Consider the following 115,343-nt stretch of genomic DNA (forward strand, 5'->3'; position numbering starts at 1 on the left):
AGTAACACTTGAAGGGTTAAGAATTGCTCCATTGAATTCATCATTATCAAATACATTTATGACATCGTCTATTCCTGTAAATCCTTCAACAGCAGTTATACCTGCCGAATCGTCAATAGCATCTACATTATTTATAACTGTTAATGTAGCTTGTGCCTCTTCTGGACAAGAATTGTTTGCACTTCTGACCAAAACTTTATAGATATTCCCATCCATGATGAGGGTAACATCTGAAATAGTTAAACTAGAACCGGTGGCTCCTGAAATGTTAGAAAACGTAGATCCAGAATTGGTGCTTACCTGCCATTGGTACGTTGGACTAGCATTTACATCATAGGTTGGTGTTCCAGAAATATATGCCGAAGCATCTAAAACTGAAGCTGCTACTGTAAATGTAGCATCGTCACCAACCCGTTCTTCTTGGTCTGTTGGTGCTGTATCAACAGTTGTTTCTGATGCCGTTGTCACTCCGTTTGTAGTACCTGTATATGCCGTTGATGCACCAGTTACCTGACCATTTGCATCATATCCTGTACCATCTACTTCGCCGTCATTATCATCATCGGTATGTCCTGCTTCAGTAGCATCTGTACAGGTGTCATTATCAGAATCTGTGTCTAAATGATCAGCGACACCATCTTTATCTGTATCGGTAGCAGGGCAAAGTCTAAAAATTACAACACTACTATTATCTCTAGTGAAAAATTCTACGAAAGATGCGTACCCTTCCGATTCCCAAGTTTCTGTTCCTGCATTATTATCAGCGGAAGAGGCGTCTCTTTCTACATAGTATTCATTACCCTGGTTATACGCCTTAAACCCTGTATTTAAGGTTCCTGTAAAGTTGAATTTTTCACCGTTAGAACGTATTCCTTCCGAGCTACCTACTGAGGTAAGTCCGGATCCATGATCAATACGTATTCTGCTTGGTATTGTACCTGAAATTGCTATAGAAGAAGCTGGGTTAGTCCCCGATGTATTCCAAGAGGAACCTGTACTATTTACATATGCATCTGTAAGTGTTAAAATTACAGAACCGTTACTTAAATTAAACAAGCTACTTACATCATGTACTGCACTAGAAATTACTTCATTTCCTGAATACCCTAAATCACTAGGTCTAACTACTGTATAGCCTGAGCATGTATCTTCATCGGTATCTAAAATACCATCGTTATCATCATCTAAATCACAGAAATCTCCAATGTTATCCCCATCACTATCAACGTAGGATGGGTGTGATGAATCACATGGGTCACAGGCTGCTGCCTGAACAGCATCATCTGTAGATGAACCAGCACCTTGAGAAGTACCTCCTGGAACACCAACTGCATCAACAGTTGCAATTAATCTTGATTCGGAATCAATATCAGAATATGTATAACTACCGTCACCTTCCAAGGCATCTGGGCAACCATCATTATCACTATCTATATCAAGACAATCGGCGATACCATCACCATCCGTATCTGTAGTTGTTACTCTAGGAAATTCTCCAATTTCCATTCTATACTGTTGTGTACTTGGAGTAATATCATCATCCCAAGCAAAACTGTACGAAGTAGTTCCATAGCTTTCTGCTAGTACAGCACTAGACCCTCCAGTTGCCGTTGCTTCTATTTGAGCCGTACCAGATCCATCATCGGTTGTTGCCACGGCATTGGCTGGTGTGCCAGATGTAACGTAGTGCATTTGACTGTCCGAAACATAAGTTTCAATTTCACCTGTACTAAACGCAACGCCAGCGGTGGCTTCTCTTCTAATATCTACAGGTTCTGAGAACTCTAGTAAGAATCCGGCATGTCCGCCCAACACACTACCTGAAGCAGCACCCATATATAATCTAGCATCATCAGGTTCATCTGAAAATGAAGTTATGGTCACCGTTATTCCTGCCAAATTAGGGCTTAGGGCAGCTAAATCGTACGTGCCAATTAATCCCCATTCATTATCTCCGCTACTTCTACCAGACCAATAAGCTGAGCCAATCAAGGTGTTGAAAGTAAAATCTATCCAACTTACAGAAGTATCTTGAACATCAATTGCAGGAGTCGGTATTGCTGGGCATTCATCTACATCTAAAATACCATCATTATCATCATCTTCGTCACAACCATCAAAAACCCCATCATTATCAGAATCGACAGTTCCACAGCCAGCATCTTCAGTATCGTCCCTATAATCTACTTCGGGCGTAGTGCTGTTCTGTATATTTGGTAAAGCAGTAGGATCATTAATAGTTCCGTTAGGGTCTAAATACCCTGTAGTAGCATCGGTACTATCGTCTAGACCGTCATTATCAGCATCTGTATTTGATAGTGATATTCCTGCTTCTACAGTATCATCATCTCCTTCATCATCACTATTTAAATCAAGAAAATCAGGATTGTCCGTACCATCTGTATTCTCAGGAGTTATGCCTCCCAAATAGGCACTGTTAACACCATTATTAGTTTCATAAGTAGCTACATCATCTGTGTTTTGAGGCACATAACCTGCTGTAGTCTGTGCTTCAATATTATCTGGAATACCATCACCATCACTATCTAGATCTAAATTATTTGGTATAGTATCATTATCGGTATCTTCACATTCTTCAACCAATTTAATATTATCTAAAAGCACACCAGTACTACCTGTACCCAATAAGCCTGAAGACTCAATATCAATAGTTATGGTAGTACCTGTTGGTGTTAATTCTACGGCATAGGTATCCCACACTACTGTAGATGTTCTATTACCAGCTCCACCTGTTCCAACAGCAGCTATATTATTGGGTTGTAAAGTAGTTAGCAATGTTCTTCCACCTCCATAATCAACATAAACCGATGCCTCGAACGATGCTTCCGCAGAACTAAAATCCAACGAAAAACTAACTGTTTTACCGGGTGTAAAACCGGTATATGTTTTTTGAATATTTGCAGCTGTTGGCGATCCATATAAATCTATATGCTGATTACCAGCAGAAGAGTTAAATAAATCATACACAAGATCAAAAGACCCACCATTAGTTACAGACCAACCTTCAATAGTTGTTTGATTGATAAATAAGTCAATTTCCCCATCCGCATCACCATCTGTTTTACTTGGTGGACTTGGAGTATCACTTACTAAATCTGGAATTTCAAAAGAATCGTTATAATTAGGAGCGCTACACTCTACGCTATCTAAAATACCATCATTATCCGCATCTTCATCGCAGTTATCAAAAACACCATCGCCATCAGTATCAACATAACCACATGGATTAACCGCCCCTTCGTCTCTATAGTCTACCTCAGGATTATCAGTATTTTGTGTGTTCGGTAGCGTTGTAGGGTCATCAATAGTTCCGTTAGGATCTGAGTATCCCGTAGTAGCATCGGTACTATCGTCTAGACCGTCGTTATCCGCATCAGCATTGGCTAATGTCAATCCTGCTTCCGTGGTATCATCATCTCCTTCATTATCACTATCTACATCTATATAATCTGGAGTATCTGTACCATCTGTGTTTTCCGGAGTTATGCCACCTAAATAGGCGCTATTTACCCCTTTGTTAGTTTCGTAAGTGGCTGCATCATCTGCATTTTGAGGAACATAACCTGCTGTAGTCTGTGCTTCAATATTATCTGGGATACCGTCACCATCACTATCTAGGTCTAAATAATCTGAAATTCCGTCTGGGGTAGTTTCAGAATCTAAAATGGTATAGTTTACGGTTCCTGCATCTTCATTACCACCACCCTGAACAGCGTCTGGAACACCATCAAGACCTACATTACCAGTAACTTCGCCATTTGAGTGTGTTGCATTATGACCTGCTTCAACGGCATCATAAATACCATCGTTATCCGAGTCTAGATCAAAATAATTTGGAATTCCATCCTCATCGGTATCGCAAGCTAATGCATGAGAAAAGGATACATCATCGAACCTTGTAAAACTTGTACCGTTCTGGTTATTATAGATATAGAATCTGAAGTAATATGTTGTTCCTGCTGATAAGAAATCACTGGAACTTATAGTATAAGACAGATAATTACCTGCCAGCATATTATCAATATGAAAATCTTGTGCTTTTACCGTAGGATTACTAAAGCTTGCATTAGTATCCATTTCAATGGCCATATCAAAATTACCATAATCAACCTCCGGACCGCTAGGGCTAGTGTAAAAACCAATATTGATACTTGTAGCCCATAAATCTACCGCAGGTGTGTACGAAACTTGCACATAATGACCGGCTGATTTTGCTGTGGCAAAAGTGTTTTGGTCTGCATCATTAAAAATATAAGTATATAAGCTGCCTGTTTCATTTAAAGAACCAAAAGAAATATTTGGTGCCGCAGTAAAATTAGGGCTACTGATTAAAGTTCTATTTTCAAAAGTAGCATAATCAGATTCTCCTGGATCGGTTGTTCCTACAGTACCTGCATTTGGCGTTTCGCTATCATTATGGAACCATTCTACTTGTGTTTGTGCACATAAGGATAGTTCTTCAGCATCTAAAATACCATCATTATCATCATCTAAATCATCTACATCAAGTACTAAATCCCCGTCATTATCTGGACCTGCCGGACCGCCACAAGCGCTGGAGTTGGAAGCATCTGTTACCGCTGAATTTGTACCAGTGTACCCATCACTACCTTCTACTACACCATAAGATGAATAGCCTGTACCATCTACTTCACCATCCTCGGTTGCATCTGTAAAACCAGCTTCTGTAGCATCTGTACAAGCATCACCATCTGAATCTTGATTTAAGAAATCCGGTGTTCCTGGAGTTGTTTCAATAGGGTTTAATGCAGTGCCAGAACAGTCGGTTGTACTTGAGCCTCCAACCTCAATACCATATACTTCTACACTATTCCAATAGGCAGTTATTTGAATGTATCGTGTATCGGCATTTGTGGTTTCTGTATAGGCAGTTACGGCGCTACCGTTAACTGAATAGTCTGCAATTTTGCTCCCAATTTGGTTACCACCGGCATCTGTTTGATGTATTTGCCCACTTTGGTTACTGCCTGTAGCATGTGCCATGTAAATGGTTATGCTAGAACCAGAAGGAATTACAGTACCTAAATCTAACACTATTCTGGATGTACCGTTAGCGGTAGAAACTGCGGCATTAGTATCGGATATACCTGTAGCCCCAAAAGCATTACTAGTATTGGAAAACGAACCTTGAGGAACAGATGCACCTACGGCATTTATAGTGCCTGAATTTGTACTAGTACAACTATTATCATAAATATCGGCCAAACCATCGTTATCCAAATCGTCAGCATTGTCTACAAATCCGTCGTTATTAGCATCTGTACCACCAGCTTCAACAATATCATAAATACCATCATTATCTGAATCTAAATCTTGTGAATTTGGAATGCCATCACCGTCAAAATCACAGGCAACCGCTCCACCAGCAAGTATGGTAGGTATTAATGAAATATCGTCCAAGGCTAAATCATTTCCACATCCGCCTGTATTGTTATTTATTAATACAACTTCAATATTAGTGGAAGTACCGGTATTAAACTCAAAATTATAATTTTGCCAACTACCTGTTCTAGCAATATCTCCGGTATCATAATTAGCAATTACTGCACTTGCATTATCTAAATCTCTAATTTCATATCTTACGTTAGGTAAAATAAACCCGTTAGGTTCTGATTCACAAAAGGTTTGGTTAGCAGCACTGTTGGCATTTACTAACCAAGCAGAAAATTTATAGGTTGTATTTTGGGAAACGGTTACGGTTCTATTATAGAAATCCCCAGGATCAAAACTAGCATTTACCACCATCATATAACCAGAGCCATCTGTATGGTCGCCTAAGTTTGCTTGCCAACTACCTTCCGGTTCATTTACACGAGTTGCGATGGCGTAATCACCGTCATTTAAAGCATTGGGGAAATTTGCATATGCTGCAATATCCCCTCTATAATTATATGTCGTATAGCCTGCAGGTAAAGCTCCACCAGGATATGACCCAGTTCCAAAATCTTCATAAAAAACGGCACAAGAAATATTTTCTACATCATCTGGAATTCCATCGTTATCATCATCGGCATCGGCATCATTTGATAAACCATCACCATCAATATTTTCTGCACTACCAGACATGGTCCATGGAGAAAACTCATTTATACCTAATACAGTTACCGTATTATTTGTTCTACTGGTACTATTTGCTCCTTTTTTCTCCCATGCACTAGCCGTAGAATTATACCTATAAGAAGTAAGATTGTTTTCTCCATTTGCTGGTGTATCACTATCCGCATAGGTAAAAGTTAGGTTTGCCGTTCCAGAACCAGATTTATCTATTTGCCAAAATCTATTTAAAGAAGAGGAACTAATATTTTCGCCAGTTGTTGTAGTCATATTTCCTACCGCATCCGGTATTGTAGGCAAGGGAGTCATATTTAGACCGGTAGGATAGGTAGACACTGTTATTTGCCCTAAGTCTCCACTAGCTCTTTCTATACTTAATGGGATTAAGTCTCCACTTAAAGATCCAAAAGGAATAGTATAAGCACCTCCAGTAGCAGAAGTTTGCCAAAGCACTTTGCTTTGGTTCAGTATATCTTCACTAATAATATAGCCTTCATTGGTAATTAAAGCACCTATTAGAGAATTGGTTATTTGTAATGTGTTTGAATTTAAATCAAGACTTACATCTTTCAGGTCCAATATACCCAAATTAGTACCGGATATGGACCCACCCACTATAGTGTTAACTTCTAATGTAGCTTGGTCAACTTCTAAAATTAAATTGTAAAACAGGGTTGTATTACTACCACCAATAGTGGTTATATCCGTTGTTTTTGTTAGCGTAACTACACCTTCCGAATCTGTTGTAAAAACCTGATTTCCAGTATTGTTATTTAGCCAATTTCCATCAACGCTTATTTCTGAGGCGTTGGATACAGAACCCTCATCAGCTATATAGAAATCCCCTTGATCCACCCTTATAGATGCCCCATCTGTTATTGAAACGGAAGCACCAATAACATTCAGTCCATTCTGCGCGGAAACCGCGGAAATACTGAAAATAAATATTAAAATAAAAAATTGATAAGTTTTCATATCTAAAAGAATGGAGGGTTAAAAGAAGTTGAAATAAATTTGGTTGTTATCTCATTTCAACCATTACCAAACCAAAACCTACTTGTAAAGTAAGTAGCCCCGTGGTAGTTCCTACTAGCCTTAGTTGCACATCTTGTCTTGCTCCTGAGTCTATTTCTGTCCATGCAGTAGAAATCAATCCATCAGTAGATATCGAAAATCCAGGTCCAAAACCTACACTGTCCAAGTATTCCCAATTTGCTCCATTATCAGTAGAATACTGCATGGCAATATCCAATGTGCCAGTAGAAAGCGTTAGTCCGGTAACATTAGCAATAACCCTAACTTCCCTAACATCCGTAAAGTCCATTTGAAATCTGTAAATATCCCTACCTAGCAAGTCGGTTGGCACAATTCCGCTGAGATCTACCCAACCTGTAGGTGTTATACCTGATAAAATAGTTACCGCCGATGTGGTTGTTCTATTGTATAATTCAAATGCCGTACCTTGTACAAACATCACACTATTATCTATATCAGAATTGTACACCATTAATCCATCAGCAGGATTAACCAAGGCATCAATTTGGGCAGTAGTCATCCTAGGAATAAGCAAACCTCCTGTTGTTGATTGGATGTCCAATGCGGCAGATGGGTCTGGGGTTAACGTATTAATACCAACTGATTGAGCATTACTCAGGTTAATAAGAAAAATGATGAATAAGGCTGCAAGAAGATTCCTTAAAGACCCCAAAAGATTGATTACGATTACATTGGTTGATTTCATGACAATAATTATTTTTTAAGACATTTTTTTACAGTATGTAATTAATTACTAATCACTTTGTAAGAAAATATAACATTTAATGATTGTCAAAAATGAATTTTATAATTGTTATTATTATACTAATTGTTGTCAACTTTGTTTTTTTTGTGGTGTAATCTAATTTTACGTGTGTCTGTTCATCGATAAAGCAATGTATTTCAACGCATTTCAGCTATACACCCTTAAACCCAATTTTTGCATATTTGTTGTCAAAACCATCTACAGAAAATTAACTTGTAAGATTTTTCTATTTTTTCTTAAGTATTTATTTGTAAGAATTAAAAGAAAGAGAATCATTAAATAATAGATAACAACAACATTATTTAACCTTTACAAACGCTAGCAGGTATTTTCTAAAGAACAAAAAACACCTATGTAGCCCTATATATTATATGAAAAGTAGTAGTTGAAAAAAGAAACACTATACTATTGACATCAATAAAATTATAACTTTAAGAATAGTTATATTGGCAAGTAACAATGATATAGTTATAGCAAAAAAACAAAGCCCCGTAAACATTAGCTTACGGGGCTTTTCTGCGGAGAAAGAGGTTATTGAACCTTTTTACACTAAAACATGCTTAATATTAATAAATACAGGGCATACCAATGATTATTCAAAATTTTTATATCTTAATTATAAGCTAAAAACATAATTAAATATATCTTTACTGTCACCTAAACTGTCACCTAATAACGTAATATGAGATATACATTTAATCTTAAAAATTCGAAATCAACAAGTGACACCCCCATTTTCTTTTCCACTTATTTTAAAGATGAGGGAAGAAAATTTGTTTATTCTACTGGCGAAAAAATTAACCCAAAAGAATGGGACTTCAAGTTGAGAATTCCTAATAACACCACAGGTAGGTCAAGCGAAGCTGAAAGACATAGAACTATAAAGCAACAATTAGACAGATACTCTAGTTACTTTTTAGACCTTGTTGGCAGGTACAAGAATATTAACGAGCCTTTAGATATAGAAACTACCAGAAATCATTTTGACAATCACTTCAAAAAAACTAAGCCCAAATCAAATAGATTCTTCGAAGTCTATGAAATTTTCTTAGAATCTAAAAGGAATGATAAATCGGGAGATGCAAATACTTCAAGCACAATTAAAAGGTATGAATATAATAAAGATTTATTTATAAGTTTTCAAAATCATTTAAAGAAAAATTTAAACTTAAATAAGTTTGACAAAAATGTTTATAATCTATTTCTAGACTATTGTATCACCATTAAAAATCATTCCTCAAATACGCTTAGAAGAAATGTGGGTTTATTAAAAACTTTTTTAAACTGGGCTTTTGAGAATGCATACACCCATAATATAGCATTCAAAAGTTTCAAAACACCTACTGCTTTTGTCACGGATGAAGTAGCATTAACGATGGACCAGGTTAATCAGATTTATGAGAAAGACTTTTCTAAAAATAAAAAATTAGAAAAAGTAAGAGATTTATTTGTGTTTGGGTGTTCTACCGGAATGAGATACGGTAATTATTCAAAAGTGAGAGCAAAAGATATAATTGATAATTGTATATCAGTTATAGACAACAAGGACCAAAATAAACAACTAAAAATCCCCCTAAACAAAATATCAAAAGCTATACTTGAAAAATATAACTATCAACTACCTGTAATTTCAAGTCAAAAATTTAATGTTTACATCAAAGAAGCAATTGGGGATGTAGATGACTCATATAAAGAGAAAATAAAGAAAACCACAAAAATTGGTAATAAAATAATTGAGGAAGACATAAGGTTTTGCGACAGAATATCTAGCCACACAGCCCGTAGAAGTTTCATTACTATTATGAAAAACAAAAAAATTCCTGATAAAATTATCATGGAATTTACAGGGCATAAGAGCCTAGAGATTTTTAATAAATACTACAAACCTAACGAGGAAGATAAAAATGATTTTATGTCTTCTGTTTGGAATAACTAAAAACAAATAATGGACAACGAACAAAAAAAAGTAAATAACTTAAAGGACATCGCTAAAATAGTCCTTGAAAATACGATACTTAAAATTGATATAGAAGGACAAAGTAAAATGAATGAGGCATTACTAGAAAAAATTGAACTAAACCAAAATAAGTACAATGAAATTTTTATCGAAAATGGCAAACTAAGATTACAAATTGAATTTATAAAAGACGAACTAAAAGCGAAAAACGTAGATGAAGTTTTATCTATTATTCGCAAACTTAAAGACACTTTAAAGGATAGTAATTTTCATAAAAAGCAATATGAAACTTTGGTACGTGAAATAGATTACGTTCCGGTTAATCAGTTTAAAAAATTAATGTGGGGAGATAATTATCCTTCTCTAAAGGCACTTTTCGACTATTTACAAAAAATGAATTGCATTAATATTAATTGGAGTTGTTTCGCTGATTATATGGATTACTATAGTTTAAATAAAATTAACCTTCAATCTATTGTTCTCACCAAAAATGATTTAGGATTTATACTAGCCAAAATCGAGCCTTTTTTCTTAGAAGAATTTAAAGGAAAAAAAAGTAAGTATCACAACAGCATTGCTCGAAAATTTACAATTGACAACGTTCAAATAAACACTTATTTCAAAGAAAACTATATAAGGTCTTATAAAACTGGTTCTGTACCGAAAACTTTAAGAGTAAAAGAAATAGAAGAATTAGTACTAAATATTGCCAGCAAGTATAAATAAATAATGTTTTTACTCAATTTTATTTTAACATCCTGAGTTCCCCCTCATTATATTTTAAAAAAAGCATTCCAAAAACAACACAACGTATTCATTTACAGATATTTAATATTTTTCAATAATTAACTTTTCCTCCTTTTTCCCTCTTCTCATTCTTTAAAATCTTTGCTGCAAGCATTTTAAAATAAAAAGAATGAAAAAAATTGTAGTTACTACAACCGAAGAATTGGCATTTATGATTAATAAATCTGTTGATGCCCAATTTACACAGCTGAAAAAATTTATGAGCGAACAGTTAAACCCTCCTAAGAGGAAATACACTGTTAAAGAAGCAGCGACGAAATTTAATGTTACTGATTTAACTATTAGAAACTGGATCAAAAAAGGTTACTTAAAAGGCGATAAAATTGGCAGAAGAGTGCTTATTGATGCTTCTGAGCTTGAAAAATCCCTTACCGAAATCAAATCACTTAAATACAAGAGATTATGAATTCATTTTTTCAGCAACACGGCTTTTCAATTGAAAACATTGAAATTCAATTAAGACAAATTACATCTCAAATCGAATTTAATAAAACTAAATACCCCTTGGATGTTGAAGCTAACCTATTCTTTGACTGGTGTCTTAAAAGATTCGATATAATTATCGGTCTAGTAAAATTTAATCCAAGATTTGGATGGTCGGAAATTCAAAAAGAAATGGACAGGTTGTTTCGATTAGACAATAGCTTGACAGGATTTCAATTGAATTTAGACTTTGCAATAACCGATACACCTAACAGAGCATTAATAAAAAGAAATTTTTCAAAATTATGAATATACAACTTAAAGAAAAGCCAACATACATACGCATTGGCACTGAATATTATAAAATTGTTGAAATCCCATTATTTAGTGGTGATAGTTTAAAAACCATTAAAAAATGGAAGAAATCAGAAATCATTACTGACGAAGGCAGAGATGCATTGAGTAGTATTAAAAAGTATGACGGCTTTTGTTTTATTCCTTCACATACAAACTATCAGCAAGAAATTAAGAATTTTTACAATCAGTATGAGGAAATAGATATAAAACCTAAACCGGGAGATTTCACTGAGACCATAAATTTCCTAACACATATTTTTGGAGAGCAATTAGAAATAGGTTTGGATTATTTAACCATTATATGGCGTTATCCCACACAGATACTCCCCATTCTATGTCTTGTCAGCGATGAGCGACATACCGGCAAGACAACATTTCTAAACTGGCTAAAACTCATTTTCCAAGGCAATATGACCATTAATAAAAATGAAGACTTTAGAAGTCGGTTCAATGCCGATTGGGCGTCTAAATCAATAGTTGCAGTTGATGAAGTACTCCTGGACAAAAAAGAGGATAGTGAACGTATTAAAAACCTTTCTACTGCAGTTAGCTACAAGACAGAATCCAAAGGTGTAGACAAAGTAGAATCTTTCTTCATCGGTAAATTCATATTATGTTCTAATAATGAGACAAATTTTATACAGGTTGATGAAAAGGAAATTAGATATTGGGTGATTAAAGTACACACCCTACCACAGGTTAACGGAGACCCAAAATATTTAGACAAACTCCGTTTAGAGTTGCCACATTTTATCGACCATTTAAACAAACGTAAAATTTCCTCGCCAAATAAAACTAGAATGTGGTTTACAAAACAGCAAATACATACCACGGCTTTAGAAAAACTAGTTAATGGAAATAGAACGTATTTAGATAAAGAAATACAAGAGATCATTTTAGATGATTTTATAAAGTATGAAGTTGATGAGATAAGTTATTCACTTGGTGATTTAGTAGACAAACTCTCAAAAAATAATATAAGAACATCTACTTTTAAAATTTCAGATGCATTAAGGACAAAATTCGGGCTAACCAGCACTAATGGCTCATACAGCAAGTACAGTCTAATATTGAATAACAAAAATGAATATATTGTTGTAGCAGATAAGTCAAAAGGTAGATATTTCACCTTCTTGAAGAAAGATTTAGAAGAATCGATACAATAATAGCTGTTGCAATGTTGAATTAAATTTTAAAACTATGTACGCCAAATACTTAGAACACAACTTTTAGTCAACAATGAATCGACAATCAATAACATATCAATATTTTGCATGTTGACAAGTTGTTGACTTAAAGTTTATTTTAAAACTCCTTATCTCATTACCCTCAAGGTATTATTCAACAATTCGACAAAAAGATATAAAACTTTAAATTCATAATTTTATAACTATGTGCGTTACACAATTTTTTACAATTTCTTTCTAGCGAACAGAGCCTACCTAGTTTTCACGTTCGAAAACTATTGCCTACCCTAAGTTCCATCCTAAAACAACCATCACCAACCCAAGCCTACCCAATGTATTATACTTAAATAACCATCACCCACCATAGCCTACTATAAATTCTACCCTGATATATCCATCAATTACCCTAGCCTACCCTAAGTTCTACCGTGAAACAACCATCACCTACCCTAGCTTACCCTAAGTGCTACCCTTCGCCACACCATACATCAACCATTACCCATCCTAACAACCCTAGGTACTGCCATTTTAAAACCATCACTTAACCTTATTTATTACTAGTCATTTTTCTAAAAAAATTAACAGCGCATTACTTGATTATAATTCTTCTTTTTCATGTTTAAAAAAAAATAAAATAATATCAAGGGTTACCTTTTAATAAATCTGCTATTAACTATAAAACAAACCATAATTCTAAAAAAAAATGAATACAGCAGAGAACAAAAGTATTATTCAATTTAACACATATCAGAACCTTTTAAAAACCCCTCAATGGAAGAAAAAGAGAAATTTGATTTTGAGCCGCGACAAAAATCAATGTCAAAATTGCACTAGCAACAAAAACCTACAAGTACATCATAGACAATATCATTTCAATCAAAATCTAAAGAAATTTATTAATCCTTGGGAGTATAATAATAAATACTTAATAACTCTCTGTGAAAAATGTCATCACAATGGACATACTATATTTAAAGTTCCTGTAATCAATATAAAAAATAAATAAAATGAGCATTTTAAAAAACATCTTCAGATTTAAAACAGATCAAAAACCAGAATTAGAAATGAACTTAACTAAAACAACACAACCATCAAATTCCAACACGTTCCCGTCTAAGGACTTATTTATAGAGGAACAGTATCTTGATGAAAAAGAACAACAGAAAGAATCAGTAAATTTAATTACACAATATTTAGATAAGGACTTTTATCAGTTAGGTGTTACTGAAGGTTTCACTATGCACTCAAATGAAGCTGCCCAGTCAAGAATAAAAATTATTAAATCAGATTTTCGAAATATTCTAAATCAATTAATGAATAAAAACAGCGAAAATATTCTTAAGCTTAAAAATACTGCCATAGAAGTAGCGGATATTTCTAAAGAGTTAAAAGAGAAAATTGAAAACCAAATAGAATTCTTAACCGAAGAAAATTTAAATTTTAATCAAGAAAAGATTTATTCTGCAGAAGGTGAAGGTCTTGTAATGTCTGCTATACATAACTATCGCCAAGGCTTTACTTCTGGATTAAAAAGTCATTTAGACATGGAAAACCTATTAATAAAAAATAATTAAAAGATGTTAAAACTATCCTCAGCCATTATTGGCGAAAATTACAGCAACGTTTCGAATTTTCAACCATCAAGTAAACGTAAGGTTAAGCTTTTAGCTACTTGTTTAATGATACCAGTAATTCTATGGTTTATAACAGGTTTTTTGACTAGCAAAATAACGATGAACCATAATTTACCTTTAGCCATTACTATAGGTATAATATCTGCTTTCTTAGTATATCTAATAGAAAGAACGATAATACTATCTGGTGGTGGATGGATTATATTAATATTCAGAATACTTCTTGGTTTTATAATTGCTAGCCTAGGTGCAGTTACTTTAGATATTGCAATTTTCAAGAATGACATTGACAATAAAATAAATAATTATAAACTTGAATATTTAGATTCCATAGAACAAGATTTTCAAATATTGCACTCAACTGATTTAGATAATAAAGCACTACTTGTAGAAAGAGCGTATCATGACTCACAGAAAGCACAAAAAAAATACGTTGACGAGCTACAAGGTAAAAAAGGTAATAGTAGTGGCTTAAGTGGAAATGGAGCAGTTGCCACAAAACTTGGACTAATAGCTGAGACATCGCTTAAAAAATATTTACAACAAGAAAGAGAGTTGCAAAATATTAAAGCATCAAAAGAACTAAACCTAAGTGATAAATTAAATCAAGCTAGTATTAATTTTAATGCTGATGGGCTTTTGATAAAAATCAAAGCGCTCAATGAGTTAATTGATGAAGATTCAAATCTAAAAAAAGTTTATATTTTGTTTACTTGCTTCATTTTTATGCTAGAATTTATCGTTGTTATAGTAAAAACAACGAGTAAAAAATCTGTAGATGAAGAAATAGAATCTTTTAAAGATTATTCTACTCTATTAAAAATGAATCAGTACAAAAAACTGTTGAGTAGTAGTGACCATGCTATTGTTAATTTACCTCAAATTGCAAAAGCTAATATGCTATTAGAAACTACTAGACCCAGATATTGATTTATAGAATCTTTGAAAATGAGAGTATCAATTTTTAATTATTTAGAGGTTAATTATGAAAGAACTCTAATAAAATAAAATTCTTCAGTCATAAGTAGAATGATTTATTTAATTTGCTATCACGTTCAAAATATTGAACAATTACGATTACAAATAAAATAAATCTATAATGTCTGATAAAGAGTTAATAGAATTAATTAAGGAAGACCACGACTACCTTGGCTACATTTATAAAAACAATAAAGATTATTGTATTTCATTTTTGAGAAATATGTTTCCTAAGACAAGCTCTGATGATTTGAACGATATTTTTCAAGAAGCCATCATCATTTTATATGAAAATATAGTAAATGATGATTTTCAGTTAACATCTACTATTCAAACTTATTTAAATTCTGTTTGTCGATTTCAAATATTAAATAAATTCAGATCTGATAAAAAAAAGGTAAATCACGATAATAACTTTGAGATTATTGTTGACAAGTTGAATTATGACAACTCTATTCAAGATAGTTTACAACCCATAGAGCAGTCCGAAGAAACACAATTTAACGCAATAGAAAGAGCTTTAAAGGCTATTGAAAAAGCCGGAGGTAATTGTTACGAACTGCTCACTTTATTTTGGTACCATAAGAAATCAGTTGAAGAATTAACTACACATTTTGGTTATAGTAACAGTTCGAATACTAAAAACCAGAAGTATAAATGTCAAAAAAGATTGCAGAAACTAGCAATAAATTATCAAAATGGATAGTAAAACAAAAGAGATAGTTAAAGAAATTTTCTCGCCCATATTAAAGGATTATTTTGAAACATTTCCACAGAATATAGATTGGTCATCCATAACAAATGCTTTTTTATTTTATGAAAAAGACGCGAAACTAGTATACACTGAAATTTATAAACTAGAACCAAAAGACCCAGAGATATTAATTACACAGTTATCAGAATTATATGATGAATTTGCCAATCAAATGGCTGAACAATTTGTTTTAGATAGTTCTAATTCCGATTATGAAATATTAAACAATGAAACTAATTCTATATTTAAAGAGAAAGTAGAATTTTACAATGTTTTTAAAAATGTAATAACTAAAGTAGAGCGTAATAGAATTATAAATAAACTACCCAATCTTGCGGAGCATGTAGATTTTCTATTATCTGATAATGATATTGAAAATGCTATTAAAAAAAAAGGTCGTGAAGATTTAAAGGTTAAGTTTAATAAATGGGATATAGAACTTAATAAAGATAAAAATTATACTGATTATAATGTAGGAAATTTAGAAAATGAAACATTAGTAAATGAACCTGCAATTGATTACAAAAGCGAGTATAAAAAAATAAATCCAAAGGGTAAAGTAATCAACTTATCAATTATTAAATATGCTGTAGCAGCATGCGTAATTTTAGCAATAGGTATATTTTACTTCAATAAAAATAACAACAAATTTAGTGACCCTCCAATAAAAAAATATGAACAATTATCTTTTCAATCAATTCAAGTTATTTCAGATAAAGGTTTAGGCTATTCGAATTCATCAAATGATCATAAAATAAGACTTATTTTCGAAAACCCCTCAAAACAAAACAAACCTAAAAAGGATATATTAGATAATGATTATCTATTTGATGGAAAAACATTAATAATCTACACTGAAATAGATTCGCCAGAAATAAAAATCATTCAACTAGATGAGGAGAATAAATATTTAAAATTCAACGATAATTTTTATGAACTTAAATTACATACAGATCCAGTAAACATGAAAGTAATTAATGATAATAATATTACTGAGCAATTAGAAAAAATAATTTTTATAAATGAATAAATTAATCATTTTAATATTTACTTTTTTCTATTGCAATTTTACTATTGCCCAAGAAGATTTATCTAGCACTGACCAAATTACGGAAGTTTTCCACCAACTTGTTTCTGCTTATGGAAACTCTAAAACTTCACCAAAACTTAAGATTATATCAACAGGAAAGCAAAAAACTCCAGCAATATATTTTGCGTCTCCTACACCGACCATTAGAGTAGATAATAATTTAATTCAAATCTGTAGCCAGTTTGGAAAAGATAGCTCAAGTGCTCTTTCTATTATTCTATCCCATGAACTTGCTCATTATTATGACGACCATACATTTTGTACTGATTTTGCGTTTGCGATTAGAAAAAACAACACTTATTTAAGTGGCAAATTAAAATCATTGAGTAAAAATGAAAAACTAGCCTTAGAAACTGAAGCTGACCACAAAGGTTTATTCTATTCTTGTATTGCAGGTTATAAGCCCTTTAACATCTACCCAAAATTATTAGATGTAATCTATAGCGAATATCAGCTAAGTGAAAATATAGAAGGTTACCCAACTAAACAGGAAAGAAAAGATATAAGTTTAGTAGCTGAGATAAAAGCTAGTAAACTTAATACTCTTTTCTTAAAAGGTTTAGCTTCTATTAAAAAAGGAGATTACGATGGAGCTATTGATAATTTTAAAACTTTAAACAATTATTTTCCCTCACGTGAAAATTACAATAATCTTGGTGTAAGCCGAACATTAAAGGCACTATCTTTTATACCCATAAATAGATTATCAGCAAAATATCCTAATCGTTTTAGCTACCCATTAGCTTTAGATAAAATTAGTAGATTAAACCAACCTAGTAGCTCAAGAAATCTATATGAAATATCTAATGCTGATATAATTGCGTTGTTGAAACTTGCTCAAAGAGATTTTGAAAAAGCAATAAGTTTAGATGAAAGTTACACCAAAGGTTATATCAATTTAGCCTGCGTATTTGAACTATTAGACAACCCAATGGCATCTCTTGGTAAAATAAGAGAGCTCCCTGCAAAAGAGCGCAAAAGCAAAGAAGCATTAAGAATATCTGCTATATCATACTACTCTTTAGATCAGAAAGATAAAGCCGATGCCATTTGGAAACAACTAAAATTATGATTTTCCAAAAATTCATATTATTAGAATGAATTTAAATAATAACCTGTAATTGAATGAAGCTAAAATTAATTCTTACCGTTACTGCTTTTTTCTGTATTGTAAAACTTGGCTACGCCCAGGACTGGCACAAGTATTCAGATTCTATAATTAGTAATTTTAGAATTAATAATTATTCTAGAGCTAAAGAATTTCTTTCTTTAGCTGAAACAGATATAAAAATTACCGGACATAACACGGATACTATATATGCAGATTTCCTGTATAGAAAAGGTCTAATACAATATTTACATAATGAAAGTCCAATAAAATCTTTTGACGAATCCTTAAGTATTTGGAAAAGTTCTAATAATATAAACTACTTAAAATTAATTAGAATATATTATTTCTATGGAGAGCATTTACGATTAAACGAAAAATACCTCGAGTCCTACAAATACTATAAAACTTGTTATGAAATTGGCAAATCCCATAACTTAGAATTTACTGGCAATTTCGAAGGTTCACTATACAACTTATGCCTTATTGATTACTGGGAAAATGAAAACTATGAAAATGCCGAAAAGTGGGCATTAGAATATATTGAACTCAAAAAAAGCACTGCGTTTAATGAGTTTAACTTTTCATACGTATCTGCACATCAGTATGCAAATATGCCAGAAAAAGAAATTGACATTCTTGAAAAATATTTAGACTTATACATTAAAAATAAAATAGATTCTCCCAGTACACTTTCATTAATTCATATCAAATTAATGAATTCTTACTATCTATATAATGACAATTATTTAGAGGCTATTAAATATGGGGAAAAAGCATTAGAAATAATTAATGCGAATGAATTAGCTGACGATAATTTGAATTTGATTTATGGTATATTAAGCTCTTCATATCATCAAATTGGTGACAATATAAACGAACATAAATATGAAGAACTTGAAAAATTAAATTTATCTAAAAATAGCCCTATTGATTATTATGATGAACTAAAAAATTTAGTGATTGCTGAAGAATTTAGCCAATTTGAAACAAAATTTACTGAATATACTGCGATTCTAAAATTACAACAAAATTACAATGAACTATTAACCATATATTCCATTGCCCTAACTCTATTTGAAAAAAGTATAATTTTTGATGAAAGTGAAATTACCATATTAATTAAAGAATTAAATGAAAACCAAAATTCGTTAGATAATGAGCATAGAGTTTACCTCAAAATGTTATCGGCAGAGTTCTCTTTCTTTATTAAGGATTTTTTAAAGGCACTAAAAATTTGTAACGAAAATCTATACTCGGAGGATATTGATATGAAATTAATGTTCTATAGAATCAAAAGCTTATCTGAAGCCTTTTTAGGTTTACCTACCTCCAGACAATCTATTTACGAAACTATTTCTATAGCTGAAAAGGCATTTGGAGAATATAACCCTCAGACACTGGAATATGTAATATTACCTTTACTAACTAACACGTTAAATAATGATAATCAAACTGTAGAAATTGCAGTTAAAGCCTTAGAGATTATATATAATAATAATTTAGAGCACACAATGGTAGCTGCTCAATTTTGGCAAGGAATGGCCAATGAAGCTGGCTTAAAAAACAATTTGTTGGATGCTATTAAATACTCTCAACAATCCATTACTATTTGTGAAAAATTAGGAAAGGCAGCGAATCCGATGAATTATTATGCCAGCCTTTTAACTAATAGTAATGCCCATTTGCTAAGTGGTAATATTGAAGAAGCAAAAGAGAGTTTAGATAAAGCAAAGTTATATATTGATGGACAATCAAATATGATGGATGTAGCATATGCTGACTATCATCATTATTTAGGTGATTTTTACTTTTGGCAAGATAAATTCCTTAAAGCAAAAGAAAATTACATTACATCTCAACGAATTTATGGTCCAACTCTGTCAAAAGGAAGAGACTTAAATTTAATTCTATGTGATTATTTCATTAATATGAATGTGGAAATTACTATAAATAGACTTGAAGAATACTATGAAAAAAATGGTGATATTACAAAAATTTCAAAATTAATTTATTTATTAAAATTCAATACGGGCAATACAGAAGAAGCTAAAAGATTACTTTTTAAAAGTCTCGATAAAATCATCAACGACAACAATGATTACTTTCATCTTTTGAGTGATATTGAACGTGAAAATCTTTACTCCAAATTTACTGACGAATTTGAATTTTTAAACTCTCATCTATTACTTAATAAAACGGAAGAGTTTTTAATAAAATATATTAATCACAGATTATATCTAAAGAATTTACTATTCGACAATAGCTCAAAAAATTTAATCCAAAATGAACAATCCGTTGAGTATTTAAATTTACTTAAGAAGAATAATACGCTGATTAATAAATACTATGAAAATCAAAAAAATGGGAACTTTTTAAGTGAAATAAACCAACTCGAACAAAAAAACAGAGAAATAGAGAAATTTTTATCAAAATCAGATCATACAAATGAGAGAATCTTTATTGACGAAATAAAAGATAATTTAACACTAACAAATGCTTATGTTGAAATTATTAGAATCAATAAGCAGTCCAAAAGTGCTACAAAAGATAAATTAAATATTATCAATCAATTTACAGACTCTATTAATTATGGAGCTATTATTATTAAAAAAAATAAAGCTCCTAAGTTTGTTTTAATCAGTGATTCTAATGATTTAGAAAAGAACTACCTAAAAGACTTAAATACATATTTAAATGGGAATAATAAATACAAAATAGACACCGATAATTACTCAAAATTTTTTAAACCAATTGATGATGAATTAAGCGATGTTGAAAGTATTTATTTAGTTACGGATGGAATTTATAACTCTATTAACCCTGAGTCTCTTTTTAACACCGAAAAGGATGAGTACGTAATTGATTATTTAAAAATCAATAGAATAATTAGTGCGAGAAGTTTAATAGAAAAAAAATCCATCAATAAAATTGATGTCTTAACTGCCGTATTAATTGGCAATCCAGAGTTTGAACTAGAAAAAAAAGATTTCTCAACTTACCAAACTCTTATTTCAAATACTGAAGTTAATCTGTTAAGAGAAAGCTCCGGCGAAGAAAATATTGGCTATTTACCAGGTACAGAAAAAGAAATTAGCACTATACAACAAATTTTAAAAAAGTCGAATTATAATGTTAACACATTCTCTTCAAAAAATGCTACCGAGGAGAACCTAAAAAATATTAACTCTCCAAAAATACTTCATCTTGCAACGCATGGTTATTTTCTCAACTCTAAAAAGGAAACTAACTTAAAAGATTCCTTTATGGGTATCAAAACCAGTTATATAGAATCCAATGTGTACTTAAAATCAGGATTACTATTTACTGGCGCTCAAAATACTCTTGATGGTGAAAAATTTAATTTGGATTCGGAAAATGGAATCTTTACAGCAGAAGAAGCTAAAAATCTAAACCTTAGAAATACAGAATTAGTTGTTTTAAGTGCATGTGAAACAGGTTTGGGCGATAATCAAATAGGAGAAGGAGTTTATGGACTTCAAAGAGCATTTATGATTGCAGGTGCTAAAGGTGTTATCATGAGTTTATGGAAAGTAGACGACACTACTACACAAAAATTAATGGAGCTTTTTTATATCAATTGGATTGAAAAGGGCATGACTAAATACGAAGCCTTTAAAACTTCAAAAATTGAATTAAAGAAAGATTATCCAGAACCATTTTATTGGGCTCCATTTATACTTATAGAATAACATTTAGACCTATTTTCAATTAAGCAGCATTAAAATGAATACGCCCCATGTTTTTTTGCTTCTTTTTTATATGTTTAAATGGGTTTTTAGACCTGTAACAAGTAATTATAGTATTAGAATCTCCCGCTACAACTACTATAAGATTCTGATACTCTTTAAGTCCATAAAGAATTGAGTTTTTAGGCAGGCTGTTTTTACCTAGGACATAAAAAATCATTCCTTGCTTAAAGAATTCTGTTCCGTATTCTATAACAGTAGATATAATTCTGCTATCAATATTTCTTTGGTTGGCTCTTTTTAAAGAATGTTTTGAATGTTTAAAACATAGTGTCGCAGATTTTTCTAATTGCTTCTCCTCTACGTTCCATGTTATTACTAAATTTTCCTCTTCTACTCTACTTTCTAAATGTTTCATGATATATTGTTTTATTGTTAATACCAAACATTTAAAAAGGTCACCCTACTTTTCGAAAAAAAATAAAAATTAAATGTAATTACGGAAAGCCGTAAAGATTTTAAAATAAATAGTTTCAGCTTAGTACTTTGTATTTATTAAAACAATCTCCTAGAAAAATATATTAATTCTATTGTTTGATAAATAGCTTATAATTACTTCCTACAAATTGGTGTTTTTGTATGATATTACTGTATTTTGCTATGTAAACTTTTATTAGAAAATGAACAAAAAACTAACGCTGTCATGGCTAGAAGGCTTCCTTATGGATGCCTGCGATATTTTAAGAGGTAACATGGATGCCTCAGAGTTTAAAGAATACATTTTCGGAATGCTATTCTTAAAACGATTAAGCGATAAGTACGAGCAAGATCGTGCGGCTCGTTTAAAGGAATTACAAGCCAAAGGACTTTCTGAAGAAAAAATAACCGAAGCTCTAGAGCGCGCCAATGCTTACCAATACTATGTACCAACTCGTGCACGCTGGAATTACAAAACCACTAACGAAGCAGAACAAGAGGTTAACGATGGTATTTTACACCTTAAAAAAGATGTTGGCGATCATTTAAACAAAGCTTTAGAAGCTTTAGAAGAAGAAAATCCTGATAAATTATCTGGTGTATTAACCAATGTAAACTTTAACAGAACCATTGGTAAAAATAAAAATGCTTTAAGTGATGAAAAATTAATAGAGTTTATTACACATTTTGATAAAGTAACACTTACAGACGACCGTTTTGAGTTCCCAGACCTTTTAGGTACTGCCTACGAGTATTTAATAAAATATTTTGCCGATAGCGCTGGTAAAAAAGGTGGCGAATTCTACACGCCAAATGAAGTTGTAAAACTTTTAGTAACGCTTCTAGAACCTGAAGAAGAATCGTCAATTTACGACCCAACCTGTGGTTCTGGTGGTATGCTTATTGAAAACAAAAACTATGTAGAAGCACGTTATGGAGATGCTTCTCGTTTAAGTTTTGCAGGTCAAGAGTTAAGCGGAACCACTTGGTCTTTGTGTAAAATGAATATGCTGTTTCATGATATTTTTGATGCCGAAATTCTTCAAGGCGATACCATTGCAAATCCTTTACACGTAGAAAACGGAGAGTTAAAACGTTTTGATATTGTAATTGCCAATCCGCCGTTTTCAGCTAATTATAGCGACATTAAAAAGTTCCGTGATCGCTTCCATTACTGGATGCCAAAAAAGAAAAAAGCCGACTTTATGTTTGTGCAACATATGGTATCTGTGTTAAAAGACAATGGTCGTATGGCTGTAGTAATGCCACATGGGGTGTTGTTTAGAGGTAGCGAAGAAAAAAGCATGCGTCAATGGTTGGTAGACCGTGGTTTATTAGAAGCTGTGGTTGGTTTGCCATCTGGTTTGTTTTATGGTACAGGCATTCCCGCTTCTGTATTAATCATTAATAAAAAGGGAGCTGCACAACGTAACAACGTCTTGTTTATTAATGCCGATAGAGAATACAAAGAAGGCAAAAACCAAAACAAACTGCGTCCAGAAGATATTGCCAAAATAAGCTACATCTATAAAAATAAGGAGAATTTAGAAGGCTATGCTAGAAATATATCCAAAGAAGATTTAGATAAAGAAGACTACAACTTTAATATTAGAAGATATGTAGATAACAGCCCACCTGCCGAACCGCAAGATGTAAATGCGCATTTACATGGTGGCATACCAACAGTAGAAGTAGATGCCTTACAGAATTTTTGGGATAATTACATACACTTACGAACTGCCATTTATCATAAGTCACCAAAAATAGGTTATGATATATTGGTAGATGGTATTGAAGCTAAAGAACAAATAAAAACCATTGTTTTAGCGCATGATGATATTGCCCAAAAAAGAGAACAATATACTAACGGTATTAACCAATGGTGGACCAACAATATACCCAAGCTAGAAGCCTTACCAGAACAGAAAAATGTGTATGACTTATACCGTGACTTCTCTGTGAGTATTGCTAACGATTTTAGTGCCTTAGGGATTTTAGACTTACATAAAAGTAGAGGCGCATTTGCTGCCTATTGGGATGTTTTAGAAACCGATTTAAAATCCATTGCAGCTAGTGGTTGGAATGCCGAATTAATTCCTGCAGACGAAATATTACAATCCCAATTTCCAGAAGTATTAGAAGAATTAGCCACAAACGAAGCCAGACGCGACGAGTTAGAAGCCTTATTTAACGAAGTTGATGAACTAGGCGACGACGAGTTTGACGAAGATAATTATGAAGTATTTCCAAAGGAAATTTTAAATGATTACAAAAAAGAATTAAAAGAATTAAAAGCTGAAATAAGGGAAAATAATAAGAATCTGAAAGCGTTGGAAAAACGTTATAAAGCAAATGCGAAAGAATTTGAAAAAGCATTTAAAAGTGACTTAAAAACCGCTAAAAATCAGTTAAAAATAGCCAAAAAAGAAAAAAACAGAGAATTAGAAAAGCAACAAAATGAATTAATTGCAGATATAGAAAGTAAGATTAACGATTTAAATAATTATGGATTAGGATATTCCGGTGAGTTAGATAAATTAGTTTCAAAAATCGTCGATTTAGAACCTAGAAATAATCCACTATCATTTCAGACAGGCGTAATTATGGCTAAACTATCTCGCCACACAGCGCTTACAAACGAGCTAAAAACCTGCAAAGCCACCATTGCCGAAATAAAAGCCAAAAAAGAAGACTTGGTTGCCAAAGCACGCGAAAAAATAACACCAGAAGAAGCCAAAGCCTTAATACTTACACGTTTTAAAGACGTATTACACAACACCGTAATGGATTACGTCAACCGTTACGAACGTGCTTTAATTACCGAGCTAGAAACACGCTACACCAAATACCAAAATACATTGGTTAGTATTTTAGATAGTAGAGAGCAAGCGGCTAACCAATTAAACAACTTTTTAATGGAATTGGGTTATGATTAATGAAACTATTGAAAATTTAAATATTGTTATAATTGACGGAGATAGGGGTAGTAATTACCCTTCAGAAGGAAACCTATTTTCAAAAGGATTTTGTCTATTTCTTAATGCTAAAAATGTTACAAAGAATGGTTTGAAGTTTGAAACAACTCAATTCATAGATAAAAAAAGAGATAAACTACTAAGAAATGGTAAATTAGTTAAGAATGATTTTATTTTAACTACAAGAGGAACCATTGGTAATTTTGGTTTTTTTAATGATTCGGTGAATTTTGAGCATATTAGAATTAATTCAGGAATGGTTATTTTAAGAAACAATAACAAAAGAATATCTAATGAGTTTTTATATTACGCTTTTAGGTCTCAAAGTATTTGTAAACAAATAGAAATAATTTCTTCAGGAAGTGCTCAGCCTCAATTAACTGTAAAAACAATATCAAACTTAGTTATATCATTTCCCGATAATCTACCACAACAAAAAAAAATAGCCAAAATCCTATCTACAGTAGATACGGTTATAGAAAAAACCGAAAGCGCTATTGCCAAATACCAAGCCATAAAACAAGGTTTAATGCACGATTTGTTTACCCGTGGTATAGATGTAAACACAGGTAAACTACGCCCAAAATCACAAGACGAACCAGAATTGTATAAAGAAAGTGCTTTGGGATTGATTCCTAGGGAGTGGGAGGTTGAACAATTAAATGAAATGGTTAGTGATGTTTTAGATTTTAAAGCAAGTGGAAGTTTTGAAACTCTAACTGCTAATGTTAAATATTACTATGAGTTTAAGTATGCTAGGTTAATTAGACTTACAGATTTAAGACATAATTTATCTAAAGATGGAGTATATCTTGATAAAAAAGGGTTTAATTTTCTAAAGAAATCAAAACTAATTGAAGGTGATATATTAATAGCTTGTGTAGGTGAATATACAGGATATGTATGTAGGATGCCTAGGGTTAATTATCCTGCGATAATTGCACCAAATATGTTTTTAATTCGATTTGATAAAAAATATAATAGTTTTTTTATCAACTATTTTATGAATACAGACACATTCCAAAGACAAATAGCAGCTGTATCTACAAGTTCAGCAACAAAATTATTAAATAACCCGAATTTGAGGTCTTTAAAATTAGCTTTTCCAGAACGTAAAGAGCAAAACTTGATAGCAGAAAAGTTAGAATCAGTTAATACAAAAATCCAAACCGAGCAACAAGTCTTAGCCAAATACCAACAATTAAAAGCAGGTTTGTTGCAAGATTTGTTAACGGGTAAGGTTGCCGTGAGTGTAGATTAAAAAGATAATGAGTTATTTAGAAAATATACAAGGGTTAATTAACGAACGATTGCATTATTATAGCAACAACCCTAAATCTATTGCACGCGATTATACCATAGAAAATAGTATTAAAGAAGAATACGATGGTAGGCAACTTTTAGAAATGCTTCAAAACGTAGATGATACCAAGTCTAAAAAGGTAAGAATTGAATGGGATAAAAACGAAAAAAAGTTAGCAATCTCTAATTATGGAGAAGCTTTTTCTTTTGAAGGCATAGAATCTTTAATGCGTAGCCATAGTAGCCCTAAAACTAAAGAAGATTACATAGGTAATAAAGGATTAGGCTTTAGGTCGTTGCTAACTTGGGCAGAACGTATTAATATTTATGCCAATGATTGTAAAATTAGTTTTTCAGATAGTATAGCCACGTCAATTTTTGATTCTAAATTAAAATTAACAGAAGACCAAAAACAAGTAATTAAAACTCAAGCTAAAGTTTTAAATGGTACTATTCCATTTCCTGTATTAGCTGTTCCAAAATTACTATCACATAAAAGAGAAGACGATTGGCAAACGGTTATAGAAATTCTATACACCAATGAAGCAGATGTAGAAGAAAAAATTAAGACTGTTATAGACCAAATTAGTGAAGAGCTTTTACTGTTCTTAAACAATATTGAAGAAATAGAATTAATTGTCAACGGAGTATTCTCAAGCTTTAAAAGTACCAAAGTCACCCATGAACATTGGACAGAAATAAAAATAAACAATAAAACCTGGCGTGTTTTTACTAAAGATGGTCTTATACCTCAGAAAGTTACTAATGGTGAAGAGAATATTTTTAAAAAGTATAAGGTAAAAGTTGCCTTTCAGAATGACCTATCAGACTCCTATTATAAGTTATTCAACTTTTTTCCAACCAAGATTTCTGTTTCCCTACCTTGCATTATACACGGAACTTTTGATTTAAATGCATCTAGAGATTACTTAAATCCATCAGATAACAATAAACAAATATTTAAAGAAATAGCAGTTTTCTTAGGTAAGTGTGCACTTATGTTATCAAAAGAAAATATAAGCTGGAAACCCTTTCAGTTATTAAAACCACTTAATGAAGCTTCAGATTCTAGCTTAGTAAAACAATTATATACAGATTTAGAAGAAATTAGAAAAAAAGAGAAAATCATTCCTACAATAAATGAAGCTTATATTGTTTACAAAGACTATAAGTTTTACAACAATGATTTTAATTTATTTTTTAAAAAGAATTTCCCTAATGTTTTACCTAATTTAATTCTACCTAGTGATAAATCAGAATTCAATTACTTCTTGCCTAAGCATTATGAAAATGATTATTTAGTTCAAAAAATTGATAGCCTATCAAATGCTAATATTACTTTGGCACAAAGAGCAGAACTTATTTATCAATTAATTACCTGCGGAAGAAGGACCTATAAACAAGAACGCTTCTCGATATTAATAAATAATGAATACACTACTGATGTAATACATAAAGATACAGTTGCTTTTACACCAATGGTACAATCTAACGATAAGTTTGTTATACCAAAATCTGTGAAAATTGATTTTATCAACACGGCATTATATCAATTATTATTTAGAAAGTTAGAAGACCGGTTCGACTCTAAAAACCAAGCATCTAGAGAATTTCAAAATGCGGTTAAAGAAGTAGTTAATGTTCAGCCGTATGATAGTAATAGTATTATAATTAGAATTGTAAACGGTATAAATAGAGCTTTAGATAATGAGCATAATATTTTAGAAAAACACCAATTAATTAAAGAAATGGTTGGTGCTCTTTTTCAAAATTTTAAGCATTTAAACAACCAATTAGATACTTTAAAATTAGAGGTTTCTTTAATTTCAAAAAGTGGACAAGTAGTACCAGCTAACACTCTATTTTTGGGAGAGTCCTATCCAGATGGCGAGTTGGTAGAGTGGTTATATAAAGACCTCTATACAAACGGCAACTATCTTAAAACCATACCTTATTGGAACTTACAGGAAGAAAATAAAGATGAAATAGAGCGTTTCTTTTTATGGCTAGGCGTAAATAAATATGCAAAAATAGGAGCAAAAAAGTTAGACAAAAATTGGAATGAAACTGAATATTTTAATTTCATTTTTAAACATCAGAGTCCAGTAGAGCCAGCAAATTTTAAAATAGACAGGTTAGGGAAAGACACCATTGTACCTCATATAGAAAACATAAAAGATATTTTATTAATGGATGAGACACGTCAATTAGTACTAACGCTAAAAGACGACCTTATTAAAACACAAATAGCGCAACAAGAAATAAAATATATCTGGAAATATGTACAGAGCAGTTATACTTTGATAACAAGTATTTCATACATCAAATATCAATTTTTAAAGTCTAGCAAATTTGGAGTATATGTTTTAGAAGATGGTAATGAGCAACTACAAACACTTATTAATGAGGAAGTAAGTATAGATTTAAAAGTATTAAAAGAACTTAATTTTCATTCTTCTGAAATTACCAATATTTTAATAAAGTTAGGCGCAAAACAAAATATAGATTTTTTAAAACCCTTGGTGTTATACAACGCATTAGTAAAAACATCTTCATTATTTAGCACAATAAAAAACAGAGGTGTACAGGGTATTTATAAAAGAATTGTAGATGCATTAGAATATCAAAACTCAATAGAAGCAATTAAACCAAAAGATATTCCTAATAATTTGAAGCTTTTTGCTAAAAAAAATGGTATTTCGGTATTATTGCCAGCTAATCAAGTTTTTTATTCCAACAATAGTGTCCTACCAGAAAAAATTGAAAAAACAATACCAGTTTTTGACTTTCCGAAGCGTGGTGGTCAAGAAAAGGTAAACCGTTTTTTGGGCGTACAAATTATTGATGCTTCTAAAATAGAATTACATGATGTAGAAGAAGTTTCTAAATTGAATAATACTTTTCAAAACTTATTTGAGCAACTAAAAGCACCTATTTTATTGTATAGATTATACAGTAAAAGTCTTCCAAAAGAGATTACAACAAAAGAAGCCATTAATCAAAATATATCCCATATAAAAAACTGCACCATAAAATTAATTAAAAGCTGTACGTATAGTTATTCTAATGAAAAAGAAGTTACGCTTGATGATTTTGAATTTATCATTTTTAACAACATTTTTCACATCAAAGTACCCGTATATCTGGAGCTTTCCGACATAATTAAAGAATCTAAGTTTTCAGATGCCTTTGCAGAAATAATGAGTATTCAATTCAATGTAACAGAGCTAAAAAATGACTTTAGATTTTTAATAAGGAATGACCTTAAAGATACTTTACACTTAATCACCAAAGATTTTGATTCAGAAAAATTAGAAAAAGTGAAGAATTATTTTGGCATATCTGCCATAGAAGAAAAGTTCTGGAAAAATATCTATAAATTAAAAAATATTACTTATCCAATTCAGATTATTAAACAAAAAGAATTGGTAACTCAAATTAACAGAGATTTACATATAGTAATCAATGATGAGTATTTAAAGTTCGATTTTAATAATTGCTCCAATTCTGAAACCTATAAGGTTTTGGTGTATTTGTGTACTAGTTTAAACCTTACTTTAGAAGAAATTTATCCTGAGGGAATAACAAGTTATCATTATGAAAAAATGAGAAACTTGAGAGAGTCTAAAGAATTAGAAATTAAAAATATTATTTGGAGTTTTTTAAACGAAAAACCTACAGAACAATATAAATTTTTAGAATATTTAGATGAATTTAAACTAACTCCTTTACATTCTTTTTTTAAAGATTCTGACGCATATAGAATAGTTGTGGATTACGATAAACGTTTTGCAAACTTTATAGAAACACACACACCTGCTAAATTAGATAGCACTTTTGATAAAAAAACTATTAAAATAGAAAATCAATATAATTATTTATTTGACACTTATCTATTTGATTTAGATGATATTAAAGATGAAGTTAAAAGTTTATTTTATTTTAAGGGCAATGAGTTGTCAATAAAAGCCTATTTAGAAGAAAACTATTCCAATAAAAGTATATCCTCTAGTAACAACTTAAATGATGAGGAAAATAATGAGAATGAAGAAGAACCTTTATCTATAATTGACAGCAAATTAGGTAAAAAAGATATAACTATCCCAAAAGCAAACTCTAATCATAAAGGAAAAAGAAAAAAAAGAAAGACATTTTCAAATAAGGTTAATGAGCTAAAAAATATAAGTGGAAAAAATGCAGAACTAAAAGCATACCAATCTTATAAAAACAAATACGGTGAAGACAAAGTTAAATGGGTGTCTAAATATTCGTCAACCCCAGATAATAATGATAACCTGCAATATGATTTAAGTTACGAAGATGAAAAAGGTGTTTGGAAATATGTAGAAGTAAAATCACTTTCTTATGATGATTCATTTGTTTTAACACGAGCCGAAAAAAAATTCGGGATTGAAAATAATTCACTTTATGAATTTGCATTAGTAAGTGACAAAGGTATTTATAGAGTTAAAAGTCCTTTTAAATTTAATTTAAGTGAAACTTTTGAGGTAAATGAAACTTTCACTGCCGAGGTTAAAGACTATCAACTTTATTTCAAAATAAAAACAGCATAACATGGCAGAATATTCCAATGTAGAAAAACCATTTTTAGAAAAACTAAAAGAACTTAATTGGCACATTATAGACCAAGGAAATTATGGAATTCCACAAGAACCTTCCAAAAGTTTGCGCACAAGTTTCAAAGAGGTAACTCTTAAACAAGAATTTAAAAAAGCAGTTAAAAAAATAAATGTAGTGGATGGCGTTGCATGGTTAACAGATAAGCAATTAGAAGACCTATACAACGAAACCATTGCTACCGAAAAAGCCAATCTATCTTTATTAGAAGCCAACAAACAAGTTTTTGAAAAACTTATTGGTGTTACCAAAACAACGGTTGCAAAAAATGAAGTTAACGGAGAAGAAAACCCATTAGTAAAACTCATAGATTTTAAAAATTGGGACAACAATAGGTTTGTTGCTATTAACCAATTTAGAATAGTTACTCCAGGTGGTCCTAGAGAAGGGATTATTCCAGATATTGTTTTATTTGTTAATGGTCTGCCATTTTGTGTGATAGAATGTAAAGATGTAGATGTTGCCGACCCTATTTCAAGTGCTGTTGAGCAAATAATGCGCTATGCCAATACACGTGGCGATGATTTTGGATTTACTGATGGTGAAGAACGTTTGTTCCACTATAATCTGTTTAGCATAGCAACACATGGCGAAGAAGCACGTGTGGGTTCAATTACTGGAGATTTTGAATATTACTTAAATTGGAAAGACATATTTCCTGAAGTTTACAAAGATTTAGATATTTCCAACTATGTAGAAGAAGAAAGTTCTAGATATCAAAATAACGGTTTACAAAACGACCCTAGAGTACGGCAAGAAGTTTTAATAAAAGGAATTTTAAACAAAGAAATTCTACTAGATATTCTTCAGCATTTTACCCTCTTTATGGAGATAAAGGAAGGTGTAGAAGTTAAAATAGTTAGTAGGTATCAACAGTATAGAGCTGTAGGTAGAATATTAGGTAGACTCCGAAAAGAGACTACCGGAAGAACACGGTCTGGTGTTGTTTGGCATACTCAAGGCTCGGGAAAATCTTTAACAATGGTGTTTTTTGTCCGTAAGTTACGCTCACAAGATGACCTAAAAGATTACAAGGTTATAATGATGGTTGATCGTAAAGATTTAGAGAAGCAACTTTCAGCAACGGCACGCCTTACAAATGAGTTTAAAGAAGCAAATATTGTAAGTTCACGTAAAGATTTGGCACCCAAATTAAGTGGAAATGCTTCAAACTTGAACATGGTAATGGTTCACAAATTTGTACAAGAGGAATTAAAACATTCTAAAGCATTAATGAAAGCCTTTGTTGAAGAAGGTAAGGTGCCAGAATTTAAACCTTTTGATGTGGTAAATACATCTGACAGAATTGTAATACTCATTGATGAAGCTCACCGAACACAAGGCGGAGACATGGGTGACAATCTTTTTACCGCTTTTCCACAAGCAGCAAAAATTGCATTTACCGGCACTCCACTATTAACTGATAGACATAAGCAAAAAACACACGAACGTTTTGGTGGTACTGGTGAATTCATAGACACTTATAAAATTAGAGAGGCTGTTGATGACAGAGCTACCCTAGATATCATTTATATAGGTAAAACTACTAAAGACAATATTAAATCTAAGGAAGCTTTTGACTCTGAATTTGAAGATGTATTTAAAAAACAATCAAAAGAAGAAAAAGAAGAAATTCAAAAAAGATACGGCACCATGCAAGCCTATTTAGAAAACATGGATAGACTACGTAAAATTGCTAAAGATTTAGTTAAGCACTATATAAATGATATTTTGCCTAATGGTTTTAAGGCAATGGTTGTTGGCAGTTCTATTATGGCTGCAGCGCGCTATCAATTTTTAATTGACGAAGCATTAAAAGAACGTATTAAACTAGAAAAAGCAAAATTAGAACCAGATATCGATTTAATCAAAAAAATAGAATTTTTAAAAATTGGTACTATAGTTACCAAACAAGACAACAATGAACAAGCATTTATAAGTGCAGCTAGAAAAAATGCAAAGGAAATTAAAGCCGTTGATAACTTTAAAAAAGACTTTGATTATAGTACAGATGAAAATGGAAATTATCTAAAACCAGAAACTGGAGTTGCTTTTTTATGTGTATGCGATAAATTACTTACCGGATTTGATGCTCCGGTTGCACAAGTTATGTATCTGGATAAAAGTATTCGCGAACATGATTTACTTCAAGCTATAGCTAGAGTAAATAGAACCAAAAAAGATAAAAAACACGGTATTATAGTTGATTATTTTGGAGTATCCAACCATTTAAAGGACGCGCTTAATATATGGGGAGCAGAAGATGAGGAAGATATCAAAGAACTACTAGAGTATTTTAGAGATATCAACAAAGAAATACCTGTATTGGAGGCTCGATATAATAGAATGTTACAGCTATTTACAGATAAAGGAATTGAAAATTTCAGAATGTTCGCAGAACAACGAATGACAAATAAAGATGAAGAATTTCAACTAGCCGAAAACTGTATTGCATTGGCAGAATCTATTCCCTTTAGAGCTCAATTTGACACGTACATAAAATCATTTTTCGATAGTTTAGATTTATTATTTAATTCAGAAGCTGCAAGAAAATATTACATTCCTGCAAAACGATTTGGCTACCTACTTGTGCGAATTAAAAATCGATATAAAGACCCGAGTATGGATTTAAAGTGGGCAAAACCTAAAGTTCGCAAAATGATAGATGCTCATTTAGAAACCCTAGGAATAGATAGCCGTGTTGCCCCAGTGAGTTTACTATCCAAAGATTTTGCTAAAGAAGTAAATAAGTTGGATAAAAACACTAAGTCGAAAGCATCAGAAATGGAACATGCAATTCGTAGACATATTAAAGTAAATATTAATAAAGACCCTGCGATGTATAAACGCTTCTTAAAGCGAATAGAAGAGATAATTGAGCGATATCAAGGCAATTGGGATGCAATAGTTGAGGAATTTGAAAAGGTTCGAGAAGATTTAGAAAAAGGCAGGAAAGGTGAGTTTGAAGAAGAGGGTTTGAATGAGCAAGAATTACCATTTTTTGACTTTATAGTTTTTAGTGCTTTCCAAGATGAATCTCTATCCACAAGTGATAAAGAAGCCCTAAAACTTTTGACAATTGAATTAGTAAATGTTCTAAAAAATGAAATAGACAAACCTAATTTCTGGAAAGGAAGAGCTGCTGAAATAAGAAAACTTCAAGGTGAACTCGACGATATGCTTGACTTTAGTGGCATTGAAAAAGTTTCTAAATTACATTCTAAATTAAGCGTAGAAATCATGAATTTAGCTAAAAGAAGACATAAAGAGTTGATTAAATAAAATGATAGTATCTGAAATAGACATAACGCTTCAAAAAAGTGAACGAAAAACGGTTAGTATCTTTATTGAAAGAGATGGTAGTGTTTCCGCTCGTGTTCCCAATACCCTAAGCGAAGAAGAAATAAGAGATATCCTAAAAGCCAAAGAATACCAGATTTTTAAAAACCTAGCTGAGTGGGAGCAACTCAATGAAAATGCTGTAGAACGAGAATACGTTAACGGACAATCGTTTCTATATTTAGGTCGAAATTATCGTTTGAAATTAGTAGACGAGAAATTAGATGGTATCAAATTCTATAGAAATACCTTCTTCCTAAACAAAAACGAAAAGCCCAAAGCAAAACAACTATTTGTAAAGTTTTATAAAAAAAAATTGAACGATAAAATTTATCCCATAATTGAACGCTACAAGAATCAATTAGATGTTACCCCTAATGAAATTAAAGTGATGGAGTTACAAAATAGATGGGCATCATGTACACCAAATGGCAATGTTAATTTTCATTGGAAATGCGCAATGGCTCCTATTGATGTTCTAAACTATATTGTAGTTCATGAACTAGCTCATTTAATACATAATAACCATACCAAAGCATTTTGGAACGAAGTCGACAAGGTTCTTCCAAAATATGATGAACAAGTAAATTGGTTAAGAATTAATGGTGCAGGAATGGATTTATAGCACCTAAATTTACTGACGTCTGTTACAATCTAGTCATACTTTTTTATCATCTTGGTATATATAACCTAATATCTATATGTCAGAAATAAAAGAGTTAACTAACGAGATAGAAAAAAACCTTTTAAAATTTTTAAGAGTACCAAAAAGATTAGTAAACGCAGATAACTTAATAATCGCTGCAAAAAAAGACCTTTTAAACCCTAAAAAGAAAAGCTCTGAATTTGATGGTAATTTAATTTACACCTCTGAAGGTATATTCAATATCTATGTAACTAAAGAATTAATAACTAGATCTTTAATTTTTACTGATACCTTAATAAAACTATTTAGACAACGTGGTCACAAAGTCGAAGTAAGAACTAATGAAAAATATAGTAATTATAATGGCACTAAAATTATCGTTGAAGGTAGAATTTTCAACGTCTGTATTAGAGAAACTAGAAAAAGGGTAAAAGTCAAGTCTACCGCCGACTGGTATTATTCAGTTTATGAACCTACAGGAATTTTATCCCTTAGAATTGAAGAATTAGATAAATACCAATGGAGCGATGGAAAAGTTATCAAACTTGAAGATAAGTTAGCATCCATTTTAGCTTATTTTGAGATAAGGGCAAAAAAAGAAATTCAAGAAAAAATTATAATAGAAGCTTGGCATAAGGAATATGAATTAAAGAAAAAAAATGAAAATGATTTAAAAAAGAAACGAAGTAAGGAACTTAATCAATTCAAATCACTTATTATGGCTTCAAAACGATGGGAAGATTCTATTAGAATGAGAAATTACATCAAAGCCTCTTTAAAAGCATCAGCAAATGACCAGGAAAAAAATGAAAAAATAGCATCTTGGGCAAAATGGGCAATGAACAAAGTTGACTGGTACGACCCATTAATAGAAAAAGAAGATGAGCTTTTCAAACCAATAAATCGAAATGATTTAAACAATTTATAAATATCGCACTGTCACCTAAATTGACACCTAAAAAAACAAAGCCCCGTAAACATTAGCTTACGGGGCTTTTCTGCGGAGAAAGAGGGATTCGAACCCCCGGAGGTGTGACCCTCAACAGTTTTCAAGACTGCCGCATTCGACCACTCTGCCATTTCTCCTGAGTGCCTCATCAGGTATTCCCTGAATGCGGGTGCAAATATATAAAGGTTTTCTTTTCTAATAAAGCCTTTTCTAATTTATTTTTCATCTAAATACTATTAGCTCTTTTTAAAAAAATGAAAAGGTTGAATTTCAGTTATTTATTACCTTCCCACAATGCATGAACCACTAGTAAGTATTTTAATTCCCTTTAAAAATGTAGCCGAATATTTTGAAGAATGTCTAGATTCTATTCAAAAACAGACGTATACCAATTGGGAAGTAATTGCCGTTAATGACAACTCTAATGACTTAAGTGTAACAATAGCCAAATCATTTGCAGCTAAAGACGCTAGGTTTAAAATACTGGACAATGATGAAGCCGGAATTATAACGGCCCTAAGAAAAGCTTATCTACACAGTAAGGGTGATTATATTTCTAGGATGGATGCCGATGACTACATGGATAAAGACCGTATTAAGATTATGGCGGAATCACTGGCTACTCATGGAAAAGAAACTCTTGCCATAGGAAAAGTGAAATATTTTTCAAAAAAAGGAGTAAAAAACGGTTATGACCGTTATGAAAAGTGGTTGAACAAGCTAACCGCAACGGGCGATAATTTTAAGGAAATATACAAGGAATGTGTAATTCCCTCCCCTTGTTGGATGGTACATAGGTCTGACTTTGACGCATGCGGTGCATTTAAGCCTAATAGATACCCGGAAGATTATGACTTGGCATTTCGTTTTTATGAAAAGGGCTTAAAATGTTTACCCTGCACCACTACCCTACACTATTGGCGAGATTATGACATTAGAACATCACGCACAAGCGAACATTATGCGCAAAACTACTTTTTAGATATAAAACTACATTACTTCTTAAAGCTGGAATTAAAAACAAACAACAATTTAGTAGTTTGGGGAGCGGGAAAAAAAGGAAAAACAATAGCCAATTTACTGGTTAAAAAAAATATACCTTTTCATTGGGTTTGTGATAACGAAAAGAAAATAGGTAAGGACATTTATGGTGTACGCCTTGTTCATTTCTCTGCTTTACGCAAAATATCTCACAGTAAAACCATAATTACCGTAGCCAATGAGGAAGACCAACTGAACATTACCTCTTTTTATAATGAATTGAACAAAAAAACAGCAGTAGATTATTTCTTTTTCTGTTAAGCGACCTTCATAAAAATAATAGTGGCAAACTAACAAACTTCTAAATTCAAAATAATTATCTTTGCATTAATCAAAAACAGGAATGCAATTTAAATATCCAGAACTTCTTTGGGGTCTTTTACTACTACTCATTCCTATATTAATTCACCTTTTTCAATTACGCAGATTTAAGATAACACCCTTTACAAATGTAAAGTTCTTAAAACAAGTTGTCTCTGAATCTAGAAAAAGCAGCACTCTAAAAAAATGGTTGTTGCTTATAACCAGAATGATGATTATTGCTGTCTTGGTATTGGCTTTTGCTCAACCATTCTTTGCAAACGATACGGCATTACAAGAAAAAGAAACCGTGTTCTACTTGGATGATTCTTTTAGTATGAACGCCCAAATTGAAAACGGAAATCTTTTTCAAAATACCATTCAAGATTTCATTAAATATGTACCAACGGACACACGCTTTACCTTGTTTACTAACAAAGAGGTGTTCAAAGATGTAGAGATAAGTGAAATGCAGAATGAGCTATTGAATATTAATGTTTCTTCAGAACAATTAAAAATCGATGAAATCATATTAAGGGGAAATACCTTTTTTAGTAAGAACACCGGAACTCAAAAAAACCTAGTTCTTATATCTGATTTTCAACAAAGATTAGGTACCATCTCTAAGACCGACTCTATTGATAATCTTCATATTAAATATATAAAACCATATAGTAGCTTCATAGCAAATACCTCTTTAGATTCTATTTTCATAAGTATCAGAACCAATGAGAACATTGAGCTAACAGCCTATTTATCAACAAATACAGAAGAAGAATCAATACCAGTGTCATTATTTGACAATGACAAACTTGTTGCTAAAACAGCAGCAAAGTTCAATGACTCTAAAAAGACCGAAGTTAGTTTTACTTTGAATGCGAAAGAGGCTATTCTAGGTAAGATCACCATTTCAGATAATGGATTATCCTATGATAATGAATTTTACTTTAATATTGATAAAAACCCAAAGATCAAAGTACTGGCTATTGGCAATTCTCCTTCAGGGTTCTTAGAACGTATTTATACAGATGATGAGTTTGTATTTACCAATAGTACACTAGATCAATTAAATTACAGCAGTATTGAAAACCAAGATTTAGTAGTTCTAAATGAAATAGAGAACCTACCTAGCTCACTTGTAACAGCATTGAGAACCTTAACTAAAAACGGTGGTAGCTTTACACTTATACCCGCTGTAAAAGTCAACAACAATTCATACAACGACCTATCATCGGCACATTATGCCACACAATACGGCAATTCATCAGCCCAGGAATTATCCATATCGGAAATAAAAACGGGACATCCCTTATTTCAAAACGTCTTTGATAAAAAGGTGTCCAATTTTCAATATCCAAAAGTTAATGAACACTTTAAAATAAGTACCAAAGGTCCTGTTGCCATAGCGCTTCAAAACAAAGACCCTTATTTGGTAGGAGATTCTAATGCTTATTTCTTCTCTGCAGCATTAAATGCCAACAACTCAAACTTCATAAATTCCCCGTTAATAGTTCCGTCTTTTTACAATATGGGAGTAAACAGTTTAAAAATTCCACCGTTGTATGCCAATCTTGGTACTGATATTTCTGTAGAAATACCACTAAACTTGCAACAAGACGATATTATTAAAATTAGTAGTTCCGTAAATGAGTTTATTCCTCAACAACGTATACTACCTAATAAAGTACAGATCAATTTTGCCAAAAATCCAAAAAATGCCGGTATTTATAAAGTTGTTCATAAAGATAGTATTCTTAGACATATCAGTTTTAATGAAAATAGAAAAGAAAGTGAGTTGTTGTATTCACCATTACCGGAAAACAACAGCAGTACATCCATTTCCAATTTCTTTTTAGAAAGTCAAAAAAACAATGCCATAAACGAGTTTTGGAAATGGTTTGCTATTTTAGCATTGGTATTTGTTATAATAGAAACCTTACTTCAAAGATTTTTAAAATAAGCTAATAACGAACCCTCTGTAGCCCTATGAACATACTTTTAAAATCAGTAACGATAGTAAATGGGAGTACAAATCATCTTCATTTAAAAAAACGCGATATCCTGATTAAAAATGGTATAATAGACGCCATTGAAAGCAAGATAGAGCCTAGTGGCAAAACAAAGGTTATTGATATAAAGAACCTACATGTTTCCATCGGCTGGTTTGATAGTGGTGTAAATTTTGGCGAGCCAGGTTACGAGGAAAGGGAGACCATAGAAAACGGATTATTGACAGCTGCAAAAAGTGGATTTACAGATGTAGTTTTAAATACCAGCAGCCATCCGACTCCAGATTCGGCATCGGATATCGTATATCTTAAAAATGCGTCCAAAAATCAGCTAACCAATCTATATCCGCTAGGGAATCTAACCGTAAAAGGAGAAGGAGAAGTTCTTGCCGAAATTTATGACATGAAAAATGCCGGGGCGCTTGGCTTTTATGATTACAAAGCACCAATGGGCAATGCCAACCTTTTAAAGATAGCCCTGCAATATGCTCAAAATTTTGAAGGTATGGTATTCTCTTTTCCTTTGGATAAAAGCATCTCTGGAAAAGGAATTGTCAATGAAGGCATTACCAGCACCAAATTAGGCTTAAAAGGCATACCTACATTAGCCGAAGAATTACAAATTGCAAGAGATCTTTTTGTTCTTGAATATACTGGAGGCAAATTGTTTATTCCAACTGTATCCTCTGCAAACTCTGTAAAATTAATTGCCGACGCAAAAAAGAAAGGGCTTCAAGTGTTCTGCAGTGTTGCTGTGCATAATCTAACGATTACAGACAGTGAACTTGAAAATTTTGACACACAGTTTAAGGTCATGCCACCTCTACGCACTTCTGCTGACATTAAAGCATTACAAAAAGCAGTTAAAAACGGAACTATTGATTTGGTAACAACAGACCATACACCCCTGAACATTGAACTTAAACATGTAGAATTTGACAATGCCGATTTTGGAACCATTGGTTTAGAAAGTGCATTTGGTACGCTCAATGATATATTTGGTGTAGAAGAAACCATAGCAATACTTACCAAAGGGCGTTCTATATTTGGGTTGGATGAACCTGAAATTGAAACCGGTAAAGCTGCCAATTTAACCTTATTCACAACCGAAGATACTTTTGAATTCTCTGATGAGCATATTTACAGCTCTAGTAAAAATGCTATAGCTTTAGGTAAGACCTTGAAAGGAAAAGTCATTGGAAGCATTTCTAATAATCAAATCATTTTAAATAAGTAATGGAGAAATCTACCGATGTACCTGGAAAAAATATAGCAGTAATAGCATACTTAACCATAATTGGAGCAATAATCGCTTTATTTATGAACAATGAACCAAAACATACGTTTGCCAGAGTACATACACGCCAAGCTTTTGGGCTACACTTAATGTTCCACGGATTTGCTATTTTCTCAAGCGTTTGGTTTAACCAATATGCATTATATGGTTTATACCTTTGTTACATTGTGTTATGGGTATACGGCTTTATTGGCGCCCTTAGCAACAAAGAACAAATTGTGCCTATTGTAGGTCCTTATTTTCAAAAGTGGTTCACCTTTATCCAATAATAAAATGACAACAGCTCCCCTATCCTTAGAACATATTATAAAACCTTCTTCATTGACCGACAAAAAACCACCGGTACTATTTATGCTGCATGGCTATGGTAGTAATGAAGATGACCTTTTTTCATTTGCCTCGGAACTGCCACAGGAATTATGTATTATCTCGGTACGTGCCCCATATATTTTACAACCTTATGGATATGCATGGTATGCCATAAATTTTGATAACGAAAAAGGAAAATGGAGCGATGATGACCAAGCCATAGCATCTCGTGACAAAATAAAAAATTTCATTGACGAAGCTTGCTCCACTTATGGCTTGGATGAAAAAAATGTAAACTTACTAGGCTTTAGTCAAGGCACCATTCTAAGTTATGCCGTTGCCCTATCATACCCTGAAAAAGTAAAGAATATTATTGCTCTTAGTGGGTACATTAATGAAAATATATTGGTTGAAACTTATAAAGAAAACAATTTCGACCATTTAAATTTCTATTCTTCACATGGTGATATGGATCAGGTAATCCCTATTGATTGGGCTAGAAAAGCACCGGTAATATTGGAAAAACTGAACATAAAACATGTTTTTGAAGAATTCCCTGCCGGGCATGGCGTAGCTCCACAGAACTTCTATTCTTTAAAAAAATGGATTTCAACTAAGATTTAATTACTACGGGTATAAAGCAAGTGATCAACTAGTGTAAAGTCTACACCAAGATCATCTTTTAACTCATATCTAATTAAAAGTTCTCCCCAGTATTTTCCATCGGAAAAATCGGTTAAAATCCATTTATGGTTAAGAACTTTTATTTTATTGATCTTAAAATCGTTCTGCATACCTTCATACGGAACTAATGGATTATCACCTTTTTGCGCATTGGTTTCCAATAGTTTATCAGCAATATAACCTGCAGGGTTTTCTAAATCCAAGTGATCAAAATAAGCCAAGGCATCATCATTGTTTTCCAATGAAAAATACTGCATATCCAAAACCTTTAAAGATGATGTTTGTACTGAATCTTTTAAAACTTCAACTTGTTTTTCCAACTTAGAGATTTTCTCAGACCCTGCTTTCACTATGTTATTACTACTGACAAATAAGTACAGACATATTAGTGATACAAATAAAAACAGGTAAAGAAATATTTTATTCTTCATAATTAAATGGTGATTGTTAAATTATCGTAAGCCAAATGTACGTTACTCGGTAATGATTTTTCTATTTCATCATGAAAACCAAGTAAGTGGCTTATGTGTGTTAAATATGCTTTTTCCGGTTGAATCAAATCAATAAAGGCAAGTGCTTCTTCTAGGTTAAAATGAGAAATATGCGGTTCAATACGTAGTGCGTTTACCACCACCACCTTAGAACCTTTAATCTTTTCCAATTCTTCTGGGGCTATGGTCTTAACATCGGTCAAATAGGTAAAGTCGCCCACTCTATAGCCAAATACCTGCACCTTGTTATGCATAACATTAATAGGAGTTACTAATGTATCCCCAATTGAGAATGGCTCATTATTTTTAACCAAATTAATATCTACCGTTGGCGCACCAGGATATTTGTTTTTCTCTTCAAAAATATAATCAAAACGCTTTTTTAATGAGGTCACTACCCTGCTATGAGCAAACAAAGGAATATTACCTTGCCTAAAGAAATATGGGCGAATATCATCTAAACCAGCCGTATGATCAGAGTGCTCATGGGTGTACAAAATACCATCTAGACGATTAACATGCTGCCTTAGCATTTGTTGTCTAAAATCTGGACCGCAATCAATTACATAGTTAAACTCTTTCCACGAAAGTAAGACAGAAACCCTTAGTCTTTTATCCTTCTCATTACTACTTAAACAAACAGGATGTGTACTACCAATAATTGGAATACCCTGAGAAGTCCCCGTTCCTAAAAAAGTAACACTTAATTTATTGGTCATGTGCTACAAATTTAATTCCTTTTTAATAAAATTAATGATGGAAATTAAAGAGATTAACATAATTGAGAGGCAATAAAAACAATTACCAAAACTTCTTCCATTTTTTTGGAGCTATTGCCCTTTGTAACAACCATTCTTTATAACTTTGTTAAAAGTTAAACAGCTAACAAAATGGCATCGGTATTAAAAAGAGATAGTGTCTTTGAAAATATTCCTTCTATAAAGGCAAAAACCTTAAGAATAAATTTAAATCCGGATATCTACGGAACTTTTGCAGAAATTGGCGCCGGGCAAGAAACCGCCCGTCATTTCTTTAGATCCGGTGGTGCATCTGGTACCATTGCAAAGGCAATGAGTGCCTATGACAAAGATTTTAGTGATGCTATTTACGGTGTAGAATCTGACGGACGCTATGTAACCCAAGCGAGGTTAAAGACCATGCTAGATTACGAAATGCAGTTAATGGAAGAGCGAATTAGTAGGGAAAATCACCCTGACCGATTATTTTTCTCTTATGCGAATACAGTAGCGACCATTGATTTTTCTAAGCGATATAAAGGTCATGGCTGGGTTGGGATCAGGTACCAATTAGACCCTAAGCAAAAAGAATTTGACGAAATTATATTACATATTCGTTTTAAGCAGAACGAAGCAAGACTACAACAAGAAACCCTAGGAATTCTTGGTGTAAACTTAATATATGGTGCTTTTTACAAGTATCATAAACCAAAGAAAATGTTGAAATATTTATATGACCATATAGATAAGGATACATTGGAAATAGACATGATCAATTTCTCCGGTCCAAATTTCAAAGAAGTGGATAACCGTTTAATGAGTTTACAACTTATTAAAAATGACATGACAGATGCTGTAATGTTCGGTCCTGACGGTAACAACCTTTTACCTGCGGCCGTACTTTACAAAAAGAACATATTGGCTTTACGTGGTAGTTTTAGACCCGTAACCAAGGTTAATTTAGATATGTTCGAGAAGTCTTATGATATTTTTATACGAGATAAAGGTGTAGACCAAAATAACACTATTGTCATTTTTGAAATAACACTTTCCAACTTAAAAGCTTCTGGTGAAATTGATGAACAAGATTTCATGGACAGGGCAGAATTACTGTGTTCACTTGGTCATTCGGTAATGATTTCCAAATTCCAGGAGTATTATAAATTGGTAGAATACTTTAACAATTATACCAAAAACAGAATTGGTCTTACAATGGGTGTAAATAACCTTGTAGACATATTCGATGAAAAGTACTATCGTCACTTAAGTGGTGGCATACTTGAGGCTTTTGGTAAACTATTCTTTAAAGATTTACAGGTATACCTTTATCCAATGAAAAACCCAGATACCGGGCAGATCATGACAAGCAACAACGTTAAGGTTCACCCTCGTATGAAAGAATTGTACAAATTCTTTAAATACAATGGTAAGGTTATGGATATCATTGATTACGAACCAGACGTTATGCATATTTTCTCTAGAGATGTGCTTAAAAAGTTGATGAACAATGAAGATGGCTGGGAAGAAATGTTACCAGAAGGTATTGCCGAAATTATAAAACAAAAACAATTATTTACTAGAAAAACCGAAGATCAAGAAGCTGAATAAGTTTTCTACCTTCGATTCCAAAAAATAAAAAATGCCCACAATAGTGGGCATTTTTAGTATTTTAAAAGTCTACAAAATTAATCTAATAACTGAGCTGCGTGGTCCTTGGTCTTTACCTTATCTATTACTTTAGTGACTATCCCCTCTTCATCAATTATAAAGGTTTTTCTATGAATACCATCATATTCGCGACCCATAAATTTCTTTAAACCCCACACGCCAAAAGCATTGATTACCGTATGGTCCTCATCTGCCAATAACGGAAAAGGAAATTCATATTTGTTTCTAAAATTTGTTTGTCTTTTTTCAGAATCGGCACTTACTCCTAAAAGTTCATAACCTTGTGATTGTAATTCCGCATAATTATCGCGTAAATTGCAAGCCTCTGCGGTACAACCAGGTGTACTTGCTTTTGGATAGAAAAATACTATTAGTTTTTTTCCTTTATAATCTGATAAATTAACAGTATTGCCATCTTGATCTTTAGCAGAAAATGATGGTACTTTATCACCAACTTTTAACGTATTCATCTATGATATTTTTTAAATTTGTGTTTAAATATTCTCAATCAAAATTAAACATTTAATGACGAAAGCCGAAAAAATAGCTTTTACAATTGATACTTTACAAGAGTTATATCCAGAAATTCCTGTTCCCTTAGATCATAAAGATCCTTATACCTTATTAATTGCAGTATTAATGTCTGCCCAAAGTACAGACGTTAGGGTAAATAAAATAACCCCCTTACTTTTTGCAAAAGCGGACAACCCTTATGACATGATTAAACTGAGCATAGATGAAATTAGGGAAATTATTAAACCCGTTGGTTTATCGCCAATGAAAGCAAAAGGTATTTACGGATTATCAAAAATTTTAATAGAAAAACATAATGGTGAGGTTCCCCAAAATCTTGAAGATTTAGAAGAATTACCTGCTGTTGGCCATAAAACAGCGAGTGTAGTGATCTCACAAGCATTTGGAATTCCTGCTTTCCCGGTAGACACACATATTCACAGGCTACTATATAGGTGGGGGTTCACCAATGGTAAAAATGTAGTACAAACCGAAAAAGATGCCAAGAGGCTATTTCCAAAAGAAATTTGGAACGATCTTCACTTACAGATTATTTGGTATGGTAGAGAATATTCACCCGCTAGAGGCTGGGATCTTGAAAAAGACATAATCACCAAGACCATTGGTAGAAAAACGGTTTTAAATGATTACTATAAAAATAAAAAAACCCGCTAACTGCGGGTTTTTTATTAATTCAAAAATGTTTCGAATTCTAAATCTTCGTATTCAAATTCAAAGAGCGCTTGTGAATAGCTCAACAAGAAATTGATTGTTTTAGGACATACTTTATTAAATCCTGTCTGTTCTTGGTAATCTGAGTAAATTTTTTCCATACTTCCTACGTTGTTACAATAAAATAACGCAGCAAATTTGGAAATATTGTTTATTTAATTTTTACCCTCTATTAATTCGTAAGAACTATATTGTTTTTTTCAATGATTTTTCTAAGGTTAATAAGAGCATAACGCATTCTACCTAAAGCTGTATTGATACTTACACCTGTATTTTCTGAGATTTCTTTAAAGCTCATATCCTTATAGATACGCATTAACAAAACCTCTTTTTGATCATCTGGCAATTCTTCTACCAATTGTCTAAGATCAGTATCTATTTGATTTTTAATTAGTTGTTTTTCGGCATTTAACTTATCATCTCCAATTACAGAGAAAATATTAAAGTCATCGCTGCCTTCAAACATTGGCATTCTTTTGTTTCTTCTAAAGTGGTCAATGATCAAGTTATGTGAAATTCTCATTACCCAAGGTAAAAATTTACCTTCTTCACTATACTTACCTCTTTTTAAAGTTTTGATCACTTTAATAAAAGTATCTTGAAAAATATCTTCTGTAATATCCCTATCTAAAACCTTAGAATAGATAAAACTAGTAATACGCTGATTGTGTCTGTTAATTAAAATTTCAAGGGCACCTTCGTTTCCGTTGATATAATCCTTAACTAATTCTGAGTCTTCAATTTGTAGTTTCATACGAGTTACTTTCTTTAATTGGTTAAGATTGGGAAAATCTTTTTAGTTAATTGGTTTGTTTTTTATTTCTGATATAAAACTAGAGAAAAGGGGGGCTGTAGGAAAAAGTATGTTGTCAAACCGCGTTTTTTTGATGTGAAACATCGAAAAAGTATATTTCCATACAATAAATAGTATTTAGTATAGTTCGGCGGGCAAATTGTAAGAAATCAAAAATCTCACTGAAAGCCCTTAAGTATTGCTAATACAATAGAATACATATATATAAGAAGAGGTAATATATTATTTGTCCTACAAGAATAAATACTACAACAAACAAAACTTGATAATAAATAAGTAGTAGAAATGAAAAAACCCTTAAGCTTAGCTTAAGGGTTTATATATGATGTAAGATTGTTCTTAGTTCAAATTAGTTTCGAACTGCAATCCTTTTGCCTCAGTTACATTTAAAGATTTAGAATAAGACAGTAAAAACTGAATAGTTTCTGGTTTAGCTTTTACTACTTTAGTGTTATTCTGGTTCTTAGTGTATAATTTTTCCATGCTATTTGTTGTTTAGGTTCATCTAAAGAACGACACATGGATGAAGATAGTAGATCCACTCGACCTAAGACCAATTAATTCGTTAAAACTATATTATTGGCCTCAACAAGCTTTCTAAGGTTTATTAAAGCGTAGCGCATTCTTCCTAACGCAGTGTTAATACTCACACCCGTATTATCGGAAATTTCTTTAAAGCTCATATCTTTATATATACGCATCTCTAAAACTTCTTGTTGATCCTCCGGTAGCTCTTTTATCATTCTCAATAGATCAGTATCTATTTGCTCTTTTATCAATTGCTTTTCCGCATTCAATTTATCGTCCCCTAACAATGAAAAGATATTATAGCTTTCCTTGCTATTATACATTGGCATTCTGTTATGCTTTCTAAAATGATCAATAACAAGGTTATGAGCTATACGCATTACCCATGGTAAAAATTTACCCTCTTCGTTATAGGCACCTCTTTTTAAGGTTCGTATAACCTTCATAAATGTATCTTGGAAAATATCTTCGGTAAGTTCACGGTCACCTACTTTAGAATAGATAAATCCTGTTAACCTAGAATTATGACGATTGATTAAAGCTTCAATAGCTTTTTCGTCTCCTTGAATATATTGCTTTACTAATTGGGAATCTTCAACTTGTACTACCATAACGTTACTTGTAGGGTTAAAATGCAGTCCCAAATTCAAAAAGAATAAGGGTCTAATGGTTAAATTCTAACTTAAAAAGTAATGTTGCGTTATAGGCGTATTGAATTAAAATGAGATCCCAAAGATATAAAAAAATAAATACTCTTATAAAAATGTGAAAATTTCTTACTGCATTTTTAGATAAACGGCATTTTTTAGTTCAGAAAAAAGGCAAAGCGTATCTTTGTATTCTTAGAAATTTGTATGCCTACACTTACCGAAATAAATCCGAAAGAAAACATTATAATCAAGGGTGCTAAATTGCACAACCTAAAAGATATTGATGTTGTTATACCTAGAAATAAACTTGTGGTCATTACAGGACTTTCAGGTTCTGGAAAGTCTAGTTTAGCTTTTGACACCTTGTACGCAGAAGGTCAAAGACGCTATGTAGAAAGCTTATCATCCTATGCCCGACAGTTTTTGGGCAAATTGGATAAACCTAAGGTAGATTACATTAAAGGTATAGCCCCAGCTATTGCAATTGAGCAAAAAGTGAATTCTACCAACCCTAGATCAACCGTTGGTACAACCACTGAAATTTATGACTACATAAAACTTTTGTTTGCGCGTATTGGTAAGACCTACTCCCCTGTTTCTGGTAACGAAGTAAAAAAACATACTGTTACAGATGTTGTTAACCATGTAAAAGCTTACACCGAAGGTACCAAGCTCTTACTTTTAGCACCTATTACCATTCGTGAAGATAGAGATGCCATAAAATCATTGGAATTATTTTCAAAACAAGGTTACGCACGTATTAAATATAATGACAGTGTAATGCGAATAGATCAAGCTCCCAAGGATATTGGCAAAAAGTTTGATCTTGTAATTGACAGAATCATTACCAAAGACGACGAAGATTTTTACAATAGATTGGCAAATGCCGTAGATACTGCCTTTTTTGAAGGTAAGGGCGAATGTATGATCGAGGAACTGGCAGATGGCAAACAAACACTTTTCAGTAATAAGTTTGAATTAGATGGTATTACATTTCTTGAACCGAATGTTCATCTCTTTAGCTTTAATAATCCCTACGGTGCTTGTCCAAAGTGCGAAGGGTACGGAGATGTTATCGGTATAGATGAAGATCTGGTTGTACCAAATACGGCATTATCGGTTTACGAAAATGCCATTTTCCCATGGAGAGGAGATAGCATGAGTTTTTATAGAGATCAGTTGGTCAACTCAGCATATAAATTTGATTTTCCAATTCATAAACCTTGGTTTGAACTTACTGAAGAGCAAAAACAATTGGTTTGGGATGGTAATGCACATTTTATAGGACTACATAAGTTCTTTGGAATGTTAGAAGAGAAAAGCTATAAAATACAAAACAGGGTAATGCTCTCAAGATATAGAGGTAAAACCAAATGTAATGTTTGTAATGGCAAAAGGTTACGTCCAGAGACGGATTATGTGAAAGTTGGCGGAGCTTCCATTTCTTCATTGGTAGGGTTATCCATAGAAAAACTGATTCTGTTTTTTAACGACCTTAAATTAAATGAAAGTGACGCAACCATTGCAGCAAGACTTTTAGTTGAAATAAACACACGGTTAGGATTTTTGGATAAGGTGGGTTTAAATTACCTAACCATTAACAGAAAATCCAATACATTATCTGGTGGAGAAAGTCAGCGTATAAATCTAGCAACCTCTTTAGGTAGTAGTTTGGTAGGTTCCATGTATATTTTAGATGAGCCAAGTATTGGACTACACCCAAGAGATACTGAAAATTTGATAGAGGTTTTACTATCCTTACGTAATCTGGGCAATACCGTTATAGTGGTTGAACATGACGAAGATATCATGAAGGCCGCAGATGTGGTTATAGATATAGGTCCAGAAGCCGGTACACATGGCGGCGAAGTAGTGGCTCAAGGTACACTTAAGGAAATACTTAAGTCAAAATCGCTCACGGCCCAGTATCTAAATGGTAAAATGGAGATTAAAGTTCCTAAAGAACGTAGAACTTCAAAAAACCATATTACTATAAACGGTGTTCGTGAAAACAACCTTAAAAACATCAATGTTACTTTTCCTTTAGATATGTTAACCGTAGTAACAGGTGTATCTGGTAGTGGAAAAAGTACTTTGGTCAAAAAACTGTTATATCCTATAGTACTTAAAGAAACTGGGGGGTATGGAGAAAAAGCAGGTCAGCATACTTCTGTGGAGGGCAAGTACAAACATATTAAACACGTAGAATTTGTAGATCAAAATCCTATCGGGAGATCTTCACGCTCTAATCCTGTAACTTACATAAAGGCATATGATGATATTAGAAGTTTGTTCGCTGGCCAAAAACTGAGCAAGATTAGAAATTACCAAGCAAAGCATTTTTCATTCAATGTCGATGGCGGTAGATGTGAAAAATGTAAAGGTGAAGGTGAAATCACCGTAGAAATGCAGTTTATGGCAGATGTTCATTTGGAATGTGAAACTTGTGGTGGTAAACGATTTAAAAAAGAAGTACTTGAGGTCACTTTCAATAATGCCAATATAGACGATGTACTTAATATGACCATTGACGATGCTATTCAGTTTTTTGAAACCGGAGAGCAGACCAAAATAGTCACTAAACTAAAACCTTTACAAGATGTTGGTTTGGGGTATGTAACATTGGGGCAATCTTCATCTACCCTTTCTGGTGGAGAGGCACAACGTATTAAATTAGCATCTTTTTTGATTAAAGGTAGTACCAAAGAAAAAGCGCTCTTCATTTTTGATGAGCCAACTACGGGATTACATTTTCATGATATTCAAAAACTATTGAAATCATTTAACGCACTTATTAAGAAAGGACATTCTATAGTAGTCATAGAACATAATATTGATTTAATTAAATGTGCAGACTACATTATAGATCTTGGTCCAGGTGGCGGTGAAAATGGTGGACAATTATTAGCCGAAGGTACTCCAGAAGAGGTTGTAAAAAGCAAAAAATCGTACACGGCGAACTACCTAAAAGAGAAAATAAATTAAATTTACTCCAAAAACAAAGTATTTAAATATATTACAAACCATTGATTATCAATATTATAATCAATGGTTTTGATTTTTGGCACGCTGTTTGTAATGTACTAAGGGAATGTAAATAATTACATTTAGAACAACTGCTCCAAGGGGCAGATTTAAACCTTATATTATGAAGAACTTAGTACTCCTTTTTACAGCGATGATTTTTAGCACCACAGGTGTTTTCGCTTCAGGTATTAGCGAAGATAAGGTTGCAAACAGCAATACTTATAGATATGACAACTCATTTATTTTTATAGAAAACGGAATTACTTTTTCTGTTTACCCAGATGGTGAATTTGATTTTTATATTGAAAACCAGGTAACAGGAAGTAGAAACGGAGTAACGTTCAATTCAGGTTACGATTATAGTCCATTTGCTCAATATGATGATTATGGTGCTGTAATTCAAGTAGAAAATGTGCCTATTTATTATGACTATTATGGTCGTGTTAATCAAATTGGTGATGTTAATATCAATTACAGAAACAACAGAGTACGTAGTATAGGTGGTATGTACGTATACTATAACAACCGTGGTTTTTATGATTACCATACCGGTTATATCAATATTTACAACAGAAACTATGTGTACCGTCCTTTCCATAGATGGTTCGTTAGACCAGCAGTAGGATTTAGTTTGGTATTTAATAGTCCGTACAGAAGATATTACACACCAGTAAGATATTCTTACTACAGACCTTATAGAAATAATTTCAGAAGGGCTTATGTAAATGTTGGTAAGCAGTATAGATATAATAAAGTAAGAAATAACAGAACTAAAATTTATAGAAACGATAAGCGTGTAGCCGTAAGAAATAATACATACAGAAGTAACAGATCAGTGGCTAAAAGAGACAATGGATTAAGAACCGGTAGATCGGTTGCCGCTAACAATACTTCAAGAAACAATAGAAACTCAACGGTCAATAGATCTACTACTGTTAGACGTAGTAATACCAATAGTGGTAGAACTACACAAAGCAGAACGGTTACTAGAAGTTCTAATAACGGAACAGTTAAAAGAAGTACTACAGTAAATCGTAGTACGCCAAATAGAACGGTTACAAAAAGAGAGGTAACACGTACACCAAAAAGTACTACGGTAAAAAGAAGTACTACAACGTACAAGAGACCCGTTAGCAGAAGTGCAAATACTAGAACAGCTACAAATACCAGAACACAGCGTAGCACTTTTACAAGAAAAGCGACCAAGAGTCCTTCTAGAAGTACGGTAAGTAGAAGTTCTAATTCAAGATCTGTAAGTAAAGCTCCTTCTAGAAGCTCAAGCTCTAGAACAAGTTCTGCAACTAGAAGTAGTAGAAGAAATTAAAATAAGTTTTTAGGTTGGTTAGTTGTAAAGCGCCGTAATGAATTCATTCATTATGGCGCTTTTTTAATGCAATAATCCCTCCTCGGGAAATAATTTTCTAAACTTTTTAGGTAAACTAGTAACTATCTTCATTTTCTCTTGGGTAAAAGGATGAATAAACTCTAAGGTGCCGGCATGTAAGTACAGACCTTTACCCTTTAATTGCAACCCTTCAAGAAAATAAATAGCATCGCCCAAAATGGGATTTCCAATAGATAGTAAATGTTTTCTAAGTTGATGCCTTCGCCCCGATCTTGGATTTAGCTTTACCAGATTTAAAAATGAAAAACGTTCAGACTTTAGAGATTTTACTACCTTAAAACTAGAACTAGCAGGTTTATCATCTATAGCATCATCAATAACCCCAGCTGGTATTTGTGAACCAATGGTTACTGCATAGTACGTTTTAGTAATTTCTTTATGTTCAAATAATTTGTTGAGTGTGGTAATTGCACTACTGGTTTTCCCTACAAGAAGCAATCCAGTAGTTGCATAATCTAAACGATGTACCGGTTTTGGACTTACGGCATCAAACAATGTACTAGGAGAAAGGTTTTGAGCTAGTGCATTAGCCACGGTTTTAAATCCGTTACCGCTTACTAAAATTCCTGCTGGTTTATTAATTACCGCCATATACTCATCCTCGTAAATAACATTTAAGGTAAGAACCAATCTAGTGTTGGTGTCTTTCTCTGTGGCGTGATATATTATAATTTCACCACCTTTGATAAAAGTTGCTGTACTGCCCACTACCCCATCTACCGTAATCAGATTTTTTTTAAGTGCTTTCTTTAAAGCGGATTTTGTGGAAACCTGTTGAAATATCCCTACTCCGTATTCCTGCAACCTAATTGGATCAGTTAGTTCTTGAACAATATGCGTCTGCTTCAAAATCATCTTAAGCCCAAAGTTAACTCTGTTTGATCAGTTATCCATTTAAATACTTTAGAACTACTAAAATACTTAAGTGAGTTAACCATGCTACCTATATAAGTTTAATTTTCACCCAGTTAACAATCCATCATCAAAAACCGAAATGAAAAAAATCAAACATAAGATTCTTAGACAACTTATTATATTGTCGCTGATTATTTTTTTAGGCGGATTGATTATCAAATATATGCTTCCGTATATTTCTGGAGTTTTAGGAGCCCTTACGCTTTATGTAGTTCTTAGAAAATGGATGCTCAAATTAATCAATAAAGGGATAAAGAGAATGTGGGCAGCTATGCTACTCATTTTAGTATCCTTTATTGGAATCTTCGTTCCGCTGACCGCTGCAGGTTTTATGTTAAGCTCTGAACTAAGTAATTTGGCAGACAAATCTGAACAAGTTACCAAGGCATTTAAAGACCAACTTTTTCAAGTAGAGAAATATATAGAGTATGACATTTCATCTACTATTGACCCCAAACAAGCATCAGGCTGGTTAACGGATAATATGCAAGGTTTTGCCAGTGGAACTTTCAATGTGTTTATTTCATTGGGCATATTATTATTTCTATTGTACTACATGTTAAAGAGCCCAAAACAATTAAAGGAGTCTCTTCTAGAATATATTCCGCTCAGTAATAAAAATTTAATGACTTTAGGAAAGGAGATTGATAGTGTGGTACGCTCCAATGCTATTGCCATACCGCTGGTTGCATTAGCTCAAGGAATTATCGCTCTTATCGGGTTCTATATTTTTGGTGTAGACAACCCCTTATTTTGGTTTGTTATAGTAACTATTGGATCCATGATTCCTTTTATAGGAACATTTATAGGAATATTTCCAGTTTTTGTACTGAGCCTTGCCAGCGGCGAAGACTTTCAGGCCTGGGGAATTTTGCTTTATGGTATTTTGGTGGTGGGTATGACCGATAATGTCATTCGACTATTCGTTTTAAAACAATTAGATAGCACTCACCCGTTAATTACCTTAATTGGTGTATTAATTGGTATACCTCTTTTTGGTTTTGTAGGACTTATTTTTGGTCCATTGATTATAAACTTATTCTTGATTATTGTAAAAATATACAAACAACAATACGGCATTCAAAAATCGACCAAGCAAAGTGAAAATAAGATGTAATTAAAATTTTAAATATTTATTCAAGAATGCATACACATCCTCCGATATTTTAAATCGATATAGAACACCTACATAAAGCGCAATCATCAAAATACTTTTCAACGCAATATTGACTAGCGGATGAAAAGAAAATGAAAATGTTGAAAACATCACTGCTATAATTATCAGCAAAAGAAATACTTTAATTGTCTCGTGTGTAAAAGGCTGCATTTGAAACTTTGCTTTTACGTAGCCCAATTTCAATGAATTATAAATAAAAAAGGCACTGAAACTAGCTATTGCCGCACCGTTAATACCGTAGTTCGGAATCAACCAGAGATTAAAAATAATAGCCAAAACCGCTAACAATACGCCAAAAAACAAAATAGACCGGTAGAAATCTGAATTAAAAAGTATAGCATTGTTGTTCCCTAAAAGCGCATCATACACCTTTGCCAAACCAACCCAAAATACGATCATAAAACCGCCTGCATATTTATTCGGCAATAATTCATAAAGCTCATTAAGATTCAATAAAATCAATAAAAAAAGTATGCCGGAGACTATAAACAGTGTTAACGAGCTTTTTTGGTATAATTGCGTAAGAGCCGGTATATCCCTACTATTTAAATAATTTGCCGTTAACGGATATGTAATTTGATGCATTGCTTTTGAGGGTACGGCAATGGTTGATGCAATAAAACCAGCTACAGCATAAAAAGCCACATTTTCAAGCTCCAAAAAATCATTCAACATAACCTTATCTACCTCCATCAATACAATAGCAGTAGAACCTCCTAAAATTATTAAAGCACTATACTTTACAATATTTCTCCAATTGTTCGGAAAATGAAAATCTAATTTAGGAGAACGTAAGCTGTAAGAATATAATTTCATTATTAATGTTCTCGCAATATAGAAGCCTACCAAAGCATTAATAAAAAATGATATATCTATCAACTTAAAATACAATAGCAGTAGTAATACGGTTTGCCCTACCCTACAAAAAATCTCTTTCATGAAATTGCCGAACATCGATTTCATTTGAATTCGCGCCCATGCATAAAAGACTTCAAAGTATGACATTGCCATACCTACCAAAAAAATATGCCACACATACTCCCTTACCACATCATTTTGTCTAGAAAGCAAATTTCCTATCATATCATTAGCGGCATAGCTAACTACTGCCACCGGTATGATCAAGAACAAAGGCAAGATCAACATTAAAGTCAAAAATGAATCTTGATCCTTTTGATCCTTAAAACTTGAATAAAATTTGACTAAACTATTGGGAACACCAAATGCTAAAATGGGCATTAAAACTGAAGACACGGACAAAATAACCTGTATTAAACCGTAATTACTTGGTTGCATAAAATTGGTGTACAAAAACAAAGTATTGGCAGCTCCTATCGCAAAACCTATATAGGTAACAATTGTATTATTTAGAGATTGTTTTAGTACGATACCCATTAGATGTATTCAGCCAATTTTCTGGTGAGCTCTCTTCTGCTAAATTGCTCAATATTGTCCGCAATAATATGTAATTGCCCTTTCTGATAATTTTCAAACCATCTTAAAATTACGTTTTTCAGTTCAATATCATCAGAATGTTCAAATATATAGCCAGTTTTTGTTTCTTCAACAATACTTTCTACGTCCCAATTCTTAGGTCCAATTCCTAAAATTGGTCGCTTGGCCGCCATATATTCAAACAGTTTACCAGGTATAATTCCAATGGTTTCCTGAGAATCTATTTCTACCAGTAATAATACTTGAGATTTTCGTTGATATACCAAAGCTTCTTGATGAGACACATATCCTATAACTTCAATAAAGTCCTGTAATCCAACTTCTTTTATAGTTGATAGTATTTCATCGCTGACAACACCTATAAACTGTAGTCTTAATGCCTCTTTAAATTCAGGAAATTCATCTACCATTTGTGCCAAAACCGACCATAATTTCACGGGATTTCTACCGCTTAATAATGACCCTATATGTGAAATGGTATATTTTGAATCTAACCCTTCATCAGTCAGCAACTCCCCATCAAATCCATTGGTAATAACCTTTATTGGTTTACCTGTAATGTTTTCAAATTCCTTTTTTGTAGTACTGCTAGTAACTATAATTTTGTCTGCCGTGTGAAGAACTTTAGCTTCTAATAGTTTATGTTTCTTTTCTGCCGATTTGGTTAATTTCAATTTCTTATGATAGCCAATAGTTGTCCAAGGATCGCGAAAGTCTGCAACCCAATGTACAGGTCTTCCTTGTTTTAAATAATAGCCAATTAAATGCACACTGTGTGGAGGACCGGTAGTTATTATAGTATCAATACCTTCCTTAGCCAACACATCTTTTAGGAAGTTTACAGATGGTTTTACCCATAACTTTCTTGCATCGGGTATAAAAAGGTTTCCGCGAACCCACAAAAGAACTTTCTCTATAAAAGATTGGTTTTTCGTCTGTATGATTCCAGAGCTAATACGCTTCGTTTTTTTACTTGAAAAGAGTGAAGCAATGCGATAAGGTTCTTTAATTTTATGCTTATAGATTTTTATATCAGTGGGTACATCTTGTGAAAAAGTATCATCTAACATGGGGTAATGAGGATTCTCAGGAATATATAGTACCGGCTCAATACCAAAATCTCTAAGGTATTTCACAAACTTTAGCCAACGTTGCACTCCTGGTCCGCCAGCAGGTGGCCAATAGTACGTAATGACCAGCACTTTTCTCATTATGCTTCTTCTTCTTTTTTAGACCTCCAAAAAGAAAAACCTAAACCACCTACAATTACCAGTCCCAATAAAATAGTACTTGCTAAAGTAATTTTACTACCCGTAGCTACAACCTCTGGTTCAAATTTGAACTCTATTTTATGCTCCCCTGAAGGTACCGAAAGTGCTCTTAATACATAATCAACTTTAAAATAATCACTTTGTTTTCCGTCTATATAGACATTCCAACCATTTTTGTAATACATTTCAGAAAAAACAGCTACACCTTCATTGCTGTTCTTAGAATTATATACTAGGTGATTGGGTTCATAATCTATTAACTCAATAGATGCTGTAGAATCCACTTGATATTCCATTGGCTTAACATCTGTAAATGAAGTAGCGTTATATACGGCAATATTTTTAGTATCTAAACTGTCAAGTGCCATTATTTCCTCATTGGCATTATTGACCGCATTCAGTTTAGAAATAAACCAAGCATTACCATTGGCATTAGGGTTTTCAATAGGAAAGGTGTTTCCTTCTTGATCTTGCCTTACAACATACTTAATGTTCATCATATTCAAGACAGACAGATTACCGTTATAGACGTGGAAATTAAACAAATCTTGCATACCGGCAGGTTTTGCGGCATGATACCCCGTTATACTTTGATGAAAATAAGCCGTTTTAGCAGAGTCAAATCCGTCGGTTTGATCAAATACACGAAAAACACCATCATCTTTAGCAATAATTTTATCGGCAGTAGTTTCTTGAAATGGCTCAAGCATTTTACGCTTAGACACAAAATTGTCATTGTTCACATAACGTAAATCAACCCCAACCAAATCTACCACCACTAAAACACCAACAGCGATAATCAAAAAATTCATTTTCAATTTCTCTTTCAAATACAACCAGATCAATAAAGCGGTTGCCAAAGCAAACCCTAAAGAACGCAATAGATCACTTGTATAAACACTTTTACGATCTAAACGAAGCATTTCCGGAAGCTCCTCTAACCCGGTCATTCTTAAATTATCATCGGCAGCACCCACAAAATGAAAAGCTCCTTTAAATAAAAATAACACAACCCCAAGCCCTAGGATTGTAGCTGTAGCTAAGGTCAAAGATTTGATCTTATCGGCATGTGGCACCTTATCCTTAAATAGCTTTTTCAATGCCAATATTGCCAAAACAGGTACGCATAGCTCTAATATAACTTGAATGGAAGACACCGCCCTAAACTTATCGTATAGAGGAAAGTAATCTATCATAAAATCTGTCAATACACTAAAATTCTTTCCCCATGAAAGTATTAATGACAACAATGAGCCAAACAGTAGCCACCATTTATGCTTGCCTTTTACCAAAAACAACCCTAAAACAAATAGAAAGAATATCACCGCACCTAAATAAGCCGGTCCTGAAGTACCTGGTTGTTCTCCCCAATACAGTGGTAGACCACTAACAAAATCCAAGGCACTGGATCTAGCCAAACCTTTATCAATTAGGTAATTGTACGATTTTGAATTCTCACCTAAGTTTTCTTGACTTGCGCCACCAAAAAGTCTAGGAACAAATAAATTCAACGATTCAGCAATACCGTAACTCCAGTTAGTAATATAAGCTTTGCTTAATCCGCCAGTGTCCTCTTTAGGCGAACCATCGGGGTTGATCGTTAATTCACTTTTACCTCGCGTACTCCAATCAGCATATTCTTTAGTAGCCATTAACCCTGTAGCATTGGCAGCAATACCTAAAGTTACGGCTATCAACAATATACCGACCGAAGTGAAAAAATGCTTCAATTTTTTATCCTTAATGGCATATATCAAATAGACCACACCCAAAACCAATACAAGTAACATAAAGTAATAGGTCATTTGGTAGTGGTTGGCCGTAATTTCCAAAGCCATGGCCAAAGCGGTTAAAACAAAGCCCCACAGATATTTTTTTCTAAAAACCAATACAATACCACCTAAAAGCATAGGTAGATATGCCATGGCATGAGCCTTAGCATTATGTCCGGCACCTAAAATTATTATTAAATAGGTAGAGAAACCAAAGGCAAGTGCACCAATTACAGCTAACTTAAAATCCACTTTTAAACAACAAAGTAGAATATAAAAACCTATGAAATATAGAAATAGATAATCTGCCGGTCTTGGTAAAAACCGAATTAAACGGTCTAATTTTTTAATGTAATTATGTGGGTAATTTGCTCCTAATTGGTACGTTGGCATGCCCCCAAAAGCGCTATTGGTCCAATACGGTTCTTGATTCGTAGCTTTTCTAAAATCGTTCTGCTCTTTGGCCATACCGGTATATTGAGCAATATCATGCTGATACATAACCTTACCCTGCACAACCGGACTAAAATAAGCCAAGGCGGCGATGATGAAAAATACGACAACAAAAAAATTGATGAAAAAGAATTTTAAGCCTTGCTTCATTTGCTAAAAGTAGTGTTTAAGCAAAGATAACTAGTCTAGCTCTTCAAAATCAATGTATTCACCTACTTTTTCTGAATCCTTCTTTTTTCTAGTGGTTTTTTTATTGATAATTACACTCTCATCTTCTTGTTCATTAAATGGACGTTGATTATCAAAAGCTTGTCTGAAATGAGATTCAGTTTTCTTTGCTGCGTAATTCAAAATTTTTGGCGCAAATAACCTTGCTAATATTTTTAGAAGGTAATAGACCAAAAGAATAATTAATATAGTTTTTAAAAAAGCCATTTATTACTGCTTATATATATCAAAAATACAATTATCACGTTGTATATGTAGAATCATATTATTAAAATATATATAAAATCGTGTTCATGAATAGTCTTTTTGCCTACTCTAAATCATATCAATACGTATTCGCTTTATTATTTCTAATACCGTTAATAGGTATTTCTCAATATACAGATGTAATAAATTCTAATAGACCTGGAGTTTCTGTGAGCGCTTACGCGGTTGGCAAAAATGTGGTACAGGCAGAAATGGGATTATTCTATGAACAAAGAGACCACACCATTCTAAATACAGAATCGAATATTTGGGGAACCGATGTTTCATTACGATATGGTTTGTTATTAGAAAGATTAGAACTTAATTACGAAGGTACTTTTCAAGATCAAAAGATAACATTTTTGAATTTTGACCTAGAGGGCAAGCGAAGAGATTTTTCTAGAAATAGATTAGGTTTAAAATACTTGATCTATGACCCATTTAAAAATCCTGAAGCCAACAAACCCAACCTTTATAGCTGGAGAGCCAATCATAAATTTCAATTCAAGAATTTACTCCCCGCGGTTTCTTTATACGGTGGAGCAAATTTTGTTTTAGGCGATAATCCTTTTTACATAGGTGAACCAACCATTTCTTATCGTGGTATGATAGCTACCCAAAGTCGTTTGACTCCAAGGTTCGTATTAATTACCAACACCGCATATGACCGTATAAGCACAGATGACCCTGAGCTCAGCTATACCATATCATTATCCCATGCATTTAGAAACCCAAAATGGAGTGTTTTTGTAGAACACCAAGGCATTGATAGCGATCGGTACTCAGATGTATTGATACGTGGAGGTATTGCCCATTTATTAAAAGAAAACCTGCAGTTCGATTTTAATATGGGAGCTAGTCTAAAAAATACACCTACACGTATATTTTTTGGAATTGGCGGTTCTTACAGAATGGATTTCCATAAAGACAGTTTAAAACCAATTGAAGATCAAGAAGCGGATCAAAATGGTGGTGCCATTGACAAAAAAGCCATGAAAAAGAAAAAGAAGGATAAGAAAAATAAAGGTAGCGATGCAGAAGACGTAAACCTTGGGCCTTCTAAAAAACAGCTCAAAAAACTTAAGAAAGCGGAAAAGAAGAAAAAGAAAGAAAGTAGCGAGATCGACTTTTAACACTACATTCTACTCTTCAATATTTCATTACGCACCCCTTTATAATGTAGATTAATATCACTAATATTGGCACTTCTAAAGAAGTCCAATGATTACGATACATGAAGCCAAATCAAAGCAAGATTTAAAACGTTTTGTAACCTTTCCTTTTTCGTTATACAAAAACAACAAATATTGGGTACCCCCCATTATAAATGACGAACTTGAAAGTTTTGATAAAGAAAAAAATCCTGTTTTTAAAGATGCAGAGGCATGGTTCTTCCTTGCCATGGACGGTGATAAAATAGTTGGTCGTGTAGCCGCTATTGTCAATCACCTAGAAGTTGACCAACAAAATGTAAAAAAAATGCGTTTTGGTTGGTTCGATTTTATAGATGATCAAAATGTATCTAAAGCACTTTTAGACAAAGTAGCAGAAATTGGTAATCAGCACCAATTGGAATTTATGGAAGGTCCTGTAGGTTTTTCAAACTTAGATAAAGTTGGAGTACTTATAGAAGGGTTTGATCATATTGGCACCATGATAACTTGGTATAACCATCCTTATTACAAAGACCATTATGAGAGTCTTGGCTTTGTAAAGGAAAAGGAATACATGGAAAATAAATTTCCTGCAGGTAATGCAGATCCAGCACTCTTTACTAAATTGAACGACCTAGTTAAAAGAAGGTACGGTCTTAAAGAGGTTAATTTCACAAAGACTAAAGAGGTTATGCCCTTAGCAGATGAAATGTTTGATCTATTTAATGAAACCTATGCCAACCTTTCTTCTTTTGTTCCCATAACAGAAATACAAAAGGCTTATTTCAAAAAGAAATATATAAGCTTTATTAACCCAGAGTACATAAAATTCATTAAAGATAAAGAGGATAAACTCATCGCCTTTGCCATTGTAATGCCATCATTTTCAGAAGCACTGCAGAAAGCTAAAGGTAAGTTGTTTCCGTTTGGATTATACCACTTATTGAAGGCCAAGAAAAACAGTAAGGATGTTATATTCTATTTAATAGGAATACGACCAGAATACCAAAACAAAGGAGTTACTGCAGTAATTTTCAACGAGTACTACAAAACATTCAAAGAAAAAGGCATAGACATGTGCTACCGCACTCCAGAATTAGAGGAGAACATTGCTATAAAGCAAATGTGGAAACATTTTGACCCGGTAATCTATAAACGAAGAAGAACATATAGAAAATCACTTTCTTAAAACAAGAAAAAGGTCCGAAATCAAATTTGATTTCGGACCTTTTTATATACGACTGTTGTAGATTATTCTCCCATTGCAGCGGCAACTGCAGCAGATAATCTTTTATATGTACCATTCTGCAAGCGCTCTCTAATAGAAGAGAAAGCTTCCAATGTTTCTTCAACATCTTGTAAGGTGTGGGTAGCGGTAGGTATTAAACGTAAAAGTATAAGACCTTTAGGTATTACCGGATACACAACAATAGAACAGAAAATACCATGATTTTCACGTAAATCCTTCACTAAAGCCATTGCCTCTGGAATACTACCATTTAGATAAACAGGAGTAACACAACTAGTAGTTGTACCAATATCAAACCCTTTTTCTTTTAACCCGTTTTGTAACGCATTCACGTTTTCCCAAAGTTTAGCTTTCAGCTCTGGTTGGGTACGCAACATTTCTAAACGTTTTAGTGCTCCTTTCACATAAACCATTGGTAATGATTTAGCGAACATTTGCGAACGTAGGTTATATTTTAAATAATCGATAATTTCTTGATCGGCAGCAACAAATGCACCAATACTTGCCATTGACTTGGCAAAAGTGGCAAGATAAACATCAATACCGTCTTGCACACCTTGCTCTTGACCTGCACCTGCACCGGTTTCACCTAAAGTACCAAAGCCATGTGCATCATCTACCAATAACCTAAACTTGAATTTTTCTTTTAAGGCTACGATTTCCTTTAAGATACCTTGCTCACCACGCATACCAAAAACGCCTTCAGATATAACCAAGATACCTCCACCGGTTTGTTCGGCCAATTTGGTTGCACGTTCTAAATTCTTTTCAAGGCTCTCCGCATTATTGTGAACAAAGGTAAAACGCTTACCCATGTGTAAACGTACACCGTCAATTATACAAGCATGACAATCAACGTCATAAACTATAATATCATCTTTTGTAACAAGGGCGTCTATTACAGACATAAAACCTTGATACCCGAAATTCAGCAAGTAAGAAGCTTCCTTTTGAACGAAAGCAGCACATTCTTGCTCCAATTGCTCATGAAACTCTGTATGACCACTCATCATTCTTGCACCCATTGGGTATGCAGAACCATATTCAGCTGCAGCCTGACCATCAACCTTCTTAATCTCCGGAAGATTCGCTAAGCCTAAATAATCATTGATACTCCAGGTAATAACATCTTTACCTTGAAATTTCATTCTATTAGAAATAGGACCTTCCAATTTAGGGAAAACAAAGTATCCCTCTGCTTGTGAAGCCCATTTACCTAAAGGGCCTTTATTAGCTAAAATTCTATCAAATAAGTCTTTCATTGTTTAATTTGGATCTGTCTGCAAAAGTAAAAAATTTTGATAAAGATTCATAAATTATTTACTACGCAAAAAAGTGGGCTATAGACCCACTTTTTTATAAAATTATATCTATTTATTTTTTTACTTAACGTATTGTATTTCTTGCGTCTCCTCTACGGTATTCGTATTCAAGAAACCTTGATCTTCCATCCACTGATCACTATAAATTTTGCTCATGTATCTAGAACCATGATCAGGAAATATACAAACAACATTACTATTCTTGTCAAATGTATTTAATTCGTCCAATTGCTTAATGGCCTGCATTACCGCCCCACTGGTATACCCAACAAAAATACCTTCTGTTCTTGATATTTCTCTAGCAGTGTGCGCACTTTCTGCATCCGTAACCTTTACAAATTCATCAATAGTACTAAAATCAGTAGCACCAGGAATTAAATTTTTACCTAGACCTTCTATTCTATAAGGATAGATTTCATTGGTATCCAATTCTCCTGTTTCATGATACTTTTTTAATACCGATCCATAAGCATCAACACCAATAACTTTAATATTGGGGTTTTGCTCCTTTAAAAAACGAGCCGTTCCTGATATTGTACCACCTGTACCACTACATGCGATCAAGTGCGTAATTTGCCCACCTGTTTGCTCCCAGATCTCTGGACCTGTAGATTTATAATGGGCTTCCATATTCAGTTGATTGAAATACTGATTGATGTATATAGAACCTTTTGTTTCTTTATGCAACCTTTTAGCAACTTCATAATATGACCTTGGATCATCTGCACTTACATGTGCGGGACAAACATATACCTTGGCACCCATAGAGCGCAACATATCTATCTTGTCCGGTGATGACTTGGAACTAACCGCTAGTATACAGTCATATCCTTTAATGATACTTGCCATTGCAATACTAAAGCCAGTGTTTCCTGAAGTTGTTTCTATTACAGTACTACCTTCGGTTAGAATACCTGCCTTTTCAGCCTGCTCTATAATATGAATCGCAATTCTATCCTTAGAAGAGTGACCCGGATTAAAAGCTTCTACCTTTGCGTAAAAGTTACCGGTAAGATTTTCTGCAATTCTATTTAACTTAACTAAAGGTGTATTACCTACTAGTTCTAAAATATTGTTGTAAGCCCTGATCTCATTTTTCATAAGGGGGATATCAATGTTTAGTTATTTTATAAAAAAGAAATTTCTTGAAATTTCTGACGCAAAGCTACCATTTTTTTTCCACTATGTGATTTTCCCTTCCAAATCAAGAAGAAATGCATATTCTTTGGCAACTTCTCTTAACGACTCAAATCTACCAGAAGCACCACCATGACCAGCATCCATGTTAGTATTTAATAGTAGTTGATTATCATCTTTCTTCAACTCCCTTAACTTGGCAACCCATTTGGCCGGCTCAAAATACTGCACTTGAGAATCGTGCAGACCAGTAGTGACCAACATGTTAGGATACTTTTGAGCCACCACGTTATCATAAGGGGAATAGGATTTCATATAATCATAAAATACCTTTTCATTTGGATTACCCCATTCATCATACTCACCTGTGGTTAGCGGAATAGAATCATCTAACATTGTTGTTACCACATCTACAAACGGTACAGCAGCAATAACACCATTATAAATGTCAGGTTGCATATTTATAATTGCCCCCATTAATAAACCACCGGCAGAACCGCCCATTGCATATAAATGCTTTGCACTGGTCATTTTTTGTTCGATTAAAAATTTTGAACAATCAATAAAATCAGTAAAAGTGTTTTTCTTCTGCAATAATTTACCGGTCTCATACCATCTTCTACCAAGGTACTCCCCGCCCCTAATATGAGCTATTACAAATACAAAACCACGGTCTAACAAACTTAATCTTACCGTAGAAAAGTAAGGATCAATTGTAGAACCATAAGAACCATATGCGTATTGCAAAATAGGTGTATCCTCATTTAAAACAGTATCCTTTCTATGAACAACGGACATAGGTATTTTCTCCCCATCTCTAGCCGTTGCCCATAAACGAACTTCTCTATAATTTTCTTTTTCAAAAGTTCCTCCTAAAACGGATTGTTCCTTTTTCACCTCCTTTTCCTTAGTTCGCATGTTAAAATCTATCACAGAACTAGGTGTAGACATGGAATTATAAGAATACCTGAGTATTTCGGTATCAAAATCAGGATTGTTACCTACATATGCCGTGTATGTTTCACTTTCAAATGGTAAATAATACTCATTTGTACCATCCCACCTAACAATTCTAATTTTGTTCAGTCCGTTTTCACGCTCAGAGAGTACATAGTATTCTTTAAAAATATCTACGTCTTCTAAAAGAACCTCTGCTCGATGAGGAATAAACTCTTGCCAATGTCCTGAAGACGTTTGGTTTTCAGAAGTACGCATTAATTTAAAATTCTCCGCCTTATCTTTATTGGTAAGAATGTAAAAGCTATCCTCATAATGAAAAATAGTATACTCCAAACCTCTTTCCCTTGGTGAAAACACTTTAAAATCACCATCAGGAGTATCTGTAGAGAGAATTTGAAATTCAGACGTTAAAGTACTAAAAGAACCTATAACCAAATATTTCTTCGATTTGGTTCGGTATATGAATGTACTGAACGTATCATCTTGCTCATGAAAAACCAAAACATCTTCGGAGGTAGGCGTTCCTAGCTTATGCTTATAAATCTTATCCGACCGAAGTGTTACCGGGTCTTTTCGGGTATAAAACAAAGTTTCATTGTCATTTGCCCATACACCACCACCTGTTGTATTTTCAATTTTATCTTCTAAAACCTCACCAGTTTCCAAGTTTTTGACCTGTAAGGTATATTGTCTTCTAGACACAGTATCTACACCAAACGCAGCCAATTTATTATTTGGGCTGACAGCAATACCTCCAAGATTAAAGTAATCATGTCCCCTGGCCATTTCATTACCGTTGAACATAATTTCTTCATTGGCACTTAAATCGTTCTTAAATCTTGAGTACAATGGATATTCACCACCTATTATGTAGCGAGTACTGTACCAATAATCATTTAATTTATAGGGAACAGAAGAATCATCTTCCTTAATTCTACCTTTCATTTCTTGAAACAAATGTTCTTGAAAATCTTTGGTATGCGCAGTTACCGCATCATAATATGCATTCTCTGCTTCTAGATAAGTAATAACTTCTTTGTTTTCCTTATCATTTAACCAATAATAATTATCTACCCTTACATCATCATGAATAATTAATTCTTTAGGAACTTTTTGCGCCTGCGGCGGATGTTTAATATTCATACCTACTACATTATAAAATAAGACGGCAAAAATAAGACTAATTCGTAGACCCCCGTTTTATTATACGCAAAAACTGAAATGCACCTATTTTTAGTATTTTTGACATCTAAAATTAAAAACACAAACTATGTTCGGAGATATGATGGGTATGATGGGAAAACTCAAAGAAACCCAAAAAAAAGTTGAAGAGACCAAAAAAAGATTGAATACGGTTACCCTTGAAGAAAAGTCAAGTGATAGCTTGGTTTCGGTTACCATAACCGCAAATAGAGAAGTTAAGTCCATAGTAATAGATGACAGTCTTTTACAGGACAAAGAGCAATTAGAAGATTATTTGATACTAACATTGAACAAGGCCATACAAAACGCTACTAACGTAAATGAAACTGAATTAGCTGCTGTTGCTAAAGACGGTATGCCCAATATTCCTGGTATGGATTCGTTATTTAAGTAAGATTGGCAGGTTTTTTGCAATTGACATTATAAAATATAAATTCATGAAGTATCTTTTTTTATTATTAATGATTCCGTTTTTGGCCACCGCCCAAATGGATATTAAAAATGCAAATGATTCTAAATGGCTTACTAATTATGATACCGCTATTTCAAAAGCCAAAAAGCAGAAAAAAAATGTACTCGTTTATTTCACGGGTAGCGATTGGTGCCCTCCATGCAAAATGTTGAAAACCGATTTGTTCGACACCGTTGAGTTTCAAGAACTGTCAAGCAACTATATTCTGCTCTATATTGATGTTCCAAGAAATAAGGATTTGTTAACTGAAAAACAATTGGCGCACAACAAAGAGCTACTTACAAAACTCAACAAAAAGAAGGTATTTCCATTATTTAAAGTAATAGATTACAAAGGAAAAGAATTAGACGCTCTTTCTGGTTATAGCATGAACGGCGTAGTTGATTCTCATCTTAAACTTTTAGAAAAGAATAAGTAAGATAAATTTTATTTCATAAAAAATGGCTCATGTAAATACATGAGCCATTTTTGTTATACATCAATTCCAAGCAATAACATTTAAAACAATTAACCTATTTCAATATGAAAGATGTATACCCTAAATAGATATATACCATTAAACTTCATAATTACCATGCGATTGGCAAGTATATAGAGACTACCAAACCTCAACTACAATAATTTCTTACATCTAGCTTACAAACAGCTTAGCACCTTTTGAAACAATTAGGTTACTATTATAACCTAAGTTAAAAGCATAAAAAAGGGCTTACTAGTGTAAGCCCTTTTCAATCAAAAAAACAACCTATTCATTAATTATTAATCAATCTAAATTGAGTTCTTCTGTTCACTGCATGCTCTCTAGCCGTACAAGAAACGCCATCACTACATCTGTTCAACAATCTTGTTTCACCGTAACCGTTAGCTACTAAAAGACTTGAATTAACACCTTTCGTAATTAAGTAATCAGCTACTGCTTTCGCTCTTCTTTCAGATAAGTCTTGGTTAGACACTGAACTACCTTGTGAATCTGTATGAGAAGCTAATTCAACCTTAACACCTGGGTTTTGAGCTAATACTGGTAATAATCTATTATCGATAATACTCTTAGCCTCTGAAGTCAATGTAGCACTACCAGAGTTCCAGTTAATAGGTAATGCTTGGTACTCAACTAAAGCACACTCCACTTCTTTCCAAGTTGTTAAACCACCTTTTTCCTTTAATACCTCTTTGGTAATCGTTGTAGTTTTAGCCGGAATAATCTCTTCTACCGTGTACGCATCTTTATCCAATACCGTTTTTGTAATTTCCTTATAAACTGCAGGAATAATTTTTTCAACCACGGTAGCAGGTGAGATCAAAACTTCTTTTGTGTAAGATCCATTTTTAGAACCTAATGGAGAACTCGTTGTAGAAGCATCATTAGCCAATACCTGCGTAGAAACTGTTTCAAATTGTGCAGGGTATCCTTTGTAACACCAGTATCTACAATCATCTGGATTACCAGATTCACAATCAGGTGCCGCTACGCCCAACTCCCACTGTGCATATGCAGGCTTGATCTCTATAGTTTGTGTACTGGGAGAAAAAGAAGCAGGGATCACCTGTAAAGAATTTCCACCTCCTTTAGATACATAGGTTACTGTTTCTGTTCCCCACTTAGCAGGAACAACAGTAAGCACTTTTTCTTCTTCTCTCACCAATACACGTTCTGTTATTGTTTTAAATGTAGCAGGAATCGTTTTTAAAATTTTGTACGAAGGGTTGGTTGTAACCGTAGTCGTTTCATTTACATACACATCTGGTGTGGTACAACGTACATAGCATTTACCTGGTTCTGGATTTGACGGCAAGTCTTGTGCAATTGCAAACGAAGCAGAAAATGCCACTGCTAGAAATAATACTTTTTTCATTTTGATAGTGTTTAAAATTAATAATTGGTTATTTATAATTATTTATTTGAGGTTTCCCGTAAACTGGTTTTAACCTAGTGTCGAATGCTATTTTAAAACCTGTGAGTTTAACGCCTCAATAATTAAGACACACTATTATTTAAAAAGTCACTGAAAAGCAGAGAAAATATTATTTATCTTTAAGGATATGATTAAAATTGTTAAAGATAAAGACGGCCTATATCAATTTGTTTTGAAGTCTGGCAACGGGCAAGTATTATTAAAGAGCATACCCTTTAATAGTGAAAATGAAACAGATAGCACCATAAAAGACATTAAGGCACTGAAAAAAACTAACGGAAAATTCTTTGAAAGAAGAACTAATACGGATGGTAAATTTTTAGTTGAATTAAAAAATTCTACAGGCAAAATTGTTGGTAGTAGCGGACTTTACACTTCAGAAGCCGGTATGGAAAATGGTATATTGAATATTACAAACAGTTTAGAGTAACATATTAAAAAGACGCTAGCTGCTTAAGCAATTCTTCATGCATATCATTAGTGTAGTCCAAATGGGTAACCATTCTCAATTTCCCCTGCCCCATACCAATTATTAAAATATTCTTTTCTTTTAATTTATGAACAAATTGATCGCTTGTCATAAATGATTCATCAATTTCAAAAATGACAATATTGGTTTCAATAGGCTCTACCTTTTTTATAAAAGATTTTGCCGCTAATGCCGCTCCTATTTCCTTTGCCTTTTTATGATCTTCTGCCAATCTCTCTATATGATTGTCCAAAGCATAAATAGCCGCTGCCGCCAAAAACCCCGATTGTCTCATGCCACCACCAAATATTTTACGAATACGGATCGCCTTGTTCATTTGTTCTTGAGTACCCAATAGCAAAGACCCTACAGGGCAACCTAACCCTTTACTCAGGCAGACGCTTATGGTATCAAAAAGCTCTCCATACTGCAACGGAGTCTCTTTCATTTCAACCATAGCGTTCCATAATCTTGCTCCATCTAAATGATACTTTAAACCATTATTAGCACAAACCTTTTTAATTGCCTGCAGTTCACTAAAATTCCAACAAGTACCCCCGCCTTTATTCGCTGTATTTTCTATGGATACCAATGTGGTTAACGGGCTATGGTAGAAATCCGGTGGATTTATTGCCGCTGCCACTTGTTCCGCTGTCATTGTACCTCTATCACCATCTACCAGTCTGCAAGATACCCCACTATTAAAACTAACACCACCACCTTCATAATTATAAATATGGGCATATTTGTCACAGATCAATTGCTCCCCAGGCTGCGTATGTAATTTTATAGCGGTCTGGTTGGTCATGGTACCACTAGGAAAAAACAGTGCTGACTCCATTCCAAAAAGTTTTGCCACCTTTTCCTCCAAGGCATTTACGGTAGGGTCCTCTTTAAAAACATCATCACCCACCTCAGCGATCATCATAGCATCTAACATTCCGGGTGTAGGCTTGGTTACCGTATCACTGATAAGATTAATAAGCATAATAAAGTTCTAACATTTTAATTAGTGAAAACAGCTCATTCCAATTGGCGAACCATCAGGAATCTTTGGCGAAGGTATCATTTTGAATTGTTCCGGGTGCTCTCTGTATGATTTTATTCTCTTAACCATTTCCGCACTAATTGCATTAGCCCCAGAATCTTTCATTAACTGCATATTCAGTTCATTTATTTTTTGGGACGCTATGGCATTTACCTGTGGATGCACATTGGTGTGCCCTGCCAAATTCATGATATGATACAATACCCTAAAATTGATTATCGTTTGCGCTTCGTTCAAATATGTATCTTTCTGCTTTTTGTTAATGGTTAATGCTATCAATTCATCTAAAACATCAGCCAAACCAACATTATCCGTATCTATTGCTTTTTGCTGAATAAGTCTTGATGCTTTCTCCGGATGCAATAAAAATTTTAAAGTCATATCCGAAGCTGTTTCCACTGCCGACAAGGCATCAAAAGAAACACCGGTTTTACCTTTTATAGACTCCCTTGTTCTAGGGGTTCCAAATGACCTAGGAGGAAACAAGCTCAATTTTTCTTTTGGTATAGCTATTTCTGCAGCATCCAAAGTCCGTAACACACTCTTTAATGCCTCTTGTTGCAAAGACTTATCCGCAACGGCAACTACCTCTTGGCCATCACCTTTTACCGCATAATTATATTCTAAACCACCAATGACTTTTGCCACACCTTCTGTTTGGTACCTATGAAAGAAATATAGCGGTACAAAAACATCTTCCAATACAGAGTAAGGTGTACCTTCTTGAATATTATCTACAGAAAAGTTATTAATGGCTACTTTACGAATACTCAGCATTTCGTCCAATTCTTTGCTGATACTGGTGCCGTTATCCCACAAATGAGCCAAGACATGGGCACTACCTTGTGGTCTGGCATCTTGATCCGTTATATAACGTAGCCCATCTGCTTTGGCCTTATCCAAAATATTGTTCAAGCCTATTTTTTCTTCCCCTTCAACAAAGTTCTGATAGGAGTATGCTACGGTAACTTTATCCCATGCTCCAATACCAGTTTCATAAGCACTTGAAAAATCAACCTTTCCATTGTTCAAAGTAAACTGCGGATGAGGATAGTCCATCACGGAAGCCTTGCCTGTAGTACTGGCGGCATAATTATGGGCAAAACCTAAAGTATGCCCAATTTCATGTGCAGATAATTGTCTTATTCTTGCTATGGCCATTTCTAACATTGGTTCATAATTATCATCTCTTTCGGCAAATGGTTTGTTCATTAAAGCCTGGGCGATCAAATAATCTTGTCTTATTCTTAAACTTCCTAAACTAACATGCCCTTTCATAATTTCACCAGTTCTTGGGTCTGTTATACTACTACCATAGCTCCAACCTCTGGTAGAACGATGAACCCATTGGATAACGTTGTAACGAACATCTAAAGGATCCGCATCATCTGGCAACATTTTTATTTGAAAGGCATCTTTATAACCTATAGCTTCAAAAGCTTGGTTCCACCAACGGCCACCTTCCAATAAAGCGGATCTTACAGGTTCCGGTGTTCCATTATCCAAATAATAAATAATAGGTTCTACGGCCTCACTAACCTCTGCAGTAGGATCTTTTTTCTCTAAACGATGCCTTCTTATAAACTGCTTTAGAATATTTTGCTCCACTGGTGTCGCATAATCATAATAGTTAAATGGAGAAGAACCTGATCTTGGATCAAAAGCTCGTTTTTTATACTTATCATCTGGCAATTCAATAAAAGAATGATGCTCGGCAACGGTTACTAAATTCGCATTGGGAGCTACACTTCTGATATAACCACCTTTCGCCTCGCCCTTAAAAGTCATTAAAACATCAAACTCTATATTCTTGGGAAAAGCCTTAGTTCTTTCCAAGGCAAAGGCACTTTTAGATTTATCCAGACTATAAGAACCCTGCTCGGTTCTTTTTAGTCTTGAAGAAACACCATGTGCATCTTGCATTAAAAAATCGGTGATATCTATTATATAGGTACCGTTTTTATCTTCAACAATAGGAAAGCCGAACAGAACAGATTTGGCAAACGCTTGTTCAACGGATTTTCGCTCCAATTCATTATCCGTTATGGCCCTATACTTTAAATTTGGTTGAACCAGCAGTAATTTATTACCTGCCTTTTTAAAATATACTACTTGTTCGTCTCCCAGTTGACCTCTGTCCAAGCCAATGTCATTACTTCCTATTCCACTACTTAAAGAGTATACATAAAGAAATTCCTTATCCAATTGATCTACTTCCAAAAAGATTTTATCATTGGCCTCATCATAGTAGAAATTATAGAACCCCTCATATTTATCAAAATTCTTCTTTTGATCGCTAAACTGTGCGGTTATTGTAGTAATGGATAACAAAAGTAATCCAACCAAAAGTACATAGTGCTTTCTCATTCTCTAATAGTTTTCACTAAAAGTAGAGAAAAACCAACGAATGAAAAACAGGAAAGCCCAACTATATTATAAATATCATACTTGTTAAAAAAGCTACCTAATAATTACAGAAAAAGGAAAAATACTACCAATTATTGTAAATATTACACCTAATAATCGCTTTTTATCATGTACCTTTTAACAAAACTAATTCTATGGAGAACATTGAAAATCAAATTTTTTCTTCTTATCAAAGAAACCCAGATTTATATGATGAAATTCATGATAAGAAAGGAAAGGTAAAAGAGGTTTATCAAAAGTTATTTAACCTCTATGGTGAACATTCTATTAAAGATTACGTTACGCTAAACAATAAAGCGAAGTCTTCATTTTTTAATCAAGGCATTACTTTTCAAGTATACGGGGAAAATAACGTGCAAGAGAAGATTTTTCCCTTTGATTTATTTCCACGAATTATTGACCCCGTAGACTGGGATATTATAGAGCGTGGCTCCATACAAAGAAGTAAAGCTTTGAACTTATTCCTGTGGGATATTTATCATGATAAAAAAATATTAAAAGATAAGGTTGTACCCATAGAACTCATTACATCTTCAGCCAATTACTTAGATCAAATGAACGGTGTAAATCCGCCAGGAGGAATCTATAATCACATTTCGGGTACAGATGTCATTAAACATAAGGACGGTAAATATTATGTGCTTGAAGATAATATTAGATGTCCGTCTGGTGTAAGTTATGTAATCTGCAACAGAACAGCACTTAAAAAGGCATTGTTTGGTGTGTTCAATCATTACCAGACACATACGGTGACCAATTATGCAGAAAACCTTTTAGAACTGCTAGAATCCGTAAAACCTAAGGGCGTGGACATTCCAAATGTAGTAGTCATTACACCTGGCATGTACAACTCTGCATTTTATGAGCATTCTTACCTAGCCAAAACCATGGGTGTTGAATTGGTAGAAGGTCGTGATCTATTTGTAGAAAATGATTTTGTTTACATGAAGACAATAAAGGGTCCAGAAAAGGTTGATGTTATTTACAGACGAATAGATGACCAGTTCATAGATCCTCTGGAGTTTAATCCAGATTCCGTTCTTGGCGTACCCGGTTTATTTGCCGCATATAAAAAAGGAAATGTCACGTTGGCCAATGCCCCTGGCACTGGTGTAGCTGATGATAAAGCCGTATACACCTATATGCCAGAAATTATAAAATATTACTTAGACGAAGAACCTATCTTAAACAATGTACATACCTATCATTGCAGCAGACCCGATGAATTAAAATATGTATTGGAACATATTCATGAACTAGTTATTAAACCTGTTGATGAAGCCGGTGGCTACGGTATTTCAATAGGAAACAAGCTAAGTAAAGAAGAAATTGAAAAGGTAAAGGCCGAGGTAAAGGCCAGCCCAAGAAAATATGTAGCCCAACCTATTATGTCATTGTCCGTTCACCCTACCTATATAGACGATACCGAATCTTTTGAACAACGCCATGTTGATTTAAGAACGTTTACCGTTCTCGGAAAAGACAAAGAATTTGTTCTCAAAGGCGGGTTAACACGCGTAGCACTTAAGAGGGGAAATCTAATTGTAAACTCTTCTCAAGGAGGCGGATCAAAAGACACCTGGGTATTAAAAAAATAAAAAATCTATATGTTAGCAAGAGTTGCCAATAATCTATTTTGGATGGGACGTTATATAGAACGTTCTGAACACGTAGCAAGATATTTAAATGTAAATTATTTCTCTTCTTTAGATGCTCCAAATCTAAAATCTCAAGATCGTCAATTTGTTTTACGTTCTATGTTATTTATGGTCGGAGATCCCGAAGAGGATTCAGAAAAATTTTTGAAAGAAGAAGATGTACTCTATAAAATTGGTCTAGACCCCACTTATAGCTCATCGATCATAAACAATATTAAGTTTGCAAGGGAGAACGCAAATAGCGCACGGGATTTAATTTCAACTGAGCTTTATGAAGCGATCAATAAATTCTATCATTTTGTCGTCAACTACCCTAAAGAAGTTTTTGTTAAAAATGGTCTACATGATTTCACTACCCAGGTAGCTGAAATGACAGATATACTTCGTGGAAAAATACGCGGTACACTCTTACATGATGCCACTTATGCCATAATATCAATGGGCATAAACATTGAAAGGGCTACACAAATTACTAGAATGATCAATTCTAAATACAATGATGCATTACTTTCTCAAGGTGGTGAAAATGAAAAGTTCAGTAAAAGTTTTGAATGGACTACATTACTAAAATGTGCCGAATCTTATGATATGATGCGTAGGTTCTACAAAAAAACTCCTACAAGCATAACTACATTAGAGTTCTTAATTCTTAACCCTAATTGCCCAAGATCGGTTATGAATTCTTTGAACCAGGTAAATCAACATGTAAAAATTTTAAACCCCGAAAAACGGTATAACAAAAATTCTACGGCTTTTTTAATCGGCAGGGTAAGATCAGAATATGAATTTAAATATATTGAGGAAATAGATCAAGACATAAAATCTTTCATTGAAAATATTCTAGAAAGTCTTGTTGATATCAGCGACAAGGTAGATGAGGAATTTTTTAATTATTAGCCCATATAAATAAGGTATCTTTGCGCTCTTATGCCAAGAGATATTGAGATTACATATAGGGCTAAAAATATTTATGACGATTGGGTACATAATGCATATTGGCAGTTTCTTATTATACCGGTAGAGAACGATAGCCAACATAATGTAGAGATAGAATTCAACAATTCATTATTTGCCATTACCGAAAATTCCATTAACGGTTATGGCTTTAAAACCCTAAGAATACATCCGAAGAAAAAATTCAAGAAGGTAACTTTTGAAGCAAAATTCAAACTGACCAAAGAAGATATTGACCCTTTTGATTTTAACATCAACCCTAACGTTTCAGCAGCACATGCCGAGTTACAAAAACTTGATTTTAGAATTAATTACGAACGCTTTTTAAAAGCGACTACATTTACAAACCTAAGTTTTGCACAAGAGCAACTATACGCCTTTGATTCAACTATTTCCATATTCAAAAATCTAGAAAACCTAAACCATTGGGTATATAATTTCATTGAATTTTCAACAGGAGCTACAGATGTAAGTACAATGTTAAATGACGTTGTAACTAATAAAAAAGGCGTTTGCCAAGATTTTGCACATCTTTTCTGTGCCTTGGCAAGAATTAATGGCATACCAACAAGGTACGTCTCCGGGTACCTAGACCAAACCCATGGTTTTAAAGGAGATTCACAAATGCATGCCTGGGTAGAATGCTATATACCAGGAATAGGCTGGAAAGGTTTTGACCCTACCAATAATATTTTAGCGGATATGAACCACATAAAAGTCTGCCACGGTAAAGATTATAATGATTGTGCTCCATTAAAAGGTATTATTTATTCTTTGGGCACAAATAAGACCACACACTCGGTCACATTGCAAAGCCAGCAATAGTTAATCTAAAAATATCTTTAAACATTACTTAAAAGAGTATTATTTTTACTCAAAATTAGAATTGTATGAACATAAGTACAGACCACTACAAAGGTCTTATAGATCGCCTTGGTGCGTTAAGGAGGTATCTTTGACATTGATGCCAAATTAATTGAAATAGAAAACGAGCAAGAAAAAACCTTGGCTCCTGACTTTTGGGACAATCCGCAAGAGGCACAGGCACATATGAAATTCATTCAATCTAAAAAACAATGGGTAGATGATTATGATGCCGCCCAGCTATTGGTTGCTGATTTAGAAGTATTGATTGAGTTTCAGCAAGAAGGCGAAGTCTCTGAAGCCGAAGTTGAAAAGCAATATGAGAAAGCAGTGAACACCATTGAAAAAATGGAGTTCAAGAATATGCTCTCAGAAGAGGGTGATGAATTACCAGCGGTACTGCAGATTACAGCAGGCGCAGGTGGTACCGAAAGTTGCGACTGGGCTGCAATGCTCATGCGTATGTATATGATGTGGGCCGAAAAGAACGGTTACAAAATCAAAGAACTCAATTATCAAGATGGTGATGTTGCCGGCATTAAAACCGTAACCTTAGAAATTGACGGTGAATTTGCTTTTGGTTGGTTAAAAGGAGAAAATGGAGTTCATCGTCTTGTACGTATATCACCTTTTGACAGTAATGCCAAAAGACATACCTCATTTGTTTCCGTATATGTATATCCGTTAGTAGATGACAGTATAGAAGTAGATGTCAATCCTGCAGATATTACCATAACCACTGCAAGATCAAGTGGTGCTGGTGGGCAAAATGTAAACAAGGTTGAAACTAAAGTCCAATTGACCCACCACCCTACAGGAATTCAAATATCTTGTTCAGACAGTAGAAGCCAGCATGATAATAGGGCTACGGCGATGAAAATGCTGAAATCTCAACTATATGAAATTGAGCTACGTAAAAAAATGGAGGCTCGCCAAGAGATTGAATCCTCTAAAATGAAAATTGAATGGGGCTCTCAAATTAGAAACTACGTTATGCATCCGTACAAATTGGTTAAGGATGTAAGATCCGGAGAAGAAACCGGTAATGTAGACAATGTCATGGATGGTGACATTGACCAGTTTTTGAAAGCCTTTCTAATGATGATGGGACAAAAAGAAGAAGAATAAATTATTAATCCCTATTTATTATATTTAATAGATAGGGTTTTAACATAAAGCTAAAAGTAATATGATTAAAATATATCACAATTCTAGATGCAGCAAATCTAGAGAAGGTTTAAAAGTTGTAGAAGAGTCTGGCAAGAAATTTGAAGTGGTAAAATATCTAGAAGATATACCAACAAAAGATGAACTTAGAAATATTATTAGTTGTTTGGACATTAAACCAATTAACTTAATACGTAAGTCAGAAGCCGTTTGGAAAGAGAAATTCAAACATTTATCATTAAACGATGAAGAGTTGATCGATGCCATGATCACGCATCCAAAATTAATAGAAAGACCAATTGTAATTAATGGAAATAGCGCGGTTATTGGTAGACCGGCTTCAAACATTAACTCTTTGTTGAAATAGAATTTATTATAATTGTTAAGTATATTATCTTAACAAACAATTAACCATTTTCGGTTAAACCATAGTATAACTTTATAATCTAAAGACATGAAAAAAGTATTAAAGCATAGTGGACTAAATGTATTGACATTGTTGGTTGCCTTATTTGGCACTACAGCAATTTACGCACAATATGGTTATGGGTCGCAATATGGTTATGGATCTAGAGGAGGTTATGGTTATGGAAGTCAAAGGAGTTCTATTCCCCAAGCACAAACTCCGGCCGAAGAACCCAAACCAAAAACTGCCGAAGAACTGGTAGATGGTGAAATGCCCAGAATTACAGAGGCATTGGAACTAAATGAATTTGAACAGGCCGTATTAAGCTCTGTACTTAAAAAATATGTACAAGAGCGTATAGAGGCTCAAATATTAAAACTTCCGCCAGAAAAAATGGCAGAAGTATATGAAAACATAACTAAAAGGCAAGATGAGGAATTAAAAGCCGGTCTGCCATTAGAAAAGTATGAAGCTTTTGTTGCATTACAAAAAGATGGTGTTTCAAAAACTTTAAAGAAGAATAAAAAGAAGAAAAAAGAAAAACGAAAGAAATCCAAAAACTGACTTAATGAGACAACTTTACCCTTTACTCCTACTCTTAACACTATCATTTAATTATATATACAGTCAAAGACCCGGAGGAGAACGGGAAAGAGGTCCAATTATCATTAGCGGTAAAGTCGTAGACAAAGACGATAACCTTCCTTTAGAATATGCTACACTGGTACTACAAAGTGTAAACAACCCTGATAAAATTACAGGTGGCATTACAGATATTGATGGTAACTTTCAGGTTGAAACCACACCAGGCAAGTACAATATTTCCATAGAATACATTTCATACAAAACTTACAAATTACCAAATCAAACATTGACTGAATCCACAGATTTGGGTACGGTTAAACTTGCTTTAGATGTAGCTCAACTAGAAGCCGTTGAAGTCGTTGGTGAAAAAACTACCGTAGAGGTACGTTTAGACAAAAAGATCTATAATATTGGTAAGGATTTAACCAATAGTGGCGCAACTATTACCGACGCCTTGAATAATGTACCCTCTGTTGATGTAGATGTTGAAGGTGCCATAAGTTTAAGGGGTAATGAGAATGTTAGAATTCTTATTAATGGCAAACCGTCAGCATTAGCGGGCTTTGGATCTACAGATGCTCTTACACAACTTCCTGCAGATGCCATTGAAAAGGTTGAGGTGATTACTAGTCCATCTGCAAGATATGACGCAGAAGGTACCGCAGGTATTTTGAACATTGTTCTTAAAAAGGAAAAAACACTGGGCTTTAACGGTTCTGTAAACACTACGATCGGTTACCCAGTAAATAGTGGTATATCCGTTAATGCCAATTTACGTACGGACAAATTTAATTTGTTCAACACAACAGGGTATAACTATAGAGATGCCCCAGGAAATGCATTTTATGATAACACCTATACTTCTGGATCTTATGATAGGATTATAGAGGACAGGGACTATTTTAGACTTAGAAAAGGATTTAACACTAATTTGGGACTTGAGTATTTTATTACAGAGGAATCTTCAATTACAGGAAGTGTATTTTACAGAACCTCTAAAAGTGAAGATGAAACTGAAAATACCAACCAAAGGTTTATTAACAGAACACTAGATAGTGAAACCTTTAGAACTGAAGATGAAGGTGAAGATGATGAGAACTATCAATTTTCTTTGAATTATATTAATAATCTTGATGATGATGGACAAAAACTAACGGTAGACGCTCAATACTCTAACGGCGTAGAAGATAAGACCAACATCATACAAGAAAACAATACGTTGCCTAATGATGATTTAATAGTCTTGGAAAATGTCTTTGAAAAAGAAACCCAAAATGAATATTTAGTACAAGCAGATTATGTATTGCCGATGGGCGATGCACAATTTGAAGCTGGGTATAGAGGAACTTTTGAAAAAACAGAAACGGATTATAGATTAGACTCTTTGAACCAAACCACCGGTCTGTTCGATATTAACCAAGACCTGACCAACTTATTTGCCTATACTGAAAATGTAAATGCCGTATATACCCAATATGGTAACAAATACGGTAAATTTTCTTTTCTTTTAGGATTACGTTTAGAGAACACCCAGTTAAAAGGAGAATTGACATCTTTATATGATTCTTCTGAGTTAGAGGAACAATTAGGGGTAGATGTTGATGCAAATTTCGATAAGAACTATTTAGGGCTTTTTCCAACTGTGAACGTCATTTACGAACTGGGTGAAAATGAAAACATTTCATTAGGTTATAATAGAAGGATAAATAGACCAAGAGGAAGGTACGTAAACCCTTTTCCTTCAAGATCTAGTAGGACAAATATTTTTCAAGGAAACCCGGATCTTGATCCTGCGTTCTCCAATGCTTTTGATGTTGGTTACTTAAAGAGATGGGATAAGCTAACCCTTACCTCTTCTGTGTATTTCCAACGAGAAACCGATTCATTTGAACGTATACAAGAAGAAACTGGTGAAACCACCACAGATGGAATTGAAATAATTAGATCAATTCCTATTAACCTATCTACAAATGACAGAATAGGCGTTGAAGCCGGTATGCTATATAGTCCTGCAAAATGGTTACGTTTAAATTCCAGTTTCAACTTCTTTCAATTTAAGACAGATGGCGCGTTCAACGGTATAGATTATGGTACCACAAATACCAGCTGGTTTGCCAGATTTAGCTCTAAAGTATCTTTACCTGCAAAAATTGACTGGCAGACCAATGCGTTTTATAGAGGCCCATCATCAACCGCCCAAACGGAAAATGGAGGTATATTCTCTTTAAATTTAGCGTTCAGTAAAGATATTTTAAAAGACAATGGAACAATTTCCCTGAACGTTAGCGATCTATTAAATTCCAGAAAAAGAACTTCTTATACAGAAACGGAATTCTTTACGTCTGACAGTGAGTTTCAATGGAGACAACGCCAGATAACCATGGGCTTTGTATACCGCTTTAATCAACCAAAAGAAAGAAATAAAAATGGCAGAGGAAATAATAATGATGAAGGTGACGAAGAAATCGAAGGGTAAGCAGTTACCCATAAATGGTATAAAAAAAGGAAGCCAATTGGCTTCCTTTTTTATATAATAATATCTTTTATGCTTCTCGCGCAGCTTTTTTCTTGTCGCGTCTTTCTTTCAATAACTCTATAATGTTACCACCTAACCAGTAAGGCACAACAAATAATAACAAAAACATCATTAGCCAAAAACCTATTGTCAAGATGGTCAAAAAAGCTAAAAATCCTAAATATTGGTCAAAATCAAACATATCTTCTTGCTTATATATGACAAAGATACCATAAACCAATTATTTTTTGCAAACGTTCTGCAAAATTAATTTCACATTTCCCTTTAATCTTGTCGTAAGAAAAATAAATGTAAACCTTATTTTTGATGCTGTATATAAAAGTTTATTTAAGATTCATATAAAATATAAGATTATGGAGTTCAGAATCGAAAAAGATACCATGGGCAATGTTGAAGTACCCAAAGACAAATACTGGGGTGCACAAACAGAACGCTCGCGTAATAATTTTAAAATAGGACCATCGGCATCTATGCCGTTGGACATAGTTTACGGATTCGCTTATTTAAAAAAATCCGCCGCATATGCCAATTGTGAGCTTGGTGTCTTAGCTGCCGAAAAAAGAGATTTGATCGCCCAGGTATGCGATGAAATTTTAGAAGGAAAGCACGATGACCAATTTCCATTGGTTATTTGGCAAACTGGTTCTGGTACGCAAAGTAATATGAACGTTAATGAAGTAGTTGCCAATAGAGCCCATGAAATTGCCGGTAAAGTAATTGGTGAGGGAGAAAAAACCATTCAACCGAATGACGATGTCAACAAATCTCAATCTTCTAACGATACTTTCCCTACCGGTATGCATATTGCCGCTTACAAAAAGATTGTAGAAGTGACCATTCCTGGTGTAACTCAGTTAAGAGATACATTACATAAAAAATCAAAAGAATTTAAAGATGTGGTTAAAATAGGTCGCACCCATTTAATGGATGCCACTCCCCTAACCTTAGGTCAAGAATTTTCCGGTTATGTTTCTCAATTGGACCATGGTTTAAAAGCATTGAACAACACCTTAGCACATTTAAGTGAATTGGCACTTGGTGGCACTGCTGTTGGAACTGGATTAAACACACCGGAAGGCTATGATGTGCTTGTAGCAAAATATATTGCAGACTTCACAGGGTTGCCTTTTATAACCGCTGAAAATAAATTTGAAGCACTAGCGGCACATGATGCCATTGTTGAAAGCCACGGAGCTTTAAAACAGTTGGCAGTGTCATTGAACAAAATAGCAAATGATATTAGAATGATGGCATCTGGACCTCGTTCAGGAATAGGTGAAATCATTATTCCTGCCAACGAACCAGGTAGTTCAATAATGCCAGGTAAAGTGAACCCTACTCAATGTGAAGCAATGACAATGGTTTGCGCTCAAGTTATGGGTAATGACGTTGCTGTAAGCGTTGGTGGTACACAGGGACATTATGAATTGAATGTCTTTAAACCAATGATGGCAGCAAACATTCTTCAGTCTGCACAACTAATTGGCGACGCCTGTGTAAGTTTTGAAGAGCATTGTGCTGCCGGTATTGAGCCAAATCACGGTGTAATCAAAGAATTGTTAAATAACTCTTTAATGTTGGTCACTGCCTTAAATACCAAAATTGGGTATTACAAAGCTGCAGAGATTGCAAACACCGCACATAAGAACGGCACTACATTAAAAGAAGAAGCTGTTAATTTAGGTTACGTTTCCGCTGAAGATTATGACGAGTGGGTAAAACCTGAAAATATGGTGGGTAGTTTAAAAGACTAAAAACTAAACCAATAAACAAAAAAAGGCGACCAAATTGGTCGCCTTTTGTATTATATAATTATAGGAAAACTTACTTCAACATGAACTTAGAAGTTCCTAATAATTTCAACTGATCGTCATATACATTTACCATGTAATTTCCATCTTTAAAATCACCAGCTGGCTTACTAATGTAATCACATACATCTAAAGATTTGTTTTCATAGTAAAATCCTGTTTGCTTACTGTAAGTAATTGATGCTCCGTTATCGTTGGTCATTGAGTTACCACCTCCAAGAACATTCCCTTGTGGATCTAAAACTTCTAAGAAGAACTCTCTATCACCAGCTTGAGCAATTACGTTATCCGCTACGGTAAAACAAATTTTAAACTTGTCAGTAGCTCTGGCACGTTGAGTAGAAACTAATTTTCCGCTGTTACGCTCCTTAACTGCATCAACATTAAATTTAGATAAATTTAATGCAGACCCTTTTTCAACTACTTGAGCCAAATTTGTGTTTTGTACTACTAAAGAATCGTTGAAAACTGTTTGTTTTTCCAACTCAACATAAGTACTATCACGCTGCATAGCGATCATACTATTAGAACGAGTTAAAGAATCAACTTGCTTTAACAACTGCTCTCTCTCCGCTTTAAGAACACTAACTTGTCTTCTGTATCTAGACAAAGAACTAATATCCGCTTTCATAGTTTTCACAGAGTCAATATATTTAGCAATATTATCTCTTGCGCTAACCAATTCTTCGTTAGTAGCATTACTTTCCAAAATAGCTTTATCATATTCTGATTTTAAGCTATTTAAATCTTCAACCACCAATTCTTTCTCTTTAGAAAGAACAACCTCTGTCTTCTTTTTATCTTGATAAAGACTTACTGTATAAATGATAGTTGCTAAAAGCACAACACCTAAAAGAGCGGTCAAAACTTTTAAACCATTGTTGTTTTTTGTTTCAGTCATAATTTTAAATTTAATAAAGTGTCTGTTTGTTCAGTTTATATACGTGTTAATTCAAATTTTAGATTCTTTAGCATAAAATTAAATTATATTACGTGGTAAATACCATAAAATATAGTATAATTTAGAAGTAACCTTTAGACCAATACATAGACCATGCTTACCATTGTGCCATTTGAGACTAAATATACTCAAATCTTTAAAGACTTGAATATAGAGTGGATTACCGAATATTTTAAGGTTGAAGAAAAGGACAGAGAACTATTAGAAAACAGCCAAGCCTCTATCATTGACAAAGGTGGCTTTATTTTTATTGGGCTCTGGAATAATGAACCTGTGGGGTGTTTTGCATTAATAAGAAAAAACAAGGAAAGATATGAATTAGGAAAAATGGCAGTTAGCAAATCTTATCACGGCTTACAAATTGGTCAAAAATTATTATTACATGCCATTGATTTTGCAAAGAATAAAAACTGGAATACACTTGAACTATATTCAAGCACCAAGCTTGACGCCGCCTTGCATATTTATAAAAAATACGGATTTATAGAAACGCCGTTGGAAGATAATTTAGACTACCTTAGGTCTGACATTAAAATGGAATTAAAACTAAAACAATATAACAATGAACATCAATAAACTCTTTTTATTATTATGTATAGGAGCCATTTCTTTCTCATGTAAAGAAGTAAAGAAATCAGATTCCGAAGTCACAGAAGCGGAAGCGGAAATGTCGACTTCAATGAAAAATGAGGCTAAAGACACCGAAATCACCATAACACCCATAGAACACGCAACGGCAGTTTTAGAATGGAACAATGAAGTAATCTATATTGACCCAACAGGTGGTGCCGCAACTTTTGAAGGGCAAAAGAACGCTACATTAATTTTAATTACCGATATACATGGTGATCATTTAAACATAGAGACCTTAAAAGAATTAGAAATAACCAATGCTACCTTTGTTGTACCACAAGCCGTTGCAGAAGAATTGCCCGAATATGCAGAACAGCTTGTAATTTTGGACAACGGGAGCAGTAAAGAATTAAACGGTATTACCATTGAAGCCATAGCCATGTATAATTTAAGAAGTGAAGCGCTTAAATTTCACAATAAAGGTCGTGGCAACGGCTATGTTATAACTATTGGCGATCAACGTATTTATTTTTCCGGAGATACAGAGGATATCCCAGAAATGCGTTCTTTAAAGAATATAGACAAAGCTTTTGTTTGTATGAATTTACCTTATACCATGACCGTTGAGAGTGCCGCCGAAGCAGTGTTAGATTTTAAACCAAAACAAGTTTATCCTTATCACTACAGGGGCAATCCAGATGTTAGCGATGTTGCCAAGTTCAAACAATTGGTAGATGCAGGCAACCAAGATATTGAAGTGGTACAATTAGACTGGTACCCTAATGACGAATATTAATACTTTAGTTGTTAGTATAAAATTAAAAAGCCCGCAATAGCGGGCTTTTTCTTTATAACCAAAATTTTATCTGATTAGTTTTTTATACTTAATTCGTTTCGGCATAAGATCTCCGCCTAACCTTTTCTTCTTGTTTTCTTCATAATCGGAGAACGAACCTTCATAGAAATACACTTGAGAATCGCCTTCAAATGCCAATATGTGTGTACAGATACGATCTAAGAACCATCTATCGTGCGAGATGACTACGGCACAACCTGCAAAATTCTCCAAACCTTCTTCTAAAGCACGTAATGTATTTACATCCAAGTCATTGGTAGGCTCATCCAATAAAAGCACGTTACCTTCCTCTTTCAAGGTCATTGCCAAATGTAAACGGTTACGCTCACCGCCGGACAACATACTCACTTTTTTATTCTGTTCACTACCCGAGAAGTTGAATCTACTTAAGTAAGCTCTAGAATTGACCTGCTTACCACCCATCATCACCAACTCTTGCTCATCACTGAAGTTTTGCCAAATGGTTTTTTCAGGATCTATATTGGAATGACTCTGATCTACATAGGCTACTTTAGCGGTTTCACCAGTTTCAAATTCACCTTTATCCGGTGTCTCCTCACCCATGATCATTCTAAAAATAGTGGTCTTACCAGCACCGTTTGGTCCAATAATACCAACAATACCCGCTTGTGGCAATTTAAAATTAAGGTCTTCGTAAAGCAACTTATCATCGTATGCCTTACTTACGCCTTTAGCTTCAATAACATTGGTACCCAAACGGGGTCCGTTAGGAATATAGATTTCCAGTTTTTCATCAAGTTGTTTTTGATCTTGACTCATCAACTTATCGTAGTTCTTAAGACGTGCTTTCTGTTTGGTCTGTCTACCCTTTGCTCCTTGACGAACCCATTCCAGCTCTCGCTCCAATGTTTTCTGTCTTTTAGAAGCTGTTTTACTTTCTTGTGCCATACGTTTAGACTTTTGATCTAACCAAGAAGAGTAGTTCCCTTTCCAAGGTATACCTTCACCTCTATCCAATTCAAGAATCCAACCGGCAACATTATCCAAAAAATATCTATCGTGCGTTACGGCAATTACAGTTCCCTTATAAGATGCCAGGTGATGCTCTAACCAATGTACAGACTCTGCATCTAAGTGGTTGGTAGGCTCATCTAATAATAAGATTTCCGGCTCTTGTAATAACAATCTACATAAGGCAACCCTTCTTCTCTCACCACCCGAAAGCACAGAAATTTTCTTTTCAGGATCTGGAGTACGCAAGGCATCCATAGCAATTTCCAATTTGGTATCTAGTTCCCAAGCATTGGCTGCATCTATCTTATCTTGCAATACAGCTTGCTGATCCATCAACTTCTGCATTTTGTCCGCATTTTCATACACTTCCGGCAGACCAAACATATCGTTTATCTTATTGTATTCATCAAGAATGGCTACCGTTTCGGCAACGCCCTCTTTTACAATTTCCAAAACAGTTTTATTTTCATCCAGTTCTGGCTCTTGTTCCAAGTAACCAACTTTATATCCTGGAGAAAAAACCACATCACCTTGAAAATTTTTATCTACACCTGCTATTATTTTTAATAAAGTAGATTTACCAGAACCGTTTAGACCTAAAATACCGATTTTGGCACCGTAGAAAAAACTTAAGTATATGTTCTTTAAAACTGGGGTGTTAGCATTCTTATAGGTTTTCGTAACTCCCGACATGGAGAAGATTACCTTCTTATCGTCTGACATAAAATTATAGTGTTTAGTGAAAAAATTATCATCCAGTAGAAGAAATCCCTACTAGTTAAAAACATTGATTATACTCTACCTTTAAGGGCATTGAACACCCAAGCAATGGCAAAAAACCCTATACCCACAGATGCAAAACCCCAACCAGCGACATCATCGTATCGAAAGGCTCCTAATGCAATTAGCGCAAGCCCTACGAAGATCATAATAAAAGTAGCCCAAGTGAGCACAGTATTCTTGTTCATTTTTGAATCAATTAAAATTTAAGCGAACATCAAATATCGTAAATTTTAAGACATTTATCCACTATTACCCCTGCTATTATTCAAACGGAAACACAATTCCTGTTTTTTCACGAACCGTATCCATAATTGTTATAAGATCCAAACTGTTTTGATGACTCCAAAGTGCACTTTCTTTCTTACCAGAATTTAAACAATCATGCACTTCTTCTATCTCATGAACATAGCCTTTACCCCTCTTACCTACTTCATTACTTACTACTTCCCCATCTTTTTCCAACGTAAATCCAGTAGTTTCATGCCATCTTGGATGAATAAAAATTGTTCCTTTACTTCCTGCTATTTCAGATTTCTTTTCAGAGTTAGAGTTGAGTCCGCTATACAAAATGGCTTGTGCGTTGTCATAATTAAGAATCATACTACATTGCATCTCTACCCCAGTTTTATAAAAATTGGCGGTTGCCTTAATATCCTTTGGCATCCCCAACAGTAAATAAGCTAAAAATATAGGATAGATCCCTATATCTAATAGAGAACCTCCTGCAAGATCAGGATTTAATAGCCTACCGTTTTCATCCCTATCCAGAGCATAAAACGCAAAATCTGAATGTAAATAACCTATATCTCCTATAGTCCCATTATCTACAAGTTCCTTTACTTTTTTAATGGTCGGATTAAAACGTGACCATAATGCTTCCATAAGAAAAACATTATTCTCTTTAGCTGCAGCTACCATTGCCTGAACTTCCGAAGCATTGACGCCCAATGGTTTTTCACAAAGTACGGCGTTACCGGCTTTCATGGCGGCAATGCTCAAATCTGCATGTGAAGTGTGCGGTGTTGCCAAATAAATAATATCTACCGTATTACTATGAAACAATTCTTCATAACTACCAAAAGCATTTGGAGCTCCATACTCTTTGGCAAATGTCCGTGCCTTCTCCAAGCTCCTAGATGCTACCGAAACCAATTGACCGCCATCTACCAAAGCTAAATCTTTAGAAAAACTATGTGCTATGTTACCTGCCCCTACAATACCCCACTTTATCATACTTTTTATTTTTGTTGCATGTACACCAAAATTAACTTCTTATCTTTATGCGAAGAAAATAAATATACAGAATGGATTTAAAATTCAATCAAAACGAAGATAGGAATAAGTTGTTATTATCTGACCTTAGACGAAAGCTGAACGAGGTTTATTTAGGTGGAGGAAAAGCAAAAATTGCCAAGCAGCACGATCAAGGTAAAATGACCGCTAGAGAACGTATTGATTATCTATTTGATCCAAAAACCGAACAGATTGAAGTTGGAGCCTTTGTTGGCGAAGGCATGTATAAAGAACATGGTGGCTGCCCTTCTGGCGGTGTTGTCATAAAAATTGGATATGTAAAAGGAAAGCAATGTATAGTAGTTGCCAATGATGCAACGGTAAAGGCTGGTGCATGGTTTCCTATTACCGCCAAAAAGAATTTAAGAGCACAGGAAATTGCTATTGAAAACAGACTGCCTATTATTTATTTAGTAGACAGTGCCGGCGTGTATTTACCATTACAAGATGAAATTTTCCCGGATAAAGAGCACTTTGGGCGCATATTTAGAAACAATGCGGTTATGAGCAGTATGGGCATAACCCAAATTTCTGCGGTTATGGGCAGTTGTGTTGCCGGTGGCGCTTACTTACCTATAATGAGCGATGAAGCCTTAATAGTAGATAAGACCGCCAGTATTTTCTTGGCAGGAAGCTATTTGGTAAAAGCTGCTATAGGTGAAAGCATAGATAATGAAACATTGGGTGGAGCAACCACTCATTGCGAGATTAGCGGGGTAACCGATTATAAAGCGAAAGATGATGCAGCTGCTTTGGACACCATAAAGAATATTATGGATAAGATCGGTGATTTCCCAAAAGCGGGATACAACCGAAAGAAAAGTATAAAACCAAAAGAAAATCCTGATGACATCTATGGTATACTACCTAGCTCAAGAGCGGAACAGTATGACATGATGGAAATTATTAAGCGATTGGTGGACGACTCGGAATTTGAAGAATACAAAGCCGGATACGGACAAACCATACTTACTGGATATGCACGAATAGACGGATGGGCAGTTGGTATTGTTGCCAACCAAAGAAAAGTTGTAAAGACCAAAAAGGGAGAAATGCAGTTTGGCGGAGTCATTTATTCCGATTCTGCAGATAAAGCAACCAGATTTATAGCCAATTGCAATCAAAAGAAAATTCCGCTGGTGTTTTTACAGGATGTTACCGGTTTTATGGTTGGTAGCAAAAGTGAGCATGGTGGTATTATTAAAGATGGCGCCAAAATGGTAAATGCGGTAAGCAACTCGGTGGTTCCAAAATTCACTATCGTAATAGGCAACAGCTACGGAGCCGGAAACTATGCCATGTGCGGTAAAGCTTATGACCCTAGGTTAATGGTTGCTTGGCCAAGCGCAGAATTAGCCGTAATGAGCGGAAACTCGGCAGCAAAAGTATTATTACAAATTGAGAAGGCTTCATTAAAAAAGAAGGGTGAAACCATCACTGAGGAAAAAGAAACGGAACTATACGATAATATCAAGAAAAGATATGACAATCAAGTTTCTCCATACTATGCAGCCTCTAGACTATGGACCGATGCTATTATAGACCCAAAGGACACGCGTAAATGGATTTCAATGGGTATAGAAGCCGCTGATCATGCACCTATTGAGAAACCTTTTAATATGGGAGTGTTGCAGGTGTAATTTCCTGAAAAATTGTTAGTATCAACGTATAAAACTATTTACATTCAAAAACCACAATACATTTATACTGTATTGTGGGCTTCTTATAATAACTATGTCTTTTTCTCTTTTATGTTTTGAAAAATTAACGGACTTAATTAGCAACGATACTTACCGCATTTGATACTGAAAACAATTGCTGATTTACATTACGTAGACCCAGTTTAAAGACCTTTGTTTCTTTTCGTTGCGATGCACTACCATAGTTATAATATATAGTAGCTTTCAAATATGTAGGCGTCAAACTTTTGTTACCTAAATAGGTAGCGTTAACCAACCAATTACCACGAAGCGTATCATCTATTAAATATTCTTCACTGGAGAAACCTGAGCGCTTTTCAATTTGAATACGTTCAGCATCTGCAGCTAAAGAATGCTCACTATTATAGTATCGCTTTTCTGGGTTTACAAATTGTAACACAAATTCAGCCTCACTATCGCTCCATTCAAAAACCAAACGTGTTCCTTTAAAATCATCATCAAGTTTAATTTCTTTTACCTTATTTGTTGAAACTAAATCAGCCCCTTTTAGAGAAATCAAATTATTTAAATCACGATCCATAATAACTTTCACTGGCTCTTCGTTTTCCAATAGCTCTTCTGCTAACAAGTAATCATAACGCAAGTACATAGCGGCAGCTTTTTGATTTAAACCTAATTCTCTATAACTATTTGCCAAGTCTAAATATGATTGTGCATAATCTGCTCTAAGTGTATACACATCTTCATAAAGTTTGTTTGCCTCTTTAAACTTTCCTTCCGCTTGATAGATATATGCCAACGATTTTAATGCGATAGGGTTACCACTTAAAATATTGTCATTCTCTTCGATTATCTTATTAGCAAATTCTTTATTTTTCCATTTGTTCGAAAAATAATCATAAGCATCAAGTACATAGTAGAATGAACTACTGTATTTTTTTATTTGATTTTCGTAAATAACCTTTGCATCTTCTTCGGTTTTCGCATTTAAAAGTTCATTCATGTACGAAGGCTTATCTTCTTTAAAATTAACTGTACTTAATGCTGAATTATCATATTTATTATTTCTAAGCTTAGCTTGATCATAAGGCTTTCCATCAATATTGCCAGCATATAATAATGTTTTTGTGTTAATTACTATGACACCGCCAGCACCTATTGACCCGTATCTAGTAGTCATTGCCAAATTATTTAAAACAGCCAATCTAGCAATTGAAGCTGGTGCAATCCATGTAGGAGCATTAGTTAAAATCTGACCATCAACATCATATACAGCTGGAGATGCCTGACTTATAGAATTGAAACCTCTAATATATATTCCCCCTCCACGCTGACAATCACCAAAAACCCTTACGCTAGCAAACTTATTACGCACAACATCTAGAATACAAATCCCTACATCATTGATTTCGTCCTCTTGCAAAAACCTGATTTTCCCAGGGGCGGTCTCACTATCCAAAATACCAAATGCTGTTTTAATTAAATTTGGTTTATACTTATACTCCTCTTCTAATTCGCTCTGTGATTTTCTATTACTATTACGCACGGTAACCTCATCTAATTGCTCAATTTTCTGAGTCATTTCAATATTTAAGATTCGTGTAACATCTTCAACCATTATCTGAACATCACTTAAACCGGGATATGTATATTTAACTACATCCCTAGGTTCCGCAGATATTTGATATAATCCATTGGCGTCTGTTGTAGTAGAAATATCAGAATCTATTATAGAAATCTGAACATTTGCCAAAGGAGCATCCATTTGGGTAACCTTACCTTTAATTGTTTTGCTTTGTGCTTGCACATTGCAAGCAAAAGATATTAATACTAAAAGGAGTAAAACATTTTTCATAGAATAAAGTTTTATATGGTTATACCATAATTTTATATCAAAAATTAAACCATACTAAAATATGTAGGAATATAATTACTAATTATGTATGAGTTTAACAATATTACCGAATTTATTAAAAATTAAATCAAATTTTAATCACTTGTCCTTCAAAACATTACATCTTTAATAAACTTTAATTTAAATTATCTGCTCCTAAAGTTGGTAAGTAAAATAGATTTTGATTCACATTTTTTAACGACAACCTATAAATCCTAATAGTACTTTCTTCATTATCTGTACCGTAGCCAGAGAAAGCAGTCACTTTTAAATAAGTGGGCAAACCGCTTTTATTCCCCTTATAATTTATATTTATAATCCATTCTCCTTGAATATCGCTTTCAAGAAAGAACTCTTTACTTGATGAATTTTCTTGCTTACCAAAATATTCATTCTGACTATATAGCGATGTACTAGAAACAAAATAGCGATTTTCAGGATTTACGAACTGAAGGTCAAACTCAGCCTCATCATCGTTCCATTCAAAAAGAAGACGGGTATCCGCGCCCTTCCGCATTTCAGCCACTTCTTTTAAATCTTCTGAACTAATAGCATAGTCGGTTTTATGCTGTAAAAAATGATTGAACTCAGTCGTAATAATAGGATGTAATCCTATAGTATCTGCCACAAGAAAAGATTCGTTCAATAATTTGGTATACCTACTATATAGATTGGCTGCCTTCTGCACTTCATTTACTTCAATATAACTATTTGCCAAGTCTCTATATGATTGCGCATAATTTGGTCTCTTTACAAAAACGCTGGTATATAGTTCGTTTGCTTTTTCAAATTTACCTTCTCGCTGATAAGCATATGCCAAAGCTTTCATTTCATTGATGTTATCAACAAATAGAGATTGATGATTAGAAATAATCACATTATTGAATTCTTCTTGCTCCCAATTGGCAGTAAAATAAATATAAGCATCAAGAAAAAATGAAGCAGAACTACTATAGCGTTTTTCATTTTCGTGATACACTTTCTTAGCCGCTTCAAAACTACTGCTAGCTAAAAGATCTTGAAGATAACTTGGCAAGTTTCTATTTGCTTGTTGTTTATCTATTGCATCAAATTCATAAATATTATTTCGAATTTTAGCTAGGTCACTAGCTCTATTATTCTTAGTAGCATAATTAGCATGTTTTGTACTTATTGCAATTACACCGCCCGCGGCAACCTGCCCATATCTTCCAACGCCAGCAAGACCAGGTATTACCGCTATGCGCTCAATAACATTTAAATCTAAAAAATACGGAACATCTTCATAAATTACTCCGTCAATTTCGAATATTGCAGGTCTAATATTATTAATTGACCCTTTACCTCCTCTTATAAACACAGCAACTTTGGTAAAAGAACATCCAAAACAAGTATTTCCATTGGTTACATTATCAATGCGAACCCCAGCTATTTTACCATCTAAAGCTGCTAGAATATTTGGCGCCGATAAGTTCAAACTCTTACCATCTACAATAGTTATTGCATGACCAATTGTTTTTTTATCAAGAGTTCCATAAGCACTCTTAGCAAATTCATCATTCGTTAAATATTCAGAGAACATTTCTGCCTCGGTTTTCTTTAAACGCGCTCTTTCAGTAACGGTAACACCTTCTAGTTCTTCAACCATCAAATTCATGGTGACGTTGATATTATGTATGGTCTCCAATACGGTACGTTCCATTTTTTCGAAACCCAAATAATCAAAACTAATGACATCTCCTATTTGTGCCATAATGGTATATCTACCATACGCATCTGTTTGTGTATGCTTTAATGACTCCGCTATTTGAACAGTAGCATTTTCAACAGGCTTACCATTATTAAAAACAAAACCTGTAATTGATCTATGCGTTTTAATAGGGTTGGTATTTATTATTGGAGTTTTAAAAGAATTTTGAAGAGTTTTGTTTCTGGAATAATTTGATATTTGAGAAATGTCATCCTCACTCAAAGTAGAAGTATTTACATAAAAAGTCATTGCATCTCCCCTGAACGTTTTCCATTGTCCCTGGCTAACATATCTTCTGTACGATGTACTTGGTCTATAATCTGCTGCCAAAACCAAGCCCACACGTTTACCATATACTTTCAATAATTCTAGACCAATACTAAAATCTTCATCTACAATAAGGTTGTACGGCTTTAAATCTACGGTTACCATTCCAGGAGATTTGCCTATCATTTTGGTAACGTTCTTTTTCAATAATTTATCTTCAGGATAAATGGTGCCGCCTTTATATACATTAATGCGCACCAATACACTATCAGAATAATTTTCGTTTAGATAAAAGTGAAAATCTTTTAAGAAGTGCTTCTTTTTATCAACACTTATCCTTGTCACCAATTCAGCCCCCAAAGAACCATCGCCTTTCCAATACCCAAACTTATTTTTACTAGGATAGGAAAAGCCTACAACATCATCTTTTTTACCTTTCAGATATTTAGCGGATACGATTGCCTCATGTAATTGCATTGCCTGGGGCTTCATAACAACTTTTTGAAACAACAAATTATTAAAATTTACCTCTGAAATTTTAAGCCGAATGGTTTTATAACCTACAGAAGAAAATTGTAGCACATCTGTATTAGAAAAATCAGCCTTATTAATCTCTAGATAAAATTTACCATCAAAATTACTTACGGTACCTACACCTTTATTTACAACTCCAATATTTACAAAAGGAAGCGTCTCTTTCGTATCAGCATCCACTACTGTTCCTTTAAATTGATGTTGCCCAAAAAGTCCTATACTTAGCGTACACAAAAGCAATAAAAGATAATACTTTATATGAAGTTTAGTAATCCATTTCATTAAGCGAGTTATTCAATAACCGTCAGGTTACTCTTAAATATATGAATAACAAGCTTTTAAACCTAACATAATAAATAGAAAATAAGATTTTTAATACATCAACAATATTTTGTCTTACAAATTAAGATTAATTTCCCTGATGATTTTTCACTCGTGGTATCAACAATAATTCCGTCTGTCTTCCATTTACATATCTAAATCCATCTTCACCATAGAAGCCGGCTTCTTCAAGCATAATTCTGATATCTCTATTCCATTCCGGTATGTTGATGGTCGTGTTTAATTCAATAGCATAAACAGTATTTGGATTAAGTCCATAATTTTCTCCATCGTCACGCATAACACCACCTTGAGCATCCCACATTCCAATAGTTGTTCCGGCAGAATGACCATAAGTACCTAACGGGTGCGTGTAAATAGAAGGTCTTAACCCTACAGCTTTAGCCTCGTCCAGCGATTTTTTAAGAATTTCATTTCCAGATCTTCCTTTAATCATATTACTGGTTAGAAAGTCTTGCAATTTATTCCCTTCCTTTAGTCCGTTTACTAAAAATTCTGGGGCAGCAGTTTCTTCTGGCTTTAGTACATACGCTAATTCTTGACAATCAGTATTTAAACGCAAATACGTAATACCGAAATCGCAGTGGACCAAGTCCCCTGGTAATATCACTGTATCTTCTGGTCTACCAGAGAAAGAGTACAGGTGACTTACCAATTCCTCTTTACTTCGCTGTACATCTATGGTTGGGTGAAACCAGGTTTCTAAACCTAAATCTGTCACTTTTTGGCGCATCCACCATTCAACCTCAGAAGTCGTGGTAATTCCCGGAGTTATTACTTTCTCTGAGAATGCTTCGGCTATGATATCATGTGTAATATCTACCAATTGATCATATATAACCATTTCACGCTCCGTTCTAGTTTCGATCCAGCGTACGGCTAGTTGCTCTGCAGATGTTACTTTTGAAGTATACTTTTTAGGCAGATTTGCCATGAATTCCTCATAATCCGTCTTTACCAAACCATCGGCAATATTATGGTCTGTAGAATAATTAAGTCCGATTTTTTTTGGATTTCTTTCTGATATTAACTGCATTAACCTCTTCCATTGATTAGGCTCCTTTTCCTTATCCCAAGCGGAAACAATATTCTTACCAACATTATAACGAGCAACGGCTAATTTTTCAATAGTGTTCTTTGCTTTATCTCTATAAAACAAAAGAATAGTTCTTCTACGGGCATTTAACCACGTAGCAGGCAGCATGGTCTTAATAACCGGATCCTCATTGTATTCCCTTGAAATTACCACCCACATGTCTAAGTCAGCAGCATCCATAAGTTTTGGAAGTAAGTTGTTAAAACGGTCGTCTAGAATTTCATCTATAACAATGGCTCTTTCTTTTTCATTGAGGATTTGTTGGGCGTTACTTTTACTAATAAAAATTAGAAATGTAAAAAGGAATAGTTTTTTCATAAGTGTTGTTTGGTATAAGCCTTGAAAATACAAAATTTCACTTGTTAGAAATAAACTATCCCTTGAATATCAATTTGTTTTATTATTTAAGTATAATTAATAGCCGTTCGCTACCAATTTATCATTAGCACTTTTAACCAACCTAATAAACTCTGCTCTATATCCATTTACATCTTTTCCCCTTCCCTTCTCCGCCAATACAATTACATCCTTATAGGTTGTTTTATTAGTAAATTTAGACTTTCGCAATTGTTGACCAAATAATGCAACGGCCGCAGAAAACTGAAAATCTTCAGACATTTCTTGAGAATCTACATTCTGAACATGAACCAATTCTAAGCTCTTTTTACCATCAGGTTTTTTGTATCTAATTCTCACTGTAAACAACTCATCTAAAAACGTATTCTCATTAGTATTGCTAGCATATTTTAATTTAGGTATATCTTTATCATATATAGTTTTTACCCCAGCTTCAACTATTTCATATAAAGCAGTTACTTTATGCCCGCTTCCCAATTCACCTGCATCCTTAGTATCGTCAATAAAATCTTCATCAGCTAATAATCTATTTTCATATCCTAGTAATCGATACGATTTAACTTTATTAGGATTAAACTCTACTTGAAGTTTCACATCTTTTGCAATAGTAAACAGCGTACCGCCAAATTCCTTACCAAATACTTTCTGAGCTTCTTGCATGGTATCGATGTAAGCATGATTTCCATTTCCTTTATCTGCCAATGTTTCCAATTTAGAATCTTTGTAATTACCTATACCAAAACCCAAAACGGAAAGAAAAACACCAGACTCTCTCTTTTTCACAATTAAATTTTCCATGTCATAATCACTGGACAAACCAATATTAAAATCGCCATCAGTTGCCAGTATTACTCTATTATTTCCATTTTTCTTAAAATGCTTTTCTGCTAATTGATATGCTAATTCAATACCCTCACCTCCTGCTGTTGACCCTCCGGCTTCCAAGTTATTTAAGGCATTTATAATTTTTGTTTTATCACTACCCGATGTTGGCTCTAATACTACACCAGCCGCACCAGCATAAACGACAATAGAAATTCTATCCTTGTCTCTTAATTGATTTACCAATAATTTAAATGCTGATTTTAACAGCGGTAATTTATTGTCTGCCGACATTGACCCAGAAACATCAATAAGAAAAGTAAGGTTAGATGCTGGTAAATCTTCATTTAAATACTCCTTTCCTTGTAAGCCAATACGCACCAATTTGGTATCTACATTCCAAGGTGTTTTAGCAACTTCGGTATGCACAGAAAATGGATGTTCATTTTTCGGTTGTGCATAATCATAATCAAAATAATTAATCATTTCCTCAATCTTCACGGCACTTACAGGAACATCCTGTCCTTTATTAATAAATCTTCTAATATTGCTATAAGCTGCTTTATCCACATCTATAGAAAAAGTAGACAATGGATTTACGGTAACATTTTGAAACTGATTTTCTGTGATTTTGGCGTAATTTTCATCGTTCTCAATATTGTAATTTCCATGCAAAGTACGTATTACAACACATCCATATCTAGCATCCCTTCCATACAAACTCTTTGCTTCAGCAGCATTAAGTTCTTTTCGGCTATTAATGTCTACATTTTTTAGGCTTTCAATAATTGCATTATATTCTTTTTGAATTGGCACACCGTCAACTATATACAAAGGACTTTTAACTTTAACCCCTTCCTTTTTATTTTCTATTGAACCAATACCTCTAATTTGAACACCACTAACTTTTCCTTGCAACGCTCTACTAATACTATTTTTAGAACTTTGTTTGTTAATCATAGATACAGAACCCGTAGCATAACTACGCTTTTGAATACCATAACCAACCACTACAACCTCTTCAAGCGCCTGAAAGTCTTTCTCAAGTGACACATCTATAACCGTTTCATCTTTTACCCCGACAATTAAGCTTTTACATCCTATATAAGAAAATACTAGTTTTGCTCCCTTTGAAACTATTAACGAATAGTGCCCCTCAAAATCTGTTTGCGTACTATTGGTCGTACCTTTTTCGATTACATTAGCTCCAGGTAAAGGGTTGCCTTTATTATCTGAAACGGTACCACTAATTTTAATTTGTTGCGATAACATTAAAACACTGTTGAGTAGGAAGAATAAGAAAATTACATTTTTCATAATAATTGGTTTAAAGTTTGAGCAATAAACCTATTAAGAAAGAAGTGCCATAAAAATGAAAAATGAGTGAAGTACGACTTTAAACTAGGTAACTTATATTTTCAGTAAGTTTAATGTTTCCTGTCGGCGAATTTTTCCACTTTCAGTACGCTGAAACTGTTTTATAATCAAAATCGATTTAGGTTTCTCAAATTTTTTGAATTCCCCTATACCATCAATAATTTTCCGAATGTCATTTACTTCTGCATCTTCAACCACTAAAACCACTTTTTGTCCCAATTCATCATCTGCAACACCGGCAACAAAAAACGAAGTATCTATATAGTTTGATATTACTTTTTCAATGTGTTCTGGATGTAACTTTACTCCTCCAGAATTAATGACATTATCCAACCTACCCAACCATTTAAATTGAGTTTTTGAAAGTAACTCAACCATATCATTGGTCACCACGGTTTCGTCTGTAATTTTTGGTGCGTTAATTACCAAACAACCTCTATCATCTATGGTAAGTTCTACATTTGGTAAAACCGTAAATGGAGCATCTTTAACTTCTTTATTGTTCAATGGTTTTATAGCGATATGAGTAACGGTTTCCGTCATACCATAGGTTTCATAACTGCTATTATCAACACCCTTTAATTCTTCTCTTATTGAATTAGAAATGGGTGCGCCACCAATTATTAATTTATGTACTTGATGTAGTTTAGATAAAGAGTTACCCACCTGCAAAGGTACCATGGCCCCAAAATCAAAAGAATCCATAACACCTTCCAATGGGTACGAACTTGGAGGCAAAAAATGAATATTCAAGCCCAAAACCATAGCCCTGACCAACATCATTTTACCTGCAATGTATGAAGCGGGCAAACAGAGTAAAGCTGTGGATCTAGGCTTCAGGTTAAAATAGCTACCTGTTGCCAAGGCGCTATTTACCATATATTCTTTTTGAAGTGCAATTGTCTTTGGTTTTCCCGTAGAACCAGAGGTTTTTACCAATATTATTTCGGAGTCATCAATCCAATCCAAAAGAAATGCCCCGATTTGTTTTTCATAGTCCTCTCCTTCCTTTATTAGACTATAACCAACCTCTGTTAAATCATCAAAAGAAATTGCCCTACCATGAATTGAAAAATTAGGGTGTATAAATGCTTTATACATTACTTAATTATCGAGCTTTAAAAATTCTTCTTCAGTTAACACCTTACCTGTTAATTTTTCTTTCCAATTAGTCCATCCGTACTTTTTTGAAAAAACCAATAAAAGAATAGGAAAAACTACAAATACAGGAACCAGCATATCCCAACCAAGCACAGGTTCTGAAATATCCCTATAGACAGAATCTACGCTAAATGCGGTCCAATCTGCAGTTACTAAAAGTGCTGCAGTTAAATTGTTTGCGGCATGAAAACCAAGAGCAAGTTCCAAACCTTCATCCATAAGTGTAATTATACCTAAAAAGAGTCCGGTTCCTATATAAAAAATCAAGATACCGTAACCCAATTTATCCACTTCCGGGTTCAATATGTGCAATAATCCAAACAGCAAAGAGGTAAAGAGAAGCGGAAACCATCTATTCTTAGTAAGTACGCCCAGACCTTGCATCATATACCCTCTCATTAAATACTCTTCCATACTTGTCTGTAACGGAATCATTGCAATAGCTATAACGGCTAAGATCAAAAAAGGTTCTAATTGAAAGTTATATTCATAATCTTCAGGCGCAAAATAAATATCTATACCGATAAAAAGCACAGATATTGAAGCCCATAAAAAGAAAGAAAAAGCTATTCTTTTCCAGTCAACTTTAGTTCTTGAAGTGGTCAATGCGGTAAGCGATTGTTGATGCAAAAATTTAACCACTAGAAAAACCGCAATAAGTCCGAAAACAAAGGTTAAGAGCATGTAGAACAAAAATGTATTGGAGCCCAATACCTGGGACATCTTTCCTATACTATTACTCATCATTGCAGACATACCACCTTCTTCCAGTGCCAAAGCAGCCAATAACGGAAAGGAGCCTAAAAACTGCCACACCACAATAATTATCAATATTCCTACTAAATATCTCCAATTATCAATTAAACCTTTATACGCCTGTTCTATATACATATTTCATCAATTAAATTCGTATTCCAGTTTTTAGATTTATTATAAAACAAACCACCATTCCTTACTTCTAAAGGACTATTAACATTATTAGTAAACAAAGCTCCGGTGCCTAAACCTTGTGGCATATTATTACCTAAAGTTGCAGTCCATTGAGCAATTGCGTTTAAACCTATATTACTTTCTAACGCACTAGTTACCCACCAACCAATATTGTTTCTTTCAGCAATTGTAATCCATTCATTACTACCTGCAAAACCTCCAACTAAACTTGGTTTCAAAATAATATATTGTGGTTGTATAGTTTGTAGCAACGTTACCTTTTTTGTTACATCAACAACCCCAATTAATTCTTCGTCAAGAGCTATAGGCAATGGTGTTTTAGCACAAAGATTTTTCATTTCATTCCATTGTCCCTGTCTAATAGGTTGCTCAATGGAATGTAAATCAAGTTTTGACAATACTTCTAATTTCGCCAACGCCTCTTCTGCAGAAAATGCACCGTTGGCATCTACACGCAATTCAATTTCATCTTTAGAGTAACGCTCTCTAATAGATTTAAGCAATGCAATTTCCGTATCAAAATCAATGGCACCAATCTTCATTTTAATGCATGAAAAACCATCTTTTAGCTTATTCTCTATTTGCTGATGCATAAACTCTTTATCGCCCATCCAAACTAGACCATTAATGGAAATTGGTTCTTGGCCCCCTAAAAAAGTGGAATCAAAAAGATGAAAAGGATCGTTTGATCGCAGTGACAGAAATGCCTGTTCAACCCCAAATTGAATACTAGGAAAATTAGATAATCGCTTAAGCAATTCCGCTTCCCCTAAATTGATATTATTTACAACCCAATTACATTTATCTTCATAACCAGGAACATCATCAAAGCTAAGTCCCCTAAACAATCCGCACTCACCTACTCCCTTTTTACCATCTTGCTCCAAGAATAGAAACCATGTTTCCTTTGTTTTTAGAATTCCTCTGGAGGTCCCGCTTGGATTTTTAAAATTTAGGATATACTTTTTAAAAATTGCTTTCATATAATCCTTCAAATTTAGCTATATTTTCACTTTAATACCGACGGATTTATTAGAATGGAAGAAAAAGTGATTTGGATAACGGGAGCATCATCAGGAATTGGCGAAGCGCTGACATATCAATTGAACGCGCTGGGTGCAAAAATAATAGCTTCGGCTAGAAGGGAGAGTGTATTAACTCAAGTTAAAAATAATTGCAAGAATCCGGACAATGTTAAAATACTCCCTTTAGATCTAACCAATTTTTTATCACTTGAAGAAATTACCGATACTGCATTTTCGCTATTTGGAAAAATTGATGTTTTAATCAACAATGGCGGATTAAGCCAACGTTCTTTGATTGTTGAAACCAAATTTGAAGTTTATCAACAAATGATAGACGTCAATTATTTGGGTACCATAAAATTAACCAAACACGCCTTACCCTATTTCATAAAACAAAAAGGAGGTCATTACGTAACCATCACCAGCTTAATGGGTAAATTTTCATCGCCTTACCGTTCTGGATATTGTGGTGCAAAACATGCATTACACGGCTTCTTTGATGCCTTGCGAATGGAGCATGAGAAAGACAATATTGATGTATCTATCATCTGCCCTGGCTTTATACAGACCAACGTTGCCAAAAATGCTTTGACCGCTAATGGTACTTCACTACAAAAAGAGGACAATGCAACTCTTAACGGCATGCCCGTAGAAAAATGTGCTAAGGAAATCATTAGCGCTATTAAAAAGAAACGCTTTGAAACCTATATTGGTGGTAAAGAAAAATTTGGTATTTACTTAAAACGCTTTTTCCCTAAACTATTACACCGTGTAGTAATGAAAAGTAAGGTGAGGTAATTTTATTTAAAATTAAACCAAAAACGAACTCCTTCATTGGTTTTATCTGTATTCAATGAAGTCTGCAGCTGATTTGCCAACCTGTTCATTAAACGAATACCCATTGAGGAATTTGCTCTTTCATCTGTATCTTCCGGTAAGCCAATACCATTGTCCGTATACTCAAAGAAACCTTCTTGACCCGCAATTTTTCTCAAATGAATGTAAATTTTACCGTTACTATCATCATGGGGAAATGCATATTTAAACGAGTTAGATACCAATTCGTTTAAAATAAGTCCAAAAGGTATAGCTCTATCAATATCCAGCTCAACACCTTCGGCATCTATGGTAATATTAATATTATGACCTCCTTTTTTATATACGGATTGAATACTATTGATCAAACTCTCAATATACCCTTGCATTTCAATTACGGATAAATCATCATTCTGATATAATTTTTGATGTATAAGCGCCATGGCCTTTACCCTACTCTTACCCTCTTCCAATGCGGCAATTGCAGCTTTACTTCTAGTATTTTTGGTTTGTAAACTCAGTAAACTAGAAACCATCTGTAGGTTATTCTTTACTCTGTGGTGTATTTCTTTCAACAGAGAATCTTTTTCTACCAATGAGTTTTCGATAATAAATTTTTGCTCGGCAATAAGACGTTGATTCTTAATACTCTTTAAGTAAGCATATACCAGACCGGCAAAGCCAATAAGCGTAAATATCAAGGAAACAAAAACCAAGCTAATTTTATCATCCCTAGCCTTAATATCTTTTCTAGATGCTTCTAATTGAGCTTTTTGTTGCTCCATAGTTTTTTTGGAGTTATCCAAATCTTGCTCAATTACCGATGTCAGTTGCTGATTTTTAATATTAGAAGCAAGAGCATCTATAGAGTCTCTAATTCTAATATTTTTCTTTAAATAAACCGTTGAGTTTTGATAATCACCGGTTTTAAAATAATAATCCGCATAAATTCTGTTCCGCTTTAAAATATTATCCAATTTAATTGGGTTCATTTCATCGCTTAAGTAATCTGTTGCCTTAGCATAATCATCTAATTTTAAATAACACTCTGCCAACGCCAAGGTATTTTCAATAATATCAGATGAAAACTTACTCTTATTATATTTTCTAATAATTTCCCTACTCTCTTCTAAAAACGGAATTGCTTTTTCATATTCACCCAGTTGTACATGACATTTACCAATATTGCCAATAATGATTCCGTTTAAAATTCTACCATCGGCAATTTCCTTATCAGAATGTTGATTGGTAACATCACTTAAAAAAACCTTGATCAAACCCTCTGCTTTTTTAAAGTAGCTAAGCGCCGTAGGCGTAGATTTATCTTGTCTTAAATAATTACCAATTGTATTATTGTAAATGGCAAGCCCGTAGTAATCATCATCTTTAAGCTCTTTCTTTTCTTCGGTCATGTAATCTCGCATAGCTTTTCTATACTGACCAAGACTAGCGTAAATATCATAAAAGGCAACATTATCGGTCAAACCCAATTCACGCTTAACCCTTCTGATTTCTATTTGCTTATCATAAAGTTCTAGCTTAGCATAATTATTATCTAAGATATCTAAAATGATGTGTTTGGAATCTAGATCCAAATTACTTAAGTCATCGTATAGAGGTCTAGCAATAGCCAAACTCTTCTCATAGTTGCCCAAATCGTAATATATCTGAGACTCAATAAGTTGGTAATTCCTAATGGAAATAGAATCTTTAGTTTTCTCAGAACTGTTCAAATACACTTTTACGGTATCTAACCAATCATATGGTGAATTCTGATTGTAACGATTTGGAGTATTAAAAAAGAAGAAAGAACGTAATTCTCCGTTCTCTAAATCTTGAAACTGCTTGTAGTAATCTTCATTTTGAGTCGTTACACCATCTTGCGCCGCTAAAGTGCACATAAATACACTAAGAACTATAGTGCCTACAAATCTCAAAATAAAAGGTTTTTTCATATCTCAATAAAAGTCGAATCAAACTTAATGCTAATAGCTGACCCAACTAAATTTTTGTTGTGAGCCGTTATTAAATTATCATTAAATAACAACGAGCCAAAAAAGCGTGTTCTACGTACTTTTTATTAAATCATTAAAAATTGCGCTTTATACTGGCTGCCTTAGACCAATATGGCTAAAACAATAGGCAATTATCAATAAATCAAAATTATGAATTAGCCATAGGACCGTGCATTAATTGTTGTGTAACCTCAAATATTTGTTGTGAAATGCAAACAAGTGGTTCAGCCATGCATTTTACCGATGAAAAATAACATTTAAACGATGAAAAAATACCTTTCATCTAAGATTGGCGCAAAAAAAAACACCTTTAAAAAAGGTGTTTTTTTTATATATCAATTTATATCAAGAATTCATTGCCGAAATAATAAATTCTTTAAAGTCTTTAGAAATTGGAATCAATGTATTATTGATCATTATATCCTTTGAATTAATAGCATCAATATGATCTACATTTACAATGTATGATTTGTGTGCTCTATAAAATTTATTCTGGGGAAGCTTCTCTAAATAATCTTTTAATGGTGATCGTACCAAGAATTTTTTATCCACGGTATTCACTTCTAAATATACATTATCCGCCTTTATAAACTGAATATCACCAAATTGAATTCTGTAATATAAATGTTGTTTTTTAACAAATATAGAATCCTTCAAAATTGAATTTGACATGGCAACATCTTCAGTATTTCCACTGTTAGCCGTTCCATTACTGGCATTTTGTTTGCCATAAATAAAGTTAGATAAGGCAATTTCAATAGAAGTATAAAGATCTTGTTGCTCAAATGGCTTTACCAAATAACCGTTAGGCTTAACCGTCTTGGCATTCTCAACCGTTGCACGATCAGAGTTAGAGGTTACAAAAATGAAAGGAATGTCATAATTCTCCCTAATATGTTTACCTAAGTCTATACCTGTTTTATCAGAGGCTAAAATGATGTCAATAAGAACTAAGTCAACCTGCTGGGTTTTTAACACCTCAACTGCTTGCTCGTAAACGATTACATTATCAACTATTTCATATCCTATTTCCTCTAACATAGATTGCATATCATCAGCGATGATTACATTATCCTCAACAATTAGAATTTTTATGGGTTGTTCCAAGACTTAAAATGGTTTGTGGGTTATACTCAAAATTACAAAAAATAATAATAACTAATAAAAAACAATACCGCTATACAAAACGTACTTAAAGCTAATTTTTTAAGCTCAGGATCTAGTTCTGCAGCCTTATTTGTGAGAGCTACTTTTCTTAAATGAACCAGTATTGGTAAGTAGCCTACAAGACTTACATAACGTAACTGTGAGGCATTTGTTGTAAAGAGAAAATAAAACAAACACAAAAAGGATACGACCAGAATGGTATAATGATATTTTTTTGCCTTTGACAATCCCATTTTTACGGCCAACGTATTCTTACCAACGGCAGTATCTGATTTAATGTCTCGCATGTTGTTAAGATTAAGAACCCCAACACTTAAAAGTCCTATTGCAATTGCCGGTAATACAGCGATCAAATCAATAAATTTCAAGTACAAAAACATGGACCCCAAAACACTTACCAATCCGAAAAATATAAAGACAAAAACATCTCCCAAACCTTGATAACCATAGGCTGATTTACCTACAGTATATTTAATTGCGGCCCAAATGGCCAATGCACCTAAAACCAAAAATAAGACAGGGTAAAGAACATCTTTAATTCCAAACGATGTGATAATCAATGAAATGATTAAAACTGCATTAATTACAATGCTGATATAGATACCTCTTTTTAATTCTGCGGCAGTAAGCAAACCACTTTGCAAGGCGCGTTTAGGTCCTATTCTATCATCACCATCAGTGCCTTTGACACCATCACCATAGTCATTGGCAAAGTTAGAGGTCACCTGTAGGCCTATAGTTGTACATAAGGCCAATATGAAAATAGTTACATTGGTGGCACCATAATAAGCAGCCAATGCCGTACCTACAAAAATACCTGATATTGATAAGGGAAGCGTTCTAAGCCTTGCAGCGTTGAGCCAAGCTTTAACTTTAGTCACTAATATGGATCTTCTATTTGAATTCTTTTACCGTCTTGGTAAGAGGCTACGAAAGCATCGTTGAAACCTAGATCAACCAATTGTTTTCTGAATGACTGGGCCTCTTCTAGGGTTTCAAAGTTTCCTAAGGAATAAGAGTAAAAAGGATTTGTCTTTACAAAAAGTGTATTGGTCAATGCCTCAGAAGCCAATGTTACATTGTTATCCACAAATGATTTTACCTGAACCGAATATATCTTTTCTTTCTGTAAAAACTCTTTTGCCAAGTAAAATTCCTTTACCAAACTAAGTTCTTCATTCTGTTCTTTTAGGTTCTCCAAGCGCGTTCTATATGCATCAACACTATCAATTGATGTCAAAACCAAATCTTTATTATTGTTCCTGTTAAAACCTCCAGAACTAGAAATACCAGCGGTAAAAGATGTGAAAGCCAAACCACCTATTAAGAAAAGACCTGTAATACCGGCAAAAATGTTTCGCTGAATCTTACTCTTTTTTAATTCTTTATTCTTAAACTTTATTTGATCCAATAAACGCTCATTAATAATTTGAGCTTTATCTACATCTTTATGTAATTCTAGTAAATCACTTTCTTCTATAAAAGGCATATACAGGGTAAATTTTGCGCTTAAAACTTAAATGTAAGTTAAAATTTGTTAATAACTTTTCATTTACCACAAAAATAAAATTAATTGTAAGTTATCACAATAAACCTGACCATTATTTAAGTTATTTCGTTGAAAATCAAATAACTAAGAATTTTCTTACAATTAACACCCTAATCTTCTGATAATGTGATACCGTCAGATTCTATTTTTATTTTTCTGTCTTTATAAAGCGTACCCAGACCTTTCTTAAAAGTCTTCTTGCTCATTTGAAAGACATCTCTAATTTCTTCTGGTGCAGATTTATCATGTAACCCTAAAAACCCACCGTTTTCAACCAAGACTTCGTATATTTTTTTTGCCGCAGGTTCTAATACTTTTGCTCCAAGTGGTTGAAGTGAAATATCCAACTTATTATCTTTTCTGATCGTTTTTACACAACCAGGTATTACATCACCGATATTAATTGGCTTAAAGACTTCATTAAAATATACCAAACCTTTATGCCTTTCATTTACGATCACTTCCCACCCTAAGTCTGTTTGCCGAGTAACCACTAGGTCTACCTGCTCCCATTCTTTTAGGTCTACGGTGTCATTACTAAGAAATTTATCAAGCTTATTAGACGCTACCAATCTACCAGAACGCTCATCTAAATAACAATGAACAACATACCATTGGCCTTCTTTCATTTTAACACGCTGCTCCCTAAAAGGTACCAATAGGTGTTTTTCCAATCCCCACTCCATAAAAGCACCAAACTCATTAACTTCAGCAACTTGTAACAATCTAAATTCACCGAGCATAATATCCGGTTCTAAAGTTGTTGCAACTGGTCTTTCATCATAATCCAAATAACAGAAAACTTTAATCTTCTGCCCTATTTCATACCCAGTAGGCACATACTTATTTGGCAACAAAACATCATTGCCGTCTTCATCGCCCAAAAAAAGCCCTACACTGGTGTCTCTTAAAATCTCAAGGTTGTTAATACGTCCTAATTCTATCATGCTGCAAAATTACATTTTAAATATTTAAATACCAGAGCAAAAAAAAGACCGTTATCAAAAGATAACGGTCTCTATATTATTTGCCATCTGACTATTTATCGTAAACAGATGCTTTATTGAAATGTTGACATAGCTTATAATAGATAACCGCTCTATGCTTATTTCTGTTAGAAGAACCATACTTCTCCATAACCGTAGCAATAGCGTCATCTAATTTAGAATCATCTGCAAGACCTAATTTTTTGATCAAATAGTTGTTCTTAACAGTATCCAATTCTTTTTGGTCACCACCAGATACTTTAGAAGCATCAATATTGTAAATAGATGGTCCTAAACCAACAGTTACTTTTTTAAGCAAGTCCATATCTGCATCCTCACCAAATTTATCTTTGATGTCCGCAGCATACTTTTCTATTAAATCGTCTCTTTTACTCATGTTAAATGTGTTATAATTAATGGTTAATACCCTACTAAGATATGAAACGAAAATAATCAATCAAAATTTTATCGTTTATTAATGTAGGTGTAGTAATTTCCAGTAACATCGGACGAACGGTTTCTTTGTAAAAGACCTTTAATTCCTCTTCAAGTTCTATAGAAGATTTAGCCGTTCTATAATCAAAACCAAACATATTGCACAGATGCTCAGCGGAAAGAGAATGACGTGTTTCAAAATAGGTTTCAAATACACTGGAATCATCTTTACCAGGGAGGATCCTAAAAATGCCACCTCCACCATTATTAATTACTATAATTCTAAAATTGTTCTTTATATAATTGTTCCAAAGTGCATTACTATCATAGAAAAAACTTAAATCACCCGTAACCAATAAAGTGGGGCTACCATATGCCCAAGACGCACCAACGGCAGTAGATGTACTACCATCAATACCACTAGTACCTCTATTACAAAATACCTTTAATGAAGGATTCAAATCAAACAACTGGGTATACCTAATAGTAGAGCTGTTTGCCAATTGCAACATGTAATTATCTGGCACGGAACGCAACAACTGTCCAAAAGCTGAAAAATCAGAAAAAGGAATCTTTTTAAGATACGCCTCTCTTTTTAACATGTAGCCTTGTTTCACCTTATTCCAACTCAAAAAATAATCGCTTTCCGTTTTAATGGGTTGTGCATACATCTCATCAAAAAAACGGTTAACAGAAATTTTTAAATGCTCTTTCAGGCAAAAAAATGTATTATTCGCTGTTTGCCCACCAATATGCCAATGATGATCTGGTTTATGTTTTCTTAAGAAAGCCTTTACTTTTTTAGAGACAATTAATCCACCAAATGTAATCAACACGTCAGGTCTTAATTTTTTGAACAACTCATCACTATCCAATTGCATTTCAATAGGTGCAATTAAAGAATCTATACTATTAAAAAAATGTGGATGATGAATGTTAGAAGTAGTTTCAGTCAATACCAAAACACTAGGGTCATTCGCTAAAAAATCTAAAATTTCACTTTCTACCTCATTGGGAGAGTTTACCCCTACCAAAACCATTTTTTTAGAAGATGCATTCCAAATTTCCCTATGAGGCTCTAAATTTAGTACATCTACGATTTCATTAGCATCAATATTTAATTGAGGTGAAACAGTTGGCTCTAAAAATGTATTATACAAAGGTTCTTCAAAGGGTGCGTTTATATGTACCGGACTATTAGATTTCAACGAAATATCAAAAGCAAGATTAAGTTGCTGGTCATTAAAGGTTTGAACATCGTGCTGAATATCTTCCATTTTACCATCCTCAAACCAATCTGGTCTGTACTGCAATACAGTTGAGGAGGCGTGACTTACATCTTGTTTTAAATTTGCCGAATAACCAATATGGTTTTTAAAAACATTGCGCTGATCAATAGTTTGTCCATCACCAATACCTAATTTATAAACGGGCCGATCTGCAGAAATTACAATTAACGGAATGTTACTGTAGTATGCTTCGGCAATTGCAGGGTAATAATTTAAAAGGGCACTACCAGAGGTACAAAGTACCACTACAGGTTCTTTTAACTGTTGTGCCATACCTAAGGCAAAAAATGCGGCAGATCGCTCATCAACAATACTAAAGCACTTAAAAAAAGGATTCTCTGCAAAAGCAATTGTTAATGGCGCATTTCTTGAACCAGGTGAAATTACAATATTACCAATTTCCTTAGCCTGGCAATGTTGAACAATAGTTTGTGCAGTGGGTATAGCAGAGTATTTCATGTAGTTCAAAAATACGACCAATGCCGATTATATACCAAAAATTGCGTGTCTAATTACCGCTTAATACACGAAGCATTGTCATGCTTTTTAAAGTGGTTTCTTCCCACTCACTTTCTGGATTGGAATCTTTTGTGATACCACCACCTACATAAATAGCCGCTTTATTTTTCAGCAATTGCATACAGCGTAAATTCACAAAGAGCTCTGATGTTTTTGCTACACTTCGGTAGGCACTGTTTTCTTGATTTTTTCTATTTCTGTTTCTTGATACTTCTTCTTGAATATTCAACTCCCCAAGAAAACCTGTATAAAACGAGCGATCGTACATCTCATTGTTCAAAATAAATTCCTTGGCGCTAACCAAAGGTGTACCGCATACAGCCGGTGTTGGGTGCAGTGCTTTTAATACAGTACCAAAATTATTAGGAGAAAAAGTACCTTTTATTTCCGTTCTAAGATGCCAAAGTTGACCAGCTCTAACAGATTCTCTTTCAGAGCTTTTTAATGAAACCGTTTTTTCCTTTAAAGCGTTTAAGATATAATCTGTCACCAATTGTTGTTCGTCCAATTCTTTCTTTGACCATTTTGGCATTTCAGATTTATGAGAGTTCTGTGTGCCCGCAAGCGACATAGTAGAAAATTGAGAACCTTTTCTTTTTACCAATATTTCTGGCGTTGCCCCCATCCAGGAACCAATTTTTGGATGATACCAGAAGTAACAAAATGCTTTTTTATAAGTATTCAACAAATGTTGGTATACCTCTAATACGTCTTCTTTAAATTCAACCTCAATTTTACGAGACAATACTACCTTATTAAAATCACCTTTGTCAATAGTTTTAATTGCAGATGAAACCAAATTAAGATATCTAAGTTTTTCTATTTCATTGTACGCTACTGACACATTTTGGTTAAAATCATTTATCTCACTTTGCTCATACAATGCTTTAATAACAACATCCATCTTTAACAATATGGCATTGTCATTTAAATTAAAGGGTGCAAAAACGAAACCCGTTTCTGTAAAATCTTTAACATAGTGAACCTCATCGTTACTTTGAAATATCCCAATAAGTTCAGCGTTATTGGGCTTTCTATACAATACAAATGGTAACTGTTCTTTTAAACAGATTTCAACTTGATCAAAAAGTTCTTGCGGCATACTAGCTTTTGGGTAATGCTATTGTAGTTAATTTACAAAGCGAGATTAATTGATCTGCTTCATTGGTTATTTTTATTTCCCACAGTTGTGTGGTTCTTCCCTTGTGTAAAATGGTAGCTTTTGCATAAACAAAACCATCCTTTATGCTTTTTACATGATTTGCTGCAATTTCCAAACCTCTTACAAAGTACTTGTTTCCATCCAAAAATATATAGGATGCCGCACTACCAACACTTTCTGCCAATGCTACAGACGCACCACCATGGAGAACACCGTCGGGCTGATGAACTTTTGACGTAACAGGCATTTTAGCCAATAAAAAATCTTCCCCAACATCTATGTACTCAATATCCAATGTTTCCATTAAGGTATTCTTAGAAGTTTCGTTACAGATCTTTAAAATTTTTTCTTTGTAGTCGTTCATCCTTTTTTTTGTAAAATTAAGCATTACATTACCAATTGAAAAGCTAAGAAGAATTGCAAATACATGAACAAGAAAGTTAAAAACGTCTCATATCATACCACCAATACATATGAGACTTTAAATGAATTAAATAGCCAAACAAAACGTGTCTGGTTAGTTTTCCATGGCATTGGGTATTTAAGCCGTTTTTTCCTTAAATATTTTGCAGACCTACCCAAAGAAGAAAATTATATTATTGCACCCCAAGCACCTTCTAAATACTATTTAAAAAATGAATACAAACATGTGGGGGCAAGTTGGTTGACCAAAGAAAATACATCATTGGAAACCATAAACGTTTTTAATTATATTGATGCGGTATTGGAAAACGAAAATTTGCCAGAACATTGTGAGATTATTTTTTTCGGATTTTCTCAAGGAGTTTCAATAGCTACAAGGTATCTGGCTTATTCTAAACTTCAATGTTCAAAATTGATTATCTACGCAGGTGGTTTGCCCAATGAACTCAAGAAACAAGATTTCAACTTTTTAAACAAAGACACCAAAGTCATATCCATTATTGGAGATAAAGACCATTATCTTAGTCCTGAAAGATTATCAAAAGAAAGCGAAAAAATTCATTTGTTATTTGGAGATAATATTCAACATATAAGTTTTGACGGTGTACATGAAGTAAAAAAAGAAATTATAAATCAGTTAATATAATGAAAGGTCAAGTAACTCTAGAAAATGAAAGGGTAAGGTTAAGTCCATTAACAATGGATAACTACAAAGTATTGATACCTATAGCATCTCAAGAAAGTTTAGTTCAATATTCTCCGTCCGATATTGCTACGCCCAACAGCTTAAAAAATTATGTGACAATAGCTTTACAACAATTAACGGCAGGCACTAGCATTCCATTCATAATATATGATAAAAAGCAAGGTGTTTATGCCGGATGCACCCGTTATATGAACATGAATTATAAAAACAAAGTACTACATATAGGTTCTACATGGATAGGTCGTGAATTTCAGGGTACTGGGTTAAATACGGAAATGAAAAAATTAATGCTTGATTATGCCTTTACCACTTTAGATTTTGAAAAAGTGGAATTTCGTGTAGATGAGCGTAATACCGCATCTAGAAAAGCAGTAGAAAAATTAGGATGTGTTTTAGAAGGTATTTTAAGAAAGGATGTCTACCTTTTAGATGGCTTTAAAAGAAACACGTGTTGTTATGGTTTACTGCGTACTGAATGGATAAAGAAAAATCAATAGTATTATTCTTCAACCGTTTTAGACATTTGTGGGTAATAGGTGATTTTTCTAGTGGTATAGGTATTATCAGGTGTCACAATTTGTTTAACCCAATTCCCAAACTCTGAATTATCATATTGGTAGATGTATTCCTTTTTTATGATTCCCGCTCCTCTTTTTGCAGTTTCGGTTACCAACATGCCCTTCTCATCGTATTCATAAGTAGTTCTAGTTGTAGGTATAAATTTTTCAGCAACACCATCATATTCAAATTCCTGTTCAGCCATTAACTTATCACCTAAACTATAAACCTCCTCAAAGGCGAAATTCTCTTCACCATTTAAATACTCTTTGGTCAACACAACTTTTTGTACCGGTTTATTCTTAGGCTTTAAAGTAGATGTACGAATAGATTTTAAAGGTACTTCGTTCAATAGATAGGTTACCGTATTCTCACCTTTAAATTTCTTATGTTCTATTTGGGTAATATCCGTACCATCATTGTTAGTTCTTTTTATACTTATTAAATCACCAAACTCGTCATAATAATATATGTACTCATCTAAAAACTGTTTATCATAAGAAAATATCCTTTCTTGTATTTTAAGGTTATCCGTAGAATCTATTTCATAGAAATGAGCTATTGACGTACTGGCATCAAAAGTATTATTTCTGTATGATTCAGAGCGCTTTTCTAACAACTCCCCTTTACCGTACTTGTAATAAACCACGTCATAATCTTGATCATTATATCTGGTAACCGATTTTGTCAAAAGACCATTTTTATTAAAGTCATATTCCTCTTTACCATAGTCGGTGCTTACCAAACACTTTTTTACGTTACCCGTCAAATCAAAATCTTCAACAGTGAAAATTTGAATCTCTTGACTTTGTATTTTCCATATAATCGAAATGAAAACAATTAAAAATGTCTGAAAGTATTTTCTTATCATACTGTAAAATTACTTTAATAATACGTGGTTCAAAATAAATTACCGTAAAAGTAAAAAGGGGCGGTAAATACCGCCCCTTTTATATATCAAGTTAAAGTTATATTACTTTACTTCTTCGAAGTCAACGTCTTCAACATTATCACCTTCAGAAGCACCACCGTCTGCAGTTGGCTCTCCTTGAGGAGCACCACCACCTTGAGCTTCAGCTTGTGCTTTGTACATCTCTTCAGATGCAACTTTCCAAGCTTCGTTGATTTTATCCAAAGCAGGAGTAATTACAGCTATATCTTTTGTCTCATATGCTGCTTTCAACTCTGTTAAAGCTTCTTCTATCGGCTTTTTCTTATCATCAGATAATTTATCGCCAAATTCCTCAAGCTGCTTCTCAGTTTGGAAAATCATACCATCGGCCTCATTTAGCTTATCGGCAGTTTCCTTCGCTTTCTTATCAGACTCGGCATTAGCTTCTGCTTCTGCTTTCATCTTTTTGATTTCCTCTTCAGTTAATCCAGAAGAAGCTTCGATACGAATATCTTGAGTTTTGTTCGTTGCCTTATCAGTTGCAGAAACCTTAATAATACCATTAGCATCGATGTCAAAAGTTACTTCAATTTGTGGAGTACCTCTTTTTGCTGGTGGAATACCATCTAAATGGAATCTACCAATGGTCTTGTTATCATTTGCCATAGGTCTTTCCCCTTGCAATACATGAATTTCAACCGATGGTTGGTTATCCGCTGCCGTAGAGAACACCTGAGATTTTTTCGTTGGTATCGTAGTGTTAGCTTCAATCAGCTTTGTCATTACACTACCCATAGTTTCAATACCTAATGAAAGTGGTGTAACGTCTAATAACAATACATCCTTAACATCACCAGTTAAAACACCACCTTGAATAGCTGCTC

90 protein-coding genes and 1 tRNA gene (2 of these 91 running past the window's edge) are annotated in these 115,343 nt (G+C 33.7%); 46 read left to right on the forward strand and 45 right to left on the reverse strand.

The window, feature by feature from the left end:
- Together I600_RS19155 and I600_RS03730 are read right to left on the reverse strand one after the other, a co-directional pair.
- Positions 1-7,071, reverse strand: the 5' end (the start) of a protein-coding gene (locus tag I600_RS19155) for an Ig-like domain-containing protein (protein WP_058103151.1). Its footprint begins 13,368 nt before the window's first position; only the first 7,071 of its 20,439 coding nucleotides appear in the window; its start codon is at positions 7,069-7,071; its stop codon lies off the left edge, out of view.
- A gap of 46 nt (positions 7,072-7,117) precedes the next feature.
- The gene (locus I600_RS03730) at positions 7,118-7,837 is read right to left on the reverse strand and encodes a hypothetical protein (protein ID WP_058103152.1); all 720 of its coding nucleotides are present in this window, start codon (positions 7,835-7,837) and stop codon (positions 7,118-7,120) included.
- Between the two features lie 742 nt (positions 7,838-8,579).
- Here I600_RS03730 and I600_RS03735 point away from each other — a divergent pair.
- The 11 genes from I600_RS03735 to I600_RS03790 all read left to right on the forward strand — a co-directional run bounded on the left by I600_RS03735 (position 8,580) and on the right by I600_RS03790 (position 21,905).
- Complete coding sequence (locus tag I600_RS03735) at positions 8,580-9,833, forward strand: tyrosine-type recombinase/integrase (RefSeq protein ID WP_058103153.1); 1,254 nt, start codon at positions 8,580-8,582, stop codon at positions 9,831-9,833.
- Between the two features lie 9 nt (positions 9,834-9,842).
- Positions 9,843-10,580: a hypothetical protein gene (locus I600_RS03740; RefSeq protein ID WP_058103154.1), complete on the forward strand. Its 738-nt coding sequence runs from the start codon at positions 9,843-9,845 to the stop codon at positions 10,578-10,580.
- Positions 10,581-10,770: 190 nt separating this feature from the next.
- The gene (locus tag I600_RS03745; RefSeq protein WP_058103155.1) at positions 10,771-11,067 is read left to right on the forward strand and encodes a helix-turn-helix domain-containing protein; all 297 of its coding nucleotides are present in this window, start codon (positions 10,771-10,773) and stop codon (positions 11,065-11,067) included.
- Positions 11,064-11,393, forward strand: coding sequence for a hypothetical protein (locus I600_RS03750; RefSeq protein WP_058103156.1), 330 nt, complete (start codon positions 11,064-11,066; stop codon positions 11,391-11,393). Before I600_RS03745 ends, I600_RS03750 begins: the two co-directional genes overlap by 4 nt.
- Positions 11,390-12,607 (forward strand): primase-helicase family protein, encoded by a 1,218-nt coding sequence (locus I600_RS03755; RefSeq protein ID WP_058103157.1) that lies wholly within the window; start codon positions 11,390-11,392, stop codon positions 12,605-12,607. Before I600_RS03750 ends, I600_RS03755 begins: the two co-directional genes overlap by 4 nt.
- 1,028 nt (positions 12,608-13,635) lie before the next feature.
- Complete coding sequence (locus I600_RS03765; protein WP_058103159.1) at positions 13,636-14,202, forward strand: hypothetical protein; 567 nt, start codon at positions 13,636-13,638, stop codon at positions 14,200-14,202.
- Positions 14,203-14,205: 3 nt separating this feature from the next.
- Positions 14,206-15,192, forward strand: coding sequence for a DUF4407 domain-containing protein (locus I600_RS03770; protein WP_058103160.1), 987 nt, complete (start codon positions 14,206-14,208; stop codon positions 15,190-15,192).
- 169 nt (positions 15,193-15,361) lie between these two features.
- A complete protein-coding gene (locus I600_RS03775) occupies positions 15,362-15,946 on the forward strand; it encodes an RNA polymerase sigma factor (protein WP_058103161.1) in 585 nt (194 codons plus the stop codon).
- On the forward strand, positions 15,939-17,024 hold the full coding sequence (locus I600_RS03780; RefSeq protein ID WP_058103162.1) for a hypothetical protein: 1,086 nt from the start codon (positions 15,939-15,941) through the stop codon (positions 17,022-17,024). The genes I600_RS03775 and I600_RS03780 overlap by 8 nt, the downstream gene beginning before the upstream one ends.
- Positions 17,017-18,156, forward strand: coding sequence for a hypothetical protein (locus I600_RS03785; protein ID WP_058103163.1), 1,140 nt, complete (start codon positions 17,017-17,019; stop codon positions 18,154-18,156). Before I600_RS03780 ends, I600_RS03785 begins: the two co-directional genes overlap by 8 nt.
- Positions 18,157-18,209: 53 nt before the next feature.
- Complete coding sequence (locus tag I600_RS03790) at positions 18,210-21,905, forward strand: CHAT domain-containing protein (protein WP_058103164.1); 3,696 nt, start codon at positions 18,210-18,212, stop codon at positions 21,903-21,905.
- A 19-nt stretch (positions 21,906-21,924) separates the two neighbouring features.
- Here I600_RS03790 and I600_RS03795 read toward each other — a convergent pair whose 3' ends face one another.
- Positions 21,925-22,320 (reverse strand): DUF4258 domain-containing protein, encoded by a 396-nt coding sequence (locus I600_RS03795; protein ID WP_058103165.1) that lies wholly within the window; start codon positions 22,318-22,320, stop codon positions 21,925-21,927.
- A 262-nt stretch (positions 22,321-22,582) separates the two neighbouring features.
- Here I600_RS03795 and I600_RS03800 point away from each other — a divergent pair, with 262 nt between their 5' ends.
- From I600_RS03800 to I600_RS03825, 6 genes are all read left to right on the forward strand, one after another.
- The gene (locus I600_RS03800; protein WP_245188837.1) at positions 22,583-25,315 is read left to right on the forward strand and encodes a type I restriction-modification system subunit M; all 2,733 of its coding nucleotides are present in this window, start codon (positions 22,583-22,585) and stop codon (positions 25,313-25,315) included.
- Complete coding sequence (locus I600_RS03805) at positions 25,308-26,615, forward strand: restriction endonuclease subunit S (RefSeq protein WP_058103166.1); 1,308 nt, start codon at positions 25,308-25,310, stop codon at positions 26,613-26,615. Before I600_RS03800 ends, I600_RS03805 begins: the two co-directional genes overlap by 8 nt.
- A gap of 7 nt (positions 26,616-26,622) precedes the next feature.
- The gene (locus tag I600_RS03810; RefSeq protein WP_058103167.1) at positions 26,623-31,230 is read left to right on the forward strand and encodes a sacsin N-terminal ATP-binding-like domain-containing protein; all 4,608 of its coding nucleotides are present in this window, start codon (positions 26,623-26,625) and stop codon (positions 31,228-31,230) included.
- A gap of 1 nt (position 31,231) precedes the next feature.
- Positions 31,232-34,576, forward strand: coding sequence for a type I restriction endonuclease subunit R (locus tag I600_RS03815; protein ID WP_058103168.1), 3,345 nt, complete (start codon positions 31,232-31,234; stop codon positions 34,574-34,576).
- Position 34,577: 1 nt separating this feature from the next.
- Positions 34,578-35,258: a M48 family metallopeptidase gene (locus tag I600_RS03820; RefSeq protein ID WP_058103169.1), complete on the forward strand. Its 681-nt coding sequence runs from the start codon at positions 34,578-34,580 to the stop codon at positions 35,256-35,258.
- 76 nt (positions 35,259-35,334) lie between these two features.
- Positions 35,335-36,207: a hypothetical protein gene (locus I600_RS03825; protein WP_058103170.1), complete on the forward strand. Its 873-nt coding sequence runs from the start codon at positions 35,335-35,337 to the stop codon at positions 36,205-36,207.
- Between the two features lie 73 nt (positions 36,208-36,280).
- Here the strand turns inward: I600_RS03825 and I600_RS03830 are convergent.
- A tRNA-Ser gene (locus I600_RS03830) sits at positions 36,281-36,365 on the reverse strand.
- 157 nt (positions 36,366-36,522) lie between these two features.
- Between I600_RS03830 and I600_RS03835 the strand changes: the two genes are divergently transcribed.
- The 5 genes from I600_RS03835 (at position 36,523) to I600_RS03855 (ending at position 41,808) form a co-directional block, all read left to right on the forward strand.
- Entirely contained in the window at positions 36,523-37,530 is a 1,008-nt protein-coding gene (locus I600_RS03835; protein ID WP_058103171.1) for a glycosyltransferase family 2 protein, read from the forward strand.
- Between the two features lie 82 nt (positions 37,531-37,612).
- Entirely contained in the window at positions 37,613-39,529 is a 1,917-nt protein-coding gene (locus I600_RS03840) for a BatA domain-containing protein (protein ID WP_058103172.1), read from the forward strand.
- 26 nt (positions 39,530-39,555) lie between these two features.
- Positions 39,556-40,815 (forward strand): dihydroorotase, encoded by a 1,260-nt coding sequence (locus tag I600_RS03845; RefSeq protein WP_058103173.1) that lies wholly within the window; start codon positions 39,556-39,558, stop codon positions 40,813-40,815.
- Entirely contained in the window at positions 40,815-41,144 is a 330-nt protein-coding gene (locus tag I600_RS03850) for a hypothetical protein (protein WP_058103174.1), read from the forward strand. Before I600_RS03845 ends, I600_RS03850 begins: the two co-directional genes overlap by 1 nt.
- A gap of 4 nt (positions 41,145-41,148) precedes the next feature.
- Entirely contained in the window at positions 41,149-41,808 is a 660-nt protein-coding gene (locus I600_RS03855; protein ID WP_058103175.1) for an alpha/beta hydrolase, read from the forward strand.
- Here I600_RS03855 and I600_RS03860 read toward each other — a convergent pair.
- Positions 41,805-42,299, reverse strand: a complete 495-nt coding sequence (locus I600_RS03860) for a hypothetical protein (RefSeq protein ID WP_058103176.1) — start codon at positions 42,297-42,299, stop codon at positions 41,805-41,807. The two genes, I600_RS03855 and I600_RS03860, sit on opposite strands and share 4 nt — an antisense overlap.
- Positions 42,300-42,301: 2 nt before the next feature.
- Complete coding sequence (locus tag I600_RS03865; protein WP_058103177.1) at positions 42,302-43,078, reverse strand: MBL fold metallo-hydrolase; 777 nt, start codon at positions 43,076-43,078, stop codon at positions 42,302-42,304.
- 171 nt (positions 43,079-43,249) lie between these two features.
- Here I600_RS03865 and I600_RS03870 point away from each other — a divergent pair, with 171 nt between their 5' ends.
- Entirely contained in the window at positions 43,250-44,704 is a 1,455-nt protein-coding gene (locus tag I600_RS03870; RefSeq protein ID WP_058103178.1) for a hypothetical protein, read from the forward strand.
- Positions 44,705-44,781: 77 nt separating this feature from the next.
- On the opposite strand, the gene bcp is transcribed toward I600_RS03870, so the two are convergent.
- Complete coding sequence (gene bcp, locus I600_RS03875) at positions 44,782-45,234, reverse strand: thioredoxin-dependent thiol peroxidase (protein WP_058103179.1); 453 nt, start codon at positions 45,232-45,234, stop codon at positions 44,782-44,784.
- Between the two features lie 55 nt (positions 45,235-45,289).
- Here bcp and I600_RS03880 point away from each other — a divergent pair, with 55 nt between their 5' ends.
- The gene (locus I600_RS03880) at positions 45,290-45,952 is read left to right on the forward strand and encodes an endonuclease III domain-containing protein (protein WP_058103180.1); all 663 of its coding nucleotides are present in this window, start codon (positions 45,290-45,292) and stop codon (positions 45,950-45,952) included.
- A 14-nt stretch (positions 45,953-45,966) separates the two neighbouring features.
- Here the strand turns inward: I600_RS03880 and I600_RS19280 are convergent, their stop codons facing one another.
- The 4 genes from I600_RS19280 to I600_RS03890 all read right to left on the reverse strand — a co-directional run bounded on the left by I600_RS19280 (position 45,967) and on the right by I600_RS03890 (position 47,962).
- The gene (locus I600_RS19280; RefSeq protein ID WP_167342516.1) at positions 45,967-46,110 is read right to left on the reverse strand and encodes a hypothetical protein; all 144 of its coding nucleotides are present in this window, start codon (positions 46,108-46,110) and stop codon (positions 45,967-45,969) included.
- 71 nt (positions 46,111-46,181) lie between these two features.
- Positions 46,182-46,763 carry an RNA polymerase sigma factor gene (locus tag I600_RS03885; RefSeq protein WP_058103181.1) on the reverse strand — a complete coding sequence of 194 codons (582 nt, stop codon included), beginning with the start codon at positions 46,761-46,763 and terminating at the stop codon, positions 46,182-46,184.
- 399 nt (positions 46,764-47,162) lie between these two features.
- Positions 47,163-47,306, reverse strand: a complete 144-nt coding sequence (locus tag I600_RS19285; RefSeq protein WP_167342518.1) for a hypothetical protein — start codon at positions 47,304-47,306, stop codon at positions 47,163-47,165.
- A 74-nt stretch (positions 47,307-47,380) separates the two neighbouring features.
- Positions 47,381-47,962: an RNA polymerase sigma factor gene (locus I600_RS03890; RefSeq protein ID WP_058103182.1), complete on the reverse strand. Its 582-nt coding sequence runs from the start codon at positions 47,960-47,962 to the stop codon at positions 47,381-47,383.
- A 243-nt stretch (positions 47,963-48,205) separates the two neighbouring features.
- On the opposite strand from I600_RS03890, the gene uvrA reads away from it, so the two are divergent.
- Both uvrA and I600_RS03900 read left to right on the forward strand, forming a co-directional pair.
- Complete coding sequence (gene uvrA, locus I600_RS03895) at positions 48,206-50,986, forward strand: excinuclease ABC subunit UvrA (protein ID WP_058103183.1); 2,781 nt, start codon at positions 48,206-48,208, stop codon at positions 50,984-50,986.
- Positions 50,987-51,149: 163 nt separating this feature from the next.
- Entirely contained in the window at positions 51,150-52,352 is a 1,203-nt protein-coding gene (locus I600_RS03900; RefSeq protein ID WP_058103184.1) for a hypothetical protein, read from the forward strand.
- A gap of 63 nt (positions 52,353-52,415) precedes the next feature.
- Here I600_RS03900 and I600_RS03905 read toward each other — a convergent pair whose 3' ends face one another.
- On the reverse strand, positions 52,416-53,288 hold the full coding sequence (locus I600_RS03905) for an RluA family pseudouridine synthase (RefSeq protein WP_058103185.1): 873 nt from the start codon (positions 53,286-53,288) through the stop codon (positions 52,416-52,418).
- 139 nt (positions 53,289-53,427) lie between these two features.
- Between I600_RS03905 and I600_RS03910 the strand changes: the two genes are divergently transcribed.
- Entirely contained in the window at positions 53,428-54,465 is a 1,038-nt protein-coding gene (locus I600_RS03910) for an AI-2E family transporter (protein WP_058103186.1), read from the forward strand.
- Here I600_RS03910 and I600_RS03915 read toward each other — a convergent pair whose 3' ends face one another.
- The 4 genes from I600_RS03915 to I600_RS03930 are packed head-to-tail and all read right to left on the reverse strand — an operon-like array spanning position 54,466 to position 59,911.
- On the reverse strand, positions 54,466-55,920 hold the full coding sequence (locus tag I600_RS03915; protein ID WP_058103187.1) for an oligosaccharide flippase family protein: 1,455 nt from the start codon (positions 55,918-55,920) through the stop codon (positions 54,466-54,468).
- Complete coding sequence (locus tag I600_RS03920; RefSeq protein ID WP_058103188.1) at positions 55,920-57,191, reverse strand: glycosyltransferase family 4 protein; 1,272 nt, start codon at positions 57,189-57,191, stop codon at positions 55,920-55,922. The genes I600_RS03915 and I600_RS03920 overlap by 1 nt, the downstream gene beginning before the upstream one ends.
- Positions 57,191-59,626, reverse strand: a complete 2,436-nt coding sequence (locus tag I600_RS03925) for a YfhO family protein (RefSeq protein WP_058103189.1) — start codon at positions 59,624-59,626, stop codon at positions 57,191-57,193. The genes I600_RS03920 and I600_RS03925 overlap by 1 nt, the downstream gene beginning before the upstream one ends.
- 30 nt (positions 59,627-59,656) lie before the next feature.
- Entirely contained in the window at positions 59,657-59,911 is a 255-nt protein-coding gene (locus tag I600_RS03930) for a DUF4834 family protein (RefSeq protein WP_058103190.1), read from the reverse strand.
- An 86-nt stretch (positions 59,912-59,997) separates the two neighbouring features.
- Between I600_RS03930 and I600_RS03935 the strand changes: the two genes are divergently transcribed.
- On the forward strand, positions 59,998-61,083 hold the full coding sequence (locus tag I600_RS03935) for a transporter (RefSeq protein WP_058103191.1): 1,086 nt from the start codon (positions 59,998-60,000) through the stop codon (positions 61,081-61,083).
- An 88-nt stretch (positions 61,084-61,171) separates the two neighbouring features.
- Positions 61,172-62,293 carry a hypothetical protein gene (locus I600_RS03940; RefSeq protein WP_058103192.1) on the forward strand — a complete coding sequence of 374 codons (1,122 nt, stop codon included), beginning with the start codon at positions 61,172-61,174 and terminating at the stop codon, positions 62,291-62,293.
- 62 nt (positions 62,294-62,355) lie between these two features.
- On the opposite strand, the gene I600_RS03945 is transcribed toward I600_RS03940, so the two are convergent.
- The 3 genes from I600_RS03945 to I600_RS03955 all read right to left on the reverse strand — a co-directional run bounded on the left by I600_RS03945 (position 62,356) and on the right by I600_RS03955 (position 66,915).
- Positions 62,356-63,615: an aminotransferase class I/II-fold pyridoxal phosphate-dependent enzyme gene (locus I600_RS03945; RefSeq protein ID WP_058103193.1), complete on the reverse strand. Its 1,260-nt coding sequence runs from the start codon at positions 63,613-63,615 to the stop codon at positions 62,356-62,358.
- Between the two features lie 120 nt (positions 63,616-63,735).
- A complete protein-coding gene (locus I600_RS03950) occupies positions 63,736-64,776 on the reverse strand; it encodes a PLP-dependent cysteine synthase family protein (RefSeq protein WP_058103194.1) in 1,041 nt (346 codons plus the stop codon).
- An 81-nt stretch (positions 64,777-64,857) separates the two neighbouring features.
- The gene (locus I600_RS03955) at positions 64,858-66,915 is read right to left on the reverse strand and encodes a S9 family peptidase (protein ID WP_058103195.1); all 2,058 of its coding nucleotides are present in this window, start codon (positions 66,913-66,915) and stop codon (positions 64,858-64,860) included.
- Between the two features lie 127 nt (positions 66,916-67,042).
- Between I600_RS03955 and I600_RS03960 the strand changes: the two genes are divergently transcribed.
- Both I600_RS03960 and I600_RS03965 read left to right on the forward strand, forming a co-directional pair.
- Positions 67,043-67,369, forward strand: coding sequence for a YbaB/EbfC family nucleoid-associated protein (locus tag I600_RS03960; protein WP_058103196.1), 327 nt, complete (start codon positions 67,043-67,045; stop codon positions 67,367-67,369).
- A 43-nt stretch (positions 67,370-67,412) separates the two neighbouring features.
- Positions 67,413-67,865, forward strand: coding sequence for a thioredoxin family protein (locus I600_RS03965; protein ID WP_058103197.1), 453 nt, complete (start codon positions 67,413-67,415; stop codon positions 67,863-67,865).
- 334 nt (positions 67,866-68,199) lie between these two features.
- Here the strand turns inward: I600_RS03965 and I600_RS03970 are convergent, their stop codons facing one another.
- The gene (locus tag I600_RS03970) at positions 68,200-69,300 is read right to left on the reverse strand and encodes an OmpA family protein (protein WP_058103198.1); all 1,101 of its coding nucleotides are present in this window, start codon (positions 69,298-69,300) and stop codon (positions 68,200-68,202) included.
- A 187-nt stretch (positions 69,301-69,487) separates the two neighbouring features.
- On the opposite strand from I600_RS03970, the gene I600_RS03975 reads away from it, so the two are divergent.
- Positions 69,488-69,790: a YegP family protein gene (locus I600_RS03975; RefSeq protein WP_058103199.1), complete on the forward strand. Its 303-nt coding sequence runs from the start codon at positions 69,488-69,490 to the stop codon at positions 69,788-69,790.
- A gap of 4 nt (positions 69,791-69,794) precedes the next feature.
- Here the strand turns inward: I600_RS03975 and I600_RS03980 are convergent, their stop codons facing one another.
- Positions 69,795-70,817 (reverse strand): threonine aldolase family protein, encoded by a 1,023-nt coding sequence (locus I600_RS03980; protein WP_058103200.1) that lies wholly within the window; start codon positions 70,815-70,817, stop codon positions 69,795-69,797.
- 21 nt (positions 70,818-70,838) lie between these two features.
- On the reverse strand, positions 70,839-73,244 hold the full coding sequence (locus I600_RS03985; RefSeq protein ID WP_058103201.1) for a zinc-dependent metalloprotease: 2,406 nt from the start codon (positions 73,242-73,244) through the stop codon (positions 70,839-70,841).
- A gap of 194 nt (positions 73,245-73,438) precedes the next feature.
- Between I600_RS03985 and I600_RS03990 the strand changes: the two genes are divergently transcribed.
- The 7 genes from I600_RS03990 (at position 73,439) to I600_RS04020 (ending at position 81,414) form a co-directional block, all read left to right on the forward strand.
- On the forward strand, positions 73,439-74,902 hold the full coding sequence (locus I600_RS03990) for a circularly permuted type 2 ATP-grasp protein (protein ID WP_058103202.1): 1,464 nt from the start codon (positions 73,439-73,441) through the stop codon (positions 74,900-74,902).
- A 9-nt stretch (positions 74,903-74,911) separates the two neighbouring features.
- Positions 74,912-75,859 (forward strand): alpha-E domain-containing protein, encoded by a 948-nt coding sequence (locus I600_RS03995; protein ID WP_058103203.1) that lies wholly within the window; start codon positions 74,912-74,914, stop codon positions 75,857-75,859.
- Between the two features lie 30 nt (positions 75,860-75,889).
- A complete protein-coding gene (locus I600_RS04000) occupies positions 75,890-76,741 on the forward strand; it encodes a transglutaminase-like domain-containing protein (RefSeq protein WP_058103204.1) in 852 nt (283 codons plus the stop codon).
- 65 nt (positions 76,742-76,806) lie between these two features.
- A protein-coding gene (gene prfB / locus I600_RS04005; RefSeq protein WP_245188838.1) for a peptide chain release factor 2 occupies positions 76,807-77,908 on the forward strand; the annotation gives its coding sequence in 2 pieces (ribosomal slippage) (positions 76,807-76,872 and positions 76,874-77,908; 1,101 coding nt in all).
- Between the two features lie 61 nt (positions 77,909-77,969).
- The gene (arsC, locus tag I600_RS04010; protein ID WP_058103205.1) at positions 77,970-78,314 is read left to right on the forward strand and encodes an arsenate reductase (glutaredoxin); all 345 of its coding nucleotides are present in this window, start codon (positions 77,970-77,972) and stop codon (positions 78,312-78,314) included.
- Positions 78,315-78,401: 87 nt separating this feature from the next.
- On the forward strand, positions 78,402-78,917 hold the full coding sequence (locus I600_RS04015; protein WP_058103206.1) for a hypothetical protein: 516 nt from the start codon (positions 78,402-78,404) through the stop codon (positions 78,915-78,917).
- A 4-nt stretch (positions 78,918-78,921) separates the two neighbouring features.
- Complete coding sequence (locus I600_RS04020) at positions 78,922-81,414, forward strand: TonB-dependent receptor domain-containing protein (protein WP_058103207.1); 2,493 nt, start codon at positions 78,922-78,924, stop codon at positions 81,412-81,414.
- 67 nt (positions 81,415-81,481) lie between these two features.
- On the opposite strand, the gene I600_RS19290 is transcribed toward I600_RS04020, so the two are convergent.
- On the reverse strand, positions 81,482-81,655 hold the full coding sequence (locus tag I600_RS19290) for a hypothetical protein (RefSeq protein WP_091609002.1): 174 nt from the start codon (positions 81,653-81,655) through the stop codon (positions 81,482-81,484).
- 172 nt (positions 81,656-81,827) lie between these two features.
- On the opposite strand from I600_RS19290, the gene fumC reads away from it, so the two are divergent.
- The gene (gene fumC, locus I600_RS04030) at positions 81,828-83,228 is read left to right on the forward strand and encodes a class II fumarate hydratase (protein ID WP_058103209.1); all 1,401 of its coding nucleotides are present in this window, start codon (positions 81,828-81,830) and stop codon (positions 83,226-83,228) included.
- 70 nt (positions 83,229-83,298) lie between these two features.
- Here fumC and I600_RS04035 read toward each other — a convergent pair whose 3' ends face one another.
- Positions 83,299-84,186, reverse strand: a complete 888-nt coding sequence (locus I600_RS04035) for a hypothetical protein (RefSeq protein ID WP_058103210.1) — start codon at positions 84,184-84,186, stop codon at positions 83,299-83,301.
- A 153-nt stretch (positions 84,187-84,339) separates the two neighbouring features.
- Here I600_RS04035 and I600_RS04040 point away from each other — a divergent pair, with 153 nt between their 5' ends.
- Together I600_RS04040 and I600_RS04045 are read left to right on the forward strand one after the other, a co-directional pair.
- Entirely contained in the window at positions 84,340-84,822 is a 483-nt protein-coding gene (locus I600_RS04040; protein ID WP_058103211.1) for a GNAT family N-acetyltransferase, read from the forward strand.
- Entirely contained in the window at positions 84,809-85,615 is an 807-nt protein-coding gene (locus I600_RS04045) for an MBL fold metallo-hydrolase (protein WP_058103212.1), read from the forward strand. Before I600_RS04040 ends, I600_RS04045 begins: the two co-directional genes overlap by 14 nt.
- Before the next feature lie 66 nt (positions 85,616-85,681).
- Here the strand turns inward: I600_RS04045 and ettA are convergent, their stop codons facing one another.
- The 3 genes from ettA to I600_RS04055 form a co-directional block, all read right to left on the reverse strand.
- Entirely contained in the window at positions 85,682-87,373 is a 1,692-nt protein-coding gene (gene ettA, locus I600_RS04050) for an energy-dependent translational throttle protein EttA (protein WP_058103213.1), read from the reverse strand.
- A gap of 68 nt (positions 87,374-87,441) precedes the next feature.
- Positions 87,442-87,618 carry a CAL67264 family membrane protein gene (locus I600_RS19295; protein ID WP_091605214.1) on the reverse strand — a complete coding sequence of 59 codons (177 nt, stop codon included), beginning with the start codon at positions 87,616-87,618 and terminating at the stop codon, positions 87,442-87,444.
- 76 nt (positions 87,619-87,694) lie between these two features.
- Positions 87,695-88,666, reverse strand: a complete 972-nt coding sequence (locus tag I600_RS04055; protein ID WP_058103214.1) for a Gfo/Idh/MocA family protein — start codon at positions 88,664-88,666, stop codon at positions 87,695-87,697.
- Between the two features lie 71 nt (positions 88,667-88,737).
- On the opposite strand from I600_RS04055, the gene I600_RS04060 reads away from it, so the two are divergent.
- On the forward strand, positions 88,738-90,366 hold the full coding sequence (locus tag I600_RS04060; protein WP_058103215.1) for an acyl-CoA carboxylase subunit beta: 1,629 nt from the start codon (positions 88,738-88,740) through the stop codon (positions 90,364-90,366).
- Between the two features lie 133 nt (positions 90,367-90,499).
- On the opposite strand, the gene I600_RS04065 is transcribed toward I600_RS04060, so the two are convergent.
- The 7 genes from I600_RS04065 to I600_RS04095 all read right to left on the reverse strand — a co-directional run bounded on the left by I600_RS04065 (position 90,500) and on the right by I600_RS04095 (position 101,900).
- Entirely contained in the window at positions 90,500-92,242 is a 1,743-nt protein-coding gene (locus tag I600_RS04065; RefSeq protein WP_058103216.1) for a carboxypeptidase-like regulatory domain-containing protein, read from the reverse strand.
- A 175-nt stretch (positions 92,243-92,417) separates the two neighbouring features.
- Positions 92,418-95,093, reverse strand: a complete 2,676-nt coding sequence (locus I600_RS04070) for a carboxypeptidase-like regulatory domain-containing protein (RefSeq protein WP_058103217.1) — start codon at positions 95,091-95,093, stop codon at positions 92,418-92,420.
- A 127-nt stretch (positions 95,094-95,220) separates the two neighbouring features.
- Positions 95,221-96,567, reverse strand: a complete 1,347-nt coding sequence (locus I600_RS04075) for a M24 family metallopeptidase (protein WP_058103218.1) — start codon at positions 96,565-96,567, stop codon at positions 95,221-95,223.
- A 96-nt stretch (positions 96,568-96,663) separates the two neighbouring features.
- On the reverse strand, positions 96,664-98,745 hold the full coding sequence (locus I600_RS04080; protein WP_058103219.1) for a vWA domain-containing protein: 2,082 nt from the start codon (positions 98,743-98,745) through the stop codon (positions 96,664-96,666).
- Positions 98,746-98,838: 93 nt separating this feature from the next.
- A complete protein-coding gene (locus tag I600_RS04085) occupies positions 98,839-99,906 on the reverse strand; it encodes an AMP-binding protein (RefSeq protein ID WP_058103220.1) in 1,068 nt (355 codons plus the stop codon).
- A gap of 3 nt (positions 99,907-99,909) precedes the next feature.
- Positions 99,910-100,857, reverse strand: a complete 948-nt coding sequence (locus I600_RS04090) for a CPBP family intramembrane glutamic endopeptidase (RefSeq protein WP_058103221.1) — start codon at positions 100,855-100,857, stop codon at positions 99,910-99,912.
- On the reverse strand, positions 100,848-101,900 hold the full coding sequence (locus I600_RS04095) for an o-succinylbenzoate synthase (RefSeq protein WP_058103222.1): 1,053 nt from the start codon (positions 101,898-101,900) through the stop codon (positions 100,848-100,850). Before I600_RS04095 ends, I600_RS04090 begins: the two co-directional genes overlap by 10 nt.
- Before the next feature lie 54 nt (positions 101,901-101,954).
- On the opposite strand from I600_RS04095, the gene I600_RS04100 reads away from it, so the two are divergent.
- Positions 101,955-102,740: an SDR family oxidoreductase gene (locus I600_RS04100; RefSeq protein WP_058103223.1), complete on the forward strand. Its 786-nt coding sequence runs from the start codon at positions 101,955-101,957 to the stop codon at positions 102,738-102,740.
- 2 nt (positions 102,741-102,742) lie between these two features.
- Here I600_RS04100 and I600_RS04105 read toward each other — a convergent pair whose 3' ends face one another.
- The 9 genes from I600_RS04105 to I600_RS04145 form a co-directional block, all read right to left on the reverse strand.
- On the reverse strand, positions 102,743-104,695 hold the full coding sequence (locus I600_RS04105) for a sensor histidine kinase (RefSeq protein ID WP_245188839.1): 1,953 nt from the start codon (positions 104,693-104,695) through the stop codon (positions 102,743-102,745).
- A gap of 423 nt (positions 104,696-105,118) precedes the next feature.
- The gene (locus tag I600_RS04110) at positions 105,119-105,880 is read right to left on the reverse strand and encodes a LytR/AlgR family response regulator transcription factor (protein WP_058103224.1); all 762 of its coding nucleotides are present in this window, start codon (positions 105,878-105,880) and stop codon (positions 105,119-105,121) included.
- 32 nt (positions 105,881-105,912) lie between these two features.
- Positions 105,913-106,821 carry a 1,4-dihydroxy-2-naphthoate octaprenyltransferase gene (gene menA / locus I600_RS04115; protein WP_058103225.1) on the reverse strand — a complete coding sequence of 303 codons (909 nt, stop codon included), beginning with the start codon at positions 106,819-106,821 and terminating at the stop codon, positions 105,913-105,915.
- Positions 106,821-107,429, reverse strand: a complete 609-nt coding sequence (locus I600_RS04120) for an SPOR domain-containing protein (RefSeq protein WP_058103226.1) — start codon at positions 107,427-107,429, stop codon at positions 106,821-106,823. Before I600_RS04120 ends, menA begins: the two co-directional genes overlap by 1 nt.
- 170 nt (positions 107,430-107,599) lie before the next feature.
- Positions 107,600-108,436: a CvfB family protein gene (locus tag I600_RS04125; RefSeq protein WP_058103227.1), complete on the reverse strand. Its 837-nt coding sequence runs from the start codon at positions 108,434-108,436 to the stop codon at positions 107,600-107,602.
- Between the two features lie 91 nt (positions 108,437-108,527).
- The gene (locus tag I600_RS04130; RefSeq protein WP_058103228.1) at positions 108,528-108,872 is read right to left on the reverse strand and encodes a DUF2853 family protein; all 345 of its coding nucleotides are present in this window, start codon (positions 108,870-108,872) and stop codon (positions 108,528-108,530) included.
- Between the two features lie 34 nt (positions 108,873-108,906).
- Entirely contained in the window at positions 108,907-110,658 is a 1,752-nt protein-coding gene (gene menD, locus I600_RS04135; protein ID WP_058103229.1) for a 2-succinyl-5-enolpyruvyl-6-hydroxy-3-cyclohexene-1-carboxylic-acid synthase, read from the reverse strand.
- Positions 110,659-110,707: 49 nt separating this feature from the next.
- On the reverse strand, positions 110,708-111,820 hold the full coding sequence (locus I600_RS04140; protein WP_058103230.1) for a chorismate-binding protein: 1,113 nt from the start codon (positions 111,818-111,820) through the stop codon (positions 110,708-110,710).
- A gap of 1 nt (position 111,821) precedes the next feature.
- Positions 111,822-112,244 (reverse strand): PaaI family thioesterase, encoded by a 423-nt coding sequence (locus tag I600_RS04145; RefSeq protein WP_058104270.1) that lies wholly within the window; start codon positions 112,242-112,244, stop codon positions 111,822-111,824.
- Positions 112,245-112,307: 63 nt separating this feature from the next.
- Here I600_RS04145 and I600_RS04150 point away from each other — a divergent pair, with 63 nt between their 5' ends.
- Both I600_RS04150 and I600_RS04155 read left to right on the forward strand, forming a co-directional pair.
- Complete coding sequence (locus I600_RS04150; protein ID WP_058103231.1) at positions 112,308-112,949, forward strand: alpha/beta hydrolase; 642 nt, start codon at positions 112,308-112,310, stop codon at positions 112,947-112,949.
- A complete protein-coding gene (locus tag I600_RS04155; protein ID WP_058103232.1) occupies positions 112,949-113,506 on the forward strand; it encodes a GNAT family N-acetyltransferase in 558 nt (185 codons plus the stop codon). Before I600_RS04150 ends, I600_RS04155 begins: the two co-directional genes overlap by 1 nt.
- Before the next feature lie 2 nt (positions 113,507-113,508).
- Here the strand turns inward: I600_RS04155 and I600_RS04160 are convergent, their stop codons facing one another.
- Both I600_RS04160 and dnaK read right to left on the reverse strand, forming a co-directional pair.
- Positions 113,509-114,438, reverse strand: a complete 930-nt coding sequence (locus I600_RS04160; protein ID WP_058103233.1) for a hypothetical protein — start codon at positions 114,436-114,438, stop codon at positions 113,509-113,511.
- Positions 114,439-114,540: 102 nt separating this feature from the next.
- Positions 114,541-115,343, reverse strand: the final stretch of a protein-coding gene (gene dnaK, locus I600_RS04165; protein WP_058103234.1) for a molecular chaperone DnaK. The gene runs 1,102 nt beyond the window's last position; only the last 803 of its 1,905 coding nucleotides appear in the window; its start codon lies off the right edge, out of view; its stop codon occupies positions 114,541-114,543.

The sequence above is a fragment of the Maribacter dokdonensis DSW-8 genome, assembly GCF_001447995.1.
GTDB lineage: Bacteria > Bacteroidota > Bacteroidia > Flavobacteriales > Flavobacteriaceae > Maribacter > Maribacter dokdonensis.

Bases quoted from the DNA above. Each gene is read 5' to 3' on its own strand.
- I600_RS03730 (WP_058103152.1), bottom strand. From the start codon at position 7,837: ATGAAATCAACCAATGTAATCGTAATCAATCTTTTGGGGTCTTTAAGG.
- I600_RS03735 (WP_058103153.1), top strand. From the start codon at position 8,580: ATGAGATATACATTTAATCTTAAAAATTCGAAATCAACAAGTGACACC.
- I600_RS03740 (WP_058103154.1), top strand. From the start codon at position 9,843: ATGGACAACGAACAAAAAAAAGTAAATAACTTAAAGGACATCGCTAAA.
- I600_RS03745 (WP_058103155.1), top strand. From the start codon at position 10,771: ATGAAAAAAATTGTAGTTACTACAACCGAAGAATTGGCATTTATGATT.
- I600_RS03750 (WP_058103156.1), top strand. From the start codon at position 11,064: ATGAATTCATTTTTTCAGCAACACGGCTTTTCAATTGAAAACATTGAA.
- I600_RS03755 (WP_058103157.1), top strand. From the start codon at position 11,390: ATGAATATACAACTTAAAGAAAAGCCAACATACATACGCATTGGCACT.
- I600_RS03765 (WP_058103159.1), top strand. From the start codon at position 13,636: ATGAGCATTTTAAAAAACATCTTCAGATTTAAAACAGATCAAAAACCA.
- I600_RS03770 (WP_058103160.1), top strand. From the start codon at position 14,206: ATGTTAAAACTATCCTCAGCCATTATTGGCGAAAATTACAGCAACGTT.
- I600_RS03775 (WP_058103161.1), top strand. From the start codon at position 15,362: ATGTCTGATAAAGAGTTAATAGAATTAATTAAGGAAGACCACGACTAC.
- I600_RS03780 (WP_058103162.1), top strand. From the start codon at position 15,939: ATGGATAGTAAAACAAAAGAGATAGTTAAAGAAATTTTCTCGCCCATA.
- I600_RS03785 (WP_058103163.1), top strand. From the start codon at position 17,017: ATGAATAAATTAATCATTTTAATATTTACTTTTTTCTATTGCAATTTT.
- I600_RS03790 (WP_058103164.1), top strand. From the start codon at position 18,210: ATGAAGCTAAAATTAATTCTTACCGTTACTGCTTTTTTCTGTATTGTA.
- I600_RS03795 (WP_058103165.1), bottom strand. From the start codon at position 22,320: ATGAAACATTTAGAAAGTAGAGTAGAAGAGGAAAATTTAGTAATAACA.
- I600_RS03800 (WP_245188837.1), top strand. From the start codon at position 22,583: ATGAACAAAAAACTAACGCTGTCATGGCTAGAAGGCTTCCTTATGGAT.
- I600_RS03805 (WP_058103166.1), top strand. From the start codon at position 25,308: ATGATTAATGAAACTATTGAAAATTTAAATATTGTTATAATTGACGGA.
- I600_RS03810 (WP_058103167.1), top strand. From the start codon at position 26,623: ATGAGTTATTTAGAAAATATACAAGGGTTAATTAACGAACGATTGCAT.
- I600_RS03815 (WP_058103168.1), top strand. From the start codon at position 31,232: ATGGCAGAATATTCCAATGTAGAAAAACCATTTTTAGAAAAACTAAAA.
- I600_RS03820 (WP_058103169.1), top strand. From the start codon at position 34,578: ATGATAGTATCTGAAATAGACATAACGCTTCAAAAAAGTGAACGAAAA.
- I600_RS03825 (WP_058103170.1), top strand. From the start codon at position 35,335: ATGTCAGAAATAAAAGAGTTAACTAACGAGATAGAAAAAAACCTTTTA.
- I600_RS03835 (WP_058103171.1), top strand. From the start codon at position 36,523: ATGCATGAACCACTAGTAAGTATTTTAATTCCCTTTAAAAATGTAGCC.
- I600_RS03840 (WP_058103172.1), top strand. From the start codon at position 37,613: ATGCAATTTAAATATCCAGAACTTCTTTGGGGTCTTTTACTACTACTC.
- I600_RS03845 (WP_058103173.1), top strand. From the start codon at position 39,556: ATGAACATACTTTTAAAATCAGTAACGATAGTAAATGGGAGTACAAAT.
- I600_RS03850 (WP_058103174.1), top strand. From the start codon at position 40,815: ATGGAGAAATCTACCGATGTACCTGGAAAAAATATAGCAGTAATAGCA.
- I600_RS03855 (WP_058103175.1), top strand. From the start codon at position 41,149: ATGACAACAGCTCCCCTATCCTTAGAACATATTATAAAACCTTCTTCA.
- I600_RS03860 (WP_058103176.1), bottom strand. From the start codon at position 42,299: ATGAAGAATAAAATATTTCTTTACCTGTTTTTATTTGTATCACTAATA.
- I600_RS03865 (WP_058103177.1), bottom strand. From the start codon at position 43,078: ATGACCAATAAATTAAGTGTTACTTTTTTAGGAACGGGGACTTCTCAG.
- I600_RS03870 (WP_058103178.1), top strand. From the start codon at position 43,250: ATGGCATCGGTATTAAAAAGAGATAGTGTCTTTGAAAATATTCCTTCT.
- bcp (WP_058103179.1), bottom strand. From the start codon at position 45,234: ATGAATACGTTAAAAGTTGGTGATAAAGTACCATCATTTTCTGCTAAA.
- I600_RS03880 (WP_058103180.1), top strand. From the start codon at position 45,290: ATGACGAAAGCCGAAAAAATAGCTTTTACAATTGATACTTTACAAGAG.
- I600_RS19280 (WP_167342516.1), bottom strand. From the start codon at position 46,110: ATGGAAAAAATTTACTCAGATTACCAAGAACAGACAGGATTTAATAAA.
- I600_RS03885 (WP_058103181.1), bottom strand. From the start codon at position 46,763: ATGAAACTACAAATTGAAGACTCAGAATTAGTTAAGGATTATATCAAC.
- I600_RS19285 (WP_167342518.1), bottom strand. From the start codon at position 47,306: ATGGAAAAATTATACACTAAGAACCAGAATAACACTAAAGTAGTAAAA.
- I600_RS03890 (WP_058103182.1), bottom strand. From the start codon at position 47,962: ATGGTAGTACAAGTTGAAGATTCCCAATTAGTAAAGCAATATATTCAA.
- uvrA (WP_058103183.1), top strand. From the start codon at position 48,206: ATGCCTACACTTACCGAAATAAATCCGAAAGAAAACATTATAATCAAG.
- I600_RS03900 (WP_058103184.1), top strand. From the start codon at position 51,150: ATGAAGAACTTAGTACTCCTTTTTACAGCGATGATTTTTAGCACCACA.
- I600_RS03905 (WP_058103185.1), bottom strand. From the start codon at position 53,288: ATGATTTTGAAGCAGACGCATATTGTTCAAGAACTAACTGATCCAATT.
- I600_RS03910 (WP_058103186.1), top strand. From the start codon at position 53,428: ATGAAAAAAATCAAACATAAGATTCTTAGACAACTTATTATATTGTCG.
- I600_RS03915 (WP_058103187.1), bottom strand. From the start codon at position 55,920: ATGGGTATCGTACTAAAACAATCTCTAAATAATACAATTGTTACCTAT.
- I600_RS03920 (WP_058103188.1), bottom strand. From the start codon at position 57,191: ATGAGAAAAGTGCTGGTCATTACGTACTATTGGCCACCTGCTGGCGGA.
- I600_RS03925 (WP_058103189.1), bottom strand. From the start codon at position 59,626: ATGAAGCAAGGCTTAAAATTCTTTTTCATCAATTTTTTTGTTGTCGTA.
- I600_RS03930 (WP_058103190.1), bottom strand. From the start codon at position 59,911: ATGGCTTTTTTAAAAACTATATTAATTATTCTTTTGGTCTATTACCTT.
- I600_RS03935 (WP_058103191.1), top strand. From the start codon at position 59,998: ATGAATAGTCTTTTTGCCTACTCTAAATCATATCAATACGTATTCGCT.
- I600_RS03940 (WP_058103192.1), top strand. From the start codon at position 61,172: ATGATTACGATACATGAAGCCAAATCAAAGCAAGATTTAAAACGTTTT.
- I600_RS03945 (WP_058103193.1), bottom strand. From the start codon at position 63,615: ATGAAAGACTTATTTGATAGAATTTTAGCTAATAAAGGCCCTTTAGGT.
- I600_RS03950 (WP_058103194.1), bottom strand. From the start codon at position 64,776: ATGAAAAATGAGATCAGGGCTTACAACAATATTTTAGAACTAGTAGGT.
- I600_RS03955 (WP_058103195.1), bottom strand. From the start codon at position 66,915: ATGAATATTAAACATCCGCCGCAGGCGCAAAAAGTTCCTAAAGAATTA.
- I600_RS03960 (WP_058103196.1), top strand. From the start codon at position 67,043: ATGTTCGGAGATATGATGGGTATGATGGGAAAACTCAAAGAAACCCAA.
- I600_RS03965 (WP_058103197.1), top strand. From the start codon at position 67,413: ATGAAGTATCTTTTTTTATTATTAATGATTCCGTTTTTGGCCACCGCC.
- I600_RS03970 (WP_058103198.1), bottom strand. From the start codon at position 69,300: ATGAAAAAAGTATTATTTCTAGCAGTGGCATTTTCTGCTTCGTTTGCA.
- I600_RS03975 (WP_058103199.1), top strand. From the start codon at position 69,488: ATGATTAAAATTGTTAAAGATAAAGACGGCCTATATCAATTTGTTTTG.
- I600_RS03980 (WP_058103200.1), bottom strand. From the start codon at position 70,817: ATGCTTATTAATCTTATCAGTGATACGGTAACCAAGCCTACACCCGGA.
- I600_RS03985 (WP_058103201.1), bottom strand. From the start codon at position 73,244: ATGAGAAAGCACTATGTACTTTTGGTTGGATTACTTTTGTTATCCATT.
- I600_RS03990 (WP_058103202.1), top strand. From the start codon at position 73,439: ATGGAGAACATTGAAAATCAAATTTTTTCTTCTTATCAAAGAAACCCA.
- I600_RS03995 (WP_058103203.1), top strand. From the start codon at position 74,912: ATGTTAGCAAGAGTTGCCAATAATCTATTTTGGATGGGACGTTATATA.
- I600_RS04000 (WP_058103204.1), top strand. From the start codon at position 75,890: ATGCCAAGAGATATTGAGATTACATATAGGGCTAAAAATATTTATGAC.
- arsC (WP_058103205.1), top strand. From the start codon at position 77,970: ATGATTAAAATATATCACAATTCTAGATGCAGCAAATCTAGAGAAGGT.
- I600_RS04015 (WP_058103206.1), top strand. From the start codon at position 78,402: ATGAAAAAAGTATTAAAGCATAGTGGACTAAATGTATTGACATTGTTG.
- I600_RS04020 (WP_058103207.1), top strand. From the start codon at position 78,922: ATGAGACAACTTTACCCTTTACTCCTACTCTTAACACTATCATTTAAT.
- I600_RS19290 (WP_091609002.1), bottom strand. From the start codon at position 81,655: ATGTTTGATTTTGACCAATATTTAGGATTTTTAGCTTTTTTGACCATC.
- fumC (WP_058103209.1), top strand. From the start codon at position 81,828: ATGGAGTTCAGAATCGAAAAAGATACCATGGGCAATGTTGAAGTACCC.
- I600_RS04035 (WP_058103210.1), bottom strand. From the start codon at position 84,186: ATGACTGAAACAAAAAACAACAATGGTTTAAAAGTTTTGACCGCTCTT.
- I600_RS04040 (WP_058103211.1), top strand. From the start codon at position 84,340: ATGCTTACCATTGTGCCATTTGAGACTAAATATACTCAAATCTTTAAA.
- I600_RS04045 (WP_058103212.1), top strand. From the start codon at position 84,809: ATGAACATCAATAAACTCTTTTTATTATTATGTATAGGAGCCATTTCT.
- ettA (WP_058103213.1), bottom strand. From the start codon at position 87,373: ATGTCAGACGATAAGAAGGTAATCTTCTCCATGTCGGGAGTTACGAAA.
- I600_RS19295 (WP_091605214.1), bottom strand. From the start codon at position 87,618: ATGAACAAGAATACTGTGCTCACTTGGGCTACTTTTATTATGATCTTC.
- I600_RS04055 (WP_058103214.1), bottom strand. From the start codon at position 88,666: ATGATAAAGTGGGGTATTGTAGGGGCAGGTAACATAGCACATAGTTTT.
- I600_RS04060 (WP_058103215.1), top strand. From the start codon at position 88,738: ATGGATTTAAAATTCAATCAAAACGAAGATAGGAATAAGTTGTTATTA.
- I600_RS04065 (WP_058103216.1), bottom strand. From the start codon at position 92,242: ATGAAAAATGTTTTACTCCTTTTAGTATTAATATCTTTTGCTTGCAAT.
- I600_RS04070 (WP_058103217.1), bottom strand. From the start codon at position 95,093: ATGAAATGGATTACTAAACTTCATATAAAGTATTATCTTTTATTGCTT.
- I600_RS04075 (WP_058103218.1), bottom strand. From the start codon at position 96,567: ATGAAAAAACTATTCCTTTTTACATTTCTAATTTTTATTAGTAAAAGT.
- I600_RS04080 (WP_058103219.1), bottom strand. From the start codon at position 98,745: ATGAAAAATGTAATTTTCTTATTCTTCCTACTCAACAGTGTTTTAATG.
- I600_RS04085 (WP_058103220.1), bottom strand. From the start codon at position 99,906: ATGTATAAAGCATTTATACACCCTAATTTTTCAATTCATGGTAGGGCA.
- I600_RS04090 (WP_058103221.1), bottom strand. From the start codon at position 100,857: ATGTATATAGAACAGGCGTATAAAGGTTTAATTGATAATTGGAGATAT.
- I600_RS04095 (WP_058103222.1), bottom strand. From the start codon at position 101,900: ATGAAAGCAATTTTTAAAAAGTATATCCTAAATTTTAAAAATCCAAGC.
- I600_RS04100 (WP_058103223.1), top strand. From the start codon at position 101,955: ATGGAAGAAAAAGTGATTTGGATAACGGGAGCATCATCAGGAATTGGC.
- I600_RS04120 (WP_058103226.1), bottom strand. From the start codon at position 107,429: ATGCCTTTTATAGAAGAAAGTGATTTACTAGAATTACATAAAGATGTA.
- I600_RS04125 (WP_058103227.1), bottom strand. From the start codon at position 108,436: ATGATAGAATTAGGACGTATTAACAACCTTGAGATTTTAAGAGACACC.
- I600_RS04130 (WP_058103228.1), bottom strand. From the start codon at position 108,872: ATGAGTAAAAGAGACGATTTAATAGAAAAGTATGCTGCGGACATCAAA.
- menD (WP_058103229.1), bottom strand. From the start codon at position 110,658: ATGAAATACTCTGCTATACCCACTGCACAAACTATTGTTCAACATTGC.
- I600_RS04140 (WP_058103230.1), bottom strand. From the start codon at position 111,820: ATGCCGCAAGAACTTTTTGATCAAGTTGAAATCTGTTTAAAAGAACAG.
- I600_RS04145 (WP_058104270.1), bottom strand. From the start codon at position 112,244: ATGAACGACTACAAAGAAAAAATTTTAAAGATCTGTAACGAAACTTCT.
- I600_RS04150 (WP_058103231.1), top strand. From the start codon at position 112,308: ATGAACAAGAAAGTTAAAAACGTCTCATATCATACCACCAATACATAT.
- I600_RS04155 (WP_058103232.1), top strand. From the start codon at position 112,949: ATGAAAGGTCAAGTAACTCTAGAAAATGAAAGGGTAAGGTTAAGTCCA.
- I600_RS04160 (WP_058103233.1), bottom strand. From the start codon at position 114,438: ATGATAAGAAAATACTTTCAGACATTTTTAATTGTTTTCATTTCGATT.